Source organism: Geobacter sp. (assembly GCF_027327745.1).
Lineage (GTDB): Bacteria > Desulfobacterota > Desulfuromonadia > Geobacterales > Geobacteraceae > Geobacter.
On record NZ_DAHVYG010000030.1, the window covers coordinates 1 to 84,967 of the forward strand.

Genomic DNA, 84,967 nt, shown 5'->3' on the forward strand with positions numbered 1-84,967 from the left:
GAGCCCCGACCCCCGAGCCCCGAGCCCCGAGCCCCGAGCCCCGAGCCCCGAGCCCCGAGCCCCGAGCCCCGAGCCCCGAGCCCCGAGCCCCGAGCTCCGAGCCCCGAGTTACTCCACCAACATCTCCAGAAACCCTTCGATCCTGATCCTGGTCCGCGCGTCCAGGGGGGCCGGCTTGTCCCCTTCGAGGGTCAGGACCGGGAGCGGGATCTTCTGGCGCACGATCATGTCCTCGATCTGCCGGAAGCAGAACGACTGGACGTAGTGGATCACCGCATCCACCCCCCGCCGTTCCAGCTCCAGGAGGATGTCGGCGAGGCGGTGGAAGATGTCGTAGGGATAGGTGTAGGCCCGGTACTGTTCCACCAGGTCCGGCGTGTCGTACGGCATGGCGAACTGGCGCTGGGTTTCGTTAAAGACCACCCGTCCCCCGAGGGTTTCCAGGAAGGGGTAGAGGTCTTCGAAGATCGGCGGAACGCCGATGAAGGCGAGCCGCACGGTATCCTCGAAGGGGCGGCGGCTCCGGACGCCGGCGAGGAATGCATCCACCTCCGCCTCGAACCGGTCGGGATCGCCGTTCATATCCGAGGTGCAGACCTGGAAGTAGTGGTTCTCCTGGCCGCTCACGAGGTTCTCCTCCCAGGTGAGACGATCGATCTCCCGCACCTTGCGCCGGATCCGGCCGAGGCGCTCCCGGGTCAGGTTCACCGCGTCCCAGCCGACCCCGAAGTGGCGCATCAGCTTCTCGATCTCGAAGCGGAGGCTCGCCGGGTCCCGGTCGTGGGGGTAGGCGAAGGGGACCGTCTCCACCCCCCTGAGGGAGAGGACCTCCATGAGCGCGCGGGTGTTGCTGCAATCCCCCTCGGTGACGGCGACGATCTCCTTGATTCCGCATTCGAGGATCGCCGCGTAGATCCCCTTGATCCAGCTGCAGATGCTCCGGGGGAAGCCGTCCACCTCCGCCTCCTCGATCATCCGGTGGTTGGCCGGGCTCGTGATGAAGACGTTGTTGAGGTCGACGGGAATTTTCTCCGCGGCGAGGATTACCTCCAGCGGGATGGTGGTGGTGAAGCCGACACGGTGCACGAAACGGTTACTCCGACTTGATGAAGATGAAATAGATGAGGAAGGCGCCGATGACGAGCCCTCCCAGGGCGAAGGGGATGGTGGAGCCGAGGGTCAGCTCGTTCCCCCCGCCGGACGGGAGGGTGAGCCGGATGAGGAGCGCGATGGAGACGGCGGCGAAGACCGTGGAGAGGACGAACTTGGAGCGCTTGAAGATCCCGTAGAAGATGAGCAGGGCGAGGATGCCGATCACCCAGGGGTTCTCCATGGCGCTTTTCAGGGTAAGGCCCTTGACGAACGAGATGATGTTGCCGGTTTCGAAGGGGCTCAGGGTCTCCTTCGCCTTGTCGAGCATCTCCTGCTTTTCCATGGGGGCTCCCGATCGATGCGGATTGAAAATGCGTAACAACCTACATAGCAGATTTTCCGGAGAAAATGAAGCCTCATGCTCGCGGCGTACGCGGGGCAAATGCCTTGACAATAGGGCGTTTGCTCACCTAGTATAAATATCTTTGACTATTCCGACAACGGGAACGAAGGCTGTTTTTGTTGTCCGGAACCCTGCGGAGAACCCAACGTGCCCTGGAAAGCCATCGGCATTTTCGATTCGGGGGTAGGGGGGTTGACGGTCCTCAAGGAGATCGTCAAGGCCCTCCCCCAGGAAGACACCATCTACTTCGGCGACACCGCCCGGGTCCCCTACGGGACCAAGTCCCCCGAGACCGTCACCCGCTACAGCCTGGAGATCGCCTCCTTTCTCGTCAAGCGCGACATCAAGCTCCTGGTGGTCGCCTGCAACACCGCCTCGGCCTGCTCCCTCGAAGCCCTGCAGGAAACCCTCTCCATCCCTGTGGTGGGCGTCATCGAGCCGGGGGCACGCCGGGCCGTCTCCGTCACCCGCAGCGGCAAGGTGGGGGTCATCGGCACCGAGGGGACCATCCGCAGCAGCGCCTATGCCAAGGCGATCAAGCGGATGAATCCCGAGGTGGAGGTGGTGACCCGGGCCTGTCCGCTCTTCGTCCCCCTGGCCGAGGAGGGGTGGACCGACAACGAGGTGGCGCGCCTTACGGCCGAGACCTACCTCGGGGGGCTCCGCGACCACGGCGTCGACACCCTCGTGCTCGGCTGCACCCACTACCCGATCCTCAAGAAGGTGATCGGCGAAACGGTCGGGGATGCCGTGAAACTGGTCGATTCGGCGGAGGAGACCGCCCGCACCGTGGCGGAGATCCTTCGGGGGAAGGCTCTGCTTCGCCCCGGCGCCGAACTCGGGAACCACCACTACTTCGTTTCCGACGTGCCGGCGGGGTTCATCCGGGTCGGCAACCGCTTTCTCGGCGGCAGGCTCGGGGACGTCTACCAGGTAAGCCTTGAGGAGAAGGGATAAATCGTTATGAAGCGCACCAAACCCCGCAAGCGGAGCTTCCTCGTCCTGCTCGCCTTTCTGGTGGCCGCCACGGTGCTCGGCCTGATGATCTTCCAGAAATACCGTTCGAGCCGGGAACTCCCCGTCACCCGCCCGGAGCCGAGACCCACCGGCACGTTCCGGGTGACCCTCTTCTTCGCCACCCCCGATGCCGAGGGGCTTGCCCGGGAGGGGCGGGAGGTCGGCGCCTGCGACAACGTGGCCGGCTGTGTGCAGGAGGTGGTGGGGGAGCTGGTGAACGGCCCCGTGGGTGAGCTGCAGCCGACCCTTCCCCCGAGCGCCGTCGTCCGGGGGGTCCGGATCGAGGGGGATACGGCGGTGATCGACTTCGGCAAGGAACTGGTGGCGGGGCTCCCCGGCGGCAGCTCCGCCGAGATGGCGGCTGTCTACTCGGTGGTCGACACGGTCTGCCTCAACTTCCCCCAGGTCAAGGGGGTGAGGTTCCTGGTCGAAGGGAAGGAGGTCGAGACTCTGGCGGGGCACCTCGACCTGCGGCAGCCGCTGGCGCCCGATTTTTCGCTGGAAAAGAACGATGAAAAGGTGGTGAAACCATGAAGAAGCCCTTCCTGCAGGCGATCAAAGAGCGCGTCCTCGTCCTGGACGGCGCCATGGGGACGATGCTCCAGGAGCGGGGCCTGAGGCCGGGGCAATCGCCGGAAGAGCTGAACCTGACCCTCCCCGACGTAGTGGCCGGCGTCCACCGCGAGTACGTGGCGGCGGGGGCCGACATCATCGTCACCAACACCTTCGGTGGCACCCGCGCCAAGCTGGAGCACTTCGGCCTGGAGGGGAAGGTCCGCGAGATCAACGCCCGGGCCGTGGAGATCGCCCGGGAGGTCTGCGGCGACCGGGCCTACGTGGCCGGCTCCATCGGCCCCACCGGGCTCTTCGTGGAGCCGGTGGGGGAGGTGACCTTCGACGCCATGGCGGAGCTCTTCCGGGAGCAGGCCGCGCCCCTCGTCGAGGCCGGCGCCGACCTCATCACCCTCGAAACCTTCCTTGACATCAAGGAGATCCGGGCGGCGGTCATCGCCATCCGGGAGTTCTCCCCCACGATCCCGATCATCGCCCAGCTCACCTTCGACAACGAGGGGCGCACCGTCCTCGGTACTTCTCCGGCAGCCGCAGCCGTGACCCTGGCGGCGGCGGGGGCCGACATCGTCGGCTCCAACTGCGGCCTTGGCCCCGACGGCATCTGCGCCGTCACGGAGGCGATGCGGGGGGTGACGCGCCTTCCCCTCATCTCCCAGGCCAACGCGGGGCTGCCGAAGCTGGTGGATGGCAAGACCGTTTTCCCCGGCACCCCCGACGACATGACCGCCTTCCACGACCGGCTCCTGGAGCTTAACGTCCGGATCATCGGGGGCTGCTGCGGCACCACCCCGGCCCACATCCGGGCCATCAGGGAGGCGCTGGCGGGGCGCGACCAGTCGTGGCGCGACTGCGGCCCGGCGCCGGGGGTGACGTACCTGTCGAGCCGCACCTCCGTCGTCGCCTTCGGCGGCGGACTCACCACGGCGATCATCGGCGAGCGGATCAACCCCACGGGGAAGAAGGGGTTCGCCCAGGAGCTGCGGGAGGGAAAGGTCTCCTACATCCGCCGCGAGGCGATGGAGCAGGTGGCCGCCGGCGCCCATCTCCTCGACGTCAACGTCGGCACCCCGGGGATCGACGAGCCGGCCGCCATGGAGCGGGCGGTCTTCTGCGTCACCGGGAGCGTCGGCGTGCCGCTGGTCCTCGATTCCTCCGACCCCGCGGCGCTTGAACGGGGGCTCAAGGCGGCCGACGGCAAGGTGCTGGTCAACTCCGTGAACGGCGAGGGGAAGAGCATCGCCCGGCTCCTGCCGCTGGTGAAGAAGTACGGCGCCGCCGTCATCGGCCTGGCCCTGGACGAGACCGGCATCCCCGAGACCGCCGAGGGGCGCCTCGCCGTGGCGAAGCGGATCGTGGCCGCCGCGGAAGGACACGGCATCCCCCGCGGCGATGTGGTGATCGACTGCCTGACCCTCACCGTGAGCGCCGAGCAGAAGCGGGCCATGGAGACCCTGAAGGCGGTGCGGCTCGTGAAGGAGCGGCTCGGCTGCAACACGGTCCTCGGCGTCAGCAACATCTCTTTCGGCCTTCCCCGCCGCCCCCTGGTCTCTTCCACCTTCTTCGGCATGGCCATGGCCGCCGGCCTCGACGCCGCCATCGTCAACCCCAAAGAGGAGGAGATGATGGCGGCCTGGCGCTCCGCCATGGTGCTCCTGAACCGCGACCCTTCGTCGGCCGCCTACATCGCCGCCTACGCCGGCACCGTTCCACCGTCCGAGTTGACCGCAGCCGCCGAGTGTCCCGACATCCGCGAGCGGCTCAAGCGGGCCGTCATCACCGGCGACCGGGAGAACATCGCGGCCCTGGTGGAGGAAGCGTTTGCACAGGGGCTGGAGCCGCTTCAGGTGAGCAACGAGGGGCTTCTCCCCGGCCTGGAGGAGGTGGGGCGCCGCTTCGAGAAGAACCTCGTCTTCCTCCCCCAGGTGATGCAGTCGGCCGAGACGATGCAGGCCGCCTTTGCCCGCCTCAAGGAGGCGATGAAGGGGGCCCCCGCCGCCAGCCGCGGGAAGATCCTCATGGCCACCGTGGAGGGGGACATCCACGACATCGGCAAGAACATCGTCTGCACGCTTTTGGAAAACCACGGCTTCGAGGTGATCGACCTCGGCAAGAACGTCGCCGCCGACCGGATCGTGGCGAAGGCTAAGGAGCTCGGCGTCGACGCCGTGGGGCTCTCCGCCCTCATGACCACCACCATGACCGAGATGGAGAACGTCATCGCCCGCCTCAAAGAGGCCGGCATCAGGACCTTCACCATGGTGGGGGGAGCGGTGGTGACCCAGGAGTACGCCGACCGGATCGGCGCCGACCTCTACGCCCGGGACGCCATGGAGGCGGTTGCCCGGATCAGGGCGCTCCTCGGTAAAGAGGCGTAACCACGCGAATTGCCGTACCGATTATCCCTTGCAACCGGCAAATATACGTGGTAGTTTTACCCGGCTACGTCATTTGGCGGATGGGTGCCCATGGTTGTCGGATTCAATCATAACGTCATGTACAAGGGCGAGGTCTTCCACGTCCAGACCGAGGACAGCGGCGTTGCAAACCCCTTCATCGTCACCCTCCTCTACCGGGGGGGGACCATCATCGCCTCCAGGAAGACGAGCTACGCCGACATCGTCGCGGTGAGCGGTCTCGACAAGGTGGTCGAGGAGTTGATGAAAGAGCAGCACAAGGAGATGCTCCGCCGGCTCAAGAACGGAGAGTTCGACGCCCGGGCCTTTCCCGCCGCGGCTCCCCGGCCTGCCGCGAAGCCGGCTCCCGGTCCGCCCCCTGCTGCCGCTTCCCCTCCTCAGTCACCCCCCGCTCCGCAAAAAAAACAGGACAAGCCTTCCAGCCTCGATGAGGTCATTCTCGACTTCCTCATGGCTGGCGACAAATAAGCCGATAATCCCGGCATCAACGGAAAGGACCAGCGTGAACAGCGAAACGATCAGCTCACTGGAGGAGAAGGCCCGACAGCTTCGGGTCGACATAGTCAAGACGTTGCACAAGTCCCAGTCGGGCCATACCGGGGGCTCCCTCTCGGCCATCGACATGATTGCGGCCCTCTACTTCCACGTCATGCGGCACAATCCGGCCGACCCGAAGTGGGAGGGGCGCGACCGCTTCGTGCTCTGCAAGGGGCACGCGGCGCCGGCCCTTTACGTGGCCCTGGCCGAGGCGGGATATTTCCCGAAGGAGGACCTGATGATGCTGCGGCGTCTCGGCTCCCACCTCCAGGGGCACCCCGACAGCAAACAGACCCCGGGGGTGGAGGTCTGCACCGGCTCCCTGGGCCAGGGACTCTCCATGGCCAACGGGATGGCGCTGGGGCTTCGTCTCGACGGGAGCGCGAGCCGGGTCTATGCGCTTTTGGGGGACGGCGAGCTCCAGGAGGGACAGGTCTGGGAGGCCGCCATGGCCGCGGCCCACTACGGCCTCGACAACCTCTGCGCCTTCATCGACGTGAACCGTCTCCAGATCGACGGCGAGGTGGCGAAGGTGATGAACGTGGAGCCGGTTGCCGACAAATTCGCCGCCTTTGGCTGGCAGGTGATCGACATCGACGGCCACGACATGACGGCCATTGTCGCCGCCCTGGAGCAGGCAGCCGCCGTGAAGGGGAAGCCGACCGCCATCGTCGCCCGCACGGTCAAGGGGAAGGGGGTCTCCTTCTTCGAGAACAAGGCATCGTACCACGGGGTGGCGCCGAGCGACGAGGAGCTCCCCAGGGCACTGGAGTGCCTCGGCGAGCAGTGCAACCTGTAAAGCACGGGGATCAATGAATCCGGTAGGGGCGCTGCTTGCCGCGCCCCTACATAGAGACAAGAAAGGACCTTGACATATGAGCACCATGATCGCCACCCGCGACGCCTATGGCCAGACCCTGGCCGAGCTGGGGGAGGAGAATCCGGCCATCGTCGTTCTCGATGCCGACCTCTCCGGTTCCACCAAGACTTCGCTCTTCGCCAAAAAATTCCCCGAGCGCTTCTTCAACATGGGGATCGCCGAGGCCAACATGGTCGGCACCGCCGCCGGCCTTGCCGCCGCCGGCAAGATACCGTTTCTCTCTACCTTCGCCATCTTCGCCGCCGGCCGAGCGTGGGAGCAGATCCGCCAGTCGCTTGCCTATCCGAAGGCAAACGTGAAGGTGGTTGCCACCCACGGCGGGATCACCGTAGGAGAGGACGGCGGCTCCCACCAGTCGGTGGAGGATATCGCCATCATGCGGGCGATCCCGAACATGACGGTCATCGTCCCGGCCGACGGCCCCGAGACCGCCAGGGCGATCCGTGCCGCCGCCGCCTGCAGGGGGCCGGTCTACGTGCGGCTTGGCCGCAACAAGGTCCCCACCGTCACAACCGACGATCTCCCCTTCGAGATCGGCAAGGGGGTCCAGCTCGTCGCAGGGACGGACCTGACCTTTGTCACCACCGGGCTCATGACCGCCCAGGCCGTGGCTGCGGCGGAGCTCCTCGCCAAAGAGGGGATCTCGGCCCGGGTTGTGCATCTTGCCACCATCAAGCCGCTGGATGGCGAGATTCTTCTCAAGGCGGCCCGGGAGACCGGTGCCATCGTCACCGCCGAGGAGCACTCGGTGGTCGGCGGCCTCGGCGGCGCCGTGGCCGAATATCTCTCCGAGAGCTGCCCGGTACCGCTCAAGCGGGTCGGGATTCACGACCGCTTCGGCCTCTCCGGCAAGGCGGAGGAGCTTCTCAAGTATTTCGGCCTCATGCCCGCCGACCTGGCCGAGGCGGCGCGGGAGATCGTCGGCCGCAAGCGGGGGTGAGGCGGGAGGAGTGAAGCGTGAGGAGCGTACTTAGGTCTTCCGACGGCTTCACCTACCTGGCGGCGATCATGATCGTCGTCGTCATGGGGATCATGCTCGGGGTGTCGGGGCAGCTCTGGCGAACGATCATGAAGCGGGAGCGCGAAGAGGAGCTGCTCTTCCGTGGCCAGCAGTACAAGGCGGCCCTGGAGCGTTGGTACAAGCCGGCGGGACCGGGGCAGCCGCCGCCGACCCCCCTGAACGACCTGAAGGATCTGCTGAAGGACCCCCGAACCGCCACCACGGTCCGCTACATCCGCAGGCTCTACAAGGATCCCGTGACCGGTAACGACTTCGACGTCGTGCGGCAGCCGGGGAAAGGGATTGTGGGGGTGATGAGCACCAGCGAGGAGGAGCCTCTCAAGACGGGGGGATTCCCCAAGGGGCTCGAAGGGCTCGAAGGAACGGACCAGTACCGGAAGTGGATCTTCGCCGCCGATCTGGGGGGAGGGCAGGGTGCCGCGTCCGGACAGCAACCGGGGGGCGGTTCGCCGGCCGTCTCCGGGCAACCGGGTGGCGCCCCATCCGTTCCCGCCGGGGGGACGGCGACCCGGTGAGTCGCTCCGCCGGTTATCCGAAACACCGCAGTTTCCAGGGGGAAGGTTGATCTTCAAGAGCCTGACAACGCGCGTCATCGTTCTGCTGGTAACCCTCCTCTCCGTTGGGATCGGCACCTTCACCTATCTCAATCTGACGCGCGAAAAGACCCAGCTCATCAAGACGGCCCGGGAGAACACGCAGCTTCTACTCAGCACCGTCGAGAGGAGCATCTACAAGTCGATGAGCATGGGGGATACCCAGGATGTGCAGACGACCCTGGAGATGGTCGTCCACGGTCACAGCCGCCTGATCGGCGCCCGGATATTCCACCCCCAGGGGCTGATCCTCAAGTCGTCCAACCCCTTCGAGGTCGGGACTCCGGTCCCCGATGGCGACTACTCCCTCTTCATCAACAACCTGGCGAGCGGGATCTACGATTCTCCCGATTTCGGCGAGGTGTTCGGGATGATCAAGCCGATCTACAACTCCGAACCCTGCCACATCTGTCACGGCACCAAGCGCCGGATCATCGGGATCCTGAACGTCAATTACTCCCTGGCCGAGACCAACCGGCGCATCATCGAGCTGACCCGCCTTTTTGTCTTTTCGACCGCGGCGATCATCGCCTTCATCGCGCTGGCGATCTCCATCGTCATGGTGCGGTTTGTCCGGCGCCCCCTGAACTGCATCATCGAGAACATGGCGCGGGTCGAGCAGGGGGACCTGTCGGTCCGGATGACCCCCCGGGGACGGGACGAGATCGGCCGCCTCATCTCCAGCTTCGACTCCATGGTCGACAAGCTTGATACGGCGAAACGGGAGCTGGAGCAGTACCACTTCCAGCAGATGGAGCGGGCCGACCGTCTGGCGTCCGTCGGCGAGATGGCCGCCGGCATCGCCCACGAGATCAAGAACCCCCTGGCGGGGATTGCCGCCGCCATGTCGATCATCCGGCAGGACTTCACCGACGAAGACCCCCGCAAGGAGATCATCGGCGAAGTGATCGAGCAGGTGAACCGGCTCGACAAGACGGTCAACGACCTCCTCTTCTTCGGCAAGCCGGCCCCGCCGGAGCCGGCGTGCGTGGAGGTCAACGACATCCTCCGCCGGACGCTGGTTTTTGCCCTCCAGCATCGGGGGGGAAAGAACATCGAGCGGAAACTGGAGCTGGCGGAGGGACTCCCTCCCGTGTACGTCGACCCGAAACAGGTGCAGCAGGTGTTTCTGAACCTGATCCTCAACGCCATCCAGGCGATGCAGGAGGGAGGAGTCCTCACCGTCGGGAGCTCCCTTGCGGAGAGCGGCGGGGAGCGGTTCGTGCGGATCACCATTGCCGATACCGGCCCCGGCATCCCGAAACAGATCATCGGTAAGATCTTTACCCCCTTCTTCACGACCAAGGCGCAGGGGACGGGCCTCGGCCTCGCCATCTGCCAGAAGCTCATCACCCAGCATGGCGGAAGGATTTCCGTTACGAGCGAGGACGGCGGCGGAACGATCTTCAGCGTAGACCTGCCGGTTGCCGGGGTGTCATAGCGGGTGCATAGCGCATTAATCTTTGATCTCAGTCAGAACAGCAAGGCAAAGGAGCGGACGTGAGAAAGACAAAAATCCTCGTTGTCGACGATGAACACCTGATCCGCTGGTCCCTTGAGCAGAACCTGAAGAAACAGGGGTACGAGGTGGTTTCCGCGGGCAACGGCGAAGACGCCCTGCGGATCGTCCGGGAAGAGCAGCCCGATCTTGTCCTCCTGGATATCCAGCTCCCGGGGATCAGCGGCCTCGAAGTGCTGGAGAAGACCAAGGAGTACGACGACGAGATCATCGTCATCATGGTCACGGCCCACGGCGGGCTGGAGACGGCGGTCCACGCCATGCGGCTCGGCGCCTACGACTACATCAACAAGCCATTCAACCTCGACGAGATGGCGATCGTCATCCGCAAGGCGCTGGAAACTTCGGACCTGCGCCGGGAGGTCCAGCGGCTGCGGAGCGAGCAGTCGAAGAAGTTCGGCCCCCCCGACATCATCGGCGGGAGCCGGCACATGAAGAACGTGCTCGACATGATGGACAAGGTCGCCCGCAGCGACGCCTCCACGGTGCTGATCCAGGGTGAGTCGGGAACCGGCAAGGAACTGGTGGCCAAATGGATCCACTACCAGTCGGCCCGGGCGGAAAAGCCGTTCGTGGCGATCAACTGCGCGGCGGTGCCGGCAACGCTGCTGGAGAGCGAGCTCTTCGGCCACGAAAAGGGGGCCTTCACCGACGCCAAGACGATGAAGAAGGGGCTTTTCGAGCTTGCCGACGGCGGTACCGTCTTCCTCGACGAGATCGGCGACATGGAGATGGGGATGCAGGCGAAGCTCCTCCGGTTCCTCGAAGAGCGGACCTTCCGCCGGATCGGCGGGACCAAGTCGTTTGCCGTGGACGTCCGGATCATCTCCGCCACCAACCGCGACCTCCTCAGGGCGATCGAGGAGAAGACCTTCCGCAACGACCTCTATTACCGCCTCCAGGTGATCCCCATCTTCCTCCCCCCCCTGCGGGAGCGGCGGGAGGACATCCTCCACCTGGCAAACCATTTCATCGACGTCTTCAACAGCGAATTCAACAAGCACGTTACCGGCATCTCCAAGATGGCCGAGAAGCTCCTTGTCGATTATCACTGGCCCGGCAATATCCGGGAGCTCAAGAACGTGATCGAGCGGGCCATAATTCTAGGCAACGAGGATACGCTGCTCCTCGAACACCTCCCCCTTGAGATCGTCGCCAAGGCTTCGACCCAGACCACCGGCTTCACTACCTTCAAGCTTCCCCCCGAGGGGGTCGACATCGAGGAAGTGGAGAAGGAACTGATCCGCCAGTCGCTGGAGATAACCGACTGGAACCAGTCCAAGGCTGCCAAAAAGCTGAATCTCGGCATCGATGCGTTCCGCTACCGGATGAAGAAGTTCGGGTTCCTCAAGTAGCAAGCAATCAATTCGTTTCTCCTCAAAGGGCAGCACCTGCCAAGGGACCGGCGGTTGTTGCCCTTTTTTCGTTTCCAGCGGGATGAATTTCCTCAATGGTTTCCCCGGGGTCCTGGTCAGTGCTTTGCTTCGTATGCCGTTTTTTGGGTTGAATTGGAAAGAGCGTCCCGGTTATTTCACCAAAAAATTGCAGGGAGATATTAGGCGAAGTTAGTCCGTGACCGCCCCGTGCCGGGAAACGCCGTGCTGACGGCGCCTTGCGGAAAAAGCCTTTTGCGAAGCGCTGTTGGCACCGATATTGCTCATTTTGGGTCAGGAGAATACTCCTGGCGACGCGGATTGCAGGATCGCCGGAATTTTTCCAATAAAACCGGAGGCATTACCATGGTATGCAGATCGCCGAAACGAATGGTGTCCGTTGCCTTCTCACTGGCGTTTCTGGTTATTTCGCTGGCAACGACTTCCCTTGCCGCCCTGGCTCCGGTGGTGGTCGCCCAGAATCCCATCTCGGAGGGAATGCGTTCTCCCTTGCGGGTTGCAGTGGATTCCACCGGCAACAGCTATGTAACCGATCCTCTTTCCGGGGGGGTCCTCAAGTATAATCCCTTCGGTCATTTGACAGCTCTCATCAAGACCGCCCATTCGCCCCAGGGGATCGCCATCGCCGCCGACGGCTCGCTCCTGGTGGGCCAGGGGGATTACGTGGCGATACTCGGTGCCGACGGCACCGAAACCGGGCGGCTCGGCACCGGCGCCGGCCAGTTCAAGATGGTGAACGGCATCACCGTCGACTCCGCCGGGTTCATCTATGTGGTCGACAGCCAGGATAACTGTGTGCAGGTGTTCAATGCCAACGGCGTCTACGCGCGCCGCTTCGGGAGCTTCGGCACGGCGAACGGCCAGTTCTCCACCCCTTCCGGCATTGCCTTCGAAAAGATCTCCGGCCAGGTGGCGGTGGTCGATACCCGCAACGGTCGTGTACAGTTTTTTGACACAAATGGTGTCTATAAACGGACGGTCGGCGTCTTCGGCTCCGGCGCCCTCGGTTTCACCGCTCCCCAGGGGGTGGCCTTCGAGTATACCAGCGACCCGACGCCGGCACTGAAGCGGATGTACGTGGTCGATACGTTCCAGAGCACCGTCCAGGCCATCGACCCGAACGGGACCCAGCAGTACCTCTCCACTTTCGGCGGGTACGGCGGCGGTAAGGGACAACTGATGGTCCCCTCCGACCTCGTTTTCGACCAGGCCTACGGCCGCCTCCTCGTGGTAAACGGTTACGGCAACCTCTCGGTGTTCAACATCGACGGCGGCGGGGTCCCTGTGGACACCACCCCGCCGGCGCTCACCATCGATCCGGTCCCGGCTACGGTTTACGCCGCCACCGTCGATGTCAGCGGCATTGTTGAGGCCGGCGCCGCCATGACCATCTCGGCCAGCGGCGGCGCCGTCGTCAGCCCGATCTCCTTCCCCTCGGCCGGCACCTGGCGCGTGACCCTCAGCGGGCTGGTCCCGGGGAGCACCACCGTCACCGTGACCGCCCGCGATGCCTCCTTGAACGCCGCTACCCTGGCGGCGACGGTGAACTATCTGCAGCCCGCACCGCAGCTTGCGCTCGACCCGACTTCCTCCGTCACCAACGATCCGTACCAGCTGCTCTCCGGAACCGTCGATGCCGGCTCCACGGTGACGGTCGCCAACACCACCACCGGAGCTAACGTCACGGCCACGGTCTTCGGCACCAGCTGGAGTTGCCGCGTGCCCCTCGCCAATGGTCTCAACGCCCTGACGGTGAAGGCTACGCGGCCCCAAAGCGCGGCGGGAACCCTCTCGCTCGCAACCATCCTCGATACGGCGGCGCCGGTGCTTCACGTGTCGGCCCTGGCCGATGGCAGCTATACCAGCGAGCAGGTGCAGAACATCCAGGCGACGGTGAGCGATGCCAATATCGGCACCGTCCTGCTTAACGGCGAGCCGGTCACCCTGGCGAACGGGGCCTTCAGCACCGCCGTCACCCTGAACAACGGTCCGAATGTCATTACCGTAGTGGCGGCCGACCTTGCGGGGAATTCGGTCAGCGACACCCGCACGATCATCTTCGATCCCACCCGGCCGGTGGTCACCTTTGCGGCCCCCGCCGAGGGGGGATACGTGGCCGTCAACCATGTGACGGTGAGCGGGTCGGTCGACAAGACGGCCAAGGTCACGGTCGCCGGCCAGCCGGCAACGATGACCGGTAAAGAGTGGAGCGCCGACGTTCCTCTCGTGGCGGGACTCAATACGGTGGAGGTCACGGCGGTCGATCTCGCCGGCAATGTAACCACAGTGAAGCGGACCGTCGTCTTCGACGCCGATGCCCCGACCCTCGTGCTCACCTCCCCCACGCAGGACAAGGCGGTGAACACCAAGAGCGTTGCCCTGACCGGCCTCGTTTCCGACTCCGCTCCGGTGACCTTCACCGCCGACGTGAACGGCGTGCCGGTGCAGGTCGAGCAGGCCGACGGCACCTTCGCCCTGGGTGTGACCTTCGCCGACGAAGGGACGTACGCCATCACCATCAGGGCGACCGACGCCGCCGGCAACACCGGCACGGTGACCCGGACCCTCATCTACGACACCACACCGCCGGCCCTGGCGCTCAACGCGGTCAACACCCCCTTCCCGGCGGAGCTCTCCGGCACGGTGGAGCAGGGGGCGACGGTGACCGTGGAGGACAAGAACGGCGCCGCCGGCACGGTGACGATGTCCGGCGAAGCGTGGCAGGCCACGCTGACCGTGGGGAGCTATGATGCCGACACCCTGGCGGTGCGTGCCACCGACGCCGCCGGCAACAGCACGGTGAAGGCGCTGGTCGTCCAGGTGCCCGACGGCGATCTGGACGGTGACGGGAAGGTGGCGGTCCAGGACGCCCTCCTGGCGCTCAAGGTATATCTCGGCCAGATCAAGCCGACGGCTGCCTATCTCACCCACGGCGACATCGGTCCGCTGCTCCAGGGGAAAGCCCATCCCAACGGCGCCGTGGACATGGTCGATATAATCCTGATCCTGAGAAAGGCCCTCGGGATGCAGAGTTGGTAGGACTGGCGGTTTTTTTGCAGGACGCAGCTCGTATGTAATGGACTACACGCAGCGAGGTTTGGAATGAAGAGGATTCTGGTGGGAGCGCTTGCCGCCGCAACGATCCTGGCCGCGGTGGGAAGCGGAAACGCAGGCCCGGGAAATATCCGCTGGACGGTTCACAACCTGGCCAAGACCGCCCCATGGGCAAATGCCAGCAACCGTCACTGGTACAGTTCCGAGGTGGATGAAGTGTGCATCTTCTGTCACACCCCCCATAACGCCAAACCGGCGGTACCCCTCTGGAACAAGGTCAATCCGACCCAGACGTTCCGGATGTACACCTCGTCGACGACGCTTTCGTCCACGGCCAAGGCAGTGACGGCGCCGGGCCCCGAGTCGCTCCTCTGCCTTAGCTGTCATGACGGCCGGACCGCCATCAACGTGCTCCACAATTCCGATGTCGGGGTCGATTCAGGCGACGGCTCGGGTGACAAGCGGGTCAAGATGGCCGGGCTTCCCCTCACCGACCCCAGCAACCCGAACGTCCAAGCCCTCGCCATGGGGAGTCTTCCGACCTTCGGCACTCCCTACCGGGCCAATATCGGCAAGACCAACAGCGATACGTATGCCGGGTACAACCTGATGGATGACCATCCGATCTCCTTTTCCTATACGGCTGCCTATGGCCAGAAGGGGTCCCAGTACCTGAACGACATCAACGCGGTCAAGGCCCAGGGGTTCCGGTTCTATGGTCCCAACCGGGACAGGATGGAATGTTCGACTTGTCACGATCCCCATGTCGATTACGGGCTCGATTTCGACGGCATTCCCACGGGGAGCCCCACCGGCAATAAAAAGCTGAGACCGTTTCTTGTGCGGGATAACGATGGAAGCGCCATGTGCTTCGCCTGTCACAATAAATAATTTAGCATGTGTAATTGGTGTTCCAATGTTCGGGAGTGAGCCATGAATAGGATAAAAATGATGATGCGGGCTGTGGTTACAGCTTCTGTGCTCATGGTGACGGTTTCGGCGTGGGCGATTGATCCGCCCCACGAGGTTGACTCCGTCAAAGGGTACACCTGTTACAGCTGCCATGCCGTCCACAATACCCTTGGCTCCAACGGGTTCAACAATGTCTGCCTCACCTGCCACACCCCGTCGAGCATTCCGTACGGCTTCAAGAAGCCGTTCACCATGGCCGATTTCGCCAACCCGTTCCGGACCTTCACTTCAGTCAGAACCGGCGTCATCTACCAGACCTCTCACAACTGGATCGGCAGCGATACGGTCCCGAAGGCCGGGGCACTGCCCCCTGTCGACTCCCGTCTGAACAAGACCAACATGCGGGGAACCATCGTCTGTGCCCGCTGTCACAGCGTCCATGCCGCCTACTCCTCGGCCTACAACGGCAAGCCGTCCCTCCGGGCCACCAACTGGAACGATTCCATGTGCCTTGACTGCCACCGGTCGCGCAATACCACGGACCACACTAAGGGAAGCCACCCGGTCACCGTCGATTATGCCGCCAAGGCCGCGGCGCGCCCCGACGAGTTCTACGCCACGCCGCAGAACGCCAACCCGGCGAACCCGACCTCGGCCATGCGGCTCAGCCCCTCGGGCAAGGTGGTCTGCACCACCTGCCACGGGGTGCACTTCACCGACTCCAACAGCCGGACCTTCGACAACGCTTCCAGCGCCCGGATGGGGCTCCTCTCCACCTCCCGAGGCTATCTCCTCCGGACCGACATGCGGGGCGCCGGCGTCACCGCCGTCAACATCTGCACCAACTGCCACAAGTCCACTGACAATCCGGCCAACACCACTGCCAAGGTGAAGAGCCACAACGGCACCAAGAACCAGAACGTGCAGTGCGCCGACTGCCACGGCGGCCACGTGGATGCGGCCGACGGGACGACCCCCAACGTCTTCCTCATCAACCGGTACATGAACATCTCCACCCAGTACGGGGCGATCCGGAACAAGAAGGTGATGTTCCAGTACACCTCAACGGCGCTGAAAAACTACAACAAGGATTCCTTCGGGGTCTGCGTGGCGTGCCACCCGACCCTCCCCGCCACCATCAGCACCCACCAGACGAGCACCAACGCCGCCGACTGCCGCTCCTGCCATACCCACTCCCAGGGGTTCTCGGCCAACTGCACCACCTGCCACGGTTTCCCGCCCCAGGTGAACACGGCGGGCGGCCCCTCCGGCTATGCGAGGGATAGTGCCCTGAACCACGATTATTCCGCGTCGGGGGTCTTCAAGGACGAGTCCGCCACCCCCCACATCAGCCACGCCGGCGGCGGCAGCTACTACAGCTTCGCCTGCGACGAGTGCCACAAGGGATTCGGGCACAACCAGGGGACGTTCCAGGATATCTTCCTCCAACCCGCCGGGACGAAGGCCGCCACCAACGGCGCCACTCCCACCTACACCGGCACGGGAAGCGGCACCTGCTCCACCCTCTACTGCCACAGCGACGGCAACGGCGGCAGCTACAAGTCCCCCACCTGGGCCGGACAGAAGAACACTATTACGGCCATGACCGGCACCACTCACTGCAGCCAGTGCCACAGCGCCACCCCGGCGACCGGCGCCCACTCGCGCCACATTGCCGGCGGCGTGAGCGGCAAGAGCTACGGCTGCCTCAACTGCCACGCGGCGACGGTGAGCGACAACACGACGCTCCTGGCGAGCGCCCGCGCCTCCGGCGGCACCCACGTTAACGGCGTGAAGGACAAGCTGTTCTCCGGGTCCATCGGCGGGCAGGCCCTGTCGGGTTCCAACTGCTCCACCGTTTACTGCCACAGTAACGGGAAGGGTGGGGCGCCCCAGATCGCCCCGAACTGGTCCAATCCGGCATCGGGACAGTGCGGCGGCTGCCACAAGGCCACCGGCGCGACTCCCATCGATACGTACGGCCACCCGGCCCACCTGACCGCGGTCTATGGTCCGAACTTTGACGAGACCGTCGTCGCCTCGTGCCAGAACTGCCATACCTACACCACGGAACTGGCGGCCACCCACGTGAACGGGACCGTCGACGTCCCGGCCACCAACTGCACCACCAACTGCCACAAAAACGGGGTCGTCTGGACCGGCGGCAGGGTCGCCTGCGAAAGCTGCCACACCGGTATCCTGTCGGTGATCAACGGCCTTACGGCGCCCACCAAGGCTAACTTCACGGCGACGGGCCATGGCCAGGCATTCACCAACTACACCACGAGCCGCCATTGCAACAGCTGCCACGATGCCAACAGCGCCCATATCTCCACGGCCCTCGGCACCTACAAGCGGATCGCCACCAACGACAACACCCTCTGCTTCGGCTGTCACAACGACGCCGCCAAGGTCCCGACCGTGGCCAAGCAGAACGTGACCACCCACGCCACCGACCTCGGGGTCTACAACATGGACTGCAAGGTCTGCCACGATCCCCACGGCACGACGAACATCAAGATGGTGCGGGCGTTCATCACCTTCAATGCCCTGACGTCGACGATCGGCTACGCAACATCCGGCGACCTGGTGCAGCTCGCACCGCCGTACCGCGGGGTCTGCCAGACCTGCCACACCAAGACGTCCCACTATAAACGGGGGATCGACGAGGGGGCCAACCACCCGACCAGCGGCTGCCTCAACTGTCACTCCCACAAAAACACCTTCGCCTTCAAGCCGAAGGCGTGCAACGAGTGCCACGGCTATCCGCCGGCGCCGAAGGGCTTCGTGGCGACCCAGTCCACCTACTCCACGGCCAAGCTGGAGAACTACTCGGGCGGCGGCGGCGCCCACGTGAAACTGGGCCACCTCATGGCGAACCTGCGGCCGAGCCAGGGCTTCACCCCCTGCCTCACCTGCCACAACGGCGGACCTACCGCCCACGTGGGGGATGCGACGGTCTTCAATGCCACGGGCACCGCGGCGAAGAAGGCGAACGTCACCGTCAAGGTGGACCCGAACTACAAGTTCAACGACACCAAGGGCCAGTGGTACCAGCAGCAGGCACCGGCCAACACCGGCAGCTGCTGGAACGTCAGCTGCCACTTCCAGCCGACGCCGCGGTGGTCCAACGATAAATAACGCAAGGTATGTTGTAACGGGAGGGGCGGAATGCGCCCCTCCCGGTCAAAAACAGGAGAGGCTTCCATGTTGAGACAGATTACCACCGATCGGTGCGGTTATTTAACGGTCGGTTTCTTTATTGCTGGCGTCCTTTTCCTCTCACTGGCAGGCACCGGCTGGGCCATCCAGTGCTACCAGTGCCACGGCACGGCGTCTCCTGCCGACTACCGCCCAGTAGATGCGCCCTTCCGCAACAGGACGACCGGCGGGTTCCCGGGGAGCCACCGGACCCACATGGCACCGGGGGCAACGGTCACTAACTGCACCCCCTGCCACGGTGGCCGGGTCGCGTCGTACACCACCAGCCACCGCGACGGCTTCATCAACATCACGAGCAACATTAACGGTTCGCCGGCAACGGGGGCATACAGCCGCGGCACCTCCTTCGCCCAGAGCGCGAACCCGACCCTGGGCACCTGCTCCGGCGTCAACTGCCACTTCGAGAGCGCCACCCCCACCTGGGGGGCCACGCCGCTTGCGGCTCCCACCGACTGCAACAAATGCCACGGCGCAGCTCCTGCCGACGGAAGCCACCCGGCCACCAGCGGCTCCGGGAAGAAGCACGGCGATTACTACGGGACCACCACCGGCTCCTGCGTCAAATGCCACCCCGACCACACCGCCGAAGGTGCACCCTTCGCCCACGCCACCAGCGCCGGCCACCGCGGGCTCGCCGTGCAGTTTACGGCGGCCCCCAACAGCGGCGCCGGCTCATACGGCGGCACCGTCGGCTACCCCAACTACCTCCCGAGCCAGGCCCCGCCGCGCAACGGCACCTGCAGCGGCCTGTACTGCCACAGCCCGGGGAACAAGGCGAGCGCCTTCAACGCCCCCAACACCGTTGCCACCTGGGGCGGGAGCCTCACCTGCACCGGGTGCCACAAGGCCACCGTCGACTACATGAACACCGGGAGCCACTACGCCCACGTCTTCGGCGGCGGCACCACCTACTCCCAGATCAAGTGCTCCGTCTGCCACGCCGCCACCGCCAGCGGGAATACGGCCATCGCCGACGTCACGCGCCACGTCGACTACCAGGTCGAGATCGCCTTCGCCAACAGCTCCAGTGCGGCCAACGGGAGCTACAACGGCGCCGTCGCCAAACCGGCCACCCCGTCGGCCAAAGCCCCCGGCTCCAGCTACGGCAGCTGCCAGAACGTCTACTGCCACTCCACCGGTCAGGCCGACGGTGGCACCTGGCCTCCGACCTACACCACCCCCACCTGGGGAAGCGCCACCACCGGCAAATGCGGCACCTGCCACGGCACCACCGGCAGCGACACCCACGGCGGCTTCCCCGGCCTCATGATCCAGCGGCAGATCTCCTCCGGCAGCCACAGGAAACACCTCAAGACGGTCTACGGCATAACCGATTCCGATATGAAGTGCGCCATCTGCCACGCCTACGACAAGAGCGCCTTCACCAGCACCTCTGCCTCCTGCGGCACGGTCTGCCACGTCGCCTCCCAGCCGCTCAAGCACGCAAACTACGAGATCAACGTCAACATCGCCAACTACTTCGGCGCCACCGCCGGCTACAACGGCTCCACCAGGCCGGGGGCGGGCTACAGCACCTGCTCCAGCGTCTACTGCCACAGCAACGGCCTGACCGCTTCCCCCACCTACACCACTCCCACCTGGGGGAACGCCGCCAGCGGTGCCTGCGGCACCTGCCACGGAGTGACCGCCGCCGCGCCGCCGGCCTCCACGCCGCACGCGAAGCACGTGGGGAGCGCCAACCCCTACCGCTTCGCCTGCGCCGAGTGCCACAACGGCAAGGTCCAGGCGACCGCCAACGCCACCACGGCCCCGGCCTTCGCCAACTCCACCAGCCACGTCAATAAGAGCCGGGACGTGAAGTTCGACCCGACCAACGCGTTTGGCACCTACTCCTCGGCCATCACCACCTGCCGCAACCTTTACTGTCACTCCACCGGCAACACGAGCGTCGCGGCGGGGAACCTCCCCGGCGCCTACGGGGGGAGTGTCTACGTGCGGCAGGGGTGGACGGGAAGCGTCACGTGCAACTCCTGCCACGGCCGCTCCACGTCCAATGGCATGCCCGACTACACCAACGCCGGCGCCGCCGGCTCCGCCACCTCCAACAGCCACGCGAAGCACGTGCAGTCGAGCGGCATCTCCTGCGGCGAATGCCACGAAAAGACCACCAAGAACGGCACCAGCATCCGGACGACCGTCTCGCCCAGCTACCATGTGAACGGCAGCCGCAACGTCTTCTTCAACCTTACCGGCAACAACGCGAGCGGCACCTACGACAGCGCCCAGAAGAAGTGCTCCAGTACTTACTGCCACGGTGCCGGCGCCTCCCTCGCCTGGGGAGGGAGTACCTACTGCAACTCCTGCCACAGCGCCAACGCCGGCACGACCGGCGGCGGGGGAATCAACAACTGGGGAACCACGCCGGTCAGTGCTCACAAGCTCCACGTGGAGGAGACGACGGCGCTCCCCTCGAAGTACAGCAACTATTCCACCGGCAACCTGAGCGGCAGCGCGACCGCATACCGTTTCGGCTGCGCCTCGTGCCACAACCCGGCCCAGGCGACCCACGTGAGCGGCTACGCCAGCAGCCCGTACCGTGCCCAGGTCTTCTTCGGCTACACCGCCCCCGGCAAGAAGCCGACCTACACCTATACCGGCGCGGCGGGCACGACCGACAACGGCTTCGCCTGGTCCAACGGCAACACCGCCTGCACCAGCACCTACTGCCACTCCAACGGCGCCGGCGGCAGCGGCAATACGGCGGTTTCCTGGGCGACGACGGCCAGCTCGGCGACGAACACCCGCTGCAAGGCGTGCCACAGCTACACCACCGCCAGCGGATTGCTGATCTCAACCAACAAGCACGCGAAACACGTCGATGGCACCACCTACGGCTTCAGCTGCGCCAAGTGCCACAACGCTACCACCACCGACGGTGCGACCATCGCCGACAAGACGAAGCACGTGAACAAGAAGAAGGACGTGGTCTGGGATGGGACCAACAGCGACGGTTCCGCCTATGTCAATTCCTCGACGGCCTGTGCCAACATCTACTGCCACAGCCAGGGGACGACCTTTGCGCAACCGTATACCGGCGCCGGCAAGGCCCCCAATACGGCCGTGACCTGGGGCGGCGGGCAGACCCTCGGCTGCAACGGCTGCCACGGGAACTCCAACAGCTATACGACCGGCACCTACCGGATTGCGGCACCGCTGTACGCCTCGGGGGCGCCCAAGGGGAACGCGCACCAGCTCCATATCGATGCGCGGGCGACCCAGGGGAGTGCCCAACCCCAGTGCCTGAACTGCCACGGGAAGACCACAACCACCAATACCTCCATCGCCAGCTATAGCCGGCACGTGAACGAGTTCTACAACATCTCCACCGCCGGAACGTACAAGGATGGCGACAACGTCACCGCGGCCGCCGGCTCGCTGGCCGCCGTCACCTATACGTACAATGCCGCCGGCAGCACCTGCGCCAACGTGACCTGTCACCCGACGGGGCTTGGCGATGCCAACAAGGCCGCAACGGTGGTCGCCTGGAACAACAGGTACAACTGCACCGACTGCCACAAGGTGGATATCGCCAACAGCACCGGCTACCACCATGCCATGCGGAACTACTCGGGGAGCTACGCCGCCTACCCGACCGCCGTGCCGCAGGGGGATGCCACCACGGGCACCAACTCCAACAGCAGACTCTTCACCATGTGCCACGTGGATCACAACATCTTCAGCCCGATGCTCAACACCAACAGCGCCGCCAGGGCAAACAACCTGCGGACCAACATCACGGTGGCGCCGGTGGCCGGCACTGCCAGCACCTACAGCAACAGTGATTACGTCGGCACCTCGGGAGGGAGCGGCGGCATCTGCATCTCCTGCCACAACTCGGAGCTTACCAAGAGCACGACCAGGATCCTGACCGAGACCAGCTCCACCAAGACCGTGGCGATCCCGTTCGTCAGCTACTCCGCTTCGGCCCACGAATATGCCGTAGCCTCGGCCATGAAGGGGACGGACGGCGGGACCTTCAATGCGAACTGCTCCAAGTGCCATAACGGCCGCAATGGCGAAACCGCCGTCTTCTCCCAGATGACCACGACCGTCCACGACCGGAGCGTCCGGAGAGTGTACGCCTCCCTCGGGACCAATCTGGTGGACGGCAACGACGAGAATTTCTGTTACCGCTGCCACAGCAAGACGGCCGATGCCAGTCCGGGGGGCGGTCCGGCCAAGACCGTGGCGAACAAGGACTATTACAAAACCGCCGCCATGAGCAGCCGTGCCGAGGGGATCTTCACCGCGTTCCAGAAGACCTACAAGCACAATGTCGCCGGCTATACGGGCGTTCACAAGCCGTCGCCGACGAACGAGACGGCGGCGTACATCTCCGCCAACCGGCACGTGGAATGCGCCGACTGCCACAATCCCCATGCGGCAACCAGCGCCAATCCGATCCGGGGCGTAACGGGGCTCGACCCGACGACCCCGGCAGCCGGTGCCACGCCGACATATACCGTGGTGACGCTGAACAACCCGGACCACCAGTACAAGCTCTGCTTCAAGTGCCACACCAACTGGGCCGGCTATGGCACCGGCACCAACCTGGCCGTCGAGTTCAACACCAACAACGTCAGCTATCACTGGGTGGAGAACGACAAGGGAGCGCCCAAGGCGAGCACCACCTACGGCAACTTCAATACAACCTACGTTTACAAGATGATGCCGCGCTACAACGGCTACACCAATACCCAGCTACGATCGGTGAAGATGCGCTGCTCCGACTGTCATGGTTCCGACGGCGCCGATGGCGGGGTGACCGTGCCGGAAGGTCCCCACGGGTCCAGCATCGCCAAGATACTAAAGGTCCCGGCCGGCAGCCCCTATACGACCTGGAACAGCACGGTGAAGCGGTTGGACGGCACGGTCTGGTGCTTCAACTGTCACGACCCGAACTTCACCAGCACCGGCTTCAGCGGCGAGCAGGCCAACTCTCACACCTATGGCAGCGGCTACAAGCACGACCGCAACTGCCAGTACTGCCACATATCGGTTCCCCACGGCAACAGCACCCTGAAGCGGCTTCTTAATCCGAGCACGTTCAGGACCGGCATCAACAGCATTAACTCCGGGAGCTATACCCAGAGTAACGGCCATGCCCAGGTCATCCCCGGTTGCACGTAATGCCATCATGAATTTGTCTGCCATGAATTGTCCGTTTGGAAGGCTGGTGTTTCACCAGCCTTTCTCTTTGGCACCCTCCGTGCTAGACTCACGGCATGAGCGCTGACCGGAAAAGATTTCGCGACAGGTTGTTCGCACTCCTCGGCGGCTTGCGGCTTTCCTTTGCCCTCCTCGTCCTTCTCGGCGGCCTCGCGGCGCTCCGGGCGATCATCGGCCAGAAGACCCTCGCCATGGAGACGGCACCACGGCTGCTGCGAAAGATTGTCGCCCTGGGCTTCGACTCACCGGACAGCCTCGGCATCCCTCTGGCGGCGATCCTTCTCCTCTTCATTCTCAATCTCGGGTTTTCCAGCGTAGCCATGGCGCGGCGGGTGCGGGCAAGGCAAGCCGCCTTCGTAACAATGAAGGATGCCGGCTCGATCCGGTCGCTGGCCAACCATGCCGAGTTCCTGGCCTCCGCCGATGCCGGGAGAAGACTCGCCGCCTTTTTGAAGGAAAGCGGATTGAGGGTACGGGAGGAGAAGGCAGGGGGGGAACTCCGCGTCTCCGCCGGCAGGCGCGGCGCCGGGTTGTGGGGACCGTTCTTCTTTCACCAGACCCTGATGATCATTATCATCGGCGCCGCACTCAGCATGCTGACCCGCTACGCGGGATATGCGGAGCTTTCTCCCGGGGAAACCTTCGTTGAAAAACACGGGAATTACCTCCGGGTCACCGACAGACCCGCGCTGTTCGGTGGCGACCGCAATTTCAAGCTGCGCCTCGACAGGATCGACCTCACGTTCTGGAAGCCGGGCGCAGTGAAGCAGCGGGCCAATGTCTTCAGCGCCTTTGACGGCAATGGGACGTTTCTCGGCCAGCGGCGGACCGAAATAAACAAACCGTTGCATATTGCCGGCACCACCGTCTATCAGGGGACTCACCAGGGCTTTTTTGCCGAGCTTGAGGCCCGCGATGGTACCGGTACCACCATTGACGGCAAGGCGCGGTTTTTTATCCCGCGTCAACCGGGGGAGCGGATGACCGATGTGGTCACCGTCGGTGATACCGGCATCAGGCTGGAGCTGGAACTCTTCACGGAGCAGGTCGTCCGGATCAGCGGCCTGGAGAGCCTCGGCTCGACCCACATGGCGACGCTCCTCAAGGTGACGCAGCAGGAAGGAGAGAAGCGTCGCTCCCTCGGCGTCCTCTTCAAGGGGGGGACGCTCACGATGGACGGGATTACGCTTCGCTTCGTCGAACTGAAACCCTATTCCTCGTTTGTGGTCAGCCGGGACTATGGCGTGCCGGTCATCTTTGCCGGCTGCCTCGTCCTTCTGATCGGACTGCTGCTCACCTATTTCTGGGTGCCGGAGACCTGGTGGGCGTCGGTCAGGAGCGATGGGGACGGTTGCACGGTTGCCGTCGGTGCGACGGCCGAACGGTACAGAGAAACGTTCCGGGAGCGCTTTGCGGAGACGGTGAAGCGGCTTGAGGAAGAGGTGGGGGCGAAATGACGCAAGCAGCATTTTTCTGGGGCGCCCTGGGTTGTTATGTCGCCAGCGCCATAGCCTACATGGTGGTTCTCGCCTTTGGCAGGGAGAGGTTCCGACGGTGGGGGGTCGGTCTCGCCTCCGCCGGGGTGCTCCTGCACACGGTGTCGCTCGGCCTGCGCTGGAGCGAGAGTGGACACGGTCCCTACATCAGCACCTACGAAGTGCTCTCCTCGGATGTCTGGATTGCGGTTACGTTCTTTCTTCTGTTCCAGTGGCGCTTCCGGAAGCTTGCCGGCCTCGGCGTCCTGGTCATGCCGCTCTCTTTCCTCATGATGGGATTTGCCCTTCTCGGTTCCCGTGAGGCGCGACTCCTTCCCCCGAGTCTGCGGAGCGCCTGGCTCATCGTCCATATCGTCTTCGCCAAGCTCACGGTTGCTTCCATGCTGGTGGCCGTCGCCCTGGCAATCGTGTATCTGGCGAAAGAGACGGAAGATTCTCCGACGGGCGGATTCCTGGCCAGGTTTCCCGGGATTGGCGTCCTCGACGACTACATCTACCGCCTGACGGCGTTCGGGTTCGTTGCCCTCTCCATCATGATCATCACGGGCATCATCTGGGGAAACTACGCCTGGGGGAGCTACTGGTCGTGGGACCCCGCCCAGACGTGGTCCCTGGTCGTCTGGTTCGTCTACGGCATATACCTGCATGGGAGGATAACCTTCCGCTGGCGGGGAAGAGTTTCCGCCTGGTACGTCATTCTCGCCTTCATCTTTTCGATCGGGGCTTTTTTCGTCATGCCCTATTTCGTGAAGGATCTCCATTCCCAGTACATGACCGATTAGGGTTGATCAGAAACGGGGAGTCGATATGAGGATATGGCTGGTCATTTGCCTGCTGCTCCTGGCTGGAGGCGTGTGCGGGTGCAGCGATCACCGGCAGGAAGAAGAATCCGCACTGCGGCAACAGGTCGAGAGGTACACGCGCCTGCTTGCGGAAGGGTACGTGAAGTTCGACATGTCGGGGTTGCGGGACGTCATTACCCCGAATCATGAGGCGCGGCTGGAGCATCGGCTCAACGGGCTGAAGATGGCAAAACGCCGGATGGAGTCGAAGCTGAGAAAACTCGACTATCTGGGGGTTACCTTCGAGACCGACAAGCCGGCGAAGCAGAGAATGGCCACGGTAAGAACGAGAGAGGTCTGGGATGTTCGCCAGGTCGATCCGGTGTCCGGGAAAACGGAGAAGGAGATCCAAGGTCTGACCTACCTTCTCGACTACCAGTTTCTCCAGGTTGATGACCGCTGGCTGATCGAAGATGTTGTGGTGCTGGAGGATACGTCGCCATGAAAATCGTTCGGGGAGAGGAGAGGACCGTGTTCAGAAATGCTTTGCTGCTGCTCCCTTGCATTCGGTCTACACAAGGTTACACTAAACGTTACTTTCTGTAGATCGGAGCTCCATATGCAACCAGTCAGGCAACTGATGCACGTATTAGAACAGGTGACTGATGACGAACATTACCTGTTTTCGTCGAGCGATCTGCGTGGGGCCATGCCGGGGCAGAGTCAGGGCGCCTTCAAAGCGCTCGTCAGCAGGGCGGAGAAAGAGGGGTTGCTCAGGCGTGTCTGCCGTGGGCTGTACCTCTATCCCAAGGTCAACTTCCCGCAGGGTCTGCTCCTTTACCATGTTGCGGCCAGGTTGCGTGCCGGTGAATTCAATTACATCAGCCTGGAGACGGCGTTGAGCGATGCGGGGGTGATCTCGCAGGTTCCCATGAACTGGATTACGCTCATGTCCTCGGGACGCAGCAATATTGTCAACTGCGGTGATTTCGGCCGGATTGAATTTATTCACACAAAAAAACGACCGGAGACCCTGGCCGATCAGCTCACCTATGATCCGCGCTGTCACCTCTGGCGTGCCTCTGTTGCCTTGGCCGTCAGGGATATGAAAGCCACCGGACGCGAGGCCGATCTGATTGACTGGGAGGCAGTCGATGAACTTGTTTGATCAGTTGGTTTCCCAGGCGATGAAGAGCCGGGGGGAGCTTGCCCCGTTGCGTGTGGTGGTCGAAAAGGAGCTCCTTCATCACGATATCATACGGGAAATGAGTGGCGCCGGATTGCTCGGTGGTTTGACCTTTATCGGCGGTACCTGTCTGCGTGCCTGTTATGGTTCGAGCCGCTTGAGCGAGGATCTGGATTTTACCGGGGGAAAAGACTTCAGGCGCGAAACATTGCAAGGCCTGGCCGGCCTGCTTGTGGACAGGCTGCAGACGAAATACGGACTGAGTGTCGAGGTTGGTGAGCCGATCAGGGACACCCGTGATGTGGACACCTGGAAGTTGAAGGTCGTCACCCGCCCGGAGCAGAAGGGACTCCCCGCGCAAAGGATCAATATCGATATATGCGCCATCCCCAGTTACGACAGACGCCCCATGGTCATCCGGAACCATTATGGAGTCGATATGGGCACCTCCGGCCTGATCATTCAGGCACAGAGCCGGGAGGAAATTCTTGCGGATAAACTGGTTGCCTTCGCGCTCAGGCCGAACCGGCTCAAGAACCGGGACCTGTGGGATATCGGCTGGCTCAAGCAGCAAAATGTCGACTTGCCGCTGGATCTGGTCCCGAAGAAGGTTCTGGATCATCGACGCGGCATCGACGAGTTCCTGAATCTGATGGCTGAGCGCAAAAGACAGCTCCGGCATGATCCCCATGTGCATTCGGCCTTTATTCATGAAATGAGACGATTTCTGCCGTCGCAGATAGTGGCGCAGACAGTTGAAAATGAAGCGTTCTGGGGATATCTCACCGGGGTGGTCGAGATGGAATGCGACAAGGTTAAGCACTCGTTGACCGGCGTTACGGAGTCCGTCACGTTCAAGATGTAGCGGGGGACACTAGACATAATGTCTTGGGAAGAGGCGGATCGAGGGGGCCTCCTACATGGGGGGCAAGCGCCGCCGGCAAGGGGCAGGTGAGGTGCCGCCCTCATCGTGAAGCATGTAAAAAAGATTCAGCTGGAGTTCGGCGGTTCGCCCGGCTTCGTGTTCATCGACGAGATCCAGCGTCGGGAGGACGCCGGTCTCTTTCTCAAGGGGCTGCAGGATCTGGGACTGCCGTACAAGTTCATCGTGTCCGGCTCCGGGAGTGTGGACCTGAAGGCGAAGGTCAAGGAGTCCATGGTGGGAAGGAAGCGGGTCTATGAAGTATATCCCCTCTCCCTGACCGAGTTTGTAAACTTCAGGACCGGCTATCGCTACGCGGACCGGTTGCCGGACTTCTTCGCGCTGGAAACGGCCCGCTCGGCCGGTCTGCTGACGGAGTACCTGAACTTCGGCGGCTATCCGCGCGTCGTGCTGGAGGCCGAGGCCCGCGAGAAACTGCGGGTTATCGACGAGGTCTACCAGGGGTACGTCACCAGGGACATTGCCTATCTGCTCAACGTCGAGAAGATCGAGGCGTACGGGCAGCTGATGAAGACCCTTGCCGATCAGGCGGGACAGATCATCAACTAATACGGAACTGGCTACCACCTTGGGGATATCCCTGCCGACCGTCAAGAATTACTGCTGGTACGCGGAAGAAACCTACATCCTGCGGCGCGTCACGCCGTTTTTCCGGAATGTCCGGAGCGAGATCAGCAAGGCGCCGTCGGTCTATTTCACCGATATCGGGTTGCGCAATTATGCCCTTGGGGTGTTCGGCGACCTGCGTCGGCCCGATGATCTGGGGTTCGCCTTCCAGAACCTGGTCTACCTGGTGTTGCGGGAGAAGCTGCGCTGGAGCAATGCCCGGATTCATTTCTGGCTGACGAAATCGAAGGCCGAAATCGACTTTGTCATCGATACTGGCAGAATGGTCATACCCGTTGAGGTCAAGTACAAGGAACTGGCCAAGCCTTCCATCCCCCGTGCATTTGAAGGGTTTGTCGAAAAATATTCCCCCCCCTTCTGTCTGGTGATCAACAGGAGCCTGCGGGCCGAGGTGCGCATGGGCGAGACGGATGTCCGCTTCATGACGATCTGGGATCTGTTGCTGGAGGATCTCGGCCCGGTCGGTATCCAGGGACGTTGATGCTCCTCCTCAGGCGCCCGTGCTGATCCGGAAGTGCCCCACCCTGTTTTCCGAACGATGAATTTTTCTTGGGAAAGGAGATGGCAATGAGCCGCATTGCCCTGATTCTGTTTTTGGTCCTGGTGCAGTTGTGCGCCGGGGTGAGCGCCCGGGCCGACGAGGTGAGGACCGGAACCCTGACCGGCCAGTTTAAGATCAAGGGGGACGGGCCGCTGGCCGACGGTCAGGTCTTTCTGTTCCGCAAGTCCTCGGGACCACCCCCCTGGCCCGGCCGCTACTGGCGGGTGCCGGACGAAATCGTGACCACCGACGGCGAAGGGCGGTTCACGGCGCAGCTGATCGAGGGGACCTACTACATGGGGGCGGGCAAACGCCCGGCCGGCAAGGGGATCGGCCCCCTGCGCGACGGCGACTACTACCTGCCGAGCGAGGACCGGACGGGAAAAATGTGGGAGTTCACCGTCAAGGGGGGCGAAACCACCACGGCGGGGACCATAGCGTCGGTCATTCTGTACAAAAGGGACGCCGCCAGGGAAGAGGGCTCCCTCACCGCCATCGGGGGAACCGTCACCGACGCCGGCGGAAAGCCTGTGGAGGGGATAATGGTCTTCGCCTTCGTCACCCCCGGCATGGTCGGCAAGCCGCTCTACGTCTCGGAACGGACGGGGAAGGACGGCAGGTATCTTCTCCGGGTCCACTCCGGCGGCACCTACTACCTGAAGGCCCGCGACCTTTACGGCGGCGGCGCCCCGAAGGCAGGTGAGTTCGTGGGGGGACACGGCAAGACCGAGGCGGCGCCGGTGGTGGTGAAGAGCGGCGAGACGGTAAAGGGGATCGATTTCTGGGGAGTCCGGTTCGAGGGACGCGGTCCCGGCAGGAAGTAACGCGGATGTTTGGAACCTGAATTGCATGTCAACAAGAAAGCTCTTGAGCGAGCAACGGCGAAAGGGGTAGATGAGGGCCTGCGAAAAGAGGTGCCTGTCCTCCGCGAACCGACATAGTCCGGCTTGATGGCCCTAATATCCAGGACGGGAGAGGAGGTGGATTGCGCGATGAAGAAGAGCAGATACAGCCGTCCCCGGATCGTGGGGAATGCCGTGGTGCATCCCTGCTGATAAGCGGGAAGGGGTAGTAATCCATAGAGGCACTGAACATCAGACGTTCGGTGCCTCTATGCCATTGGTACACTTATGATCATGCCGATGCGTATCATCAGAACCGTTGCGCTTTGGGCGGCGATGGGGGGTGCATTCCTCGTGCTGCCGGCGCCCCGACCCGCCCTCGCCGGCGTCCTCACCGCCGATACGGTTTGGCAGGGGAGGGTCGCCGTCGGGGAGGATGTGGTGGTCCCCGCCGGGGTGACCCTTACCGTACGGGCCGGGACGGTCGTGACGGTGTCGGCGGCCGAGAGCACCAAGACCGATCCGGAATACCTCTCCCCCCTGACGGAGATCACCGTCCGGGGGCGTCTCGTGGTGGAGGGGACCGCCGTGGCGCCGGTGCTCTTTTCCGGCGAGGGGACCAAAACCGGGGGGTGGGCCGGCATCATCGTGGATCACGGCGCCGCTACCCTCTCGGAGTGCCGGGTGAGCGGGGCGGAGACCGGGGTGACCGTCATCGACGGGACGCTCCGGCTGCAGCGCTCGGCCCTGCGGGATAACCGCTACGGCCTCGTCGCCCAGGGGGGGCGGGTCGAGGCGGCCGTGGAGGGTAGCAGGATCGCCGGCAACGACTACGGCCTCTTCGCCCTGAACGGTGCCCGCGTCACCACCTCCGGGACGACGGTTGCCGGGAACCGGAAGAAGGATACCTTTTCCGCATCCATGAAGGGGGGGAGGGAGGAGCAGGGGGTGCCACCCGCGGCGGAGTCCCCCGTCGGCCGGCGCTACCGGGACGAGGTCCTGCGGGGCGAGACGCTCTGGCGGGGACGGGTCGTGGTCGACGGGGTGGTCCGGGTGCCGGAGGGGAGCCGGCTGGTGATCATGCCGGGCGCCATCGTCGAGTTCACGAAGAAGGATACCAACGGTGACGGCATCGGCGAAAACGGCCTCCTGATCCAGGGGCGCCTGGTCGCCAAGGGGACGGCGGCGCAGCCGATCGTCTTCCGCTCGGCCGAGGCGGTCAAGTCTCCCGGGGACTGGGACGCCATCAACATCATGAACAGCGCCGGCGCCCAGAACCTGATCGAACATTGCCGGGTGGAGCATGCCTACCGGGCGCTCCATTTCCACTTCTCCAACGTGGCGATCCATGATTCGGTGCTGACCGGCAACTACCGGGGGGTGCAGTTCCAGGAATCGGTGGTGGACCTGACGGGGAACACCATCAGCGGCAACCGCAGCGGGGTCCAGGGGCGGGATGCCACGGTGATCTTCGCCGGCAACCTCCTGGAGGGGAACTACCTGGGGGGGAATTTCTTCCGGACCCAGCTCACGGCGCGGGGCAACCGGATCGTCGGCAACGGCCGGGAGGGGCTGCGGATCCGCGAGTGCACCGCCTCGGTGCGGGAGAACCTCGTGGACGGCAACCGCTTCGGGCTCATGGTGGCCGATACCTACTTCGGGGAGCTGGACCGCAACTGCATCTCCAACAACCTGGAGATCGGCCTCTCGGTGAAGAACTGCGACAACCTGGAGGTGGCCGGCAACATCATCGCGGCCAACGGGATCAACGGCCTGAACCTCCAGGACGCCCGAGCGCTCATCTCGGGGAACCTGTTCTCCGACAACGGCGAGCGGGGGATCGGCGTCCAGAGCTCCGGCGGGACGGTCACGGGGAACAACTTTGGCGGCAACGGCCTTTATGCCATCGATCTCGAAGGGAAGAAGGAGCTCGCCGCCCCGGGCAACTGGTGGGGGGGAGACGATCCCGACCGGGTGATCTGCGACCGCCGGGACGACCCCGTCCGGGGGGAGGTGACCCATGACCGGCCGGCCGGGACGCCGTTCGCCGTGGCCTGGCCGCTGCCGTCGGTGACGACGGACCTCACCTGGCGCGGCGTCATCACCGTGGAACGGCCGGCCGCGGTCTCCGTAGGGGCGACCCTCGGGATCGCCCCGGGAACGACGGTGCGGTTCGCCCGGGGAGCCGGTCTGGCGGTGAAGGGGAAGCTCCTGGCCAAGGGGACCGGCGAGGCGACGATCGTCTTTACCTCTGCGGGAGCGAAGGAGCCGTCGGCGTGGGACGAGGTACTCCTCGAATACGCCACGGGCAGCGAGATCGCCCACTGCGTCTTCGAGTACGCCACCTGGGGGATCCACAGCCATTTCACCGATCTCCTGGTGACCGACTCCCTCTTCTCCCGCAACTACGGCGGCATGCGGTTCCGGAGCGGGCCGGTGCGGATCGGGCATTCGACCTTTACGGGGAATACCATCGGGATCCGGGCGTACATCGGCAATGCGGTCATCGCGGAGAACACCATTACCGGTAACGAGACCGGGATCTTCGTCCGCGAGAAGGGTGGGGGGCTCACCATCTCCCGGAACAACCTCGCCGGCAACAGCAGCTACGGGATCCGGGTCGGGGATTTCAATAACGAGGATGTGGACGCCCGGGACAACTGGTGGGGGCCGGGCGATCCCGCCGCCGCCATTTATGATGCCCGAAACGAGCCGGGAATCGGCTTTGTGCGCTACGAACCCCACCTGACCGGGCCGGCCGGGGCCGGCGGGGGAGCGAAACCATGACGGTCCGGATCCGGCTGTTTATCCTGAATTCGGCAGCTGACCGTGGTCTGCTCCGCTCAGAACGCCCTCTTTCTGCTGCTCTAGGCTCATTGCGCGGCAGTCGATCAACTCACCCTGCGGGTTCGAACAAGATCGACTGCTATCGCTCCATTTCGCCAAGAGCAGCAACGAAAGAGCGCGTAATTCGCTCCGACAGACCCCGTCCAACTGCCGGTTTTTGGTTTGTTGTCTTTCTCCTCCTGACGATCGCCATGCCGCTGCGGGCCGCCGAGCTGGCGACCCTCAGGGCGACGATCCTCGATGTGGCCGGCGGGCCGGTTGCGGGCGCGAAGGTTTTCGTGTACGACAGCGGCGACACGCGCCGTCCCGCCGATTTCATCTCGCCGGTGTCGGACCGGGAGGGGCGGACCGTGCTCCATCTGCCGCCGGGGCGTTACTGGGCCGTGGCCCGGCTGAAGAAGGACGGCACCTACGGCCCCCTCATGCCGGGAGACAAACACTCGGGCGAGCCGGTGATACTGGAGCCGGCAGCGGGGGAGGTGGTCGGGGGCGAGTTCGTGGTGGCCGACATCCGGGACGTGGGGCGGACAAGGGTGACGGTCGCCTCCGAATCGGTGGTCCTGCGGGGGCGCATCCTCGACAGGGAGGGGGCGCCGGTCGCCAACGGCTACGTCTTCGCCAACAGGGCGAAGGAGGGGAGGGAGATCCCCGAGTTCCTCTCAGCCTGGAGTGACGGCGCCGGCAGCTATACCCTCTATCTCCCCGCGGGGGGGCGCTTCTACGTGGGGGTGGCCACACGGTTCCCGCCGGACGCCGCTGCCGGCCCGCTCCGGGAGATAAGCACGGAAGCCGGGAAAGCGGATATTGCTCTGGATCTTCCCATTGGGTACGGTAATTGAACGACAAGCCTGGCATCGGTCTTTTCCGCATGCATTTCAGCGAAAGCAGAGGGTCGATCATGAAAAGAATCGGTTTGACGGTCGTCGTTGCGATGGTTCTTGTCTGGGCGCAGCTGGGCGTCGCCTGTGTCGGAAAGACGCTCTTCATCGGCATCCCCGGCACCGCCGGCGACAGGATGCTGGCGGAGATGGTCTCCACGCTGATCAACGAGCGGACCGGAACCGCGGTGAAGATCCAGACCTACAGGGACTCCAGAGAGGTCTACGAAGCGGTCAGGCAGGGGAAGGTGAACATCATCATCGAAAACCCGGAACATGCCCTGGCGCTCCTCGGCCGGCCGGCCGGGCCCAGCGGGAAGAAGGCGTACGAGATCGTCAAGGGGGAGTACCGCAGAAAACTGAACCTGACTTGGCTCGAACCGTTCGGGATGCCCCAGGGATATGCGCCGGTCCTGACGGTGGAGACCCTGGAGAACTACCCCGCCCTCCCGAAGCTGCTGACAAAACTTGCCGGCGCCCTGAACGGCGATGCCTATGCCAGGCTCCTCAAGGCCTCCGACGGGGGCGAGAGGTCGAAAAAGGCAGTGAAGGACTTTCTGAAGGCGAAGAAGCTCATCTGATTTCATCGAGTGCTTTTCTTGAATGAGATGCTGAAACGGACGTACCGGTTCCTGTCGTCGACGGAACTGGCGGTGGTACTGTTCCTGGCGGTTTCCCTCCTGGCGATTCCCGGGACCTTCACCGAAAACAGGACGTTCTATGCCCACCCGGCGTTTCTCGGCCTGCTGGGGACGCTGGCCCTGAACCTGGCGCTCTGCACCGTGCGCCGGTTCCGGTCGATCCCGGTGCCGGTGCTGATCCTGCACCTCGGGGTGCTGGTGGTCTGCGGCGGGGTCATCGCCCGGGCCTTCGGCTACGTGGCGACCGTCAACATCTACGAGGGGAGCGCGGTGAACAAGGTCTACCGCTGGGATCTCGACCGGGATGTGCCCCTTGGCGCGGAACTCGCCATTCGGCGAATCAACCGCGAATATTACCCCATTCCGGTCCGGGTGGGGGTCCTGAAGGGGGAGCGGAAAGAGGCCCTGCAGACCCTGAAGACCGGCGGCAGCTTCGCGCTGGGGCCCTACCGCGTGGCGGCGGATTCCCTCGAACTCCCCGCGGAAGTCCTCAAGCTCTCCGTTTTCCGGGACGGGCGGCTGGTCGGTACCTGCGACACCGCCGGGACAAGCGCGCTCCCCCCGGCGTTTCCCTACGCCTTCAAGCTGGTGGCGTTCCAGAATCCGGTGCCGAAGCGCCTCTGGGTCGACCTGGCCCTCACCCGGAATGGCGTTCCGGTGGCGGCGGGAACGTCGGAGGTCAACGCGCCGTTTGTCTGGAATGGCCTCTATTTCTACAATACCCTGGTCGACCGGGATGGGGCCGGCATGTCTTTTGCTGGCATCCAGGTGGTGAAAGACCCCGGCAGACCGTGTGTTTTCGCCGGGTTTGCCATCATGGGGATCGGCACGGTGCTGTCGTTTGCACGACGTTTTTTCAGGAAGGGTACAGGGACGTGAAGGTGAATAATCCTGAATTCGGCATTTGGACGTGGTCTGCTTCACTCAGAACGCCCTGCTCTGGGCTTATTGCGCGGCAGTTGATGAGTGGCGTCCCATGGCGATGAATCCGTTCGCGAAACCGAAGGAGGCGTGCCAGATCCACGGCACCCCCGCCCGGTCGGGGGACGTGATGCTGGTCGCCATGATCCTGGCGTCGCTAGTGCTCGTCGCCTGGCACGTCTGGGTCTACGGCCTCAGCGGCCCCAGGGGGGTGCCCGATGCCGAGCGTGGGCCGTTTCCCCTTCTCCTCGGGAATGAACTGCGGGACCTTTTCTTCGGCAAGAAGGGGGTGGCGGCCGAGCTGTGGGAGGTCCTCCCCTATTTTCTCGCCGGCATCTTCATCGGCGGCTTTCTCCGGACCTACAAGATCGCCGTCAAGCTGCAGGCGAAACTGCGGAAATACGGCGTGCTGAGCGTCTTTCTCGCCTCCTTCGTCGGGATCATTACCCCGCTCTGCGCCTGCGGGACCCTGACGACCGCCATCAGCCTCCTCCTGGCGGGGATTCCCCTGGCGCCGGTCATGTCCCTCATGGTGACTTCGCCGCTGCTGAGCCCCTCCACCTATCTCCTCACCCTCAACGACCTGGGTCCCGAATGGACGGTCATCAGGACCATCTCCGCCCTCTTCATGGGGATCTTCGCCGGTCTGGTGACCCACTTGCTGAGCAAGCGGCCGGGCTTCGGGAAGAACGGGATCTTCGTCGAGGGGGCGCTCATCCGGGGCGACTTCCATGACGACGATTATCCCGACGAGCGCCTGCGGTGCAACTGCCGCCGCACCTTCGGCAACCGGGTGGCGGTCAGGACGGGGAACAAGTTTCTGATCTTCCTGGCGAAGTCGGCGGAGATGCTCTGGGTGGTCGGCAAATACGTCATCGTCGGCGTCGTGGTCGGTGCGGTGGTGGAACGATACATGCCAAACGAGTGGCTCTATCGCTTCTTCGGCCGCAAGGACCCCTTGAGCATCGTCTGGGTGGCCCTGGCGTCGGTGCCGATCTTTCTGCACCAGATCAGTGCCTCCAGCATCATCTACCACATCAAGGGGGGGCTCGACGGGACCCTCGACGCCGCGGCGGCCCTGGCATTCATGATCGGCGGGCCGGTGACCGCGGTCCCGACCATGGTTCTCTTCTGGACCTTCTTCAAGAAGAGGGTCTTTTTCCTCTACATGTTCGTCTGCTTCGCCGGCACCCTCCTCATTGCCTACTTCTTCAAGTTCGCCGTCTTCGTCCCCGGCGTCGATCTGGGGAATCCCCTCCTGACCGGGGTCGGTTCCCTGTCGGGGGGGCCGGCTGCCGTCATCGCCAAACACGACCCCAACGTCCGGATGGTGCTGGACCCGGACGGCAGGGGGGACGTGGCGACCTTCACCAACGATATCGACGGCCTGGGGGGGGTGGTGTTCGACGCTTCCCCGGGGCGCTTCACCGCCGCCGGGGCGGGGGAGCATGACAATGCCACGTACATCGGGAACATCGCCCGGTGGCTCGGCGACAACTCGATGTCCGAAAAGAAGCGAAGTATCCTGGTCTACAACCTGACCGGTGAGGCGGCCGGGTCGTCCTCTCTCCTGGGGCCGAAGGTCCTGGCCGGGCTCGGCCGGAACGGGTTTTCGGTAAAGAGCGTGGGGAGAAAGGAGCTTCCCCGGCTCACTGCAGGGGTGGTGGTCGGGTACGGCCAGCTCTGGCTTTTTACGGGTAGCGCCGGCGGGGAGCGGCTGAGCGACGCAGAGCTGAAGCTGATTGCCGACTATAACGCCGGGGGCGGGGCGGCCCTGGTCGTGCCGTCTCTCCTCCCTTCCGCCGGGGGGGGGCTGCAGGAGGCGAACCGCCTGGCCTCCCGTTTCGGGGTCTCGTTTTCCGGTCCCGTGGAGAGTGGGCCGGAGGTGCCGGTCTCCGTCGGCTCGCACTTTTTCACCCGCTCGTCGAGACTTATAGGCCGGGTCCTGAAGCTGGTCAGAAAAGCCTGAAGCACACTTTCATTCCAGGAGGAGTTCATGAAATCACAGGTACTGGACGTACAGAAGCTGAAGAAATTCGACGATCAGAAGCGTTACCAGGAGACCCTCTGGTCCGACGATCATGCCAGGGTAAGCCTCATCTGCATGAAACCGGGTCAGGAGATCATCACCCACACCCATCACGGAAGCCACATCTGGACGGTCATGGAAGGGACGGGGGAGTTCCTTACCGGAAAAGAGCCCCGGACCATCACTGTAGGACAGATCGTCATCGTTCCCCCCTTCGAGAATCACGGCATCCGGAACACATCGCAGGAAAATCTCGTCATCGCCTCCATCACGGCCCAGGGGGACTGACCTTTTTCCCCCTCTCCCCTCCGTGGAGGTGGCCGAAGGCCGGGTGAGGGGAGACTGACGCGTAAGAGTCCAGGGAGGAAGGTGAGCAGGATGCGCAAGATACACCGCAATCCGAATGTCATGTGGCGCGAGGAGGTCGACGCCCTGGCCGAGGTCCGGGAGGCCCTCGACCGGGGGGACGACGTGGAGGACGAGGGGACCTCGGTCCTCTTCTCCGGCGGCACCATGCTCTCGCTCAACTATCTCGGCACCGAGATCTGGAAGCTCTGCGACGGCCGCAGCGTCGAGGGGGGCGTGGCCGAGCTGCTCCCCCGGTTCGACGTGGAGGAGGAGGTGCTCCGCGCGGACGTAGCGGCCTTCCTCGACGAGTTGGCGGCCAGGGGGTTTGTGACCTATAATGAGTGAGATAACCCTCGAAGCCCCCCTCACCATCAACTGGGCCATCAACAACAGCTGCAACTTCGCCTGCCGCCACTGCTACAGCCGGGTCGACACCCACGACGAGCTGGACCGGGAGACCCTCTTCGCCTCCCTGGAGAAGGTGGCGAAGGCCGGCGTCTTCTCCGTCAACTTCGGCGGCGGCGAGCCGCTGCTGCGCCGCGACCTCCCGGAGGTGGCACGTTTTGCCGGCGGGGTGGGGCTCAGACTCTCCATGAACAGCAACGGCTGGTTCATCGACGGGGAGACGGCCGCGGCCCTCCGGGAGGCGGGGTTCACCAGGGTGGGGATCAGCATCGACAGCCATCTCCCCGAGGTCCACGACCGCTTCCGCGGCGTGGCGGGGAGCCACGGACGGGCGGTGGCGGCCCTGGGGCACCTGGCGGCCGCCGGCATCGCCACCTCCGTTTCCACGGTCATCTGCCGGATCAACCACACCACCATCGCAGAGCTGGTCGCCCTGGCCCGCGATCACGGCGCCGGCCAGCTCAACTTCCACAACTTCAAGTGCTCGGGACTCGGTCTCGCCCACCGGGACGATCTCGATCTCTCTCCCGAAGAGTGGCGGGAGTTCTACCGGGGGGCACTGGCCGCCAGGGAGCGGGAGAAGGTGCTCGACATCTCCCTGGACGACCCGATCATCGCCCTCCTCGGCGTCCGCGACGCCGGGAGCCTCGTCAAGGGGAGCGTCTGCGGCAAGCTCTCCCTCAACATCAAGGCCAACGGCGACATCACCCCCTGCGGCTTCATCCCCGTCGTCATCGGCAACATCGTCCGGGACGACCTGCGGCAGCTCTGGCGCGATTCGCCGGTCCTGGAGAAGATGCGGAACAAAAAGCCGACCGGTAAGTGCTCCGGCTGCAGCAAGTACGAGGATTGCCTCGGCGGCTGCTCCGCCCGGGCCCTGGCCCTTACCGGCGACCTGAACAGCCCCGACCCCCACTGCTGGGCCTGACCCCATGGAACTGGCAACCCCCATCACCATCTACTGGGACCTCCCCGCTCCCCCGGGCGACTCGGCGTTTCTCCGCCGGGTTGCCGCCGACATCGCCGCCTGCCGTCCCCTCATGCTCCAGGTTACCGCGGGCAATCACCCGGTCGATGGCGTGCTCCCGGAGCTCCTGGAACAGCTCGGGGGGAAAGGGATTGCCGTCACGCTCACCATTCCCGCTGCCGTCTTCGAGGGCGCCCTTCCGTTACCCATCGGGGTGAAGGAGGTCCTCCTCGCCGTCGAGCGTCTCGATGACATCCGCGGGCAGGAGAATTCCCTCACCGGGAGCACCGGGATGGCGGTGGCGGTTTGCGCCGGGAACTGGCGCAAGCTGCCGGCCATCGTCGCCTATTGCCGGGAGCGGGGCATCCGCCGCCTCGTCCTGCCGATGCAGCGGCTCTACGGCGGCGAGCCCCCCTTCTTCCTCACCGGCGAAGAGCAGCGCGAACTCGCCGCCGCCCTGGCCGCCGCCGGCGGGGTGGCGGGGATGGAGCTCACGATCCACGACCCCTTCCTCTGGCGCGCTTTCAACCCCGGCGTGCCGTTTCCCCAGGGGGGATGCCAGGCCGCCAACACCATGATCGCCATCGCCCCCGACGGCGGCGTCTACCCCTGTCCCACCCTGCCGCTGCGGCTCGGGGAGATCGGGAGCGCGTCCCTGAGGGAGATCGTCGCCTCGGCCGCCAAGAGGGAGGTGAGGCGCAGGCTGCTGGAGGCCCCTGCCGCCTGCGAAGAGTGCGGAGAGCTTGCGGAGTGCCGGGGGGGGTGCCGGGGAAGGGCATACGTCATGCAAGGCTCCCTGGAGGGAGCCGACCCGGCCTGCCGCCAGGGGGTCTCCTCCCCGGCCGGCTTCGATAAGTCTTCACATCGTTACGCGCAATGACAGGACACCATCAATGAAACCTTCTTTCCTTACCCGCATCGTACTCATCGGCCTCTTCCTCTTCGTCCTGGCCGGCTGCAAGACCGAGGGGAAACGGCCGGTGGTGAAGATCGGCTACATGATCTGCAACAGCGAGCAGGAGACCCTCCAGCGCTTCGCCCCCCTGACCCGCTACCTGTCCGATGCCTGCGGCGTCGATTTCGTCCTGGTGCCGGTGGACACCCACGACTTCGAGAAGCGCTTCAAGAACGGCGACTTGACGTTCACCCACACCAACTCGCTTCTCTACGTCATCCTTCGGGAGCACCACGGCCTGCAACTGGTCGCCTCGGAGAAGCGGGGACAGTTCGGCTCCCGTTCCGCCGGCGCCATCATTGCCCGGAAAGGGAGCGGCATCGTGAAGCTGGCCGACATCCGGGGAAAGCGGATGGCGTTCGGTCCGATGCTCGCCCCCACCGGCTATCTGGCCGAGTACGATCTGATGCTGGCCGCCGGCATCAACCCGGAGCACGACCTGGGGTACTACTCCATTCCCCCCGGCTCCTACAAGCATGAGAAGCTGATCTACGGCGTCCTCTACGGCAAGTACGACGTGGCCGCCGCGCCGCTCCTCGATCTGGAGACCATGGCCCGGGAGGGGAAGATCTCTCCCGACGACTTCGTGATCCTCGCCCAGAGCAAGCCGATCCCGTACTGCACCTTCGGCGCGGCCCGGGATGCGGATCCGGCCTTGGTGAAGAAGGTGCGGGAGGCTCTGCTGGCCCTGAAGCCGACCGACACCGCCGAGGTGGACGGGGAGCGGCTCAAGGTGCTGAAGGCGGCATCGGTGGACGGGTACGAGGAACTCCTCGACAGCGACTACAACCCGATCCGGGAGATGGCGAAGCGGGTGAACATGCCGCCGTACCAGAGGTATTGAGGACCGCACACAGAGTGAGAGTGAGAGTGAGAGTGGGACGTGAGACGTAAGACGTGAGAAGCGAAAGTCTTTTCTTCTCACGTCTCACCTCTTACCTCTCACTTCGCGTACAAGATGACGATGTTCAAGGATACCTACGACAAGATAACCTGGGCGCTTCTGGCCGTTGTGGTTGCTGCACTCGCCGTTCTCCTGGCCATGAACCGCGGCGGGGGGGAAGGGAAGGGGGCCGGTCTCGGCAAGGCGGTGGAACGCGAAATGGCATACCAGGCCCGGGTGGAGCTGATCGGCAGGCTGTACCGGCCGGTGGAGGAGCTGCGCAAGGCGGGAAACAACCCGGCGGCGCTCCTCAAGCTGGACGAGTTGAACCGCAAATATCCCGGCGAGGCCCACGGCCACATCCTCCAGGGGGAGATCCTGCGGGAGATGGGGGCCTTGGACGAGGCGGTGGCCGCCTTCGTGGAAGGGGTAAAGCTGAACGGCGACTACCTCGACGCCAGGAGCCCCCTGTCGCGGCGGGGGGAGATCCAGGAGCTCGTGGACAGAGGGTTGAAGGAGATCGGGGCCCGGGCTGCGGCCAACCCGGGGAACCGGAGCGTGGCGGCTTCGCTCCGCAATGTGAACTACCTCAAGAGCAGGCTCGCCGGGGGGTGTGAGTAACATGGTGCGGGACCGGCATTTCTGGGTGGTGGTGGGGGCTGGGCTTCTTCTGGGGGCCATCGGCGTGCTGCTGGCCGTCTGGGGGAACCCGGAGAACTCGGGGATCTGCGTCTCCTGCTTCATCGAGAACAGCGCCGGCGCCCTCGGTCTCCATGACAACCAGCGGATGCAGTATCTGCGTCCCGAGCTGATCGGCTTTGTCCTCGGTTCGGCGGCGAGCGCCATGCTCTGCGGCGAATTCCGCTCCCGCGGCGGGAGCGCGCCGCTTCCCCGGCTTTTTTCGGGGATCTTCCTGATCGTCGGCTGCGGGGTCTTCATCGGCTGCCCCATCAAGCTCTTCCTCCGTCTGGCCGCCGGCGACCTGACCGCCGTCGCCGGGGTCGCCGGACTGGTGGCGGGGGGCTGGGGGGGAGTCAAGGGGCTCGCCAACGGGGTGGAGCTCGGTCCCCAGTCGAAAGAGGGCGGGGGGGGCGGATTCCTGGTCCCGGCGTTCTTTCTCCTGCTGCTCGCCTTTCTCGTTGTCCGTCCCGGCTTCCTCCTCTCCTCCGCCCAGGGGAGCGCCGCCCGGCACGCACCGCTTGCCGTGGCCCTCGGGGCCGGCACGCTCCTAGGCGCCTTCGCCCAGCGGACCCGCTTCTGCATCACGGGGGGGATCCGCGACGCCCTCCTGATGGGGGTTCGCTCCCCGGCCCTCTGGGGGGTCGTGGCCTTCGTGGCCACGGCCGGGGCCATGAGCGGCGTCACCGGGCGGTTCAATCCCGGTCTCTACGGGCAGCCCGGCGCCCATCTCGACTTTCTCTGGAGCTTCCTCGGCATGGGGCTGGTGGGGTGGATCTCGGTGCTCATCGGCGGCTGTCCCTTCCGGCAACTGATCAAGGCCGGCGAGGGTGATGCCGACGCCGGCCTCGTGGTGGTCGGGATGTTCATCGGCGGCGCCCTCGTCCAATCCTGGGGTATCGCCGCCACGACCGCCGGGGTCTCCCTTGCCGGCAAGGTGGCGGTCCTGGCCGGTTTTTTCCTTCTCCTCGCCGGCTCCCTTCTCCTCCGCGAACGGGGCGCGTAGCCCGAGTTCATTTCCTCCCTGTTGTCTCTTTCTCCCCCGTGCTTTTCCCGCCATTCCGTGCTTCAGTGGGATCGGTTTTTGCAATTTAATGTTAATGGTGAAACGGCTTAGGTGGCTGAAGAGTCCGCATTTTCGAATAGATTTCTTCCTTTGTGATTACTGATAGTTATTGGTATTGCCTGGGGATAGCTGCTATTTAAATAACAATTGCTAGGCCGAACTGTCTGGTGATAAGGCGGTTATGCCATGGTCAGTGTCCCATTAATGGCGTTCCTTGCGAGGGCGTTCGGCAGACCGGCGGAGAGAGGCGGAGGGTGGTCATGAGGAAGGCGAAAAAGGCAGGGTTCAACGGCTGCTCGGTGGTGATGTCTGCGTTGTTGCTCTTGGTGGCGTGTGGCGCCGTGCTCTTTGCCCCTGTCGATGCGGCCAGGGCCGGCAACATCACGAGCTGTTCGGGATGCCACGGCATGCCGCCGGCCGATGCTACTTACCGCAACGTCTCCACCGGCCAGTTTGTCGGGAGCCACAATACCCATGCCTGGATCCTCAACAGCACGGCCAACTGCGGCAAGTGCCACAAGATGCCGACGACCTACAACCACCGCAACGGCAGCATCGACTTCGTCGCCAATATCAACAATTCGCGCCTTACCGCCCGGTACAAGAACGTCACCTCCTTCCCCCAGACCGCCACGCCGGTCTTCGATACCTGCGCCAACGTCAACTGCCACTTCGAGAACACGACCCCCCAGCGGGGGAACGCACCCCTCTCCCGGGCGGTGGCGGACATGCCCCAGACCTGCGATACCTGTCACAACTCGTCGGTCGGCGCCGACAACCAGCACCCGAAGCACACCACGTACTTCGGCAATTCCCCCACCTCCTGCAAGAAGTGCCATCCGGACCACTCCATCAAGCCGGACCCCTTCGATCACGCAACCAGCGCCGGGCTGCGGGGGATCGTCTTCAACTTCTCCGCCTTCCCCAACGACGGCGGCACCGGATCGTACTCCGGCGACGTGAGCTATCCCCTGTACCTCTACAACACCAACCGCAGCGGCACCTGCAGCGGCCTCTATTGCCACAGCCCCGGCACCAAGGCGAGCAACTACGATCCCCCCAACCGCCAGCCCAATTGGGCGATCGCCTTCGGCACGAGCTGCATAGGGTGCCACCTGGGGGATGCCGAGTCAGGTTCCCCCATGCAGACCGGCTCGCACGCCATTCACATCGGCAACGGCGCGTTGACGATCATCGACTGCGTCAAATGTCACGGCGCAACGGTCACCGATTCCCGGACGATCAAAGACAAAACGATGCACCTGAACAAGAAGGTTGATATCTCGTTCGATCCTTCAATCGGCGGGACGAACGGCCAGTACGGCGGTGCAGCCACCCCTCTGGCCAAGGATGTGGGGACCGCCTACGGCCGCTGCACCAACCTCTATTGCCACTCCAACGGCACCACGGCGACGGCGCCGTACAACAACTATTCCACGCCGCTCTGGGGGGCGACAGACTTCCCGACCGACTGCACGGGGTGCCATGGCAACGATGCCACGAGCGCCAGGGTGCTGGCGACCAACAACCACCGCAAGCATATTGACGCCGGCTACAACCCGAAGGTGGGGACCGCCTTCGGCTGCGTGGAGTGCCACGCCAGGACCGTCGAAAACAACCGGACGATCATCAACAAGACGAAGCACGTCAACACCTTCAAGGACTACTCGGGGCTGCGGGCGGGCCATATCAGCGGTGGGACCTGCAACACCGTCTACTGCCACAGCTCCGGACAGCGCACCCCGGCGTTCCGGACCATGGTCCCCTGGAGCGACACCGCCACCACCTTCGACTGCAAGGGGTGCCACGGCGCCTACGGGACGGCGACTCTGAGCCTCACCCCGCCGGCCGGCAACTTCACCAGTCAGTTCGGCGAACCGAACTACAACAACTACAGCTCCAGTGACCGCAACTGGTACAACTCGCACAACAAGCACGTATCAGCAGCCAACGACTGCCGCAAGTGCCATTTCAATACGACCCAGACCGGTACCGCGCTGGTCGCAGGGACGACGCTCCACGTCAACACCCAGAAAAACGTCAGCTTCGACCCGGCCGTAGCCGGCAACAACAATCCGAGCTATGACGACCAGAGCCGCCGCTGTTCCAACGTTTACTGCCACTCCAACGGCCGGACGAGCGGCACCGTTTACGTGACGCCGCGCTGGGGCGGCAACTCCATCGACTGCAATTTCTGCCATCCGATCGCCAGCCTCAGTGGTGCCCACGCCATCCACGTGGGTGGGATGATCCCGACCTTCTACAACTTTACCGGTAACCACCCGGTGGGGGCCACCTACCGCTTCGGCTGCTCCAACTGTCATCCCCTTGACAAGTTCACCTTCCACAATAACGGCAGGGTCAATCTCGCTTTGAGCAACAACGCGGCGGGCATCGGTTACCTGCGGAGCCGTAACGGAGCCACCAACGACAACGGCCCCGGGGCGACCGGGAGCGGCATTGTCGGCACCTCCGGGATTTCCATCAAGTGCACGGCGGTCTACTGTCACAGTAACGGCTACACGACCAGCCTGATCTACGCCACCACCCCCGACTGGTACGGCGGCACCTTCACCGGCGACCGGTGCGCCAACTGCCACGGCAACTTCCCGAACAGCACCATCGCCGGTTCTCCCGCCCACTACGACGTCAACAACTGGCTCGGCAGCGGTCAGGCCGGCGGGCACCTCGTCGGCATTCACTCCAACAACATCTACAACGGCAGCACTGGTTTGGCCGTTGCAGGAAGCACCGGAACGAGCAGCCACGGCCTGGCGACCACCTCGACCACCATCAGCTGCAACATCTGCCATAATACGACGGTGACCGTTCCGTACAACGACAAGAGCGCCAACTGCAACGGCTGCCACACCGGCTCGCCGAAAGGGAACGCGGTGATCGCCAGTGCCGTGACCCATGTCAACGGCAGTGTTGACGTCAAGTTCATGACAGTCAACATTATATCCAAGGCGCAGCTCAGAAAAGCACCGGCCGGCTGGACCAGGACCGGCACCTACAAGACCTCGGGGAGCTTCGATACCTATTCTTCCAGCCTGTCGGGGGCAACCTACGCGTCCGGGACGAAGACCTGCTCCAACGTCGCCTGTCACTTCAAGCAGGCGATCAAGTGGAGCGGTACCGGCGGGCGCACGACCTGTCAGAGCTGCCATACGTCGTTATAAGATGTCTATGCATTCGTCCACGGAGGGGCTTTCCCCGCCCAAGCCGGAATTACAAGAGGTGAAACTGCCATGGGAAGGATAATCGTCAGGAAAGTTCGCGGACTGACCCTTCGGGCCAAAGGCGCCCTGATTATTGCCATTACGCTGCTGGTAACCGTTTTCATGTACCAGGGATGGTACCGGCCGATGCTCTCCCGGGCGTCCGTGATCACCTATTACCTGAACGCCCTGCCGGCCACCGGTGTCGGGGTCGACGGCTCCACCACCATGACCAGCGTCACCGACACCAATGTAGTGATCGGGTCGAGCAACGCCGTCCGCGGGTTGATGAACACCAACCCCCCCAGCTCGTCGGCCCGTGCACGGGTGTACGACGTCTCGGGAGGGACCAACTTCACCAACCAGGAGTTCTACCGCGCCTACACTCCGGCCTACGCCGCCGATACCCGGATCGAGGCCGGCGTGCTGGCCGAGTTTGAGGCCTACATGGTGGTGAGAGGGACGTCGGCCAGCGTTTCGGTGCAGCTCTTCGATTACAATCCGGCCACCGGCACCGCCACCCAGGTCGGTACCACCCAGACCAAGGCGCTTTCCCAGAGCACGACGGCGCTGCAGCGCTTTACCAACGGTGCGGGCACGGCGGTCAATTTCGGCAACGCCGCCGTCAAGATCCTGGCCGGGCACCGGCTGGAGGTCCGCTACCTGGTTTCCTGCACCAACTCCCAGCCGGCGCTGCTCGTCTATGCCGCGGCCAGCACCTCGCCGTCCGGCACCTCCCGGCTGATTACCTCCGAATCGGTGGTGGGGGACGTGACGGTGGGGAACGGTTCCGCCGAGCCCCCTTCCCTGACCATCGGCCCGTCGGCGAACGGCAACACCTCCTACCCGCTCGATACCTTTTCGCTGCAACTGAGCAACTCCATCTACGACACCGTCGACACCGTCACCGTTACCCTGGCGGCGGGGATGTCCCAGTACGTCGGCAAGGTGCTCGTCGCCAGCACCGACAACTCCGTCACCTACGGCTCGCTCTCCGCCCCGACCTCCGGCGACAGCTGGACGGTGCCGCTCTACGGCCTCATCCCCACCACCTCGGCGACCGACTACCAGGTCCGGATCATCCCCAAGAGCTATTCGCAGCTGCCGGCGGCCCCGGGAGGAAACTATGCGGTGACCGGCAAGGTCACGGCGATGACCCATTCCCAGTTGGGTAACATCACCGTCGCCGACACCGGGAGCGCCACGCTCACCATCGACAACAGTTCGCCGGCCAACGCCAGCTGGGGTAGCGTTGTGGCCGGCAATGCCCAGGTCACCCTCAACTGGTCGAACCCCGGCTTCGACTTCTCGGGGGTGGTCATCATCAGGGATACCAACCCGGCGGTGGGGCATCCGGTCAAGGGGCTCAGCTACGCCGCAGGCAATACCGTCGGCACCTCCCAGGTGGTCTACGTCGGCTCCGGGACCTCCTTCGTCGATACCGGGGTGGCCAACGGCACCGGTTACTACTACATGATCCACGCGTACGATGCCTACTACAACTACGCCCAGGGGGTCACCGCCGGACCGGTTGCTCCCTCGAACCCCAACATGACCTCTCTCGGGACCCCGTCCGCCCTCGGTATCAGTCCGACCACCATCAGGGTGACGATGCCGTACGTCAGCGACCCGAACAGCAACAACACCTATACGGTCAGATACCGCAAGACCGGCGACATCCTCTGGACCGACCGGATAGTCAGCGCTCCCCACGTGGCGAGTCCGTATGTCGTCGACATTACCGGACTCAACAACGCCTTCACCTACGATATCCAGGCGACGTACAACGATGCGGACGGCATCAACGTGGAGCCGCCGACCACCAGCTATACCTTCACCCTAACGGCAATCGCCCTCCCCAACAATGCGACGGTTCCCGGTACCGCCACGGCGATCGCCCTCGGGCCGAACAGCATCAACGTCGACATGCCCTATACGGGAGACTCCAACGGCAACAACACCTACCTGGTCGAGTGGCAGGACCAAGCGAGCCCCGGCTGGAAGAGCAAGAGCGGCAGCCATTTCGCGAGCCCCTACGATACCGCCATCGCCAACCTGACCCCGGCCCACGTCTACGACGTCCGGATGACCTACAGCGACCCGGACGGGACCGGCGGCGGCCAGCCGGCCCAACAGACCGTCACGGTCACGCTTCCGGCGGCCCTCGACAACGGGCTGCTCCACGACAGCACCCGCTTCCCCGGCACCACCAAGTGGGGGGGCAACTGGGGGACCGCCATCGGCAAGTACGGCGCCTTTACCTGCAACGTCTGCCACCAGCCCGGGGCCAGCAACATCAAGGCGCTCCGCTCCACCATCAGCGCTCCGGACGGGACGGCCCTGCCGGGCGGGGTCAACACCGCCGTCGTCTTCAGCAGCATCACCAGCTTCGGCAGCGACGCCGGGGGGCGCACCACCTCCCAGCGGGTCTGCGAAGCGTGCCACAGCCAGAACCTCTACCATAACTTCAACCCGAGCGGCCAGACGGTGAAGAACCATTACAACGGCCGCGACTGCACCTCGTTCTGCCACCCGCACGACAAGGGGTTTCGGGCCACCTGCGACATCTGCCACGGCACCCCCCCGACCACCGCCGACACCAACGGCAGCACCAACACCGGCCTCGTCTGGCGAAACGACGTCAACGGCGCCGCTCCGACCGGCGCCACCAGCCCGGCCAGCGCCGGCGCCCACCTGCGCCATGCCGGCGCCCAGCCCACCTACCGGGGGATGCTCTGCGATACCTGCCACCACGGCAGCGACATGCCCAACGTCAGCAAGACCATCCAGATGGGGTTCAACGCCAACGGCAGCAACGTCCCCGGTTTCGTCGGCTCGCTCGGTTACGGCAACTTCAGCGGCCACGGACCGCTCTCGAACGGCTACAGCTTCGTCTCCGGCTCGGCCGGTACCACAGTCAGCACCGGCGCCGGCTACGGCAACAGCTGCAGCGTCGCCTGCCACGGTAACTGGAGCGGCAGCGGCGGCAGCGTCTACCGCCCGTCGTGGGTCGGCGGTCCCTCCCAGGCCGCCTGCGGCGCCTGCCACGGCGCCACCAATGCCGTCCCCCCCAGCCGTGGCAGCCACACCACCCATGCCGGCAACAGCGCCGGCAACTACGGCTTCGCCTGCGCCAAGTGCCACCCGAGCGTGACCGACAACAGCCACGTCCAGGGGAACGTCCGGTGGGCGCTCAACTCCACCGACGTCCGGATCGGTGGGGGCGCGAAGTACCGGGGGGCCAACAGCGGCGGGACCAATGCCGTTGCCCCGAGCGCCAGCTACGGCAGCTGCACCAGTCTCTACTGTCACTCGAACGGCTTCAATGCCGCCGCACCGACCTACCGGAGCCCGACCTGGGGGAACACCCTCGACTGTACCGGCTGTCACGGCGACAAGACCCTCTCCCCCATCGCCACCGGCTCCCACACCAAGCACGTGAAGAGCTTCAACTGCGGCGACTGCCACAGCGTGACGGTCACCAGCGGCAGCACCGCCATCAGCGACTTCACCACCCACGTCAACAAGTCGGTGGACCTGAAGCTCGCCGCGTTGCGGGTCGTGGGGACCGCCACCTACGGCGGCGCCAACGTCACCGGCGCCTATGCCAAGACCTCCACCGGCGCCGCCGGCTTTGCCACCTGCACCAACGTCAAGTGCCACAGCGACGGCAAGTACGTCTGGAGCGGCACAACGCCGGTGACGAAGACCACCCCCGTCTGGGGGACCACCGATAACTGCTACGACTGCCACGGTGTCGGCGGCTCGTTCCCCGACTACCGCGCCGCCGCGCCGCAGTACGCCTCGTCCACCACCGCACCGGACAAGCCGAACGCCCACACCTACCACCTCGACAAGCGGGCGACCCCCACGGGCGAGACCCAGTGCCTCAATTGCCACGCCACAGTGACGGCCAGCAATACCGCCATCGACGGCACCAACCCGGGGGATCACGGCAACGGCACCTACAACGTCGTGGCGGGGGGAACATTCCGCGACGGCGACTCCACCAACAGCACCATCACCGTCACCGTCCAGCACAACTACGCGGCCTCGCCGGGGACGAGCACCTGCAGCAACGTCTCCTGCCACCCGGTCGACGATTCGCACAACCGGGGAACGAGCACCGTCGCCTGGAACAACAAGTACATCTGCACCAACTGCCACGACATCGACCTGCAGGACAATACGATGTTCCACCACTCGATGCGCAACTACTCGTCGGGCTATACCACCACCTCGCCCAACGGCGACGCCGTCAGCGGCACCAACTCCCTCTCCAGGCGCTGCACCATGTGCCACGTCGACCACGACAAGTTCAGCCCGAACCTGAACACCAGCAACAGCGGCGGCCGGGCCTACAACCTCCGGACCAACATCTCCGTCGTGCCGACGGCCGGCGCCGGTTACACCAATGCGGATTTCGTCAAGGACGGCACCGGCGGGATCTGCATCAGCTGCCATTCGAGCGCCAAGACCAAAGACACCACCTATCGCCGCAACGACACCGGGGTGACCATAACGCCGGCAATCACCTACAACAACTTCACTTCCTCGTCGCACCAGTATTACGTCCCGGCGAAGTTTTTCAGCGACGGGAGCAGGACCCAGAGCAACTGCTCCAAGTGCCACAACGCCCGGGAGAACGAAACTTCGCTCTTCATGAACATTACCTCCTCCGCCGACTCCTTCGGCAACCATGCGGGAGGGGTCCGGCGGCTCCAGGGCTCGCTCGGCGCCGCCGGCGGCGAGACGGCCGAGGAGCAGATCTGCTACCGCTGCCACAGCTCCATTGCCGCTTCCAACCCGGGCGGCGGACCCCCCAAGGCCAAGGCGGGCTACGATTATTACGGGGTGCATACCATGGATGCCGGCACCGAGGGGATCTACGCCATCATGCAGAACAACGGCGCCAGAAATCCAAACCCGACCCAGAGCTACACCAACAAGCTCTATTTCAAGCCGGGGATCAGCCAGACCGACTATGCCGGGGCTTCGTACCCGACGAACCCCATGCCGGCCAGCCCGGCCAACGACGGCGATCTGGGGGATACCTTCGTCGCCGGCAGCGGCGCCTACGCGATCCGCTCCATGTCGCCGTGGGACCCGACTACCATTTACACCGCCGACATCATCAGCAAGACCGGCACCCAGTCGGGGACGAGCTACTATCCGATGGTGAAGTTCGTCTCGCCGCTGGTTCAGGCCACCACCACCGTGCCGGCCGGTTCCTGGGTCATCAACATCTTCGCCCGCGAGTCGAACCGCTACCTGAACGCCAAGATCCGCTACCGGGTCTACAAATGGATTGGCATCGCCCCGGCCGCCGGGAGCAAGGGGGCGGACATCATCGCCAAGGGAACATACTCCACCGAGCTCTCGACCGCGGTGGCACCCGGAGCCAACCTCCAGATCGCGATCAACCTCGGGGCAGTCACCCTGAACGCCGGGGAGAAGATCGTCGTCGACCTGGCGATGCTGACCAATGAATCGAGTACCACGAATTCGCGGGTCGGTTTCTACTACTACGGCACCGGCGCCCCGAGCAACCTGACCCTGCCGGGAATGGTCTACTGGACCTACGGTGACCCCGGCACCTCCGGCTATGGCCACAACGTCCAGGGGTACGTCGGGATCCACAAACCGTCGCCGGTCGACGAGACCCGCGCCTTCATCAGCGCCAACAAGCACGTGGAGTGCGTCGACTGCCACAACCCCCACGCGCTCAAGTCCGGGCTCCATACGCCGGGGAACGCCACGCTGGCCACCGTCATGCGGGGTGCCTACGGCGTCGGTGTCACGACCTGGAGCAGCACCAACTGGGGCGGGGTGACGACCTACAACCCGAGCACGACGACCGCCCCGCTCATTACCGCCACCGCCGAATGGCAGGTCTGCTTCAAGTGCCACTCCGGCGCCAACTCGAGCGTCACCAGCTGGGGGGGGAGCGGCGCTACGGCTTGGACCGACCTGGGCCTCGAGTTCAACCCGAACAACAAGTCGGGACACCCGGTCATCCAGTCGCTGAACAACTACGCCAATTCGGCTGCGCCGAAACCGTTGAAAAACACCCAGATGAAAGCGCCATGGACGAACGTCGGCACGCAGGTCATGACCTGCGCAGACTGCCATGACAGTGATAACGCCACGACCAGGGGGCCACACGGTTCCACCGTCAAGTGGATGCTGACCGGCACGTACAAGAACTGGCCTTACACGACTACGGGCGGTAACGGGGGCTCAGCCGGGACGCTGGTGACAATGGGGGGCACGAGCTTTTGTGACAACTGCCATGTTACGACGACCACCGGTCATAATGCCAACGGGTCATGGACTTCGCGGGATAGTGCTCATACCGGCAAGCCTTGTGTCGGCTGCCATATCCGCGTGCCGCACGGCGGCAAGACCAACCGCCTGATTACCGGGACAAACGCGCCGGCGCGGTACAAGCCGGACGGCAACGGCGGCGGAACCCTCTACCTCCAGGGCATTGTCAAGTGGTCGACGACCCCTTCAAAGTCTAACTGTTACTCAACTAACGGTTCATGTAGCGACCATAATTCGGCAGGAAGTACTGTGGTCTGGTAGTGTGTACTGACCGCAAGAGAGCAACATTGGAGGGCCGGGCACTGTCCCGGCCTTTTCCATTGGTTCAATGGATGGGAAATGGTATCATCGCATCGAAACAGCGAGGTTTAACATGAAGCGCCTTAATTACCTGTATAGCCTCATAATCTGTTGTTCATTTATGATTACGGTTTACGGCTGTTCCGCGTCGAATGATAGGGACGTGCAGCAGGTCCAGGGGACGATACGACGATACAACCAGCTCCTCATCGATGGGTACAGGAAGATGAACATGAATCCCTTGCAGGAGGTGGCGACGCCGGAACAGGCGGAAAAGCTCTATTTTCACATGGCGGCACTCGGCGAGGGGAGGTTGCGCCTGGATTCGACCCTGAAAAACATTTCGTTCGTGAACATCGACATGGCAAAGCCCGATGAGGCTACCGTCGTTACCAGGGAAACCTGGGACTATACCCATGTGAATCTCAATACCGGGGGAAAGTTCGACGAGGAGAAGGATTTTGTCTACGAGATGAAATATACGCTGAAGCGCCGGGATGGTCGCTGGATCATCACCAACGTGGCGACCCTCGGCGGCAAGAGCACCAATACGGTCATTCCATGGCCGGTGATCGACCGGCGGAGGAACGCCAAGCATACTGGGCATACCGATGCGGGCGCCGCGGCGCCGGCGGGACGTCCTTGACTCGCGAACTGGATTGAACCTATAGTGATATCCGAAATATCACCTTTCCCCGCAACGCGGAGGCAATGAAACTGTTCCGGTCGTGAACCACGTCGTCATGAAACATATCCCTCGCTTTTTTCTCGCCCGCAATACGGTACTTGCCCTGATCCTGCTGGCGCTGGCGTCCATGCTGCTGGCAAGCTTCATTCCCCAGGCGTTTCTGCTGGGCCCGGCTGGGCAAGCAAAGTGGCGTGCTGATTATCCGCGGCTGGCCCCGCTGGCGGAACAGCTCGGCCTGACCCATATCTATACCCACCCTGTCTTTGCCATTATTCTGTTCCTCACTATAATCTCCCTTCTTTTCTCGTGCCGGGAACAGGTCAGGCTCGCCCTGCGGCAGACATTCGGAGATGCCGCCGTAACAGCAGGGCAAGGCATTGTGACCAGCCTGGGTGTTACTGAGTTGACCTCCCTTCTCGTCAGGCACGGATACCGGCGCATCGGGAGAGCCACGACTGTCCGGATGGTCCGGAATCCCTGGGGATACTGGGGAAATGTCTTGTTCCATGCCGGGATGCTGGTGGTGATCGTTTCCTCTCTCTGGATCGCCCTGATCCAACAGCGGGGATCGATTAATCTTGCCGAGGGGGAAGTGTTCACTCCCGGTCAGGAATGGCCGACTCTGGATCTGGGGCTCCTTGCCCGGCCATTCGTGCTCGATCAGGGGGTGCGCCTTGACCGGACCGACTACGAGTTTGGGCCGAGTCTTGCGGTGAAGCGGGTCGCCTCGGCGCTCACCTTTTTTGATGGCGATACGCCGGTTGCGTCGCGCACCGTGGCGGTGAACCAGCCGCTCGATTACAGGGGCCTGCGCATCTACCAGCGTCTTGAGTTCGGGCATGCGTTTTATCTTACCGTGACGACGCCGGACGGCAGGCGAAGTGTTGTCCAACTCTTGCTCGCGCATCCCGACAAACCGGATGCGGCGAGCTACGCGGATTATCCGGACAAGCTCGGGAAGAACAGCGTGCTGCGGGTGAAGTATTTTGCGGATGCGGAGAAGCGCTCTCTTAACCGTGAAAACCCCCTCCTTGTGCTGCGGCTCGATGAGTCCGGAACGGAGCGGGGACAGGTTTACCTGACACCAGGGAAGGAGGGGACGATAGCGGGGTACGGATTCCGTCTGGAAAAGATCGGAAGGTGGTCGGGCCTGACCTTTGTCAAACTGAGCGGCATTCCCGGGATATTCGTCGGCTTCTTCATTATTTGCCTGGGAGGCGTTCTGCACTATTTTACCCCTCCTCGGGAGGTGGCGATCTGTTCATCCCCCGAAGGGGGCGCCCGGGTTTTCTGGCGTGCAAACAGGTTTGCCGAGTTCTACCGGGAGGAATTCGAGTCCCTGGAGGCACAACTGTCGGGAGAAAAATCAGATGGATAGGGGCATTGCCTATTATGTCGCGGTAAATTGGATAATCGTCTTTTTCTACGTGGTGGCAACCATTGCCAATGTGTACGGCCTGGTATTCGGCAACGAGAAGATGGAGCGCCGCAGTTTCCGGCCCGTCGCATGCGGCTTTGTTATACACACCACTTCCATCATCCTGTGGTGGCGCATGGTGGGACACGGCCCTTACATGGCCCCGTCCGAGGTGCTTTCCTCGGTCTCATGGTTCAGTATCGTGATGTTCTTCCTCTTTCTCCTCGTTTATCCGCGATTGCGGCCGGTAAGCATCTTCGTCTTTCCTTCGGCATTCCTTATGCTGGCCATAGCAAACTTCTACAATCCCGGGATCCGCACCCTCCCCCCAACCTTTGGAGGAGTCTGGCTGGTCTTTCATATTGCCTTCTACAAGATCGCCCTTGGAACCCTGATCATCGCCGTCGCCTTCTCCGTTTTTTATCTTATGAAGGGGCGGGGCTCTCAGGTTGCTTGGCTGCAGCGTCTTCCCGAACTCTCCGTTATCGACCTCTATGCATATCGCTTTGCCGGATTCGGATTTATCTTTTGGGCCATTGCCATGCTGGCCGGTTCCATCTGGGCTTACAAGTCGTGGGGCCGTTACTGGGGATGGGACCCGGTGGAGACCTGGTCGCTCATCACGTGGCTGTTTTTTGGCGTCTATCTGCACCTGCGCCGATTCTTCCGGTGGAACGGGAGCAGGGCTGCCTGGTTCTTTGTATTCTGTTTCATCATGTCTCTGATATCATATTTCGTGACATCCCATATGGGGAGTTCTGTTCATGCGGAGTATTTCAGATAGTTGAGGCTCTTGTACCTTTATTGCGGCAGGCCCGACATCACATGCCCGGTGCGCTTCAATAACGAGCGGGGCAAGGGAGAGCTAAACATCTGCAAGGCACGGAATAGCCCTATGAATTCGAGGACATACGCAACCTGATCACGGACTTTAGTTTCTTACAACTTGAGTCTTTGCAATATTTGAGCAAACTTTGTCATGAGAGGGCAGGGACAATAGTCTGTTCAGTCAATCGGCAGCAGGCGGCAATGACGCTACGACCAAGCCGAGTGAGATAGTAGCGATAAGTTCCCGCAATCTTTTTGATGATGCCCAGCTTTCGTAATCGCCACAACTGCCGTGTAATTCCCGACGCGGAGGGAGCAATCCCCGTTTGTAACCCTGAAAACCGTAGCCACGGGCAAAAAAAGCTGAACATTTCGCCTCCGTTTCTCTAGAGTACGCTAGGGAAATAGGAGGGACCGACAAATTGGATACACGGCAAGTCAAACGAATCAGCTTCTGCGGCCAGCCGGTCGGCTCGGAAGACTTCAAATCCGACGCAGTGGATTATTAGGTAGGTAAGGCTTGGGGGATAGCTGATATTGAAGCCAACAAAAAGCAGTTTGGCAGGAACAGTCGTGTTTGGCTTGTATTCGGGGTGACATGAGAGGGGGAGCTGCGAGGCTCCCCCGTTCTGTGTCGTCTGAAACTAAGGCTTATAATTAACTTATATATCTATTTTAATTTAATTCCCTCTGACGAGAATCTTGAATACCCTGCCACCGCCAGAAATTTGGTCAGCTACCCACATGTGTGTCCCATCGAATACAAAGTTGTATGGGCGTGTCCCGGCGGGGAGTTGGATTGTTTCGACAATCGCATTGGTAGTAATGTCGATACGCATAATAGTGGCATCGTAGGAATTTGCCAGCCAGATATAGGTACCGTCGAAGGCAATGCCACGTGCGCCATTCCCGGCAGGGATTGTTGCAACAACAGTGTTTGTTTCTGGATCAATCTTGTTCAGCACGTTGTTGTTGAAGTCAGGCAGCCAGATGTGAGTACCATCGAAGCCGATGCCATTCACTGAGGGAGCACCCATTATGCTGGTCGAGGAGAAGACAATAGAGTCAGTAGAAGGATCAATCTTGCAAATGCCGTTGCCGTTGTTGGCGACCCAAAGATACTTGCCGTCGAATAATACGGCAGCGGCGCCGTCAAAACCAATAGGAATGGACTGGAGGCGGGTATTAGTATTCACGTCAACTTTGTCGACTGTTCCGGCTCCGGTGGAAATTCAAAGGTATTGTCCATCAAAAGCGGAACCCCACGCGTAACCAGACAGCGCGACTGATCCAATCACTGAATTTTGCGACGGATCAATCTGGTAGACATTGCTGTCGGAAACACACCAGACGTACGTACCATCGAACGTAAGACTGGCTGGAGTGCCGGTTACAGAAATGGTGGCAATAACGTTGTTTGTGTAAATATCTATTTTTGATACGGTTCCGGAGTCATAGTTGGCTACCCACATGTTGAGTCCATCGAATGCCATGCCACGTGGGGTGAGCCCAACGGCAATAGGTGTATTCTTTGTGCCAAGTGTCTGATAAAGCAATGGCACATCACGCTTGACCCCAGCCACCGCCGAGGAAGCAACGCCAACAACGAGATAAAACGCCAGCAATAACTTCAATCTTTTCATCCAATTCCTCCCAAGAAAGTAATAATTGCACAATCTTTTTGTGCAAATAAAGGTCGGAATGCTATCGGTTTTGCAAGATAATGTAAACTAAAAAATAACAATTATAATAAATAAATATAACTTGGTTTAATCCACGCCTAGAATCTCCATCTCCGTATCCTTCTTCTCCGCGGCAAGTTGGACCCTAATGGCGCTCTTTTTTCCCAATCATCAATCCATTTCGAGTGAGGGATGCCTCAGCGTTGTCCGACAGAAACATCGTGGGCGCTGCTGTTTAAATCGCAGCTTGACGGCATAATATGGGTATGTTTTATTGCGGCAGGCTCGACGGCACATGCCTGGTGCGCTACGACAACGAGCGGGGCAAGGGAGATCACAAGCACCTGCAAGGCACGGAACAGCCCTATGCTTGCTACGCGCAACATGGCCGGTGAACGCCATGACCTCTGGGCGGTCAACGTCGACGACGAATACCTCGAGGAGTCGAGCGAGAAGGTTGGGGCGGTCTCGGTCTGTTCCAGGTAAAAATCTTTGCACAAGATGGCGTTCGAACTGCTTGATTGTCCTCGGGGGGGCATTGTGGCCGCTTGGTCTGAAGCAAGACTATATGGAGTGTGATTGAGTAATTTTGCTCAGTGATTGAGTAAAATTGGTTGAATCAAGAAAACCCTTTTGCTATAAAGGGGTTATGGATTACGAACGCCCCCTTCAGTCAGAGCTCCTGACCCTTCTTTCCCGTCCTACGCCGGTCATTCAGGTCCTGATCGGCCCACGGCAGGTGGGCAAGACCACCATCGCCCGCCGGATTGAAAAGTCCATCGGCATTCCCGCAATATATGCCACGGCCGATAGCCCGGTGCCGCTGGATGCGGCCTGGATCGAGACCCAATGGCGCCGGGCGGTTGCCGAGGGGACGGCATCCGGCGCGCCGGTCCTTCTCATCCTCGACGAGGTGCAGAAGGTGCGGGGATGGAGTGAAATCTTGAAGCTCCTCTGGGACAACCGCTCGGCCGCCTCCGATATCCGTGTCATGGTCCTCGGCTCATCGGCCCTCCTGATGCAGGAAGGGTTGAGCGAAAGCCTTGCCGGCCGGTTTTTTCTGCATCGCTGCAGCCACTGGGGGTATCAGGAATGCCGGGACGCCTTCGGCTGGAGCCTCGAGCAGTGGATCTACTTCGGCGGCTATCCGGGGGCTGCATCATTTGCCGATGATGAAACATCCTGGAAGCGTTACATCGTCGATTCCCTGATTGAGACCGTGCTGGCTCGCGACGTGCTCCAGATGAGCAAGATTACCAAGCCGGTTCTGCTGCGCCATCTGTTCGCCCTTGCCGCCACCCTGCCGGCTCAGTCGATTTCATACACCAAGATGCTCGGCCAACTCCATGATGCCGGCAATACGACTACTCTTGCCCATTACCTGAAGTTGCTCGAATCGGCTTTTCTCATAAGCGGCCTGGAGCTTTTCTCCCGGGGCCAGCAGAGAAAGCGTGGCAGCAGCCCCAAACTGGTGCTCTGGAACAATGCCCTGGTCAATGCCCTTTCCACTAAGAGTTTTGCCGATTCCCTCGGCGATACGATCTGGTGGGGGCGCCTGGTGGAGAATGCCGTGGGCGCCTACCTGTGCAACCTCAATTCGGTTGAATACATGGTGACCTACTGGCGCGATGGTGACCATGAAGTCGATTTCGTGGTCACACGGGGACGCGATGTCTGGGCAATTGAGGTGAAAAGCGGCAGGAGCGGGAAATCGTCGGGACTTGCCCGGTTCCGCAGCCGATATCCCGATGCCCGGCCACTGCTTGTAGGAGGGCAGGGAATCCCGCTGCCTGAGTTTTTCGGCAGGGATGCTTCTCTGTGGTTTGTGTAGAGGATGTAGGACAACGAGCGGGGCAAGTCTGTTGGAACCCATTAAACTGTCGTTGAAATTTCGGGGGAGATGGCTGGCTTGACCGGGTCCGGGCCGAGAGTTGTCCTAGGAGGCCATCGACATGACGGAGAAGCTCGATGCCGGCTGGCGACCGGAAAAACCGGTCGAACGTCTTTACTTCGGGGACCTGCAGACCCTGCTCAGGTATCTCACTCCCAAGCGGTTCGAGCTTCTGAATGTTCTGCACAAGACAGGGCCTTCCAGCATCAATGCACTGGCGAAGACTCTCCACCGTCAATACCGGAATGTTCACACCGACATCAAGGAGCTGGAGGTGCTCGGATTGGTGGAAAAAAATGCCGGGGGGCTCTATCTCGTTCCCTGGGACGAGATCAGCACCACCATAAAGCTGGCAGCCTGACGAAAGCATCCGTGAGCGCTCGTCGTGGTGAACGAGCGTTCCCTTAATCAACTGTGGAACAGTGAATGTCCCCCAATGCCGGGGATTGGAACCCTTTAAACTACCGTTGAAATTTTGGGGGATATCGCCTATAACAAACGGTAAGAAAAACACCAGCGGGTGTTCCGATACCGACGTCGAGGACCATGTCCCCCCGATGAAATCCCTCAAACGCTTTTTCCTCTCCCGTTCCACGGTCATCTCTCTCATCTGTCTGATGCTCGGCGTGGTTGTGGGGGGGTATTTCATCCCCCAGCGGTTTCTGACCGCGCCGGCAGAGCTGGAGAAGTGGCAGCTCGCCCACCCCACGTTTGCCATCCTGATGCGGTGGTTCGCCCTCGACCATGTGTACACCTCCCCCTGGTTTGCCCTGATTCTGCTGGTGTTCCTCGTTTCCCTCTCCCTGTCGACCGTGGAGCAGTTCCGGGCAGCGTCCCGGCGGACCTTCTCCCCGCCGGGGGAAGGGGGGGAGACGGCGGTGCTGGCCGTCCCGGGCTCCGAGGTGGTCGCCGCGATCGGTAAGCTGGGCTATCTGCCGGTGGGAAAGCGGGGGGAAGGGCGCCGCCTGGTGCGTCATCCCTGGGGCTACTGGGGGAATTTTCTCCTTCATCTGGGGATTGCCGTCACCATCGTGGCCTCGTTGATGATCGTGCTTCTGGAGAAGCGGGGACTCGTGGAGCTGATCGAGGGAGAGGTGTACGTACCGGGGATGCCGTGGACCAGCGAGGAGCGGGGGCTCATCTCCCACTCCCTGCGGCTTCCGCAGCCGGTGCGGCTCGACCGGATCCGGGCCGAGTTCTGGGAGAACGACAACCTCAAGCAGCTCTACACCGACTTTTCGTTTCTCTCCCCCACGGGGGCGGCGGCTTCCTACGGCATGCACATCAACAGCACCGTCTACCACGACGGGATCCGGGTGTTTCAGGGGAAGCGCCAGGGTCACGCCTTCTACGTGCGGCTCGTGGATGAACGGGGGGGGCGCCATGACGAGATCTTCCCGATCCCCTACCCGCCGAAGCGAGATCGGGCCGGCTATGGCGAGTTCATCCTCCCCTGGTCCCCCTACGGGCTGAAGGCCAAGTACTACGCCGATGCCTCGCGCCGGACGATGGCGGGGGAGAACCCCGAGCTGGTGCTGCGGCTTACGGAGGGGAGAAGGGTCGTGGCCGACCTCTCCCTCACGAGGGGGGGGACGGGGATGCTCGGCCCCTACCGGGCCACGCTGGTGGCGGTGAAGCGCTGGGCCGGCCTCATCTTCATCGACACCGTCGGGATGGGGGGGATCTTTTTCGGCTTCTTCATCATCGTCCTCGGGGGGGCGTTCAACTATTTCTTCCCGCCGCGGGAATTCACCGTCCGCGACGCCGACGGCGGGTGCCGGGTGAGCTGGCGGGCCGCCGGCTCCGAGAAGCTCTATCGCGATGAATTCGAAACGATCCTGCATCGTTTTGCCGGGAGAACCTGAACATGACCAGCGATTTCATCCTCGTCACCACCATCCAGTGGGCTGCCGTCGTCATCTACGTCATTGCCGCCGTCGCCAATACCTGGGGAGTCATCTTCGACCGGGAGCGCCCCGAGAAGTTCGGTTACCGCATTGCCGCCGCGGGGCTCGCGGTGCACGGGGTGGCCCTCGGCATCTGGTGGCGGGCGGTGGGGCACGGCCCCTACATCACCCGTCACGAGGTCCTTTCCTCCATGGCGTTCATGATGGTGGCATTCTTTCTGGTGGCCGCGCGCTCCATTCCGCGGATCCGGCCGGCGAGCATCCTGGTCTTTCCGGCGGCCTTTCTCTTTGTGGCCCTCAGCATCTTCATCAGTCCGTCGGTGACGAAACTGCCGCCGACGCTCCGGAGCATCTGGCTCGTGCTACACGTCTCCTTCTACAAGATCGCCCTGGCGCCCATGCTGGTGGCCCTGGCGTTCTCCGTCTTCTACCTCCTGAAGCGGCGCAAGTCGGCGCCGTGGCTCGCCCGGCTCCCCGATCCGGAGACGATGGATCTGCTGGCCGGCCGCTTCGCCGGTTTCGGCTTCGTCTTCTGGGGGATCGGGATGCTGGCTGGGAGCATCTGGGCCTACCAGTCGTGGGGGAGGTTCTGGGGGTGGGACCCTATCGAGACCTGGTCCCTCATCACCTGGATCGCCTTCGGCATCCACCTCCACCTGCGCCGCTTCTTCCGGTTCACGGGGAAGAAATCGGCCCTGTTCTTCATCTTCTGCTTCATGCTGTCGCTCCTGGCGCTCTTTTTCACGCCGATCCTCGGGGCGTCGGTCCATTCGGAATACTTCAAGTAGGAGCCGTCGCCCATGGATCAGTTCGCACGCCGCCGCAGGGAGCTCTTCAACCGGATCAATTCGTTCATCTGGTCGGAAGGGGGGGAGGGGGAGTTCAACGACCTCTGCCTGGAGACCTTCCGCTACCAGTACGAGGCGAACGAGACATATCGGAAGTACTGTGACCTCAAAGGGGTGAACGTGGACGGCGTGGCGAGCTGGCGCGACATTCCGGCCTATCCGTCGGACGGCTTCAAGAAGTCGCTGGTGGTCTCCTTTCCCCGGGAGAAGGCGGTGATGGCCAACATCACCGGAGGAACCACCAACCCCGACCTGCGGGGGATCATCCTGCGCGACCGGTACGGCCGGGAGCTGGTCCTTTCCTCCAACCGGTGGGTCATGGGGGAGTACCTCTTTCCCGAGGGGGAGCGGATGCCGATCCTGGTCCTCGCCCCCTCTCCCAAGAGCGCCCCGAATATGGGGATGGCCGTCGGGATGGCAGAGACGATCAGGCACTTTGGCTCCGAAGGGAGCGGTTTTTTCATCACCCGTACCGGCATGAAGACCGGCGCGCTCCTGAAGGCGATGAAGGAATTCGAGCGCAAGGGGGTGCCGGTGGCGCTCATCGGCTCCACCTCGGCCTTCGTCTATCTCTTCAACGCCCTGCGGGCCAACGGGCTGCGCTTTTGTCTCGCGCCGGGGAGCCGCATCGTGGACGGCGGCGGGTATCGGGGGAAGTTCGGGGAGCGGACGCGGGGGGATTACCTCCGGGAGTGCCATGAGATGCTCGGCGTCCCCGACCCTTTCTGTGTGAACGTCCTCGGCATGGCGGAGTGCAGCACCAACTACGTCGATGCCACCCTGCGGGACAGGGTGCGGGGAGGAGGCGGCGGACGGCGCAAGCCCGATCTGCCGTGGGCCCGGGTCGTAGCCTACGACGTGGAGACCTGCAGCCGCCCCCTCCCCGTGGGAGAGGTGGGGCTGCTGCGCCATTTCGATCTCGCCAACCTTCCGACGGTCCTCGCCGTCCAGACCGACAACCTAGGCTACCGGACCGGTGACGGTTTCGAGATCATCGGCCGGGCGCAGCTCGTCGACGGCAAGGTGTCGCGTGTCCCGTCGCACAGACCGGTGGGTCCCATGGGAGACCGGAAGATCTTTTCGTTCCTCGACGCCTACATGAAATTCTCCATCAGCCGTCACGTGTCACGGCTCGGGAAAGAGGAGGCCTTCTGCCCCTGCGGCGAGGTCATCGAGGAGATGCTGGAAGGGGGGCGCCCCCCGCAAGGGGCCGTTCCCCCAACACAGATACAAGGAGATTGACCGATGAGCCGTTTTGTCCATATCGTGACGTCCATGACTCTCGTCTTCGTCCTCTCGGGCTGCGACCGGCATGCCGACGAGAAGCGCCGGGTGGAGGAGACCGTCCGGCGTTACAACCAGCTGTTGGCCCAGGGGTACGAGAGCCTCAACATGACCCCGCTCACCGAGGTGGCCGAGATGGAGCAGGCCACGAAGGTCTACAGCCACATGGCCGCCCTCGGCGAGGCCCGGACGAGGATGATTCCGGCCCTCAGGGAGATCGCGTTCTCCGACTTCCGCTTCCCGAATGTCTCGTCCGCGTCGGTAAGGACGCGGGAGGTCTGGGATTTTCGCCACCTCAACATCGACACGGGGAAGGTGACCCGCGACGAGAAGGGGGTCGTCTACCATCTTGCCTACCGCCTGGCGCTTAAGGGGGACCGGCTGATGGTGCGGGAGGTGAAGAGCGTGGAGGCGGGAAATTGATGAACATCAGGAAAGCCGCCATCGTTTTCAACGGCTTCATTCACGACTTTGCCGCCGGTTACTGGCTGGCGCTCATGGTGGCCATCGGCCTCATGCACCGGCTCCACGGCTCCCGGCCGGACGTGGCCCCCATCCTCAACGGCATAGAGCGCAACTTCTTCTGGCAGAGCATCGCCGCCGTGGTGGCCATAACGGCCACAGGCGCCGGGCGGACCTTTACCTACATCGAGAACTGGTACGGCCCCGACGCGGAGCGGGTGCGGCGGCGGATGCTCATCATCAAGCATGTCGTCCTCCTCGCCATTTTCGGTGCCGGATATCTCGTCGTCTACCCGAAGGTGTTCCACGGATAGCAGCCAGCTCCGCCGTTCCCGCCATATGCCGGGGCTTCCCTCCCTCCGCCTTCCAGTTTCCCGTGCGACAAAGGCCTTGTTTTTTTTGGATAAATATGTGATTTTTAATTTTAATCCAAAGCGGCTTATTTCTTGCTTTACAAGATGGCTGTGTTTTCAACTTGTTTGAGGAGTAGTTCGATGAAGATCAAGCGAGTCGCCCTCATCACCCCCCCGTATCACTCCGGTGTGGTGGAGTCTGCCGGCACCTGGCTGAATGTCGGCTTCGTCTATATTGCCGGGTCGCTCCGGGCCGCGGGGTACGAGGTCGATTACTACGACGCCATGTCCCTCTGGCACAAGTGGCCCGACATCCAGAAGCGGATCGAGGCGTTCCGCCCCGACGTCGTGGCCACCACCGCCTTTACCGCCTCCATCGTCGACGCGGTGAAACTCCTCGCCTTCGCCAAGAAGATCAATCCCCGCACCGTCACGGTCCTCGGCAACGTCCACGCCACCTTCTGCTACGACGAGATCCTGAAGGGGGACCACGCGGCGGTAGACTACATCGTCCGGGGAGAGGGGGAGGTGACGCTTCCCCAGCTCTGCACCTGCCTCAATGCCGGCGACGACCCGAAGAAGGTGGAAGGGCTCGCCTTCTGGCGCGACGGCGGGGTGGTGGTCACCCCCAGGGCCCCCTACATCCACGACCTGGACACCCTTCCCACCGCCTGGGACCTGGTGGAGTGGCCAATCTACACCTACCGGGCGAAGAACAATGCCCGGCTCGCCATTGTCTCCTCGTCCCGGGGGTGCAAGCAGCAATGCTCCTTCTGCTCGCAGCAGCTCTTCTGGTCCCAGTCGTGGCGGGCGCGCAGCGCCGAGAACTTCGTGGCCGAGCTGGAGATGCTGAGCCGGACGCACGGGGTCGAGGTAGCGATGCTCTCCGACGAGATCCCCACCTTCGACCGCGAGCGCTGGGTGCGGATCCTCGACCTGATGATCGAGCGCCAGGTCCCGGTGAAGCTCCTCATGGAGACCCGCGTCGACGACATTCTGCGGGATGCCGACATCATGGACCGCTACCGCGCGGGGGGGGTCGAGCACATCTACGTCGGCGTGGAGGCCGGCACCCAGGAGACCCTTGATCTCTTCAAGAAGGACACGCAGGTGGAGCAGTCGAAGCAGGCCATCGATCTCATCAACGGCGCCGACATCGTTTCGGAGACCTCCTTCGTTCTCGGCATGCCGGACGACACCCCCGAGTCCATCGACCAGACCATCGAGCTGGCCAAGCATTACAACCCCGACATGGCCTTCTTCCTTGCCATCGCCCCCTGGCCCTACGCGGAGCTCTACCCGGAACTGGAGCCCTACGTGGCCACGAAGGACTACCGCAAGTACAACCTGGTGGAGCCGGTGATCAAGCCGAAGAACATGACGCTTGAGGAGCTGGAACGCCAGCTCGGCAGGGCCTCCCAGAAGTTTTTCATGCACAAGTTCCAGAACCTCGACAGGCTCTCCCCCTGGAAGCAGGAGTTCATGCTCTCGGTCCTCGACCTCCTCATCAACCACTCGTATCTTGCCGGGCAGATGCGCGCCATGCTCAAGGAGGGGAAGGAGATGCCGCCGGAAGTGAAGGCGCTCCTCCAGAGCGTGGGCAAGCATCGGGGCGGGGCGAAGCACTCTGCCGTTGCTCCCATCCCGTAAGGGGAATTCCGGTCAGCCTCGGCGGCACTGCGGCTTCATCCGCAGTGCCGCCGCAGTTCCATCTCCAGCGATTCTTCCCCCCCGATCGATCCCGCCTGATTCGTCAATCGTCGTATCCTTTCGTTGGTAACTTCATCCAGGATTTCCCGCCTCTGGGGCTGGATTTGTCATGCCGTGTCAAAGATTTGAAAATGGTGTCGAAAAAATCATTGAATTGGCATGACCCCTGCTAAGTCTGTTCTCATAATGCACCGATGGTGATTTTTCGGGGACGGTCATGGTGGTTTCGCCGGACAGATCGGTGAATTGGCTGAATGTCCGGTTAAGGCTTCGAAATGATTGGTGGTGTCGGCGGGTCTTCCGGGCGGTGAAATTCTAATGACTTGATTTGCCGAAATTTTTTCTTGTCTTTGTCGCAATGTTAAACTAATCTCAGATTTTCGCAGGCGGAATTTTGACACTTCATCTCTTCGACTTCCCATCGTCAAAGTAAAGGAAAGGAGGTAGTCTCACTTTGAAAAGGTCCAGAATTTTAAGAAAGGTGTCCCCTGCCCTGGTCATCCTGTGGGCCGTGGTTGCGATGCTTCTGGCCGCCCCCATCGGGGGGCATGAAGCGTTCGCCCTCACGGAGGCCGACTGCAGGACGTGTCACACCGGTGATCCCACTACCGGAAGCATGTCGCCCCAACACCATGCATTGATCCAGAGCAAGGGGCTTTCATGCTACACCGGAGGCACGACCACCGGGTGTCACAACCTGGCTTCCGACGGCAGCGGCGGTTTCACCATCGAGGTGGTCCATGACTGCATAGTCTGCCACGGTCAGATCGACCACCTGACCCAGCACAACATGCTTTCCGCCGCCACCGACTGCGCCGGTTGCCACACGCAGACGCCGGTGGCCGAGCACCTGAACCGGACCTCAACCTGCTTCACCTGTCACAACAGTACGAAGCCCGAGGTGCAGCAGACCATTGCGGCGGGCAAGGCGGGCACCTCGGTGAACTGCCTCAACTGCCACGGAGCGGTCAACCATATCGCCCAGCACGACAAGGCGGTTCCGGCCCCCGACTGTGTCCAGTGCCACGCTCAGGGAGTTGTCTACGAGCACCTCAATCGGACCTCCACCTGCGCCACCTGCCACCAGAGCGCGAGACCCGAGGTCCAGAAGGCGATTGCCGACGGCCGTGCCGGCATCACGGTTGACTGCGTCAGCTGTCATGGTGCGGTGAATCACATCGCCCAGCACGACAAGGTGTCGACCCCGACCGACTGTTCCTCCTGCCATAACCAGGGGGTCGTCTACGAGCACACCACGCGCCATTCCACCTGTGCCACCTGCCACGCCAGCACCAATCCGACGGTGCAACAGACCATCACCCTCGGTCGGGCGGGGACGATGGTCTCGTGTGCCAACTGCCACGGTACGCCGAACCATATCGCCCAGCACGACAAGGCCCTTGCCAGCGTCGACTGTGCCCAGTGTCACAACCTTGGCGTGGTGAACGAGCACCTGAGCAGGACTTCCACCTGCGCCACCTGCCACAGCAGCACCAATCCGACCGTACAGCAGACCATCGCCGCCGGCAAGGCGGGGACGGCCGTTTACTGCGTCAACTGCCACACGGACGTGAACCACATCGCCCAGCACGACAAGGCGGTTACCGCTCCCGACTGCGGCCAGTGCCACACCCAGGGTGTCGTCTACGAGCATCTAAACCGCAGCTCGACCTGTACCACCTGCCATGCCAGCACCAACCCCACCGTGCAGCAGACCATCGCGGCGGGGCGCGCCGGTACCACCGTCAACTGCGTGAACTGCCACGGCAGCGTGAACCACGTCGCCCAGCACGACAAGGCCCAGGCCGCCCCCGAGTGTGCCCAGTGCCACACCAAGAGCGTCCTCGACGAGCACCTGACCCGTACTTCCACCTGCGCCACCTGCCACTCGAGCTCCCGGACCGAGGTCCAGAGCGCCATCGCCGCGGGCCGGGCCGGGACGGTCGTGACCTGCGTCACCTGCCACGGCCAGTACAACCACCCCACGGCCCACACCGGCAAGGTGAGCGTCCCCTACGATGAGTGCAGTGGCTGCCACGCGGCTCCCCTGACCGACCTCCATGCCCAGCGGGGCTTCCAGTGCGCCGCCTGTCACAGCAGCACCAACAGCGCGGTGACCGCGGCGGTTCAGAAGGGTCTCGGGGGGCAACCGGTGGTCTGTGCCGACTGCCATAACTCCATCGGCGGCTTCGGCAACCACGCGGGGCAGCACGACCGGATCACCCTCAACGGCACCACCGGCTTCATCGCGGCCCACGAGGAGAAGCAGGTCTACTGCACCGCCTGCCACACCAGCACCAATGCCACCGTGGTCAAGGTGATCAACGACGGGATGGCCGGTGTCCAGCAGCCGTGCAACGCCTGCCACAGCGTCGCTGGGGGGACCCCCGGCAACCAGTCGCCGGTGGCCAATGCCGGTCCCGACCAGACCGTAGCGGTCGGCCAGAGTGTCAGCTTTAGCGGTGCCGGCTCCAGTGACCCCGACGGCAGCATCGTCGGCTACACCTGGAACTTCGGCGACGGCACCACCGCCAGCGGCGTCACTGCCACCAAGACGTATGCCACCACCGGCGCCTATACGGTGACCCTCACCGTTACCGACAACGCCGGCGCCACCGCCACCGATACGGCCGTGGTCACCGTCCAGGCTCAGGCCGGTTCGGTCTCTGCCGACGAGGTGCTTTACCTGCAGCGGCTCTACAGCGCGAGCTCTTCGGACAGCAACAGCAGCAATGTCACCACCGCGTTCAAGGACGGGAACCTGACCGACCGCTACCTGCTGCAGTACGGCAGCCGCGGCTCCAACTACGTGATCGCCATGAAGCTCAACCGTGACGCCCTGACGGCGAGCAAGGTCGTGCTGCGGGTCTATGTATCGTCCCTGAGCTCTTCGCGGACGATCAGGGTCTACCCGTACAAGTCCGACGGCACGTCGGTGAACACCAGCTACTCTGCAAGCCTGAGCACGAGCACCACTGGGTGGAAGGATATCGATGTCACCTCCATCGCCCAGCGGATGAACGGCTACGGCTGGATGAAGTTCCGCGTCACCACCACCTCGGGCAGCCTCTATCTGGCCGAGGGGGCCTTCCAGGTTCAGTAGGGGGGTGACGTGAACGGAATCCAAGAAACCGCACAGTGGAGGAAGGAAATGAAGCGCATCGCAACCACAATCGCCGCGCTCCTCGCCATGGCCGCACCGGCCATGGCGGGGCACACCGCCGCGGTCGGGCAGGGGAGCTGCTCCTACTGCCATAAAACCAACCTGGTAACCCAGCACGGCGGTTTTGCCGCCACCGTCTGCCAGACCTGTCACGACAGCACGGTTACCGCCGTGAAAGACACCATCGCCCTGGGAGTTTCCGGCCAGACCTACGCCTGCTCCAACTGCCACGGCTCCGCCGGTCACACCGAGAAGCACCCCGGCTACATCGCCAACTGGTCCACCATGGATGGGGTCCAGCCCGGCGCCGCCGCGATCTGGACCCAGCCGACCGCCTTCACCCCCGTCAGCCCGGCGACCAAGCAGTCCCAGGTCTGCCTCAAGTGCCACTCCTACAACGGGTTCGGCGCCGCGGCCGGGGGAGTCTCGGGTATCGTCGGCCCCACCGGCAGGACCCTGACCGACCAGGCGCTGGAGTTCAACCCGGCCAACCGTTCGGCCCACCCGGTCGTCGTCACCCTCAATAACCAGACCGGCTCGCCGGCCCCCCGGGCACTCCCCTCCTCTGCCATGAAGGCGCCGTGGACCAACGTGGGGAACCAGGTCATGTCCTGCTCCGACTGCCACGACCTGACCGTCTCCGGCACCACCGGACCCCAGGGGGCCACCTACACCTGGTCGCTGAAGGGTACCAACAAGGCGTGGCCGTACACCGTGGCCGGGGTTACGAGCGGCACCTATCAGACCACGAGCAACAACTCCATGTCGTTCTGCTGGAACTGCCACAACTTCAGCGCGGCCGGCAAGCCCCACACTGAAGGGGACCACAACGGCGTTGCCTGTGTGGGGTGCCACATCCGCGTACCCCACGGCGGCAAGGTCTCACGCCTGATTGCGACGGCAACGTCCGGGCTTCCGGCGTATCAGTCGGCCGACGGGAAGGGAGGGGGAACGAAGGTCACCGGCTTCAAGAAGGCATCCTCCCCCAATAACTACAGTGAATCGAGCTGCAGCACCAACTGCGGCGAGCACGGCTCCATTTCCGGGGCCGAGACGTGGTAAGACGCGCGATCGGGCGCCGATTGCCGGCGTGAGATCGTTCAGGAGGCGGCGGGGCAACCCGCCGCTTTTTTTATCTGCTCCCCTCTGCCGATGAGGCATGTGTCGGCCAAATGGCGGTCCTGCTGGGCGAAAATTACGTTTTTGGGCAGCAGGTAGCGGGGAGGGAGCGGAAAGCCTGGGGTGCCGCAGTATCTTCTGGATATTCGGCTCCCGGCCGTTTTTGTTTCGTCCCGAAGGTCCCAAGGCAGTTGGCCCCGAAGTTGCAATAAGGTAACAGGCACGTAGCTAAGCAGTAAGGATAACCGATAAGACTAAACCACCCGCGAGGGTGGGGCGGAAAGCCTAGGGTCTCTTTGAGACAGCCGGGATGCCGAAAGATCCACACATTGGATAGACGGCCCCGGCTTTTTTTGTGCCCGGTGGCGCCCGAAGCAGCCGCAAAAAGCATTCGTCAAAGGCAGGAGTGGCAGATGAAGGAAGCGTTTCGGAAGATTTGCACGGTTACGTTGATGGCCGTGGCGGCGGCTTGGGTGGGGACTGCCCGTGCGTCGATCCCGCCGCAGGTGACGGTCTTGCCCGCAATCACCGACGGGATCAGCACCCCCATCAGAATCGCCGTTGATCCGGCGGGGAACGTCTACGCGGCCGATCCGCGCGGCGGCGGGATCCTCAAGTTTTCGGGGACAGGGCGGCTCCTTCAGACCATCCCCACGGCGGCTCCTCCCCAGGGGGTGGCGGTGGCCGCAAGCGGCACGATGGCGGTGAGCGAAGGGACCTTCGTGGCGCTCCTCGACCAGAGCGGCAAGGAGCTGCGGCGGCTCGGCAGCGGTGCCGGGCAGTTCCGGATGGCCAACGGCATCGTCTTTGACGACACCGGCCGGATCTACGTCGTGGACAGTCTCGACAATTGTGTGCAGGTCTTCTCGCCGGCCGGCGACTATCTGACCCGCTTCGGCGTCCAGGGAGGGGGGAGCGGCCAGCTCAACATGCCGACCGGCATCGCCTTCGAAAAGGTTGCCCGCCAGCTGGCCGTTGCCGATACGCTGAACGGGCGCATCCAGTTTTTCGACACAAACGGCGCGTACCAGCGCACGGTCTGCTCCTTCGGTTCCGGCCCCCTGAAGCTGACCTTTCCGCTCGGCGTCGCCTTCGAGTACACCGGCGGCGCGGCGCCGGCGGTCTCCCGGATGTACGTCTCCGATTCGTTCCAGGGAAATGTCCAGGCCCTCGATCCTGCCGGGAGCGGCTCGTTCCTGGCGTTCGTCGGTGGTTACGGGACCGGCGACGGTCAACTCATTACCCCGTCCGATGCGGCATTCGATGCCGCCGGGAGCCGTCTGATCGTGGCCAACGCGGTGGGGAGTCTCACCGTGTTCGGTATTGGCGATACCTTCATTCCCGTCGACAATGTGCCGCCGGTGCTGACGCTCAATCCGCTGCCGCCCAGCACCATCGCGGCGAGCCAGACCGTCTCGGGGACCGTGGATGCAGGCGCAACGGTGACCGTGGCGGTGAACGGCGGCGCGGCGGCATCCGCCGTCGTGGCGGGGGGGAGCTGGAGTGCGACGGTAAGCCTCGCTCCGGGGGCAAATACCATTACGGTCAAGGCAACCGACGTCGCCGGCAACGTCTCCACCGCCACGGCCGCCATCACCCTGTCGATCACGAACTTCAGCATCGACTCGGTACCGGCGCTCCTGAACGTCCCGAGCGTAACGCTTTCCGGTCAGCGGACGGCGGGGGTCGCCATTTCCGTTGCCAATACGACTACCGGTGCCGCGGGAAGCGTCTCCTATCCGACCTCCACCACGTGGCGAAGCGACGTGACCGGCCTTGCCGAGGGGGACAACCTCATCACCGTCAGCGGCGGCGGCAACTCCGAGAACGTGACGGTCACCGTCGACACCCGGCCGCCGGTCCTGACGGTATCCGCCATCCCGGCGGGGAGCGTCACCCCGGCCCGGGTCCAGAATGTCACCGTCCGGGTCGCCGATCCCCATCTCGACAAGGTCACCGTGAACGGCAATGCCGCTCCGGTGTCCGGCGGACTGGCTACGGCCGCCGTCACCCTGGCCAATGGCGCCACCACCATCACGGTGGCCGCCAGCGACCTGGCCGGCAACATCACGACCGACACCCGGAGCGTTACCTTCGACAGCACCGTGCCGGGCATGTCGATTGCCGCACCGGCCGACGGCGTCCAGACGAGAACCCCCGTCATCGAGCTGAGCGGAACGGTTGCCGCCAATACCACGGTTACGGTGAACGGGGCTGCCGCCCTGATGAACGGCACATCCTGGAGCAAGCGGGTGAACCTGGTCCCCGGCCTCAATACGGTGACGGTGACGGCCACCGACCTCTCCGGTAAGGTGGCCACCCTCAAGCGCTCCGTGCTCTACGACGCCGCCCTGCCGCAGCTGGCCATAGCGGCGCCGGCCGAGGATGGGGCGACGGCGGTGAACAGCCTGGCCGTTTCGGGGAATACCGAAACCGGCGTGACGGTGACGGCGACGGTGAACGGAAAGCCGCTGCCGGTGACGGCTTCGGGCACCAGCTTCAGCTTTGCGCTGCCGCTCACCGTCGAAGGACCCTATGCGGTGGCGGTGACGGCGAGCGACGCCACCGGTGCCACGAGCGTGGTGAAGAGAAACGTTACCGGCGACCGGACCCCGCCGCTCCTGCTCGTCACCAGCCCCACCGTCCCGGTGCCGTCGGTGATTTCCGGCGCGGCAGACCGCGATGCCACTGTGACGGCCACCGACCGGAGCGGAGCCGTGACCGTGATCCCGGCCGTCGGCGGGACTTGGAGCCTGGACCTCTCCGCCGCCTCCCTCGATCCGGGAACCGTCCGGGTGGCCGCCGCCGATGCGGCGGGGAACACCACGGCCCGCACCCTCGCCGCTCCGCTTCCGACCGGCGACGTGAACGGCGACGGGAAGGTGAATATCTCCGACGTCATCGAGATCCTGAAGGTTGCGGTCGGCATCGCTTTCCCCACCTCTTCCGATTTCGCCAACGGCGACGTGGGACCGCTGGCGAACGGGAAGGCGTGGCCGGACGGCAGGATCGACCTGCGGGACGTGATCCTGGTTCTGAGGAAGGCCGTGGGGACGGCGGCGTGGTAACTCCCCGAGTTGCCGACGAAAAACGTGCCGGTATACTTGCTGGAACTGCAATAATCAGGGGTGACTCATGAGTAAAGGTCTACGTGGATTGCTGGCTGCCCTGCTGGTCTTTCTGTCGCTTGCCGCGACTGCCCACGCCATCGACCCCCCCCACGGGGCGATCGCCGGCCTCACCTGCTCCACGTGCCATACCACCCATGCCACACTGGGCACCACGGGTTACAACAACATGTGTCTCAACTGCCACCGGCCGGGGGTCCCCCTCGCGGGGACCCGCCCCTTCACCATGGCCGACATGGCGAATCCCTTTGGCACCTATACCGGGACGCGGGTCGGGACCATCTACCAGACCTCCCATGCCTGGCGGGGGTCCGACACCGTCCCCCGGGCGGGGGCGCTTCCCGCGCAGGACCCGACCCTTGCCGCCAGCAAAGCGGTGGGGATGCTGACCTGCAGCCGCTGCCACGATCCCCACAACAACACCAACCGCCCCTATCTGCGGATCGCCAGCGACCGCGACCAGCTCTGCCTCGACTGCCACCGGGTCCGCAACACCACCGACCAGAGCCGCGGCACCCATCCGGTGAACGTCGACTATGCCGCCGCCGTCGCGGCAAACCCCGCCGGCTTCCACCCGACGCCGGTCAACAGCAATCCGGCGAACCCCACCTCGGCCATGAAGCTCGTGAACGGGGCGGTCCTCTGCTCCACCTGCCACGGCATTCACTACACCGACTCCAACAGCGCCACCTTCGACAACCACTCGGGGTACGACCTGCTCAAGCCGTCGGCCGGCTACCTTCTGCGGACCGACCTGCGCGGGGCCGGCGCCACGGCCCCCAACATCTGCACCAACTGCCACATCAAGCCGAATCACAACGGCCGGGGACAGAACGTCCAGTGTGCCGACTGCCACGGCGGTCACGTGGATCCGGCCGACGGGAGCGTGCCGAACGTCTTTCTGGTGAACCGCTACTTGAACGTCTCCACCATCTTCGGCGCCGTCCGGAAGAAGCCGGTGTTTCTCCAGTACACGGCGGCGGCCAGGCGTCCCTACAAGGACGCCGACGGCACCGGGGTCTGCCAGGCGTGCCACGCGGTGCCGACGGGGGGGAGCTATCCGGCCGAGCACTCGCTCGTGACCGCCACCGCAGCCGACTGCGGCATCTGCCACGCCCATGGCAATGCCGGCGGGGCCTTCTCCGCCACCGGCGGGGGGTGCAACTCCTGCCACGGCTACCCGCCGAAGGCGAGCGCCGCCGGCGGCCCCGATGGCATGGCGGCCGGCTACGCCTCTGCGGGGGTGAGCGAGGCGACCACCCCCCACAGGCGCCACGCCGGCGGCGGAAGCGACTACTCCATTGCCTGCGACCAGTGCCACCGGGGGAACAGCCACGGCACCGGCACCTTCCAGGACGTCTTCAAGAGCCCGGCCGGGACGGTGGCGGCTTCCTTCGGCGCGACACCGATCTACAACGCCTCGGCCAGCACCTGCGCCACGGTCTACTGCCACAGCGACGGCGCGCCGCGAAACGCGTCCCTGACGCCGGTCATGACCGCCAGGGCGATTCCTCCCTGGCCCAACGGCGCCGGGACCATCACCGGCTGCGGCTCGTGCCACGACGCCGCACCCGCCACCAACGCCCACGGGGCCCACCTGGCGAAGGGGTACGGCTGCGCCCTTTGCCACGGGGCGACCGTGAGCGACAACACGACAATCTCCGACCGGAGCAGGCACGCCGACGGCGTGAAGAGCGTGGCGTTCGGCACCGTCCCCCTGACCGCCGGCACCTTCTGGAATGCCGCCGCTGCAAGCTGCACGGCGAGCAAGTGCCACTCCGACGGCACCGCCGGCGGCACCGGCGCCCCCCTGGTCACGCCGGTCTGGACCAATCCGGCCACCGGGGCATGCGGCAGCTGCCATGCGACCTCGCCGGCCATCGCCCCGACGAGCACCCGCACCATCGCCTCCGGCCTCCACACGACGCACCTCACCGGCGCCTACGGCGCGAACCTTGGCACGGCCCTCACCGCCTGCCAGAGCTGCCACGATTACTCCGCCGTCAAGCACGTGAACGGCACCGTGGACCTCCAGGCCACCGCCTGCACCGGCTGCCACCCGCTGGGGGCGAGCTGGAGCACGACGACCCGCCTTGCCTGCACCACCTGCCATGCCGCCACCTCGTCGGTGATCGGCGGTGTCGCCGCCCCTTACAAGGCGAACTTCGCCACCACCGGCCACGGCCAGGCGGGGGCGAGCTATGCGGCGAGCCGCGCCTGCGAGAGCTGCCACGATCCGGGTGCCCCCCACATCTCCGGGGCCCTCGGGGTCAACATGCGGCTCACCCTTCCCGATGACAACACCCTCTGCGCCTCGTGCCACAACGATCCGGCCAGGGTCCCGACCCCGAGCCGGCAAAACGTCGCATCCCACGTCACCGCCAGGGGGGGGACGCCGACCGGCGCCTGCAAGAGCTGTCACGACGTCCACGGCACCGCCAACCTCTCCATGGTGAGGACCACCATCAACGGCAAGGCGGTCACGTTCACCAATCTGTCGTCCGGTTTCGTCAAGACCGTGGCTCCCTATGACGGCCTCTGCCAGGTCTGCCACACCCAGACCAACCACTACCGCTCGGGCCAGGCCCCGGATGGCCACCCGACCAAGAACTGCCTCTCCTGCCACAGCCACAAGGGGAGCTTCGCCTTCCAGCCGGTGGGGGGCGGTGCCTGCGACTCGTGCCACGGCTATCCCCCCCTTCCCGCCGGGTACGCAAGCGGCGCCGGGAACTACGCGGCCGGCAAGCCCGAGGATTACCCGGGGGGCGGCGGCGCCCATACGGTCGCCAGGCACGTGCCGAAAACGGCGGTGCCGGCCGACGGCTGGAGCAACTGCACCAATTGCCACGGCAACGGCTCGCCCAACCCGGCAACCCATACCATGAACCTGCCGGTGACCCCGAGCAAGATCACGGTGGACGTAAGCGACAGGTACAAGTTCAACCACACCCTGCCGCTCGGCTCCCAGCAGTACAGCGGCAAGCTCCTTGACGGCGGCGCCAATGCCACCGGCAGCTGTTTCAACGTCAGCTGCCACTTCAAGGCGTCCAGGAAGTGGAGCACCGCCAGGTAGTACGGTTCTCGCCCGCGAGAAGATGAAAGGAACGAAGGCAAGGAGTCGACAATGGAACAGAGGAAAAGGTTGAAAGCCTCGAGGGGAGTCTTCGCATGGGCCGCTGCCCTGGCGCTGCTCCTTGCGGCAGCGGGGAGCGCCCGCGCGGCCTCCACGTGCAGCGACTGTCACGGGATGCCACCCATCGACGCCCCGTACCGCAACATCACCACCGGCGGCTTTAAGGGGAGCCACCAGACCCACCAGCCGGCAGCGGCGGGGGCGGCCAACTGCGCCGTCTGCCACACCGGCAGCGCCACCTACGGCACCGACCACACGAACGGCACCATCGACCTGTCGAACAACCTGAACAACTCGCCGGTGGCCGCGCTTTACAGCAAGGGTGTTTTCTTCAACCAGACCTCCAACCCGGTGATGGGGAGCTGCGCCAACGTCAACTGCCACTTCGAGAAGACCACTCCCCTCTGGGCGAGCGCCAAGCTCGTCTCCCCCAACGACTGCGGCGTCTGCCACGGCAATCCCCCGTCCGACGGCAACCACCCCTCCATAACCGGTCCCGGCAAGAAGCACGGCGACTACTACGGCACCGGCGCCACCTCCTGCGGCAAATGCCACGTGGACCACACCGCCGAGGCGGCTCCCTTCGCCCATGCCTCCAGCGCCGGCAACCGTTCCCTGATCCTCCGGTTCACCGCCACTCCCAATACGGGGGGGACCTACTCCAAGAGCGCCAATCTCACCTACCCAAACTACCTCCCGAGCAAGAACCCGATGCGTGACGGCACCTGCTCCGGCATGTACTGCCACAGCGACGGCGCCGGCGGCGCACCCGGGACGGTCCCTGCCTGGGGGGGGACGCTTCCGGCCGACTGTACGGGGTGCCACGGCGGCAACGCCACGTCGGCCAGCCCCATCGCCTCCGGACTCCACACCCGGCATATCAACGCCGCGGCGGTTCTCGGCACCAACTTCGAGTGCGCCCGCTGCCACAACGGCCCCGTGAGCGCCGGCAACGACCGGGCGATCACCACCCCGGCAAGCCACGTGAACGGCACCAAGACCGTCTCCTTCGTCGGCGGGGGGACCTATAACGCCACCGCCAAGACCTGTGCGACCACGGTCTGCCATTCCTCGGGCAAGGCGACGGCGCCACAGCCGGCGGCTCCCTCCTGGACCGGCGCGGCCCTGGGGTGCAACGGCTGCCACGGCACCTCCAACCCCTTAGGCATACCCGATTACCCCAACGGCAGCGCGGGCGTTCCCCTGGCCAACAGCCACGCCAGGCACGCGGCGGCGGCCGGCGATTGCGACAAGTGCCATACCAACACCACGACCACCGGTACGGCCATCAAGGCCGGCTCCACCGTCCACACCAACGGCACCATCGACGTGAACTTCAATACCGCCAAGGTGGGGACCACCGCCACCTGGAGCGCCGCCACGAAGACCTGCTCCAACGTCTCCTGCCACGGCACCGCCAAGCCGGTCTGGGGGGGCACGCTCCCCACCGACTGCAGCGGCTGCCACGGCAGCTTCGTCACCAGTGCCGTTCCCATCGCCTCGTACAGCCACCCGACCCACCTGTCGAAGGCTTACGGCCCCGGCACGTACCTGGGAGCCACGGTCACAGTCTGCCAGACCTGCCACGATTACAACACCGTCCAGCCCGATCCGAAGCACGCCGACGGTACTGTCGAGGTGCTGAACGCCGCCGGCTCCGCCTGCGCCAAGTGCCACCCCGGCACCCTTCCCACCTGGACCAGCAGCAGCCGGCTCGCCTGTACCTCCTGTCACGCCGCCACCCCGTCGGTCCTTCCCAACGGCGTCGCCGCCCCCTACAAGGCGAACTTTGCCAGGAGCGGCCACGGCCAGCCGTTCACCAACTACTCGTCGAGCCGCCGCTGCGAAAGCTGCCACGACGCCAACGGCGCCCACATCTCCGGCGTCCTCGGCGACAACATGCGGCTTCTCCTCCCCGATGACAACACCCAGTGCGCCTCGTGCCACAACAGCGCCGCCAAGGTGCCGACGGTGACGAAGCGAAACGTCCTCTCCCACGTGACCGTGAAGGGGGGGGGCGCCACGAGCGACTGCAAGAGCTGCCACGACGTCCACGGCTCCGCCAATCTCTCCATGGTCAAGACCTCCATCGCCGGCAAGACGATCACCTTCGCCAACCTCTCGTCCGGCTTCGTGAAGACCGTGGCGCCGTATGACGGCCTCTGCCAGGTCTGCCATACCCGGACCGCCCACTACAAGGCGGGTCAGGCGCTGGACGGCCACCCGACCAAGAACTGCCTCTCCTGCCACGGCCACAAGGGGGGCGCCTTCGCCTTCCAGCCGGTCACGGCCTGCGACTCCTGCCACGGCTACCCGCCGCTTCCGGCCGGATACGCAAGCGGCGCCGGAAACTACGCGGCCGGCAAGCCCGAGGATTACCCGGGGGGCGGCGGCGCCCACGTCATCGCCCGTCACGTGGCGAAGACGGCGGTGCCGGCCGACGGCTGGACCAACTGCACCATCTGCCACGGCAACGGCTCGCTCAACCCGGCAACCCATACCATGGTCCTGCCGGCGACCCCGAGCAAGATCACCATCGACGTGAACGACAGGTACAAGTTCAACCACACCCTGCCGCTCGGTCCGCAGCAGTACAGCGGCAAGCTCCTCGACGGCGGCGCCAACGCCACCGGGAGCTGCTTCAACGTCAGTTGCCACTTCAAGGCGTCGAAGAAGTGGAGCACCACCCGGTAAGGAACCCGGCCGGCCGGAGGAGAACCCTTCGGCCGGCCACCTCCTGCCGGTTTGATTTTTTCCAGGTTTCTGCTGAACTTGAGAGGAATGCAATCGCATCGTTTCGGGCTTCCATCCGGAGGGGGCCCTTGAAAGGGAAATGGGCATGAGACGGATGATGACGAGACACGTTCCCTGGCTCCTGGCGGCGCTGATGATGCTGGCTGCTCCGGCGGGTGCCGCCTCGGTCTGCAGCGACTGCCACGGGATGCCCCCCATCGACGCGCCGTACCGCAACATCACCACCGGCGGCTTCAAGGGGAGTCACCGGACCCACCAGCCGGCGGGGGTCGTGGCGGCCAACTGCGCCATCTGCCACACCGGCAGCGGCAGCTACGGCATGGACCACATGAACGGCAAGGTCGACATGTCGAGCAACATCAACAACTCGCCGGTGGCGGCGCTCTACAGCAAGGGGGTCTTCTTCAACCAGACCTCCAACCCGGTGATGGGGAGCTGCGCCAACGTCAACTGCCATTTCGAGAGAACCACCCCGGTCTGGGCGGGGGCTCCCCTTACGGTTCCGGCAAGCTGCAGCACCTGCCACGGCCTCCCCCCCGCCGACGGGAGCCACCCCTCCCTCGCCGGCGCCGGGAAGAAGCATGGCGATTACTACGGCACCGGCGCCACCTCCTGCATCAAGTGCCACCCGGACCACACCGCCGAGGCCAAGCCCTTCGCCCACGCCTCCAGTGCCGGGAACCGGGGGCTGATCCTGCGGTTCACCGCCTCTCCCAATACGGGGGGGACCTACTCCAAGACGGCGAACCTCGGCTATCCCGCCTATCTCCCGAGCCAGACCCCGGCCGCCAACCGCAACGGCACCTGCACCGCCACGTACTGCCACAGCGACGGCGCCGGCGGCGCGGCGAAGACAACCCCCACCTGGGGGGGGACGCTCCCCGCGGACTGCACCGGCTGCCACGGCGGCAACAGCGCCACCTCCGCCCCGATCCTGACCGGCCTCCATCCGCAGCATGTGAACGAATCGGCGCTTCTCGGCACCAACTTCGACTGCGCCCGCTGCCACAGCACCACCGTGGGCGTCGGCAATGACCGGGCGCTCACCACACCGGCAAACCACGTGAACGGCTCGAAGACCATCTCCTTCGTCGGCGGGGGGACCTACGACGTCACGGCCAAGACCTGCACGGCGACCCTCTGCCACTCCTCCGGAAAGACGGCGGCGCCCCAGCCGGCGGCCCCCTCCTGGGCCGGCGCCGCCCTGGGGTGCAACGGCTGCCACGGCACCTCCAACGCCTTCGGCACCCCCGACTATGCCAACGGCGGGGCCGGGGCGGCCCTGGCCAACAGCCACGCCAAGCACGTGAGCGTTGCGGCCGACTGCGCCCTCTGCCACGTCAACACCACAACCACCGGCACCGCCATCAAGGCCGGCTCCGCGCTCCACACCAACGGCGCCATCGACGTGAGCCTGAACACCACTGACACCAGGGTCGGGACGACGGCCACCTGGACCGCCGCCACCAAGACCTGCGCCAACGTCTACTGTCACGGCGCCACCCTCACCGGCGGCACCACCAAGAGCCCGGTCTGGGGGGCCACCCTCACCGGCTGCGGTACCTGCCACGGCTTCCCGCCGGCAACCTCCGTCCACACCGGCAAGGTCGCCACCGACTGCATCGGCTGCCACCCCCACGTGAATGCCACCGGCACCGGCTTCACCGACGCCACCAAGCATATAAACGGCGCCATCGACGCCTCCGGGGGGCACGCGGTCCCCTACTACACGCACCCCGTTCCGGCACCCGCCACGGGCCAGTGCGGCGGCTGCCACGCCAACGCCAGCGCCACGGCACCCTATCCGGCGGGGACCGCCCCCAACTACACCGCCCCCGACTGCCGCTCCTGCCACGTGGCGAAGGGCCCCTACGGGGTCTCCGACTGCTCCTCCTGCCACGGCGCCGCCGGCGCCACGGGGGTCAACCTGGGACGCCCCACCGGCACCACCTTCCCGAACATCGCCGGACAGCACGGCAAGGGGGACCACCGGGTTGCCTGCAGCACCTGCCACGGCACATACGGCACCGGCCGCACCGACGGCACCCACGGGCCGGGGAACCATACCCCCTCCACGGTCACGACCCGGGCCACCAGGGTCAACGTCACCCTCCCGACCTGGAACCCCACCACCCGGACCTGCGGGACCGCCTGCAACTACAACCACGGGTCGAAGACCTGGTACTGACCGAAGGCCGGGAGCGACACCGCTCCCGGCTGCTTTGCGCCATGAACATCAAACGGTTCTTCCTTTCCCGCATATCGGTCATCAGCTTCATCGCGCTGCTCCTGGGGGCGGTGGTCGCCGCCTCCGTCATCCCCCAGGAGTTCCTCGCCACACCCGGCGAGATGGCCGCCTGGCACCAGGCCCCCCCGGGGCTCGCTCCCTGGGCGGCCCGCCTCGGGCTGCACCATCTCTACACCACCCCCTGGTTCGCCCTTGTCCTCCTGCTGACCCTCGTCTCCCTCGTCCTCTCAAGCATCGAACAGTGCCGCCTCGCCTTCCGCAGGACCTTCGAAGTCCCGGCCCCCGGGGGGGGGGAGGGGAATTCACCCCTTTCCGAGCCCGACCTGACGGCCCGGCTTCGCCGGCACGGCTATCTCCCGGTGGCGCGGGGCGGGGGGATGCTCCGCTTCGTGAAGCACCCCTGGGGGTACTGGGGAAACGTCCTTCTCCACGGTGGGATGGTGGTGGTCATCGCCTCGTCTCTTCTCATCGCGCTTACCCAGAAGCGGGGCTCCCTCACCCTGTTCGAAGGGGAGCTCCATCTCCCGGCCGATCCGTGGAATTCTGAGGAGAACGGCCTTTTGGCCGGCAGCTTCGTCCTGCCCGAGCCGGTTCGTCTCGACCGGGTGACGCCGCACTTCCGTCCGAACCACAGGATCAGCCGGATCGTCTCGGAGCTGAGCTTCCTCCCGCCGGGAGACAGGCCCCGGCGCCTGAGCGTGGAGGTGAACGCCATGGCGAGCCACCGGGGGGTCACCATCTACCAATCGACCGACGTGGGGCACGCCTTCAACGTCGAGTTCACCGACCCCTCCGGACGGCGCGAGGTGTTCCGGCTGCCGATCAACCACCCGGAGAGTCTGGAGGAGGCGGGCTACAACGACTTCCGATTCCCGTGGCTGCCGGTGAAGCTTCAGGCGAAGTATCTGGTCGACGCCGAGCGGAAGTCGCTCCGGAGCCGCACCCCCCTTCTGACCATCCGGATGATGGAGGGGGAGAACGAGGCGGGGCGCGCCACCCTGAGGCCCGGCGAGAGCGCAGCGCTCGACATGTACCGGGTGCGGCTCGACAGCGTCCAGCGCTGGACCACCCTCATCTTTGTGGAGCTGACCGGCATGCCCGGGGTCTTCGCCGGCTTCTTCATGGTCGTCCTCGGGACGCTCCTCGCCTACTGCACGCCGCCGCGGGAGCTGGTCGCCACGGCGCACGGGCGGGGATACCTGCTTCGGTGGCGGGCCGCGAAATTCGCCGAATTCTATCAGGAAGAACGCAGCCGGCTCCTTGCCGTGCTCGCCGGGGAGGGTGAGGGATGAACCGGATGTTTGCAGCCTACGTCGGGGTTCACTGGGTGGCCGTCGTCATCTACGTCGTCGCTACCATCGTCAACGTCGCCGGCCTCGTCTTCAGGCGCGAACGGGCCGAGCGCGCGAGCTACCTGATCCTCGCCGCGGGGTGGCTCGTCCACAGCGGCGTTCTCGCCTGGTGGTGGGGGGTCACCGGCCACGGTCCGTACCTTGCCCGCACCGAGGTCCTCTCCTCGGACGCCTGGATCGCCCTCACGGTCTTTCTGATCTTCCAGCGCCTCTACCCGCGGGTGCGGCCGGCCAGCGTCATCGTCTTTCCCGCCGTCTTCCTGATGATCGCCCTCGGCCTCTTCTTCGACGTCCAGATCCGCTCCCTTCCCCCCACTTTTACGGGCATCTGGCTCGTCCTTCATATCGCCTTCTACAAGATCGCCCTCGGCACGATCCTGATCGCGCTGGCCTGCTCGGTCTTCTACATCCTGAAGAGACGGACCGCCCTCCCCTGGCTCGGCCGGCTTCCCGAGCTCCCCTCCCTCGACCTCCACGCCTACCGCTTCGCCGGCTTCGGCTTCATCTTCTGGGCCATCGCCATGCTGGCCGGCAGCATCTGGGCCTACAAGTCGTGGGGGCGTTTCTGGGGATGGGACCCGGTGGAGAGCTGGTCGCTGGTCACCTGGATCCTCTTCGGCATCCAGCTGCATCTGCGCCGCTTCTTCCGCTGGAGCGGCGAGCGGGCCGCCTGGTTCTACCTCCTCTGTTTCGTCTTCTCCCTGGTGGCCCTTTTCTACACTTCGCACCTCAACACCTCGATCCACATGGAGTATTTCCGGTAGGTGGCGCCGCGTCCGGCGGCTTTTTTTCGTTGACTTTGCCGCGTATTCACCAATAGAATTGAGAACTTTTGTGAACTCGGAGGGAAACGCATGGCCAAGGTGTACAAGGTAGCGGTCCTCCCCGGCGACGGCATCGGCCCCGAGGTGATGGCCGAGGCGCTCCGGGTGCTGGACGCCGTGGAGACGAAGTACGACGTGAAGTTCGAGCGGACCCACGCCAACGTGGGTGGCGCCGGCATCGACAACGAGGGGAAGGCCCTTCCCGAGAGCACCGTGAACATCTGCAAGGCGGCCGACGCCATCCTCTTTGGCTCCGTCGGCGGCCCCAAGTGGGAATCGCTCCCCCCGGACGAGCAGCCCGAGCGGGGCGCGCTCCTGCCGCTCAGAAAAATATTCGGCCTCTACGCCAACCTGCGGCCGGCCATCATCTTCCCGTCGCTCACCGGCGCCTCGTCCCTCAAGGAAGAGGTCATCGCCGGCGGCTTCAACGTCCTGGTGATCCGCGAACTGACTGGCGGCATCTACTTTGCCCAGCCCAAGGGGATCGAGGGAGAGGGGTGCGACCGGGTCGGCTTCGACACCATGCGCTACAGCGTCCCCGAGATCGAGCGGATTACCCACGTCGCCTTCCAGGCGGCCAGAAAGCGCGGCAGGAAGGTCTGCTCCATCGACAAGGCCAACGTCCTCTCCTCTTCGGTCCTCTGGCGCGAGGTGGTTACCGGCATCGCCAAAGAGTACCCGGACGTGGAGCTCTCCCACATGTACGTCGACAATGCCGCCATGCAGTTGGTGCGCTGGCCCAAGCAGTTCGACGTCATCCTCTGCGAGAACATGTTCGGCGACATCCTCTCCGACGAGGCTGCCATGCTGACTGGGTCGCTGGGGATGCTCCCGTCGGCGTCGCTGGCCGAGGGGACCTTCGGCATGTACGAGCCCTCCGGCGGCAGCGCCCCGGACATCGCCGGCCAGGGGATTGCCAACCCCATCGCCCAGATCCTCTCCGCCGGGATGATGCTCCGCTTCTCCTTCGGCATGGTGGAGGCGGCCGACGCCATCGACTGTGCCGTGGCCAAGGTCCTCGACCAGGGGGTCCGGACCCGCGACATCTTCCAGGAGAAGCCGGGCGAGAAGCTGGTGAACACCAGAGAGATGGGCGACGCGATCATCGCGGCCCTGTAACCATTTAGACTCCAGGAAAGGAATTCCATCTATGAAAGTCGGAATCGTCGGTTGGCGCGGTATGGTCGGCTCGGTCCTCATGCAGCGGATGCAGGAGGAAAATGATTTTGTCCTCGGCTTCGAGCCGGTCTTTTTTACCACCTCCCAGGCCGGGCAGCCGGCACCGATGGGTGGCGGGACCCTGAAGAAGGCTGATGACATAGAGGAGCTGAAAAAGCTCGACATTATCATCACCTGCCAGGGGGGAGACTACACCAAGGCGGTGCACCCGGAGCTACGCAAGCAGGGGTGGAACGGCTACTGGATTGATGCCGCCTCCACGCTCCGTATGGAGGAGAACGCGGTCATCATCC

At 63.9% G+C, this 84,967-nt stretch carries 60 protein-coding genes, 1 pseudogene and 1 riboswitch; of the genes and pseudogenes, 57 read left to right on the forward strand and 4 right to left on the reverse strand.

What is annotated here, in order from left to right:
• Positions 1-108: 108 nt before the first annotated feature.
• On the reverse strand, positions 109-1,086 hold the full coding sequence (locus M6689_RS05270; RefSeq protein ID WP_298268705.1) for a 2-hydroxyacyl-CoA dehydratase: 978 nt from the start codon (positions 1,084-1,086) through the stop codon (positions 109-111).
• Positions 1,087-1,093: 7 nt separating this feature from the next.
• Positions 1,094-1,435 carry a hypothetical protein gene (locus M6689_RS05275; RefSeq protein ID WP_298268706.1) on the reverse strand — a complete coding sequence of 114 codons (342 nt, stop codon included), beginning with the start codon at positions 1,433-1,435 and terminating at the stop codon, positions 1,094-1,096.
• A 207-nt stretch (positions 1,436-1,642) separates the two neighbouring features.
• On the opposite strand from M6689_RS05275, the gene murI reads away from it, so the two are divergent.
• The 38 genes from murI to ccsA (M6689_RS05465) all read left to right on the forward strand — a co-directional run bounded on the left by murI (position 1,643) and on the right by ccsA (M6689_RS05465) (position 55,593).
• Positions 1,643-2,452, forward strand: coding sequence for a glutamate racemase (gene murI, locus M6689_RS05280; protein ID WP_298268708.1), 810 nt, complete (start codon positions 1,643-1,645; stop codon positions 2,450-2,452).
• A gap of 6 nt (positions 2,453-2,458) precedes the next feature.
• Positions 2,459-3,046, forward strand: coding sequence for a GerMN domain-containing protein (locus tag M6689_RS05285; RefSeq protein WP_298268710.1), 588 nt, complete (start codon positions 2,459-2,461; stop codon positions 3,044-3,046).
• Positions 3,043-5,460 (forward strand): homocysteine S-methyltransferase family protein, encoded by a 2,418-nt coding sequence (locus tag M6689_RS05290; RefSeq protein ID WP_298268712.1) that lies wholly within the window; start codon positions 3,043-3,045, stop codon positions 5,458-5,460. Before M6689_RS05285 ends, M6689_RS05290 begins: the two co-directional genes overlap by 4 nt.
• A gap of 90 nt (positions 5,461-5,550) precedes the next feature.
• Positions 5,551-5,967, forward strand: a complete 417-nt coding sequence (locus M6689_RS05295; protein WP_298268714.1) for a hypothetical protein — start codon at positions 5,551-5,553, stop codon at positions 5,965-5,967.
• A 34-nt stretch (positions 5,968-6,001) separates the two neighbouring features.
• On the forward strand, positions 6,002-6,835 hold the full coding sequence (locus tag M6689_RS05300) for a transketolase (protein ID WP_298268716.1): 834 nt from the start codon (positions 6,002-6,004) through the stop codon (positions 6,833-6,835).
• Positions 6,836-6,911: 76 nt separating this feature from the next.
• The gene (locus M6689_RS05305) at positions 6,912-7,856 is read left to right on the forward strand and encodes a transketolase family protein (protein ID WP_298268719.1); all 945 of its coding nucleotides are present in this window, start codon (positions 6,912-6,914) and stop codon (positions 7,854-7,856) included.
• 17 nt (positions 7,857-7,873) lie between these two features.
• The gene (locus M6689_RS05310) at positions 7,874-8,452 is read left to right on the forward strand and encodes a type II secretion system protein (protein ID WP_298268721.1); all 579 of its coding nucleotides are present in this window, start codon (positions 7,874-7,876) and stop codon (positions 8,450-8,452) included.
• A 46-nt stretch (positions 8,453-8,498) separates the two neighbouring features.
• A complete protein-coding gene (locus tag M6689_RS05315) occupies positions 8,499-9,971 on the forward strand; it encodes an ATP-binding protein (RefSeq protein ID WP_298268723.1) in 1,473 nt (490 codons plus the stop codon).
• Positions 9,972-10,030: 59 nt separating this feature from the next.
• On the forward strand, positions 10,031-11,404 hold the full coding sequence (locus M6689_RS05320; RefSeq protein ID WP_298268726.1) for a sigma-54 dependent transcriptional regulator: 1,374 nt from the start codon (positions 10,031-10,033) through the stop codon (positions 11,402-11,404).
• 384 nt (positions 11,405-11,788) lie between these two features.
• Positions 11,789-14,482 carry an Ig-like domain-containing protein gene (locus tag M6689_RS05325; RefSeq protein ID WP_298268729.1) on the forward strand — a complete coding sequence of 898 codons (2,694 nt, stop codon included), beginning with the start codon at positions 11,789-11,791 and terminating at the stop codon, positions 14,480-14,482.
• 63 nt (positions 14,483-14,545) lie between these two features.
• A complete protein-coding gene (locus M6689_RS05330; protein WP_298268732.1) occupies positions 14,546-15,388 on the forward strand; it encodes a cytochrome C in 843 nt (280 codons plus the stop codon).
• A gap of 42 nt (positions 15,389-15,430) precedes the next feature.
• On the forward strand, positions 15,431-18,550 hold the full coding sequence (locus M6689_RS05335; RefSeq protein ID WP_298268735.1) for a CxxxxCH/CxxCH domain-containing protein: 3,120 nt from the start codon (positions 15,431-15,433) through the stop codon (positions 18,548-18,550).
• 66 nt (positions 18,551-18,616) lie between these two features.
• On the forward strand, positions 18,617-23,782 hold the full coding sequence (locus M6689_RS05340) for a CxxxxCH/CxxCH domain-containing protein (RefSeq protein WP_298268738.1): 5,166 nt from the start codon (positions 18,617-18,619) through the stop codon (positions 23,780-23,782).
• 128 nt (positions 23,783-23,910) lie between these two features.
• Positions 23,911-25,278, forward strand: coding sequence for a cytochrome c biogenesis protein ResB (locus tag M6689_RS05345; protein WP_298268741.1), 1,368 nt, complete (start codon positions 23,911-23,913; stop codon positions 25,276-25,278).
• Positions 25,275-26,099, forward strand: a complete 825-nt coding sequence (gene ccsA / locus M6689_RS05350; protein WP_298268743.1) for a cytochrome c biogenesis protein CcsA — start codon at positions 25,275-25,277, stop codon at positions 26,097-26,099. Before M6689_RS05345 ends, ccsA (M6689_RS05350) begins: the two co-directional genes overlap by 4 nt.
• Before the next feature lie 25 nt (positions 26,100-26,124).
• Positions 26,125-26,604 carry a hypothetical protein gene (locus tag M6689_RS05355; RefSeq protein ID WP_298268745.1) on the forward strand — a complete coding sequence of 160 codons (480 nt, stop codon included), beginning with the start codon at positions 26,125-26,127 and terminating at the stop codon, positions 26,602-26,604.
• Positions 26,605-26,718: 114 nt separating this feature from the next.
• Positions 26,719-27,267, forward strand: a complete 549-nt coding sequence (locus M6689_RS05360) for a type IV toxin-antitoxin system AbiEi family antitoxin domain-containing protein (protein WP_298268747.1) — start codon at positions 26,719-26,721, stop codon at positions 27,265-27,267.
• Positions 27,254-28,150, forward strand: a complete 897-nt coding sequence (locus M6689_RS05365; protein WP_298268749.1) for a nucleotidyl transferase AbiEii/AbiGii toxin family protein — start codon at positions 27,254-27,256, stop codon at positions 28,148-28,150. The genes M6689_RS05360 and M6689_RS05365 overlap by 14 nt, the downstream gene beginning before the upstream one ends.
• Positions 28,151-28,255: 105 nt before the next feature.
• Positions 28,256-28,777: an AAA family ATPase gene (locus M6689_RS05370; RefSeq protein WP_298268752.1), complete on the forward strand. Its 522-nt coding sequence runs from the start codon at positions 28,256-28,258 to the stop codon at positions 28,775-28,777.
• Between the two features lie 19 nt (positions 28,778-28,796).
• Positions 28,797-29,336 (forward strand): DUF4143 domain-containing protein, encoded by a 540-nt coding sequence (locus M6689_RS05375; RefSeq protein ID WP_298268755.1) that lies wholly within the window; start codon positions 28,797-28,799, stop codon positions 29,334-29,336.
• Positions 29,337-29,422: 86 nt separating this feature from the next.
• The gene (locus M6689_RS05380) at positions 29,423-30,220 is read left to right on the forward strand and encodes a carboxypeptidase-like regulatory domain-containing protein (protein WP_298268758.1); all 798 of its coding nucleotides are present in this window, start codon (positions 29,423-29,425) and stop codon (positions 30,218-30,220) included.
• A 318-nt stretch (positions 30,221-30,538) separates the two neighbouring features.
• Complete coding sequence (locus M6689_RS05385; protein ID WP_298268761.1) at positions 30,539-33,025, forward strand: right-handed parallel beta-helix repeat-containing protein; 2,487 nt, start codon at positions 30,539-30,541, stop codon at positions 33,023-33,025.
• 251 nt (positions 33,026-33,276) lie between these two features.
• Complete coding sequence (locus M6689_RS05390) at positions 33,277-33,924, forward strand: carboxypeptidase-like regulatory domain-containing protein (protein ID WP_298268764.1); 648 nt, start codon at positions 33,277-33,279, stop codon at positions 33,922-33,924.
• A gap of 59 nt (positions 33,925-33,983) precedes the next feature.
• On the forward strand, positions 33,984-34,544 hold the full coding sequence (locus M6689_RS05395; RefSeq protein WP_298268767.1) for a glycine betaine ABC transporter substrate-binding protein: 561 nt from the start codon (positions 33,984-33,986) through the stop codon (positions 34,542-34,544).
• Between the two features lie 27 nt (positions 34,545-34,571).
• Complete coding sequence (locus M6689_RS05400) at positions 34,572-35,483, forward strand: ResB-like family cytochrome C biogenesis protein (RefSeq protein WP_298268847.1); 912 nt, start codon at positions 34,572-34,574, stop codon at positions 35,481-35,483.
• Positions 35,484-35,580: 97 nt separating this feature from the next.
• Positions 35,581-37,494: a permease gene (locus M6689_RS05405; protein ID WP_298268770.1), complete on the forward strand. Its 1,914-nt coding sequence runs from the start codon at positions 35,581-35,583 to the stop codon at positions 37,492-37,494.
• Between the two features lie 27 nt (positions 37,495-37,521).
• Positions 37,522-37,842 (forward strand): cupin domain-containing protein, encoded by a 321-nt coding sequence (locus M6689_RS05410; RefSeq protein WP_298268773.1) that lies wholly within the window; start codon positions 37,522-37,524, stop codon positions 37,840-37,842.
• A 90-nt stretch (positions 37,843-37,932) separates the two neighbouring features.
• Positions 37,933-38,247, forward strand: a complete 315-nt coding sequence (locus M6689_RS05415) for a GeoRSP system PqqD family peptide chaperone (protein ID WP_298268776.1) — start codon at positions 37,933-37,935, stop codon at positions 38,245-38,247.
• Positions 38,240-39,235: a GeoRSP system radical SAM/SPASM protein gene (locus M6689_RS05420; protein WP_298268778.1), complete on the forward strand. Its 996-nt coding sequence runs from the start codon at positions 38,240-38,242 to the stop codon at positions 39,233-39,235. The genes M6689_RS05415 and M6689_RS05420 overlap by 8 nt, the downstream gene beginning before the upstream one ends.
• Before the next feature lie 4 nt (positions 39,236-39,239).
• A complete protein-coding gene (locus tag M6689_RS05425; protein ID WP_298268781.1) occupies positions 39,240-40,154 on the forward strand; it encodes a GeoRSP system SPASM domain protein in 915 nt (304 codons plus the stop codon).
• A 13-nt stretch (positions 40,155-40,167) separates the two neighbouring features.
• A complete protein-coding gene (locus M6689_RS05430; protein WP_298268784.1) occupies positions 40,168-41,073 on the forward strand; it encodes a phosphate/phosphite/phosphonate ABC transporter substrate-binding protein in 906 nt (301 codons plus the stop codon).
• A gap of 120 nt (positions 41,074-41,193) precedes the next feature.
• Positions 41,194-41,733, forward strand: coding sequence for a hypothetical protein (locus M6689_RS05435; RefSeq protein ID WP_298268787.1), 540 nt, complete (start codon positions 41,194-41,196; stop codon positions 41,731-41,733).
• Position 41,734: 1 nt separating this feature from the next.
• Entirely contained in the window at positions 41,735-42,796 is a 1,062-nt protein-coding gene (yedE, locus tag M6689_RS05440) for a YedE family putative selenium transporter (protein WP_298268850.1), read from the forward strand.
• 320 nt (positions 42,797-43,116) lie between these two features.
• Positions 43,117-46,038 carry a CxxxxCH/CxxCH domain-containing protein gene (locus tag M6689_RS05445; RefSeq protein ID WP_298268789.1) on the forward strand — a complete coding sequence of 974 codons (2,922 nt, stop codon included), beginning with the start codon at positions 43,117-43,119 and terminating at the stop codon, positions 46,036-46,038.
• Between the two features lie 69 nt (positions 46,039-46,107).
• Positions 46,108-52,665, forward strand: coding sequence for a CxxxxCH/CxxCH domain-containing protein (locus tag M6689_RS05450; protein WP_298268792.1), 6,558 nt, complete (start codon positions 46,108-46,110; stop codon positions 52,663-52,665).
• A gap of 202 nt (positions 52,666-52,867) precedes the next feature.
• On the forward strand, positions 52,868-53,350 hold the full coding sequence (locus tag M6689_RS05455) for a hypothetical protein (protein WP_298268795.1): 483 nt from the start codon (positions 52,868-52,870) through the stop codon (positions 53,348-53,350).
• 82 nt (positions 53,351-53,432) lie between these two features.
• Positions 53,433-54,770 carry a cytochrome c biogenesis protein ResB gene (locus M6689_RS05460; RefSeq protein WP_298268798.1) on the forward strand — a complete coding sequence of 446 codons (1,338 nt, stop codon included), beginning with the start codon at positions 53,433-53,435 and terminating at the stop codon, positions 54,768-54,770.
• Entirely contained in the window at positions 54,763-55,593 is an 831-nt protein-coding gene (ccsA, locus tag M6689_RS05465) for a cytochrome c biogenesis protein CcsA (RefSeq protein WP_298268801.1), read from the forward strand. Before M6689_RS05460 ends, ccsA (M6689_RS05465) begins: the two co-directional genes overlap by 8 nt.
• A gap of 724 nt (positions 55,594-56,317) precedes the next feature.
• Here the strand turns inward: ccsA (M6689_RS05465) and M6689_RS05470 are convergent.
• A complete protein-coding gene (locus M6689_RS05470; RefSeq protein ID WP_298268804.1) occupies positions 56,318-56,833 on the reverse strand; it encodes a YncE family protein in 516 nt (171 codons plus the stop codon).
• Between the two features lie 36 nt (positions 56,834-56,869).
• Positions 56,870-57,280, reverse strand: a complete 411-nt coding sequence (locus M6689_RS05475) for a hypothetical protein (protein WP_298268806.1) — start codon at positions 57,278-57,280, stop codon at positions 56,870-56,872.
• 305 nt (positions 57,281-57,585) lie between these two features.
• On the opposite strand from M6689_RS05475, the gene M6689_RS16245 reads away from it, so the two are divergent.
• From M6689_RS16245 to M6689_RS05565, 19 genes and pseudogenes are all read left to right on the forward strand, one after another.
• On the forward strand, positions 57,586-57,714 hold the full coding sequence (locus M6689_RS16245; RefSeq protein ID WP_366949727.1) for a DUF6516 family protein: 129 nt from the start codon (positions 57,586-57,588) through the stop codon (positions 57,712-57,714).
• Between the two features lie 254 nt (positions 57,715-57,968).
• Positions 57,969-59,150: an ATP-binding protein gene (locus tag M6689_RS05480; RefSeq protein ID WP_298268808.1), complete on the forward strand. Its 1,182-nt coding sequence runs from the start codon at positions 57,969-57,971 to the stop codon at positions 59,148-59,150.
• A 121-nt stretch (positions 59,151-59,271) separates the two neighbouring features.
• The gene (locus M6689_RS05485; protein WP_298268810.1) at positions 59,272-59,571 is read left to right on the forward strand and encodes a hypothetical protein; all 300 of its coding nucleotides are present in this window, start codon (positions 59,272-59,274) and stop codon (positions 59,569-59,571) included.
• 196 nt (positions 59,572-59,767) lie between these two features.
• Complete coding sequence (locus tag M6689_RS05490; RefSeq protein ID WP_298268812.1) at positions 59,768-61,075, forward strand: cytochrome c biogenesis protein ResB; 1,308 nt, start codon at positions 59,768-59,770, stop codon at positions 61,073-61,075.
• A gap of 2 nt (positions 61,076-61,077) precedes the next feature.
• Complete coding sequence (gene ccsA, locus M6689_RS05495) at positions 61,078-61,905, forward strand: cytochrome c biogenesis protein CcsA (protein ID WP_298268814.1); 828 nt, start codon at positions 61,078-61,080, stop codon at positions 61,903-61,905.
• A 12-nt stretch (positions 61,906-61,917) separates the two neighbouring features.
• Positions 61,918-63,207 (forward strand): hypothetical protein, encoded by a 1,290-nt coding sequence (locus tag M6689_RS05500; RefSeq protein ID WP_298268816.1) that lies wholly within the window; start codon positions 61,918-61,920, stop codon positions 63,205-63,207.
• 3 nt (positions 63,208-63,210) lie between these two features.
• Positions 63,211-63,672 carry a hypothetical protein gene (locus tag M6689_RS05505; RefSeq protein ID WP_298268819.1) on the forward strand — a complete coding sequence of 154 codons (462 nt, stop codon included), beginning with the start codon at positions 63,211-63,213 and terminating at the stop codon, positions 63,670-63,672.
• On the forward strand, positions 63,672-64,025 hold the full coding sequence (locus M6689_RS05510; RefSeq protein ID WP_298268822.1) for a hypothetical protein: 354 nt from the start codon (positions 63,672-63,674) through the stop codon (positions 64,023-64,025). Before M6689_RS05505 ends, M6689_RS05510 begins: the two co-directional genes overlap by 1 nt.
• Positions 64,026-64,205: 180 nt before the next feature.
• Positions 64,206-65,714, forward strand: a complete 1,509-nt coding sequence (locus tag M6689_RS05515) for a radical SAM protein (RefSeq protein ID WP_298268825.1) — start codon at positions 64,206-64,208, stop codon at positions 65,712-65,714.
• Between the two features lie 541 nt (positions 65,715-66,255).
• Positions 66,256-68,877: a cytochrome c3 family protein gene (locus M6689_RS05520; protein WP_298268827.1), complete on the forward strand. Its 2,622-nt coding sequence runs from the start codon at positions 66,256-66,258 to the stop codon at positions 68,875-68,877.
• A gap of 48 nt (positions 68,878-68,925) precedes the next feature.
• A complete protein-coding gene (locus M6689_RS05525; RefSeq protein ID WP_298268829.1) occupies positions 68,926-69,999 on the forward strand; it encodes a cytochrome C in 1,074 nt (357 codons plus the stop codon).
• A gap of 300 nt (positions 70,000-70,299) precedes the next feature.
• A riboswitch (cyclic di-GMP riboswitch) is annotated at positions 70,300-70,374 on the forward strand.
• A gap of 95 nt (positions 70,375-70,469) precedes the next feature.
• Entirely contained in the window at positions 70,470-73,124 is a 2,655-nt protein-coding gene (locus M6689_RS05530; RefSeq protein ID WP_298268831.1) for an Ig-like domain-containing protein, read from the forward strand.
• A 67-nt stretch (positions 73,125-73,191) separates the two neighbouring features.
• Positions 73,192-76,257 (forward strand): CxxxxCH/CxxCH domain-containing protein, encoded by a 3,066-nt coding sequence (locus tag M6689_RS05535; protein WP_298268833.1) that lies wholly within the window; start codon positions 73,192-73,194, stop codon positions 76,255-76,257.
• A 51-nt stretch (positions 76,258-76,308) separates the two neighbouring features.
• Positions 76,309-79,011, forward strand: a complete 2,703-nt coding sequence (locus M6689_RS05540; protein WP_298268835.1) for a CxxxxCH/CxxCH domain-containing protein — start codon at positions 76,309-76,311, stop codon at positions 79,009-79,011.
• 145 nt (positions 79,012-79,156) lie between these two features.
• Entirely contained in the window at positions 79,157-81,259 is a 2,103-nt protein-coding gene (locus tag M6689_RS05545; RefSeq protein WP_298268837.1) for a CxxxxCH/CxxCH domain-containing protein, read from the forward strand.
• Positions 81,260-81,300: 41 nt separating this feature from the next.
• On the forward strand, positions 81,301-82,611 hold the full coding sequence (locus M6689_RS05550; RefSeq protein ID WP_298268839.1) for a cytochrome c biogenesis protein ResB: 1,311 nt from the start codon (positions 81,301-81,303) through the stop codon (positions 82,609-82,611).
• A complete protein-coding gene (ccsA, locus tag M6689_RS05555) occupies positions 82,608-83,435 on the forward strand; it encodes a cytochrome c biogenesis protein CcsA (RefSeq protein WP_298268841.1) in 828 nt (275 codons plus the stop codon). The genes M6689_RS05550 and ccsA (M6689_RS05555) overlap by 4 nt, the downstream gene beginning before the upstream one ends.
• A 90-nt stretch (positions 83,436-83,525) precedes the next feature.
• A complete protein-coding gene (gene leuB, locus M6689_RS05560; RefSeq protein WP_298268843.1) occupies positions 83,526-84,614 on the forward strand; it encodes a 3-isopropylmalate dehydrogenase in 1,089 nt (362 codons plus the stop codon).
• 31 nt (positions 84,615-84,645) lie between these two features.
• Positions 84,646-84,967: pseudogene (locus M6689_RS05565) on the forward strand (aspartate-semialdehyde dehydrogenase); the annotation flags it as partial.

Excerpts from the sequence above, each read along its gene's own strand:
- M6689_RS05400 (WP_298268847.1), top strand. The coding sequence starts at position 34,572 with ATGCTGAAACGGACGTACCGGTTCCTGTCGTCGACGGAACTGGCGGTG.
- M6689_RS05545 (WP_298268837.1), top strand. The coding sequence starts at position 79,157 with ATGAGACGGATGATGACGAGACACGTTCCCTGGCTCCTGGCGGCGCTG.
- yedE (WP_298268850.1), top strand. The coding sequence starts at position 41,735 with ATGGTGCGGGACCGGCATTTCTGGGTGGTGGTGGGGGCTGGGCTTCTT.
- M6689_RS05380 (WP_298268758.1), top strand. The coding sequence starts at position 29,423 with ATGAGCCGCATTGCCCTGATTCTGTTTTTGGTCCTGGTGCAGTTGTGC.
- M6689_RS05430 (WP_298268784.1), top strand. The coding sequence starts at position 40,168 with ATGAAACCTTCTTTCCTTACCCGCATCGTACTCATCGGCCTCTTCCTC.
- M6689_RS05525 (WP_298268829.1), top strand. The coding sequence starts at position 68,926 with ATGAAGCGCATCGCAACCACAATCGCCGCGCTCCTCGCCATGGCCGCA.
- M6689_RS05540 (WP_298268835.1), top strand. The coding sequence starts at position 76,309 with ATGGAACAGAGGAAAAGGTTGAAAGCCTCGAGGGGAGTCTTCGCATGG.
- ccsA (WP_298268743.1), top strand. The coding sequence starts at position 25,275 with ATGACGCAAGCAGCATTTTTCTGGGGCGCCCTGGGTTGTTATGTCGCC.
- M6689_RS05405 (WP_298268770.1), top strand. The coding sequence starts at position 35,581 with ATGGCGATGAATCCGTTCGCGAAACCGAAGGAGGCGTGCCAGATCCAC.
- M6689_RS05355 (WP_298268745.1), top strand. The coding sequence starts at position 26,125 with ATGAGGATATGGCTGGTCATTTGCCTGCTGCTCCTGGCTGGAGGCGTG.
- ccsA (WP_298268841.1), top strand. The coding sequence starts at position 82,608 with ATGAACCGGATGTTTGCAGCCTACGTCGGGGTTCACTGGGTGGCCGTC.
- M6689_RS05485 (WP_298268810.1), top strand. The coding sequence starts at position 59,272 with ATGACGGAGAAGCTCGATGCCGGCTGGCGACCGGAAAAACCGGTCGAA.
- M6689_RS05480 (WP_298268808.1), top strand. The coding sequence starts at position 57,969 with ATGGATTACGAACGCCCCCTTCAGTCAGAGCTCCTGACCCTTCTTTCC.
- M6689_RS05445 (WP_298268789.1), top strand. The coding sequence starts at position 43,117 with ATGAGGAAGGCGAAAAAGGCAGGGTTCAACGGCTGCTCGGTGGTGATG.
- M6689_RS05385 (WP_298268761.1), top strand. The coding sequence starts at position 30,539 with ATGCGTATCATCAGAACCGTTGCGCTTTGGGCGGCGATGGGGGGTGCA.
- M6689_RS05490 (WP_298268812.1), top strand. The coding sequence starts at position 59,768 with ATGAAATCCCTCAAACGCTTTTTCCTCTCCCGTTCCACGGTCATCTCT.
- M6689_RS05420 (WP_298268778.1), top strand. The coding sequence starts at position 38,240 with ATGAGTGAGATAACCCTCGAAGCCCCCCTCACCATCAACTGGGCCATC.
- M6689_RS05325 (WP_298268729.1), top strand. The coding sequence starts at position 11,789 with ATGGTATGCAGATCGCCGAAACGAATGGTGTCCGTTGCCTTCTCACTG.
- M6689_RS05390 (WP_298268764.1), top strand. The coding sequence starts at position 33,277 with ATGCCGCTGCGGGCCGCCGAGCTGGCGACCCTCAGGGCGACGATCCTC.
- M6689_RS05410 (WP_298268773.1), top strand. The coding sequence starts at position 37,522 with ATGAAATCACAGGTACTGGACGTACAGAAGCTGAAGAAATTCGACGAT.
- M6689_RS05340 (WP_298268738.1), top strand. The coding sequence starts at position 18,617 with ATGTTGAGACAGATTACCACCGATCGGTGCGGTTATTTAACGGTCGGT.
- M6689_RS05415 (WP_298268776.1), top strand. The coding sequence starts at position 37,933 with ATGCGCAAGATACACCGCAATCCGAATGTCATGTGGCGCGAGGAGGTC.
- M6689_RS05425 (WP_298268781.1), top strand. The coding sequence starts at position 39,240 with ATGGAACTGGCAACCCCCATCACCATCTACTGGGACCTCCCCGCTCCC.
- M6689_RS05505 (WP_298268819.1), top strand. The coding sequence starts at position 63,211 with ATGAGCCGTTTTGTCCATATCGTGACGTCCATGACTCTCGTCTTCGTC.
- M6689_RS05510 (WP_298268822.1), top strand. The coding sequence starts at position 63,672 with ATGAACATCAGGAAAGCCGCCATCGTTTTCAACGGCTTCATTCACGAC.
- M6689_RS05295 (WP_298268714.1), top strand. The coding sequence starts at position 5,551 with ATGGTTGTCGGATTCAATCATAACGTCATGTACAAGGGCGAGGTCTTC.
- M6689_RS05450 (WP_298268792.1), top strand. The coding sequence starts at position 46,108 with ATGGGAAGGATAATCGTCAGGAAAGTTCGCGGACTGACCCTTCGGGCC.
- ccsA (WP_298268814.1), top strand. The coding sequence starts at position 61,078 with ATGACCAGCGATTTCATCCTCGTCACCACCATCCAGTGGGCTGCCGTC.
- M6689_RS05335 (WP_298268735.1), top strand. The coding sequence starts at position 15,431 with ATGAATAGGATAAAAATGATGATGCGGGCTGTGGTTACAGCTTCTGTG.
- M6689_RS05500 (WP_298268816.1), top strand. The coding sequence starts at position 61,918 with ATGGATCAGTTCGCACGCCGCCGCAGGGAGCTCTTCAACCGGATCAAT.
- leuB (WP_298268843.1), top strand. The coding sequence starts at position 83,526 with ATGGCCAAGGTGTACAAGGTAGCGGTCCTCCCCGGCGACGGCATCGGC.
- M6689_RS05290 (WP_298268712.1), top strand. The coding sequence starts at position 3,043 with ATGAAGAAGCCCTTCCTGCAGGCGATCAAAGAGCGCGTCCTCGTCCTG.
- M6689_RS05535 (WP_298268833.1), top strand. The coding sequence starts at position 73,192 with ATGAGTAAAGGTCTACGTGGATTGCTGGCTGCCCTGCTGGTCTTTCTG.
- M6689_RS05330 (WP_298268732.1), top strand. The coding sequence starts at position 14,546 with ATGAAGAGGATTCTGGTGGGAGCGCTTGCCGCCGCAACGATCCTGGCC.
- M6689_RS05365 (WP_298268749.1), top strand. The coding sequence starts at position 27,254 with ATGAACTTGTTTGATCAGTTGGTTTCCCAGGCGATGAAGAGCCGGGGG.
- M6689_RS16245 (WP_366949727.1), top strand. The coding sequence starts at position 57,586 with ATGTTTTATTGCGGCAGGCTCGACGGCACATGCCTGGTGCGCTACGAC.
- M6689_RS05530 (WP_298268831.1), top strand. The coding sequence starts at position 70,470 with ATGAAGGAAGCGTTTCGGAAGATTTGCACGGTTACGTTGATGGCCGTG.
- M6689_RS05395 (WP_298268767.1), top strand. The coding sequence starts at position 33,984 with ATGAAAAGAATCGGTTTGACGGTCGTCGTTGCGATGGTTCTTGTCTGG.
- M6689_RS05285 (WP_298268710.1), top strand. The coding sequence starts at position 2,459 with ATGAAGCGCACCAAACCCCGCAAGCGGAGCTTCCTCGTCCTGCTCGCC.
- ccsA (WP_298268801.1), top strand. The coding sequence starts at position 54,763 with ATGGATAGGGGCATTGCCTATTATGTCGCGGTAAATTGGATAATCGTC.
- M6689_RS05275 (WP_298268706.1), bottom strand. The coding sequence starts at position 1,435 with ATGGAAAAGCAGGAGATGCTCGACAAGGCGAAGGAGACCCTGAGCCCC.
- M6689_RS05550 (WP_298268839.1), top strand. The coding sequence starts at position 81,301 with ATGAACATCAAACGGTTCTTCCTTTCCCGCATATCGGTCATCAGCTTC.
- M6689_RS05360 (WP_298268747.1), top strand. The coding sequence starts at position 26,719 with ATGCAACCAGTCAGGCAACTGATGCACGTATTAGAACAGGTGACTGAT.
- M6689_RS05435 (WP_298268787.1), top strand. The coding sequence starts at position 41,194 with ATGTTCAAGGATACCTACGACAAGATAACCTGGGCGCTTCTGGCCGTT.
- M6689_RS05475 (WP_298268806.1), bottom strand. The coding sequence starts at position 57,280 with ATGAAAAGATTGAAGTTATTGCTGGCGTTTTATCTCGTTGTTGGCGTT.
- M6689_RS05515 (WP_298268825.1), top strand. The coding sequence starts at position 64,206 with ATGAAGATCAAGCGAGTCGCCCTCATCACCCCCCCGTATCACTCCGGT.
- M6689_RS05305 (WP_298268719.1), top strand. The coding sequence starts at position 6,912 with ATGAGCACCATGATCGCCACCCGCGACGCCTATGGCCAGACCCTGGCC.